Raw genomic sequence first — 115,343 nt, 5'->3', positions numbered from 1 at the left:
TGCCCGCGAAGACCCGGGCGCAACTGGAGCGCAGCTACTTCCGCAAGCCCCTGGACGACGTCTGGGCCGACGTCGTGGCGCACCTGCGCGCGAGCGGCCGCGCGGAACTGGTGGAGCGCGCGGAAAAGCAGCCGAAGCAGAAGATGGCGCTGATCTTCCGGCGCTACTTCGGCTACAGCGCGCGGATCGCGCTGGAAGGCCGCCGCGACGACAAGGTCAACTACCAGGTCCACACCGGACCGGCCCTGGGTTCCTTCAACCAGTGGGTGAAGGGCACCCCGCACGAGTCCTGGCGGCACCGGCACGTCGACGAGATCGGCCTGCTGCTGCTGGACGGCGCCGCCCAGCACCTCGCGGCGTTCTCACGAGTAGCGAAAGGACAGATGGCATGATCACCGAGTTCGACACCTGGGGCGTCCACGAACAGCAGTTCTGGCTGCGCGGCACCACCGCGGACCAGCCGGTCACCTTCGACGCCGAAAGCGGCATGTGGAACGTCTACGGCCACGCCGAGGCGTCGAAGGTGCTGAGCAACCCGAAGTTGTTCTCCTCCAACATGATGCGGCTGATGGCCGCGGAGATCGGCGCCGACATCGAGGAGGCGTCGGCCGGGGAGCTGCTCTACCTCGACCCGCCGCGCCACACCCGGCTGCGCCGGCTCGTCAACCACGCCTTCACCCCCAAGGTCCTCGCCGACCTCGAACCGCGGATCGCGGGTCTCACCCACGAGCTGCTGGACGAGGCGAAGGTGACCGACCGGCTCGAACTGGTCAGTGCGCTGGCCTACCCGCTCCCGGTGATCGTGATCGCCGAGCTGCTCGGCATCCCGGCGAGCGACCGCGACCTGTTCCGCCGCTGGGCCGAGTCGCTGATCCCGTCGACGTCCACCGAGGACGTCTCGATCGTCGGCCGGTTCGAGGGCCAGGAGGAGGTGACCGAGACGACCCTGCGGCAGCGCAAGGAGTTCGGCGAGTACCTGGCCGAGCACATCGAGGACCGCCGCAGGCACCCGCGCGAGGACCTGCTGAGCGGGCTGGTGCACGCCGAGGTCGAGGGGGAGCAGCTCAGCGACAAGGAGATCGCGACGCTGGCCGACGTCCTGCTGCTGGCCGGGCACGTGACCACGACCATGCTGCTCGGCAACACGATCCTCTGCCTGGACGCGCACCCGGACGAGTTCGCCCGCGTCCGCGCGGACCGCTCGCGCCTGCCCGACGTCATGGAGGAGTCGCTGCGCTACCTCCCGCCGTTCGCCGTGACGTCCCGGGCGACCACGGCCGAGGCCGAGGTCGGCGGCGTGACGATCCCGGCCGACCAGCTCGTGATGGTCTGGCTCGGCGCCGCCAACCGCGACCCGCTGGTCTTCGACGACCCCACGGAGTTCCGCCCGGGCCGCGACCCGAACCCGCACCTGACGTTCTCGCGCGGCATCCACTACTGCATCGGGGCCGGCCTGGCCCGGCTCGAGGGCCGGATCGCGCTGGACATCCTCTTCGACCGCTTCCCGCGGATCACCACGATCCCGGACGAGCCGCCGCGGTTCATCCGCAGCTCGCAGATGCTCAACGCCTTCACGCTGCCCCTCGCCGTCTCGTCCTGAGTGGTGATTTGTCCGGATTACCGCCCGGCTCGCGCGTGCGGGACCGGAGTGGGAACGGCATTCGTGACCATCGATAGCGCGACGAACGCGAACGGAGCCTGACATGAGCCACCGCGTCGGTTCGGTGACCGAGCTGTACGAGCTGGTCAGCCGGGGACAGATCGACAAGGCCGAGGCGGTGCGCCTGGCCAAGCAGCTGAAGACGGCCAAGCGCGCCGCGCCGGCCGGGAAGCCGGCCGAGCCCGCCGGGCAGCCGGCCGGGATCGACCGGGACGTGCTGCGGGACCGGGTCTGCGACGTGCTCGCGGACCAGGTCCGGCAGCTGCTCAAGGTGAGCGCCGACGACCTGGACGCCGACGTCGAGCTGAGCGAGTACGGGCTCGACTCGGTCGTCATCAGCCACCTCGTGAGCATGGTCAACGACGCGCTGGGCCTCGACCTCAAGCCCACGGTGGTGTTCGAGCACCCCACCCTGCGCGCGCTGGCCGGCCACATCGCCGTCGACCACGAAGCGGGCCTCGCGGACCGCCTCGGCGTGCGTCCCGTGGCTCCCGCGCCGGTCGTGCGCAAGGACCCCGTGCCGGTCGTGCCGGTCCCGGCCGAGCGGTCGCGGACCGGGGACCCGGTCGCGATCATCGGGATGAGCGGCCGGTTCCCGCAGGCCGACGACCTCGACGCGTTCTGGCGCAACCTCGCCGACGGGCGCGACTGCGTCAGCGAGGTGCCCGCCGACCGCTGGGACTGGCGCGCGCTCTACGGCGACCCGTTCGACGAGGCCGGCCGCACCACCGTCAAGTGGGGCGGGTTCATCGACGGCGTCGCCGACTTCGACCCCGAGTTCTTCGGCATCGCGCCCCGCGAAGCGCAGCTGATGGACCCCCAGCACCGGCTGCTGATGCTGCACACGTGGAAGGCCCTGGAGGACGCCGGGTACGCGGCGGACGCCCTGGCCGGCACCGATCTCGGCATCATCGTGGGCACCGCGACCACCGGGTACCACCGCCTGATCGATGCCCACGCCCGTGGCGGCGACGGCGTCGCCGCCACCGCCACGGTGCCGTCCATCGGCCCGAACCGGATGAGCTTCTTCCTCGACGTCCACGGCCCGAGCGAACCGGTCGAGACGGCCTGCTCCAGCTCCCTGGTCGCGCTGCACCGGGCGGTGTCCGCGCTGGACCGGGAGGAGTGCTCGCTCGCCGTCGCGGGCGGCGTCAACACGGTGCTGGTCCCGGACGGCCACATCAGCTTCGGCCGGGCCGGCATGCTCAGCGAGGACGGCCGGAGCAAGACGTTCTCCGCCGACGCCGACGGCTACGCCCGCGGTGAGGGCGTCGGCATGCTGGTGCTGAAGAAGCTCTCGGCGGCCGAACGCGACGGCGACCACATCCACGGCGTCATCCGCGCGACGGCCGTCAACCACGGCGGCCGCGCCAACTCGCTCACCGCGCCGAACCCCAAGGCCCAGGCGTCGGTGATCCGCGACGCCTACCGCCGCGCCGGCGTCGACCCGCGCACGGTCGGCTATATCGAGACGCACGGCACCGGCACGAAACTCGGCGACCCCGTCGAGGTCAACGGCCTCAAGGACGCCTTCCACGACCTCTACGACGGCGCCGACGTCACCGGCGCCCACTGCGGGATCGGCTCGGTCAAGACCAACATCGGGCACACCGAGCTGTCCGCCGGGGTGGCCGGCGTGCTCAAGGTGCTGCTGCAGCTGCGTTACCGCACGCTGGTCGAGAGCCTGCACTGCGACACCGTCAACCCGTACGTCGAGCTGGCCGGCAGCCCGTTCTTCCTGGTCCGCGAACGGCAGCCCTGGACCGCGCCGCTCGACGCCGACGGCGCCGAGCTGCCCCGGCGGGCCGGCGTCAGCTCGTTCGGCTTCGGCGGCGCGAACGCGCACGTCGTGCTGGAGGAGTACCGCCCGCCCGCGCCGGCCGCCGAGGCGGCGGGGCCGTTCGCCATCGTGCTGTCGGCGCGCGAACCCGAGACGCTGGTGACCCGCGCGCGGCAGCTGCTCGCCTGGGCCGAGGGCCGCGACGACGACGACCTGGCGAGCGTGGCCTACACGCTGCAGGTCGGCCGGGTCGCGATGCCGGAACGGCTGGCGTTCACCGTCGGGACGATCGACGACCTGCGCGACGCGCTGCGGGCGTTCGTCGCCGGGGAGCCGCGCGGCGACCTGCACCGCGGCCGCCCGCAGCCGAACGCGCTGTGGCGGGTGCTCGCCGGCGACGAGGACATCGCCGCCGCGATGGACACCTGGGTCGCCAAGGGCAAGCTGCCGCGCCTGCTGGAGCTGTGGGCCGCCGGGTTCGACTTCGACTGGCGGCGCCTGCACGGCGGCACCCCGCCGCGGCGCATCCCGCTGCCGACCTACCCGTTCAACCTGCGCCGCTTCTGGATCGCCGACCGGGCCCCCCGAGCCGCCCGTACACCCGCTCCGCCGCGCGAGCGCGTCCTGGACGGCAGCGAGTACTACCTGCGCGACCACTGCCTGCGCGGTGTCCCGGTCCTGCCCGCCGTCGCCTACCTGGAACTGGCGCGAGACGCGCTCGGCGCCGAGGCCGGCGTCCGGATCAGCGACGTCCGCTGGCTGCGGCCGATCGAGGTCACCGAACCGCGCCGCGTCGAGGTCCGGCTCGACCCGAAGGACCCGGCCGGGCGACGCGCGTTCGAGGTGCACGTCGACGGCGACGCGGCGGTCTACGCCCAAGGCGCCGGCGAGGTTATCGCTCTGACCGCGGAAACCGTTGCGGTGGAACAACTCCGCGATGGTTGCCGGAACAGCGTGGACACGGCCGGGTTCTACCGGACGTATAAGGACATCGGCATGGACTACGGCCCGGCCCTGCGCGCGGTCCGCTCCCTGCACTACGACGACGGCATCGCCGTGGCCCGGCTGAGCCTGCCGCGCGAGGCCGAGTCGCCGCTCGTGCTCAACCCCAGCCTGCTCGACGGCGCGCTCCAGGCCGTCCTGGGCGTCTGGCTGGGCGAAGACGACGGCACGGCGGCCCGGCTCGCGCTGCCCTTCGCGGTGCGCGAGGTCCAGGTGCACGCCGCGACTCCCGCGGACGGCTGGGTCGTCATCCGCAGCCACCCCGACGACCGCGGTGGCGACGTACGCCGCCTGGATGTGGACGTGTGCGACGCCGAAGGCCGCGTCTGCGTGCGCCTGCTGGGGTTCAGCACACGAACCCTGCCGCCGGCCGCGAACGCCGAAACCCGCCTGATGACGCCGGTGTGGGACGCGGTGGCCGTCGAGCCCGTGCCGCAGTGGCCCGCCGCCGCAGCCCGGGTGGCGCTCGTCGGCGGAACCTCGGAGGACCAGGACGGGTTCCGCCGCCGCTACCCGGACGCCACGGTGCTGGACGCCGGCGATGCGCCCGCGGGGTTCGACCACGTCGTGCTGCTGGCCCCCGAGGTCCGGACGGCGTTCCGGCTGATCAAGGCGGCCACCGGGGAGACCGGCTGGACCGTCGTCACCCGGCAGGCCCGCCTGCTGCCCGGCGACCCCGACGTCGACCCGGCCGCCGCCGGGCTGCACGGCCTCTTCGGCTCGCTGGCCCAGGAATATCCGCACTGGCCCGTGCGCGTCGTGGACGTCCCCGCCGGCGCACCGGTGCCGTGGGACGACGTCCTGACCCTGCCGCCCGAGCCGCAGGGCGCGCTGCTCGCGTACCGCGACGGCGAGTGGTACCGGCAGCGCCTGCTGGAGCTGGCGGCGCCCGTCCCGGCGGAGCCCGCGCACGCGAACCTGCAGCCCGACGACGTCGTCGTGGCCATCGGCGGGGCCGGCGGCATCGGCACCGTCTGGACCGAGCACCTGCTGCGCCGCCACAAGGTGCGCGTGGTGTGGATCGGCCGTCGCCCCTTGGACGCCGACATCGAAGCCCGCCGCGACCGGCTCGCGGCGCACGGTCCCAAGCCCGACTACATCCAGGCCGACGCCACCGACCCGGCGGCGTTGCGCCGCGCCCGCGACGAGATCGTCCGCCGCCACGGCCCGGTCCGCGGCGTGCTGCACTCCGCCATCGTGCTCGGCGACCAGAGCCTGGCCCGCATGGACGAAGCGCGCTTCACCGCCACCTACGCGGTGAAGGCCGACGTCGCCGTCAACCTCGCCGACGCCTTCGCCGGCGAGCCGCTCGACTTCGTCGTGTTCTTCTCGTCGCTGCAGTCCTTCCTCACCTCGCCCGGCCAGGCCAACTACGCCGCCGGCTGCACCTTCGCCGACGCCTACGCCGAGCACCTCGGCACCCGGCTCGACTGCCCGGTGAAGGTCGTCAACTGGGGTTATTGGGGCGGGGTGGGTGTGGTCGCCGACGATGCCCACCGCGAGCGGATGGCCCAGGCCGGCGTGGAGTCGATCGAGCCGGCCGAAGGCATGGCCACCTACGACACGCTCCTGGGTTCGCGGCACCCCCAGCTGGCCCTGCTGAAGGCGACCCAGGCGCTCGACGACGACGTGGTCGAGCAGCTCGAAGCCCGGACCCCGGCGTTGATCACGGCCCTGCGTGACAGCCGGCCGGATCGCACCGGCGAGATTACCCGGCTCCGCGAGAAGATCGACGGGCACGACAAGAAGCTGGACGCCGCCCTGGTGCCGGTCCTGTGGCGCGTGCTGTGCTCACTCGGCCTGTTCGAGGACGACCGTGGGGCCACCGCCGAAGAATGGCGGGTGCACGGGAAGATCACCGGCGAGTACGACCGCTGGTTCCGGCACACCCTCGACGTGCTGACCGGCACCGGCCACCTGCGCCACGACGACGGCCGCTACTCGGCCGCACCGGCCGCGCAGACCGGTACCGCCGACTGGGACCGGCACCGCGACGGCTGGCTGGCCGAGGCGTCCACCCGGGCCCAGACGACGCTCGTCGACACCACGCTGCGCGCGCTGGCCGACATCCTCACCGGCCGCCGCCCGGCCACCGACGTGCTGTTCCCGGCGTCGTCGATGGACCTCGTCGAAGGCGTCTACAAGGCCAACCCGGTCGCCGACCACTTCAACGAGGTCCTCGCCGAGACGCTCGTCGACTACGTGCGACGCCGCGTCGCCGACGACCCCGGGGCGAAGCTGCGTGTCCTGGAGATCGGCGCGGGCACCGGGGGCACCACCGAAACCGTGCTCCGGCACCTGGAGCCGTGGGCCGACCACCTCGAAACCTACTGCTACACCGACATCTCCAAGGCGTTCCTGCTGCACGCCCGGCGCGAGTTCCCCGCGCCCTTCCTCGACACCCGGCTGTTCGACGTCGAGGCCCCCCTGGCGGGACAGCCGATCCCGGCCGGCGGCTTCGACGTCGCCATCGCCACCAACGTCCTGCACGCCACCCGCGACATCCGTGCCACCTTGCGCAACACCAAGGCGACCCTGCGCACCCACGGGATCCTGCTGCTCAACGAACTGAGCGGTGGCAGCCTGTTCAGCCACCTCACCTTCGGCCTCCTCGACGGCTGGTGGCGCTACGACGACCCGGCACCGCGCGTACCCGGCACGCCCACGCTGGCCCCGGCCACCTGGCAGCGGCTGCTCACCGAAACGGGCTTCGGTGGCGCGTTCCCCGCCGCAGACGGAGCCGACGACCTCGGCCAGCAGGTGATCGTCGCCGAGAGCGACGGCGCCGTCCGCCAACCGCGGCGGGACACCCCGCCCGCCGTGAAGTCCACTGTGGACAAGGTCGCGGGGAACAGCGCCGGCCGCGTCGCCGAGCTGATGGCCGAGGTCCTGGAGATCGACCCCGCACAGCTCGATCCGGACGTGCCCTTGCGGCGCTACGGCTTCGACTCGATCTTCATGGCCCAGTTCCTGTCCTCGGTGAAGAAGCACCTCGACGACACGATGACCCTGGACGTCATCGCCGAGTGCGAGACGTTGAACGACATCATCGGCCGCGTCGGCGCGTCGGCCGCACCCGCCACGACGGCGGAGGTCCCCGAGCTGATCCGGATGAACCGCGGCGGCGAGGGCCGGCCGGTCTTCTGGATCCACCACGGAAACGGGGGAGTCGAGTCCTACCGGCCCCTGGCCGAGCACTGCGGCCGGCCGTTCTACGGCATCCAGCCGAAGGGCTGGCTCGGCGACGGCGAGATCCTCAGCGGCCAGGTGCCGATGGCCGAGCACTACGCGGCCCTCATCCGCGCGGTGCAACCGGACGGACCCTACGACGTCGGCGGGTTCTCCCTGGGCGGCCTGCTGGCCTACGAGGTCGTCCGGCAGCTCCAGCTGCAGGGCGCCGAAGTGAACACCCTCGTCATGCTCGACACCCTGGACGCCGCCGCGACCAACCGCGTCAACACGATCATGCAGGGCGGCCGGGCCGAACCGGACGTCATCGCCAAGGTCTGCGCCTTCCGCGCGGTCAACATCGTCCTCGGCAACAACCGCCTGGACGCCAACGACGGCCGCACCCCGATCCTGCACCGGGACGAGGTGGACCCCGGCCTGGAGTACCCGGAGTTCCTCGACTCGCTGCTGAAGGCCGCCCTGGCCACCGGGATCACCAAGACCGAGACGCAGCTGCGCACCCAGGTCACCCAGCTGGCGCGCTTCTTCGAGGTGCTGCACACCGGCGACCACGTCGTCGATCCGCTCCCGCGGCGGGATGCCGTGCGCTGCTACTACGTCCGCAACCGCGGTGGCCGGTTCTTCGGCGACTTCGAGGAGTACATGGTGCTCTTCGCCAACCCGGACCTGCCGGGGCTGGACGGCGTCGAGTACTGGCGCGAATGGGAGGAGCAGATCGACGACTTCTTCGTCACCGAAGTCGGCACCACCAACCACACCGACGTGATGACGGCACCCGAGTCGCTGGAGAAGGTGCTGCGGCTGTGCGACACCCTCTACGGAAAGGAAGCCTGACGTGATCACCCGATTCGACGAGTGGGGGGTCGACGAGCGCCAGTACTGGCTGCGCGGCATCGAGCCCGAGAAGGCCGTCGGCTACGACCCCGAGACCCGGATGTGGCACGTGTACGGCCACCCCGAGAACGTGCAGCTGCTGAGCAAGCCGAAGGTGTTCTCCTCGAACCTGCAGCGGGTGATGGGCGCCGAGATCGGCGGCGACAACCCGGAGGAGACCTACGACGAGCTGTTGTACCTGGACCCGCCGGACCACACCCGGTTGCGCAAGCTCGTCAGCCACGCGTTCACGGCCAAGGTCGTGGCCGACCTGGAGCCGAAGATCGCGGCCCTGACGCACGAACTGCTCGACGAGGTCCAGTCCTCGGACCGGCTCGAGCTGGTGAGCGAGCTGGCCTACCCGCTGCCGGTCACCGTGATCTGTGAGCTGCTCGGCATCCCGGCCGGTGACCGCGACCTGTTCCGCAAGCAGGCCGAGTCGCTGATGCCGTCCACTTCGGACGACGTCCAGCTGGTCGGCCGGTTCGAGGGCCAGGAAGAGGTCACGAAGACGGTCATCCAGCGGCACCGGGAGTTCGCCGAGTACCTGCAGCAGTTCGTCGACGACCGGCGGAAGAAGCCGCGCGAAGACCTGCTGAGCGGGCTCGTGCACGCCGAGGTCGACGGGGAACGCCTGACCGGCAAGGAAGTCGCGAGCCTCGTCGACACGCTGCTGCTCGCCGGGCACCTCAACACCACGATGATGCTCAGCAACACCATCCTGTGCCTGGACGCGCACCCGGAGGAGTTCCGGCGCACCCGCGAGGACCGGTCCCGGCTGCCGGGCGTGGTCGAGGAGTCGCTGCGCTACCTGCCGCCCTTCTCGGTGACCTCACGGGTGACCGCGGTCGAGACGGAGCTCGGCGGCGAGACGATCCCGGCCGACCAGCTGGTGATGGTGTGGATGGCCACGGCCAACCGCGATCCCCGCGTGTTCGACGCGCCGGCGGAGTTCCGCCCGGAGCGCCACCCCAACCCGCACCTCACGTTCTCGCGCGGCATCCACTTCTGCGTCGGCGCCGGGCTGGGCCGGCTGGAGGGGCGCGTCGCGCTGAACACCCTGCTGGACCGCTTCCCCCACCTGGCCACGATTCCCGATGAACCGCCGCGGTTCATCCGCACCGACCAGATGTTCAACGCGCACACGCTGCCGCTCGCCGTCTCCACCTGAGCGGCTCCTACGACGGGAGGAGTCACGCAACTTCCGAGAACTTCCAGGCACAGCCCGTGTATCCGACCGCACCACACGTCAAGGAGAGCTTCATGACCACCGAGTCGCTGCCCAAGCCCGAAGAAGTCGGCACCTTCTACGACGCGACCAACGACCTGATGACCCAGTTCCTGGGTGGGAGCACGCACTACGGCTACTGGACCGGCCCGGACGACGACAGCACGTTCGAGCAGGCGGCCGACCGGCTCACCGACATCCTGACCGGCAAGCTCGGCGCGACGGCGGGCGAGAAAATCCTCGACGTCGGCTGCGGCCAGGGCAACCCGGGCGTGCGCACGGCGGTCCGCACCGGCGCGGACCTGACCGGCATCTCGATCAGCGCCCGGGACGTCGAGGTCTCGAACGCCCGCGCCGAGCGCGAGGGCGTCGCCGACCGGGTGCGTTTCCAGCGCGCCGACGCCATGGAACTGCCCTTCGAAGACAACTCCTTCGACCACGTCTTCGCGCTCGAGTCGATCGTCTGCGTGCCGGACCGCGTCCAGGCGCTCAAGCAGATCGCGCGGGTGATCAAGCCGGGCGGGTTCGTCGCGCTCACCGACTTCAGCGACCGCGACGCCGCGGCCAACGCGCAGAAGAAGAAGGACCTGGAAGCGGTCGGCGAGTCGTGGCACACCGCGCCGCTGGTCACGGAGGCGGACTACGAGACGTTCGCCGCCGCCGCGGGCCTGGAGGTCGTCGAGGTCACCGACATCACCCTCAACACCAAGTACACCGAGGAGCGGTTCTACGGGCCGCTGCGCGAGTACGCCGCGACCCACGACGTCCCGCCGGAGATCACGCAGGTGCTGGAGATCGCGCCCAGCCCGGAGGAACTGAAGGCGATGAGCGACGGCGCCCCCTCGGTCGGCGTGCTCCTGATCGTCCTGCGCAACCCCGCCTAGGACGCTTTCCGGCTGGAGGCCGGGCTTTCCGGCCTCCAGCCGGTCCCGCGGCAAGACCACAGAAAGGAAGACGCACATGTCCGAGGACCACGCCGCCCGCGCCGCCCGCGCTGTCGCCGACACGCAGGAGGTGTCCGCGCCGCCGGCCCCGGACCCCCGGCGCTGGGTGCTGCTGGCCGTGGTGGTCACCGCGCAGCTGCTGGTGGTGCTGGACGCCACGGTGATCAACATCGCGCTGCCGTCCGCGCAGAACGCGCTGCACATCTCCGACGCGGACCGGCAGTGGGTCATCACCGCGTACACGCTCACCTTCGGCGGGCTGCTGCTGCTCGGCGGGCGCGTCGCGGACTACGCCGGCCGCAAGCGCGTGTTCCTGATCGGCCTGGCCGGCTTCGCCGTGGCGTCCGCGCTGAGCGGCGCGGCGACGACCGGGTGGATGCTGTTCGTCGGCCGCGGGCTGCAGGGGGTGTTCGGCGCGCTGCTCGCCCCCGCCGCGCTGTCCCTGATCACGGTCACCTTCACCGAGATGGGGGAGCGGGCCAAGGCGTTCGGCATCTTCGGCGCGGTCAGCGGCGCCGGTGCCGCGGTCGGCGCGCTCGTCGGCGGCGTGCTCACCGAGTACGCCAGCTGGCGCTGGTGCCTGTTCTTCAACATCCCGGTGGTGGCCATCGCCTTCGCCTTCGCGGTGCCGAACATGCGGGAGAGCAAGATCGAAGGTCGCGCGCGGTACGACGTCGCGGGCGCGCTGCTCGGCACGGTCGGCCTGATCGCCCTGGTCTACGGCTTCACCACGGCGGCCGGCGAAGGCTGGGGCTCCGGCCTGACACTCGGCCTGATCGCGTTCGCGCTGGTGCTGCTGGCCGCGTTCGTCGTCGTCGAGGCGAAGGTGCGCGCCCCGCTGCTGCCGCTGCGGGTGGTGCTCGACCGCGACCGCGGCACCGCCTACCTGACGTCGGTCCTGCTCGGCGTCGGCAGCATGGGCATGTTCCTGTTCATGATGTACTACGTCCAGCAGACGCTGGGGTACTCGGCGCTGCAGGCCGGGATCGTCTTCCTGCCGTTCCCGATCTGCGTGGTCCTGACCGCGACCTACACCGCGAAACTCCTGCCCCGGTTCGGGGCGCGGGCGCTGATGACGCTGGGCGCGGCGCTGGCCGCGGTGGCCGTGCTGGCGCTGACCCTGCTGGAGCCGGATTCGTCGTACTTCGGCCTGATCCTGCCGGTGCTGGTCGTGATGAGCGTCGGCATGGGGCTGGTGTACACGCCGATGAACAACGTCGCGCTGAGCGGGATCGACTACGCCGACGCGGGTGTCGCGAGCGCGCTGGTGAACACGTCGCAGCAGATCGGCGGTTCGCTGGGCACGGCCCTGCTCAACACGATCTTCACGACGTCGGTCGCGTCCTACCTCGCCACCACGCCGGGCGACGCGGTGGCGGCCACGATGCACGGTTACCACGTGGCGTTCGCGGTCAGCGCGGTGCTGCTGGTGGCGAGCGCGGTGCTGGTCTGCGCGTTCGTCCGGGCGCTGCCGAAGACGCCGCGCGCAACCGCCTGAGCCCGACCGCCGGTGACGGTCCACAGCGGACCGTCACCGGCGGGTCGAAGCCGTTCATGACGAGCGACCCGCCCCAGCCGCCGCCGGCGCCGTCCGGCAGGCGGACGTCGAGCACGGCGACGTCGGGCCGCAGCGACGGAATCCGGGCGAGCGCCGCCGGCAAGCAGCTCCGGGAGGCATACACTGACCGTGGTTCCGCGGTCGCGACCTCCCGTCATCGACCGGCGGACACTTCCAGTGCCTCGGACCCCGGCGCCGTTCTTCACCGATCCCGCATCCCGCTCGCGAACGCCGAGGCACCCATGTCCCTTCGCACCACCAGCACCCTGCCGCCGCACCGGGCGCGCGGCGGATGACCGCCGAGGCGCCCGCACGGCCGGCCGCGCCGGCCATCGACGTCGCCCACGCCGCGGCCTTGGCCGGTGAAGCGGTCCTGGACGCGCTCGGTGTCACGATCGACGGGCTGACCGCCGGCGAGGTCGCCGAGCGGTCGGCACGGTACGGGCCGAACGCGGTGTCGTCGCACCGGGCACGGCTGGTCCCGGTGCTGTGGCACCAGCTGCGCTCGCCGTTGCTGGCCCTGCTGATGGTCGCCGCCGTCGCCTCGTACTTCGTCGGCGAGCGCAGTGACGCGGTGATCATCGGGGTGATCGTCGCGGTTTCGGTCGGGCTGGGGTTCGTGAACGAGTACCGCGCGGAAAAGGCCGCGGAAGCCCTGCACGCGCAGATCCGGCACGAGACCGTGGCGATCCGCGACGGCCACCCCGTGCCGGTCGACGTCACCGCGCTGGTGCCCGGGGACGTCGTCGAGCTGAAGCTCGGCGACGTCGTCCCGGCCGACGTCCGGCTGCTGTCGGTCACCGGTCTGGAATGCGACGAGTCGGTGCTGACGGGGGAGTCACTGCCCCTGGACAAGAGCACGGCGGCCGTGGCCGCGGGCACCGCGCTGGCCGAACTGTCCGGGTGCGCGCTGATGGGCACCGTCGTGCACGCCGGCAGCGCCACCGGCGTCGTGGTCTCGACCGGCGCCCGCACCGGCTTCGGCGCGATCGCCGCCGGGCTGAGCACCCACCAGCTCGACACCGAGTTCCAGGTCGGGCTGCGGAAGTTCTCGATGCTGCTGGTGTACGTCGCGGGCGCGCTGACGACGTCGATCTTCGCGGTCAACGTGGTGCTGCACAAGCCGATCCTCGACGCGCTGCTGTTCTCGCTCGCCATCGCGGTCGGCATCACCCCGCAGCTGCTGCCCGCGGTCGTGTCGACCAGTCTCGCGGCCGGGTCCCGGCGGATGAGCCGGCGGAAGGTGCTCGTCAAACGGCTGGTGTGCATCGAGGACCTGGGCAACGTCGACGTGCTGTTCACCGACAAGACCGGCACCCTCACCCTCGGCCGCGTCGACTACATGCGGGCCGTCCCGGCGGCCGGCGGCGATCCCGGCGAAGTACTGCGCTGGGGCCTGCTCTGCACCGAGAACACCGCCGCCGTCGGCGGCAACCCGCTGGACCAGGCGCTGTGGGCGTCGCCGGGCTCGGCGGCGCAACGAGCCGCGCTGGCCGGCTACACCACGCCGGCGGTGCTGCCCTTCGACCACGAGCGGCGGATGGTCTCCGTCGTCGTCCGCGACCCGGCGGGCCACACCGTCCTGGTCACCAAGGGCGCTCCGGAGACCGTGCTGGACCGCTGCGCCGCCGTCCCGCCCGAAGCGCGCCGCGCCCTGGACGCCGAGTTCGCCGCGGGCAACCGGGTCGTCGCCGTGGCCACGCGGCCGTTCCCCGGCGGGCAGCCGCCGACGCCCGCGGACGAACGAGGCCTGGCGCTGCTCGGGTTCCTGGTGTTCCTCGACCCGCCCAAGCACGACGCCGCGCGGTCCCTGCGGCGGCTGGGTGAGCTCGGCATCGCGGTCAAGGTCGTGACCGGCGACAACCCCGCGGTCGCCGCGAAGGTCTGCCACGACCTGGGCCTCGGCGACGGCGCCGCGCTGACCGGGGCCGACCTCGACGACCTCGACGACACCGGGCTCGCCGCCGCGATCACCCGCACCACGGTCTTCGCCAGGGTGAACCCGGAGCACAAGGCCCGCATCGTGCGCGTCCAGCGGCTCAGCGGCGGCGGGGTGGCGTTCCTCGGCGACGGCGTCAACGACGCGCTCGCCCTGCACGCGGCCGACGTCGGCATCTCGGTGGACTCCGCCACCGACGTCGCCAAGGACGCCGCCGACGTGATCCTGCTGGAGAAGGACCTCGACGTGCTCGCCGACGGCGTCACCGAAGGGCGGCGGATCTTCGCCAACACCATCAAGTACGTGCTGATGGGCACCTCCAGCAACTTCGGCAACATGTTCTCCGCCGCGGGCGCGTCGCTGTTCCTGACGTTCCTGCCGATGCTGCCGTCGCAGATCCTGCTCAACAACCTGCTCTACGACACCAGCCAGCTCGCCATCCCCACCGACACCGTCGACGAGGAGCAGCTCCGCCGGCCGTCCCATTGGGACATCGGGTTCATCCGCCGGTTCATGATCTTCTTCGGCCCGCTCAGCTCCGTGTTCGACTTCGTCACCTTCGGCGTCATGCTGTGGGTGTTCCACTCCGGCCCGGACCAGTTCCGCTCGGGCTGGTTCGTCGAGTCCCTGGCCACCCAGACGCTGGTGATCTTCGCGATCCGCACCCGGCGGATCCCGTTCTTCCGCAGCCATCCCAGCCTGCCCCTGACGCTGGGGGCCCTCGGCGTCGTCACCGTCGGCGCGCTGCTGCCGGCCACGCCGCTGGCCGGCACGCTCGGGTTCTCGCCGCTGCCCGGCGGGTTCTTCGCGGCGCTGGCCGGGATGGTGCTGGGGTACCTCGTGCTGATCGAAGCGGGCAAGCGCGTCTTCTACCGGGCCGTGCGGACGACGACCGCCACGCCACCGCCCGCCAGTCCCCGGCGGCACCTGCGCCGCCGGGCCGGCTACTTCAGCACCGCGGAGCCGGTCGCCCGCGGCCGGACCGGAGCGGGGCGCGTAGGGTCTGGGTGAGTGCCCCGGACCCCGGTATGACGACCAGCCGACCGAGGGGACGCGCCATGGCACCCGTTGATCTCACGGGGATCGCCGAGCCGCACCGGAGCACGGTGGCCGCCATCGTCGATCTCGTCCGGCAGGGCCTGTTCACCGACGCGCAGGCGCTCCTGATGATCGGCCGGATCCGCTACGTCGCCGATGAACTCGCCCTCCCGTTCCCGCGGACGCGGGAGGAAGCGCCGTGACGACGCGGGTCCTGACGGTGAATCCCGGCTCGTCGAGCGTCAAGCTGTCGGTCGTCGACGACGGCCGGGAGGTCGGCCGGGTCACGGTCGGCACCGCGGCCGCCGCCGAGGCCCGGCAGCCCCTGGCGGACCTGGTGGCCCGCCGGCCCCCGATCGACGCGGCGGGCGTGCGGTTCGTGCACGGCGGTCCGAGCACCGACCCGGTGCGGCTGGATGACGCGGAGACCGCGCGGCTGACCGCGTTGACCCCGCTGGCGCCGTTGCACCAGCCGTTGTCGCTGGAACTGGCCGCGGTGGTCACCGAGATCGTCACCGGGCCCGTTTACGCGTGCTTCGACACCGCTTTCCACGCCCTGCTGCCGGAACCCGCGGCGCAGTACGCGCTGCCGAGGAGCTGGGTTCGCGAACACGGTCTGCGGCGTTACGGCTTCCACGGCCTCTCCTGCGCGTATGCCGTGCGCCGGGCCGCCGAGCTGCTCGACCGGGAACCCGCCGGGCTGCGGCTGGTCTGCTGCCACATCGGTTCCGGCGTCTCCGTGACGGCCGTCCGCGACGGCCACAGCGTCGACACGTCGATGGGCTTCACCCCGCTCGAAGGCGCGGTCATGGCGACCCGCTCCGGCAGCGTCGACCCGGGCCTGCTCTTGTACCTGCTGCGCTCCGGCGTCACCGACGCGGCCGGCCTGAACGACGTGCTGGAGCGCGGCAGCGGCCTGGCCGGGATGACCGGCACCGGCGGCGACGTGCGGGACGTGCTGGCCGCGCGCGAGAACGGCGACCCGGACGCCCGCGCCGCGATCGCGGTGTACCTGCACCGGCTGCGCCGGGAGATCGGCGCGATGGTGGCGTCGCTCGACCGCCTGGACGCGCTGGTGTTCACCGGCGGCGTCGCGGAACACCAGCCGGCGCTGCTGGCCGAGCTGTGCGGGGAGCTGGGCGTCTTCGGGGTGCGGGTCGACCCCGGGCGGCTGGCCGGCGACGGCGACCGGCTGGTCGGCGACGCCTACGCACCCGCGCGGGTGCTGGTCGTGACCGCGCGCGAGGACCTGGAGATCGCCCGGCAGACCACCCTCGCGCTGGCCGCCCGGACCGCGGGAGCCGGAGGTCCTCGCGATCGGTGACGAACGGCCGCAGCGCACCCGGCGGGTGCGCGCCTAGCGTCAGGACCGACGAAAGAGGACTTCGATGCAGGCACGAGACATCATGAGCAGCCCCGTCGTCACGGTGACCCCGGACATGACGGTGAAGTACGCCGCGAACCTGTTGTCCGCGCACGGTTTCACCGCGCTCCCGGTCCTCGACGACGATGGCGGGCTCATCGGCGTGGTGACCGAGGCGGACCTCGTGCGGGACCGGTTCCCGCGCGACGCCCGGTACCGCGCCGGCCCGGACGAGCGCCCGGCCGCCCCGCCGTCCGGGACCGTGGGCGGGGTGATGACCACCCCGGCCGTCGGGATGGGCGCGGGCACCGACGTGGTCGACCTGGTGCGGGTGCTGCTCGACGACCGGATCCGGAGCATGCCGATCGTCGACGGCGCCCACGTCGTCGGCGTCGTCACCCGGCGCGACCTCGTCCGGGCGCTCGCCCGCGACGACACGGTCATCTCGGCGGACGTCCGCCACCAGCTCTCGATCTACGGCGGCCCGCGACGCTGGACCGTCGAAGTGCACGACGGTGCGGTCGAGGTCGTGGACGCGTTCGACGACGAAACCGATCGGCACGTCGCGACCGTGCTGGCCCAGGCGGTGCCGGGGGTCACCGCGGTCCGCGTCACCGGCACGACCGGCTGAGAGCCGGCCCGATCCGCCTCCGGAAGGCCACGGCGATGCAGCAGACCACGACCCTGACCGGCACCACGACCACGACCTCGCCCTACGACGAGCACGACCGGGCCCTGGACCTGAGGTGGTGGGCCGCGGCGAACTACCTGACCGTCGCCCAGATCTACCTGCAGGACAACCCGTTGCTGCGGGTGCCGCTCTCGGCGGCGGACATCAAGCCGCGGCTGCTCGGGCACTGGGGCACCAGCCCCGGGCTGTCCATGATCTACACCCTGCTCAACCGGCTCATCCGCGACACCGGCACCGACTGCGTCTACATCGCCGGCCCGGGCCACGGCGGGCCGGCCCTGCTCGCGAACGCCTACCTCGAAGGCACCTACGGCGAGGTCTACCCCGGCGTCTCGGCCGACGTCGCCGGGCTGACCCGGCTGGTGCGGCAGTTCTCCACCCCGGGCGGCGTGCCGAGCCACGTCGGCGTCCAGACGCCCGGCAGCATCCACGAAGGCGGCGAGCTCGGGTACTCCCTCGCCCACGCCGCGGGGGCCGCGTTCGACCACCCGGACCTCCTCGTCGCCTGCGTGATCGGGGACGGCGAAGCGGAAACCGGGCCCCTGGCGGCGTCCTGGAAGCTCCCCGCGTTCCTCAACGCCCGCCGCGACGGCGCCGTGCTGCCGATCCTGCACCTCAACGGCTACAAGATCGCCGGCCCGACCGTGCTCGGCCGGGCGGACGACACCGACGTCCTCGGGCTGCTCACCGCGCAGGGCTGGGACCCGGTCCTCGTGTCCGGTGACGAGCCCGCCGCGGTGTTCACCGAACTGCACGCCGCCCTCGCCGCCGCCCACGACCGGATCCGGGACAACCAGCGGCCGGCGCGCGCCGGCGCGCCCGAGCCGTTCCACCCCGTCCGCTGGCCGGCGATCGTCCTGCGCACGCCGAAGGGCTGGACCGGCCCGGACGTCGTCGACGGCGTCGCGATCGAAGGCACTTTCCGGTCGCACCAGGTGCCGCTGACGGGGGTCCGCGAGAACGCCGGGCACCTGCGGCTGCTGGAGCGGTGGCTGCGGTCCTACGCCCCGGAAAGCCTGTTCGACGCCGGCGGCCGGCTCGTCCCGGAGCTGGCCGCGCTCGCCCCGATCGGGGACAAGCGGATGTCCGCCGGCCCGTACGCCAACGGCGGCCGGCTGCTGACGCGGCTCGACATCCCCGCCCTGGAGCCCTACGCGGTTTCCGTGCCGGCGCCCGGCGTCGTGCACCACGGCAACACCCGCCCGTTCGGCGAGCTGCTGCGCGACGTCTACCGCGGCAGCACCCGGGAGTCCGACGGCGGCGGCACGTTCCGGCTGTTCTGCCCGGACGAGACGGCCAGCAACCGGCTCGCCGCTGTCTTCGAGGCCACCGACCGCTGCCTGCAGGCGCCGATCGTCACCACCGACGACCACATCTCACCCGAGGGCCGCGTCATGGAGGTGCTTTCGGAGCACCTGTGCCAGGGCTGGCTGGAGGGCTACCTGCTTTCGGGCCGGCACGGGCTGTTCGCGACCTACGAAGCGTTCGCGATGGTGTCGGCGTCGATGCTGGTGCAGCACGCCAAGTGGCTGCAGCACGCCGCGGACCTGCCGTGGCGACGCTCGGTCGCGTCGCTCAACGTGCTGCTGACCTCGACCTGCTGGCGCAACGACAACAACGGGTTCTCGCACCAGGGACCGGGCCTGATCGACATCGCCATCCCGCTCGCGCCCGGCGTCGTGCGCGTCTGGTTCCCGCCGGACGCCAACACCACGCTGTCGATCGCGGACCACTGCCTGCGCAGCCGTGATCACGTCAACCTGATCGTCGCCGACAAACAGGAACACCTGCAGTACCTGGAAATCGAGGACGCGGCCGCGCACTGCGCCGCCGGAGCGTCCACCTGGGACTGGGCGGGCACCGAGACATCCGACGGCGAACCCGACGTCGTGCTCGCCGCCGCCGGTGACGTGCCGACACTGGAGCTCTTGGCCGCCGCCCGGCTGCTCCGCGACTACGTCCCCTACCTGCGGGTGCGGGTGGTCAACGTGGTCGACCTGATGGGTCTGCTCCCGCCGGGGGATCACCCGCACGGCTTCAGCGAGCGCAAGTTCCAGCGGCTGTTCACCGCCACCGCCAACGTCGTGTTCGCCTTCCACGGCTATCCCCGCGCCGTGCACCAGCTGCTGCACGGCCGCCCCGACCCCGGCCGCTTCCACGTCCGCGGGTACACCGAACAGGGCAGCACCACGACGCCGTTCGACATGGTCGTGCTCAACCGGATGAGCCGCTACCACCTCGTCCTCGAGGCACTGCGCAGGTCGCGCCGGGTGCCCGAAGGCGGGGCGGCGCTGGCCGAGCACTGCCACACCATGCTCGCCCGCCACCACGGCTACATCCGGGAGCACCTGGAGGACATGCCGGAGATCCGGGACTGGACCTGGGCCGGCTAGCCGGCGACGGCGGTCTCGACGTCGGCGTAGGTGGTGAACTGGGCGTCGAGGCCGGTCACCTCGAGCACCCGGGTGACCGTCCGGGCGGTGGCGATCAGTGCGATCGTGACGCCGGTGTGCGCGGCTCGGCTGCGGTGATCGGCGAGCAGTTCCAGGCCGACGGACGCGAAGAAGGTGACCGCGCGCAGATCGATCACGAGCCTCTTGCCCGCCTCGGCGGCGGCTTTCTCGTGTGCCCGCTCGGCGATGGTGCGGGCTTCGGGTGCGGTCGCCAGGTCGAGTTCGCCGGTGAAGGCGAGCACGACGGCTCCGTCGAGCAAGGTGATCGAGCCGAGAAATGCCGGGGCGGTCACGGACGGACCTCGTTCCAGGCCGGGGAGGCGATGACCGGCGGTGCGCGGTCCGCGAGACGGGCGGGATGGCGATCTCCCCGGCAAGGGCGTGTCACCACATGACTCGACGGTACTGCGCGCGGCCGGTCACCGCCGATCGGTGGCGGGGAGGTGCGCGGCGAGCACGACGACGTCGTCGTCGTGCGGGGTCCCCTGCCCCAGCATGCGGCGGATGGTGTCGTCGACGAACCGGGCCGGGTCGGTGGGATCCAGTGCGGCGACGGTGTCCCGCAGGCGGCGGATGCCGATGTCCAGGTCGCTTCCGCGGCGTTCGACCAGGCCGTCGGTGTAGAGCACGACGGTGTCTCCCGGCCCCAGCCGCACCCGGCGATCGGTGAGCGGGGCTTCGCGCAGCTCGGGGTAGCCGAACATCAGGTCCACGCCGGTCAGGACCGTGGTGGAGCCGTCGGGGTGACGCACGATCGGCGGGAGGTGCCCGGCGCTGGCCCAGCGCATCAGCCAGCGGCCGCCGGCTTCGGGGTGCAGGTGGGCCTGCAGCACGGTGCCGGTCGCACGGACCCCGGTGGCGACGCAGGCCTGCTCGATCGCGGCGAGAACGGCCGAGGGCGCCCCGGTGGGACGCTCCCAGGTCGCCTGCCGGCCCATGCTGCGGACCTGGCCCATCAGCGTGGCGGCGTGGATGTCGTGGCCGGTGATGTCGCCGACGGCCAGCGCGACGGCGTCGCGGTCGGCGCCGTCGACGGCGTTGAGGTCGATGGCGTCGTACCAGTCGCCGCCGACCTGCTCCAGCCGGCCGGCGGGCAGGTAGCGGGCGGCCAGCCGCACGCCGTCGAGCTCCGGTAGCCGGGTCAGCATCGCTTCCTGCAGCTCGCGCGCGACGGTGACGCGGTCTTCCACGAAGCGGGCGCGTTCCAGGGTGTGCCCGACGTAACCGGCCAGGGTGGTGATCACGGCCTGCTCGAGGACGTCGACGTCGTGCGGGGTGTCCCACCCGAACAGCAGGACGCCGGCGATGCCGTCCGGTCCGGGCAGCGGGACGCAGGTGATCGCGTGCAGGCCCAGTTCGGCGTAGCGGCGTTGCGCCGTCTCGGGGAACGCGGCGGCGATGGCTTCGGGGTCGGGGTAGAGCTGCAGGTTCCCTTCGCGGGCGGTGAGCGCGATCGGGGTGTCGTCCTCGACGTGGGAGAACGTGTCGCCGGATTCGGGGCCGAGCGCTTGCAGGGGGTCGTCGATGCGGCGCAGGTCACCGTCGCTCTCGGTGAGGGTGAGCCCGACGTAGGCCGGTTTCAGGTCGCCGGAGACCAGGTCGGTGACGATCTCGCGCAGTTGCGAGATGTCGTCGGCGTGGGCGAGGGCCTGTGACGCGGTCAGCAGCAGCTGGGAGCGGGTGAACGCCACGCGCAGCATGGCTTCGGCGGTGTCGGTGCGGGCGCGTTCCTGGTGGGCGTCCCGGGTGGCGATGCGCAGCCGCAGCTCGAGGGAGCAGCTGTGGGCGAGGTCGGCCAGCACGGCCAGCTCGTCCTCGCGCCACCGGCGGGGCCGGTGGTCGATGACGCACAGGCTGCCCAGGACGCGGCCGGCGGCGTCGGTGACCGGGAGCCCGGCGTAGGCGCCGATGCCGATGTCGGTGATCACCGGGTTGTCCCGCGACCGCGGGTCGAGGGCGCCGTCTTCGATGATCAGCGGAGCACCGGTCACCACCTCGTGCCGGCACAGCGACGCCGAGAGCGGCGTGCGGCGGGTGTGCGCCCACGGCTCGCCGAGTCCCGCCAGCCCCGGGAAGACCTGCTCCCGGTCCGTGACCAGGGAGACCAGCGCCACGGGGGTGCCGACGCGCTGCCGCGCGCGTTCGGCCAGCGCGTCGAGCGCCGCGTCGGATTCGTTGCCCAGCCCGGTTTCGGCCAGCGCGGCCAGCCGGCCGGGATCGGCCAGCGGCGCGTGGACGTCGTCGTCTTCGGTCATCGCAGCAGCACCTGCACCGTCGATTTCCTCGCTCGTGGGGCAGTGACGAGGACCAAATACCCAACCGAGGTCCCGGCCACGCAGGTCTTCACCGTCTCGGGACGATGTGCCGCGGCGCGGCGACGCTGTGCTGGTAGACGTCGGCGAAGCGCCCGGCGACCCGGTCGATGCCGAACCGCCGGGCCACGGTCGCGCGACCGGCGGCCGCGGCGGCCCGCGCCCGGACGGGATCACCGGCGGCGGCGCGCACGAACGCGGTCAGCCCGTCGGCGAACCGGCTCAGCGTCGCGGTGTCGGCCAGCATCCCGTTATGGCCGTGCTCGACGTAGTGGCCGAGCCCGCCGCGACGGGGACCGAGCACCAGGAGACCCGCGTCCATCGCTTCGAGCACGGCGATGCCGAACTCCTCCTTGCGGCTCGGGCACACGTAGAGGTGTGGTGTCGGTGCCGGGAGCCACCGGGTGACGCCGTGCTCGATCAGGCGGACGTCCTCGTTGCTCATCGCGGGCAGCACCGCCAGCCGGCCGGCCGCTTCGGGGTGCTCGGCGCACACGGCCAGGATCCGGTCGAGGACGTGGGCTTCCTCCGCGGTCGGGGCGGCCGGGTCACCGCCGACGAGCACGAGCGCGGTCTGCCGGTGCAGGCCGCGCGTGAGCCAGGCCTCGACCAGCAGGTCCTGTTGCTTGACCGGGTGCAGCCGGCCCACGGACAGGATGATCGGCAGGCCGCGGGCGGCGTCGCCCAGGCGCGGCCGGCCGGGGGACGGGGCGAACAGGGACTCGGCGAGGCGCTGCTGGCGGGCTTCGGCCGTGGGCACACGGGGCAGCAGGGTGATCCCTTCGGCGACGGACTCCGGTTCGTGCCCCCGCAGCCGCGGGAAGTACCCGGCGAGCTCGCCGCCGGGACGGCCGGGCAACCCCAGCAGGGTGTCCGCGGTCGCGACCAGCCGGTCCGCGGTGTACATCCGGTGCAGGTCGAACCGGGCGGCGACGGGATCGGCGGGGCCGGCGGCGGCGTGCCGCTCGGCGAGCGAGCGGTGCGGGTCGGCGGTGAGGGTGAACACGGTGCGGGCGCCGAGAGCGCGGGCGGCCTGGGCGATCGCGGCGGATCCGTCGTCGGAGTACCGCACGTGGACGACGTCCGGCGTGCAGCCCGACAGCCACAGCAGCTGCCGGGCCAGGAACGTGATCGCCGGGCGGTGCCGGGACAGGTCGATCTGGGCCGGTGCGCCCGGCGCGTCCACCGGGAGCCGCAGCACCACGTGTCCGGTCCCGTCGGGCTCGGCCAGCGCGGGCCGCTCGGCCAGCCGGTCCCGGCCCAGCAGGGTCAGGGTCACCACCCGGGCGATTCCGGGCCGGCGGGGGAGGGCGTGCCCGAGGTGGCGCAGCAGGACCGTCAGCCCGCCGCTGGCCCCGGCGCCCGGGTGGTCGAACGAGCCCAGCAGCATCGACTGGGCCACGGTCAGCCCCGGCCGGTCCGGCGGCGGGACCGTCCACAAAGGAGAGTCAGTGGGGACGTCGGCCAGCCGGGCCGAGCAGATCGAGGCCAGCACGCCGTCGTAGGGATCGTCGGTTCGTTCGCGGATCGACGCGATGGCTTCGGCTGCCGCCGGGTCGCCGGCGCACTGGGACAAGTAGCGCATCGCCGCGTGCCGGTAACCGCGGTCACCGTCGACTCCGGCGACCACTTCGGGCACCGGGAAACAGCGGAGCGCGTGGCGTTCGGCGAGGTCCAGCAGCAGGATCCGGCGACGCGGTGATGCGCCGGCCGCCGCCGCGCGGAGCGCCGCCGCGGCGGCCGCCGGGCCGTGTTCGACGACAGCGTCACCGAAGACGTCCATGGCGACCGCCGTCACGAGGGAGTCGATCAGCTCGTCGCCGGTTTCCGGCGTGGCCGCGAGGACTTCGGCGGGTTCCGGGGCGACCTGTGCGCGCGCGAGTGCGCGCAGGGCGGCCGATGCGGAGTCCGGGTCGTGCCGCGCCGGAGCGACACCGGCGTACTCGATCAGCGCCGGGCCGGCGAACGACGGGTGGAGGGCGCGGCGGACGTCGTCGATCCGGTCCCGGGACGCCCCGGGGCCGAGCGCGCGCAGCCGGGCCACCGCGTCGGTGGGGTACGTGGTGGTCGTGGTCGCCGAAATCGTCACAGCTGGGCTCCCGTGCTCAGGCCGTAGGGTCGGTGGTGACGGAGAAGGAGGTGCGGATGAACGCATCCACGAGACCGCGGATCGCGGTGGTGAGCCCGCCGTTCGCGTCGCACGCGCGTCCACTCGCGACGGTCGGCGCCGCGCTCGCGGCCGAGGGCGCCGACGTGACCTTCGCGTGCGCGCCGGCGTTCGCGGGCCTCGCCGAGGAACACGGGCTGCCCTTCGGCGTGCTCGCCTTCGGGGACAACGCCAACACCGGCATCGCCGAGCGCACCCAGCAGGAAGCTGCCGGAGCGGCCCGGCTGGCCGAGTTCCTCGACGCGACGCGGGCGGGCGCGATCCCGGCGCTGCTCGCCCAGGCTCGGCACCGGCGGGCCGACATGCTGCCCGACCCCGCCGCGGTGCTGGCTTCGGTGCGGGAGTTCGACGACCGGGTCCGGCCGGACTGGTACCTCGTCGACCAGCTGGCCTACGCCGTCACCCTGGCGATCTACGGTCTGGGCCGCCGCTGGGCGGCCTACTGCCCCGGCCACCCCGGCTACGTCCTGGAAGGCCCCGGGCGCTTCTTCGGGCTGCCGCCGTACTGGCCGGACGCGATCCGTCCCGACGCCGGGGAGCTGGCTCGCCTCCGCGTCGAAGCCGAGGCCAACGACCGGCTGTTCACCGAGCTGTTCACGGCGTTCCTGGCCGAGCACGCCCCGTCCCGGCCGGCGCCGCCCAGCGCGTTCGGCCTGACGTCCCCGGAGGCGGTGCTGTTCAACTACCCCGAGCTGCCGTGGCTGCCCGACCTGCCGCGGGGACCGGAGCTGCGGTTCGCCGGGCACTGCAGTGACGTCGGGAAGACGCTGCTGACCGACGACTGGGTGCGGCGGATCGACCGGTCGACCGACGGTGGGCGGCGCCGGCTCGTCCTGGTTTCCTTCGGCACCTTCCTGTCGGCCCGCGACGACGTGCTCCGCACCGTCGTGACCGGCTTGCTCCGGATCCCCGACGTCGCGGTCCTGGTGGCGGCCGGAGACCGCGTCGCGCCGGTGCGGGCGGCGTTCGCCGGGCACGACCGGGTCGAGGTCGAAGACCAGGTGCCCCAGCGGGCGCTGCTGCCCCGGGTCGCCGCCGTGGTGCACCACGGCGGCAACAACACCTTCACCGAGTGCCTCGCGGCGGGCGTACCGGCGCTCGCGTTGCCGTTTTCCAGCGACCAGTTCGCCGTCGCCCACGACCTGGAGCGGATCCCGGCCGGTCGGGTGCTCGACCCGCACGGCCTGACCCCGCACGCGGTCACCGGCGCCATGACCGACGTACTCGCGACGGCTCATCGAACCCGGGCGGCGGCGCAGCGGCTGCTCGCCGGGCGTGGCCCGCGCGAGGCGGCTCGAAGCTTGCTCTCGGCCATGAGTCACCTTCCGGCCGTCGATCCAAGGACGATGCAAATCTAGGTGGAAGATCCGGCGGTCGCCCGCGCCCGGGCGGCGGTGATCCACTGCGGAGTCCCCGTCGGAACGGCCTGACGGCCGAGTTTCGGCAGGTAGGCTGAGTGAGGACAGGTCGCTCGGGCGATGCGGGAGAGCCGGCAGTGAGTCGAATCTGCATCGCAGTTGCATCGAAGCGATGGCTCGGCCGGACGGTTCGGCAGGACGGAGACCAGGGCCCATGACGATGTCGCGGACCAGCGTGGCGCAGGTGCGGGGGCGGGCTCGCGACGCGCTCTTCGCGCGGGTGGCCGGCCCGGACGGGCCACGCAACCGGGACCGGATCCACCACGCGCCCGGACCGCGCTGGTTCGCTCCGGACAGCGCGATCCGCCAGGTGCACGGCGACACGGCGATGTTCGTCGGCGGGTTGCGCGCGCTGCTGCTGCAGTCGCTGCACCCGTCGGCGATGGCCGCGGTGGCCGCCCATTCGGGGTACCGGGGCGACCCGTGGGGCCGGCTCCAGCGCACCAGCACGTTCCTCGCCGTGACGACGTTCGGCACCACCGAAGACGCCGGCCGAGCCGTCGCGGTCGTGCGGGGCGTGCACCGGCGCGTGCGTGGCACCACCGAGGACGGGCAGCCCTACCGGGCCGACGACCCGCACCTGCTGAAGTGGGTGCACATCGCGGAAACGGACAGCTTCCTGCGCGCCCACCAGCGTTACGGCGCACATCCGCTCGACGAGGCCGGATGCGACCGCTACGTCGCGGAGACCGCGCTGGTCGCCGAGAAGCTCGGCGTGCTCGAGCCACCACGGACGCGGGCCGAGCTCGACCAGGCGCTGGCCGCGTACCGGCCGGAGCTGCGGGGCAGCGCGGACGCGCGCCGAGCGGCTCGGTTCCTGCTCGTCACCCCGCCGATTCCCTGGCCCGCCCGGGTTCCGTACGCCGTGCTCGCGGCTTCCGCGGTCGGGATGCTGCCGGTGTGGACCCGGGCCCGGCTGCGCCTGCCGTACCTGCCGGTGGCGGAGGCCACGGTCATCCGGCTGGCGGCCGCCGGCTTGGTCAAGGCGGTGCGCTGGGCCATGACCGCGCCGGAGCCCGGCACCTGAGCCTCTTCGTCCGGCGATGCAGCCGCGATGCAACGTATGCTGTGGCGAACACGAGGAGACGGCGTGACCGATACGTCCGAAGCACGTTCGCTCGGCTCGAGCGAGGTGGCCCGGACGCTCGGGGTGTCCCAGGTGACCCTGCGGACGTGGGAGAAGCGCTACGGGATCGGCGCCGCGCAGCGGGAGGACAACAACCGCCGGCGGTACACCCCGGAGGACGTCGAGCGGCTGCGCCGGATGCGGGCGCTGCAGGCGCAGGGGACCAGCGCGCGTGACGCGGCCCGGCTCGTGCTGTCGCGCTCGGCCGCCGAGACGACCGTCCGGCGCCGCCGGGAGCGGCTCGCCGAAGCCGCGGAGTCCTTCGACCTGCCCACGATCGGCGGGCTGGTCGACGACGCCTTCACCAGCCTGGGCGTGGCCAAGACGTGGACCGAGGTCGTCGCGCCGGTGCTGCGCGTCATCGGTGAACGCTGGGCCGAGCACGACGACCGCCACGCGATGGTCGCCGAATGGGCGCTGGCCACCACGGCCTCGGCGGCGATCGACCGGTACGCGGCCCCGGCGGCCGCACTGCCGGGCTCGGCGCCCGTGCTGTTCGTCTGCGGCCCGACCGAGCGGCACGAGCTGCCGGTCAAGATGCTCAGCGCGGCGTTGAGCGACGACGGCGCCGCGGCCGCGTTCCTGAGCGGGCCGGTTTCGGTCGACGTCCTGCGGGCGATGTCCACCCGGTTCGCGCCGCGCGACGTCGTGGTGTGGTCGATGACCGCGCAGTCGGCCGACGTCCGGTTCCTGCGCGTCTTGAGTGCCGAAGGCGTGCCGGTGCGCCCGGCGGGCCCGGGTTGGCACGGGCTGCCGACGGTGGGCGAGCCGCTCCCGCCGTCGTTCACGGAGGCGCTGGGCGTCTTCGGCAGCTGAACGGCCGGCCGGCCGTTCAGCTCGCGATCACCGGCGTCCTCGCTGCAGAGCGCGGGTTTCGTCGTCGGGGTCCGGGCGCAGCAGGGAACCCGGTACGGCGTGGCCGGCGGTGCCCAGCTTGTTCATCTTCTTCGGCACCGGCGCGCCCTGGTACTCGAGCGGCACCGCGTGGCCGTGGCGGTCGACGCCGCCGAGTGGCTGGTGGACTTCGATGAACTCACCGTGCGGCAGCCGCTTGATGATGCCCGTCTCGACGCCGTGCTCCAGCACCTCGCGGTCGGCCCGCTGCAGGCCGACGCACAACCGGTAGGCCGCGAAGTAGGCCAAGGGGGGTCCCACGAGCAGGCCGATCCGCCCGGCCCAGGTCAGGGCGTTCAGCGAGACGTCGAACTCGAACGCGAGGATGTCGTTGAAGCTCGACAGCGTGAGCACGAGGAAGAACGTGATGGCCATCGCGCCGATGGAGGTGCGGACCGGGACGTCACGCGGTCGCTGCAGCAGGTTGTGGTGCGCGTGGTCGCCGGTGAGCCTCCGTTCGATGAACGGGTAGCTCAGCAGGACCGTCACCAGCACGCCGATGCCGATGGCGCCGGCGAAGAAGACCGGCGGCACGGTGTGGTCACCGAGGTAGAGCTCCCAGGCCGGCCAGACGCGCAGGAGACCGTCGGCCCAGCCCATGTACCAGTCCGGCTGGGACCCGGCGGAGACCTGGGAAGGGTTGTAGGGCCCGAAGTTCCACACCGGGTTGATCTGGAGCAGGCCGGACATCAAGGCCAGCACACCCAGCACGATCACGAAGAACGCGCCGCCCTTGAGGGCGAAGTACGGCATGATCCGGACACCGACGACGTTGGTCTCCTTGCGGCGCACCCCCGGGAACTGTGTGTGCTTCTGATACCAGACGAGCGCCAGGTGGGCCCCGACCAGCGCCAGCATGATCCCCGGGAGCAGCAGGATGTGCAGCGTGTACAGGCGCGGGATGATCTGGTCGCCGGGGAACTCCCCGCCGAACAGCGCCCAGTGGATCCAGGTGCCGATCACCGGCACCGACAACACGATCCCCGACAGCGTCGCCCGGATGCCGGTACCGGAGAGCAGGTCATCCGGCAGCGAGTACCCGAAGAAGCCTTCGAAGCAGCCCAGGACCAGCAGCAGCCCGCCGATCACCCAGTTGGCTTCACGCGGCTTGCGGAACGCGCCGGTGAAGAACACCCGCAGCATGTGCACGGCCATCGACGCGACGAAGATCAGCGCGGCCCAGTGGTGCAGCTGCCGCATGAAGAGGCCGCCGCGGACGTCGAACGAGAGGTCCAGCGTCGTGCGGAACGCCTGCGACATCTCCAGGCCCTGCATGTTCGTGAAACTGCCGTGGTAGACGACCTCCTGCATCGAGGGGTCGAAGAACAACGTCAGGTACACACCGGTGAGCAGCAGGATGATGAAGCTGTAGAGCGCGATCTCGCCCAGCAGGAACGACCAGTGGGTCGGGAACACCTTGTTCATCTGGTGCCGCAGGCCCTTGGCCAGGCGGTAGCGCTGATCGGCGTTGTCCGCGGCGTCGCCTACCGCCCGCTCGATCGCGCTCGGCCCCTTGGTCGGTGTGGTGAGTGAACTCATCGGCGACCCTCCTCCGGCGGTTGCCCGCTCGGCGATCGTCACACCGCCGCCTCGCCGGCGCAACGAAGAGCGGGCCCGTGCATCGAAGTTGGAGCGTGTACGGCGCGTCCTCGCCGGATCGCGCTGCGGGCGTGGCCGCCGTCGGTCACGATGGGGAAATGGGGCGTTGGACGGCCGGGAAGCGGCTGCGGCAGGTGATGGTGTTCGTGCACGTCGCGGTGTCCGTCGGCTGGCTGGGGGCGGGCGCGGCCAACGTCGTGCTCGCGATGACCGCCGGGTACACCGGTGAGCCCGGCGTCCGCGAGGTCGCCTACCGGCTGATCGAGCGCATCGACGACTTCGTGGTCATCCCGGCGGCCTTCACCACCCTGGTCGGCGGGATCGTGCTGGGGGCGTTGACGAAGTGGGGACTGACCCGGTTCTGGTGGGTGCTGGTGAAGCTGGTGCTGACCGTCGCCGTGATCGGCTACAGCACGTTCGGCCTCGGGGTGTGGGTCGAGCAGAGCATCGCCGCGGCCGCCGCGGGCGTCGAGAGCCCAGTGGCGGGCCCGCTCGCCTACGGCGCGGCGCTCAACATCGTCGCCTTCCTGGCCATGACGTGGCTGTCGGTCGCCAAGCCCTGGGGCCGCACCCCGTGGTCACGGCCGCCGGTGGTGGCGCGGCGACCACGCTTGTCCCAAGTCTGAACCCGGTTTGCATCGCATCTGCATCGGGTTCGGGGTGCGACGGCCCGGTGCGCGACTTAGGCTCGGGTGTCCGGATCGTAGTTGCGTCGTGGAGGTGATCGCGTGACCTTCGAGTACTCCACCGTGGTGGCCGCCCCGCTCGACGAAGTGTTCGCATGGCACGGCCTGCCCGGGGCGATCGTGCGGCTGACGCCGCCGTGGCAGCCCGTCAAGGTCGGTGCCGAAGCCGCTTCCCTGCGCGACGGCCGTGCGCGGCTGAACCTGCCCGCCGGCCTGCGCTGGGTCGCGGCCCACGACCCGGACGGCTACCGGCCGCCGCACCAGTTCGTCGACCGGCTGGACACGCCGGTGCTGTCGAACCTGTTGTCCTGGCGCCACACCCACCGCTTTACCGCCGACAGTCCTGATCGGACGGTCGTCACCGACCTCGTCGAAACGCCGTTGCCCGACGCGCTGCTCCGGTCGATGTTCGCCTACCGCCACCGTCAGCTCGCCGCCGACCTCGCCGCCCAGCACCGGTACTGGCACGAACCGCTGACCGTGGCCGTCACCGGCGCGAGCGGACTGGTCGGGACCGCGCTGACGGCGCTGCTGACCACCGGCGGTCACCGGGTGATCCGGCTGGTGCGCCGGCCCGCGCGCACCCGGGACGAGCGCACGTGGGATCCGGCCGCGCCGGCCACCGGCCTGCTGGCCGGCGTCGACGCGGTCGTCCACCTGGCCGGTACGTCCGTCGCCGGGCGGTTCGACGACGGGCACCTGAAAGCCGTGCGGGACAGCCGGATCGGCCCGACCAGGGCGCTGGCCGGGCTGGCGGCCCGGACCCCGGACGGCCCCGGGGTGTTCGTGTCGGCCTCGGCCGTCGGCTACTACGGCCCCGACCGCGGCGACGACGTCCTCACCGAAGACAGCAAACCGGGCGAGGGCGCCCTGGCCGACATCGTCACCGAGTGGGAGGCGGCCACCGCACCCGCCGCGGCGGCCGGGATCCGGGTGGTGCAGGTCCGCACCGGCCTGGCGCTGAGCCCGCGCGGCGGCCTGCTGCGGCTGCAGTACCCGCTGTTCGCCGCCGGGCTCGGCGGGCCGCTCGGCGCGGGCCGCCAGTGGACGCCGTGGATCGGCCTCGACGACCTGACCGACGTCTACCTGCGCGCGCTGACCGACCGCGGCCTCGACGGGCCGGTCAACGCCGTGAGCCCCGAGCCGGTGCGCAACGTCGAGTACACCCGGGTCCTGGCCAAGGTCCTCAAGCGCCCGGCGCTGCTGAAGGTGCCTCGCTTCGGACCGCGGCTGCTGCTCGGCCGGGACGGTGCCCGCGAGCTGGCCTTCGCCGATCAGCGCGTGCAACCGGAACGGCTGCTCGCGGCCGGGCACGTCTTCCGGCACGCCCGGCTCGGCGACGCGCTGGCGCACCTGCTCGGAACGGCCGCCGCTCCGTCGAACGTGGGAGAACCGGTATGACCACCGTGCACCGTTCCGCCCCGGCGCCGGTCGCCTTGGCCGGGTTCCTCGCCGCGGTGGCCGTCGTCGCCGTGGTCGGTGGCCTGGCCGCGTCGTCCTCGCGTGCGGTGTACGCCGGGCTCGAGCAGCCGCCGTGGGCGCCGCCGTCCTGGCTGTTCGGTCCGGTGTGGACGGTCCTGTACATCCTGATCGCCGTGTCCGGCTGGTTGTACTGGCGCGCCGGCGGAACCCGCGCCGGCTTCACCTGGTACGCGGTCGGGTTGGTGCTCAACGCGGCGTGGACGCCGCTGTTCTTCGCCGCCGGCGCCTACACGCTCGCGCTGGTCGAGATCGTGCTCCTCGACGTCGCGGTGGCCGGTGCGGTCGCGGTGTTCTGGCGCCGCTCGCGGGTGGCCGCCGCGCTGCAGGTCCCTTATCTGGCTTGGACTTTGTTCGCGACGGCGCTCAACACCGCGATCGTCGTGCTGAACTGAACGGCGTGCCGGCAGCCGAGCCGCCGCTGGTGGTCACGCTCGCCGTCGACCGGGAATCCCAGCGCGCGTGGGACGAGCTGCGCCGGACGTGGTTCCCGGCCGAGCGGCTGAAGGTGGGCGCGCACGTCACGCTCTTCCACGCGCTGCCAGGCGAGCACGCGGACGCCGTCATCGCCGACTGCGCAGAGATCGCGGTGCGGTACCCGCGGTTCTCCTTCTCGGTGGACGGGGTCTACTCCCTCGGCGGTGGCGTCGCCATCGCCTTGTCCGCCGCCGCATTGACGTCCCTGCACGGGGAACTGCGGACCCGGTGGCGATCGTGGTTGACCGCGCAGGACGCGCAGCCGCTGAAGCCGCACGTCACCGTCCAGAACAAAGTCGGCCGCGAAACGGCGAGGGCGACCATCGAGGCGCTCCGCCCGGACTTCGGGCCCGAGACGGGTTCGGCGACCGGGCTCGCGGTGTGGCGGTACCTGGGCGGGCCGTGGCAGCCGGTCACCTCCGTGGACTTCGTGACGCCCGCTGTGCGGCAGGCGGGGGAGTGACCACATGAGGCGTGTCACCCGGGCGGGTTGTTTGGTCGTCGCCCGTGCCGGGGTAGCCGGTGGACCCGTCCCGGCGCGGAACTCAAGACCGTCGTCGAAGCCGATCGAAAGGGTGGATCCATGACCACTGTCTCCCGCACGTTCATCGTCGAGGCGGCTCCCGGCGTCGTCGTCCCCTACCTGGCCGACTTCGGCCACGCCGAAGAGTGGGATCCCGGCACCGAGCGCTGCACCCGCGACGACAGCGGCCCGGTCAAGGTCGGCTCGTCGTGGCACAACACCTCGAAGATCGCCGGCATCAGCACCGAGCTGACCTACACCCTCGAGCAGCTCGCCGGCGACCGCGTCGTGCTGGTCGGGCGCAACGACACCGCGACGTCCACCGAGACCATCGACGTCAAGCCCAGCGGCGCCGGCTCCGAGATCACCTACACCAACGAACTGCAGTTCAACGGCCTGGCCAAGGTCGCGGCCCCGCTGGGCAAGGTGGTCTTCGAAAAGCTGGGCAACGACACCGAGAAACAGCTGACCGACGTGCTCAACGGCCTGGCGCGGCGATGAGAACTCGCACGCTGGACACCGCGAACCTGAGGCGGGTGGCCGGGCTGTCGGCCGCCGTCGTGACGGCGGCGCAGGCCGCGACCGCTGTCCTCGCGCTGCGCAAGGGCCGACGCGACTACGCCGACGCCGTCTGGGGTCCCGGTCTGGCGGCCGTGGCGGTCACGAGCGCGCTGGCCGGACGCGGTGACGCCCGGCGGCGCTGGGCGCTCGCGGCGCTCACCGTCGCGTGGGCGGCCCGGCTCGAACGCCAGATGCTGAGCCGCCTGCGCGGCAGTGACGAGGAGGATCCGCGCTACACCGAGTTCCTGGAGGGCGCTTCGACGCCGGCGGTCGTCGGCAAGGTGTTCCTCACCCAGGGGCTGAGCCAGCTGCTGGTGTCGGCTCCGGTGCAGCTGGCCGCCGCCAGCGCCCTCCCGCGCGGCAAGCGTCGGTGGCTGGCCCCGGCGGGGCTGGCCGTCATGGTCGGCGGGGCCGTGGTGGAGGCGCTGGCCGACCACCAGAAAACGGCGTACTCCCAGCGGGACGAGGACGAGCGGCCGGAGGTGCTCGACACCGGTCTGTGGGGCTGGTCGCGGCATCCGAACTACCTCGGCGACTCGCTGGTGTGGGACGGCGCGTGGCTGACGGCGGCCGCGTCGTCGCCCGGCCTGTGGACGTTGCCCGCGCCGGCGTTGATGAGCTACCTGCTGATGTTCGCCACGGGCGCCAAGCGCACCGAGAAACGCATGCAGGACCGCCCCGGCTACCGCGATTACCAGAAGCGGGTGGCGTTCTTCTTCCCGCGGCCACCGTCCGGACGAGACTGAGCTTCAGCGGGTGACGGCGAGCACGTGCTTTCCCATGACGCCGCCGTGTTCGAAGGCCTTGTGCGCGGCGGCGATGTCCGCCAGCGGGTACACCCCTTGCACGACCGGGCGCAGGGCGCCGGACGTGACGTAGCCGGCCAGCTCGGCCAGCACGGCCGAGCCGGGGTTGGCGCTGAACGTGCGGATGCGCCGGGCGCCGTGGATGGCCGACGCGGCGATCGCCGCCAAGGCGGGGGCGGACAGGGCGATCGTGACCATCCGGCCGCCCTTGGCCAGCCGGCCGCGGTAGCAGTTCAGCTCCGAGCCGACGGTGTCGACGATGACGTCGAACGGCCCGATCCGGTCCGACGTCGTGGTGCCGTAGTCGAGAACCTCGTCGGCGCCCAGGTCGTGCAGGAGTGCGGCGTGGCGGTCGCGGGCCAGCGCGGTGACGTGGCCGCCCATCGCGTGGGCCAGCTGCACCGCGGCGGTGCCGACGCCGCCGGCGGCGCCGCGGATCAGGACCCGCTCGCCGTCTTCGAGCCGGACGCTGTCGCGCAGCGCGGTCAGTGCGGTGCTGCCCGCGACGACCAGGGACGCCGCCTCGACCGCCGGGACAGCCGCGGGGGCGGGGGCGATGCGCTCGGCGGGGACGACGACGTACTCGGCCGCGGCGGCGACGGTGTGGCGTTGCCGGGGGTGGACCATGCCCCAGACCCGGTCGCCGGCGCGGTGGCCCTCGACGCCGGGTCCGGTCGTGACGACGACCCCGGCGAAGTCCAGGCCGACGCCGATCGGGAACTTGCGGCCCGACACCATCCGCAGGCCACCGGCGCGGACGATCGTGTCGTGCCCGTTCACGCTGGACGCCTCGACCGCCACCAGGACCTCGCCCGCGCCGGGGGAGGGGCGGTCGGTCTCGGTGACCCGCAGAACGTCCGGGGTTCCGAAGCTCGTGATCTGTGCGGCCTTCATGGCGTGGTTTCCTCCCGTGGTCGGCTGGTACGACACCGATCCTGGGGCGTAGTCACGGCGGCACGGTCGTTCGCGTTGTCCTGGGTCCGGCGGACCCACCTTCGCGGGTCGCGCCGCGGGCATACTGGGCCGGTGACCGATGACCCCCGCCGCGCGCTGGCCGAGTTCCTGCGGACCCGGCGGACCCGGGTGCGGCCGCAGGACGTCGGCCTGGAGCCGGGTCCGCGGCGGCGTGTCGCCGGACTGCGCCGTGAGGAGCTGGCCCTGCTGGCCGGGGTGAGCTCGGACTACTACCAGCGCATGGAGCAGGGGCGTGACGTGCGGCCCTCCGGCCAGGTCCTCGACGCCATCGCCCGGGCCCTGGACTTCTCGGCCGAGGAGACCCGGCACCTGCACAGTCTCGCCGCGGCCGCCCGCACCCCGGCCCGGCCGCCCCGCCGGTACCCGCCGGAGGAGGTGCCGCCGACCACGTTGCGGCTGCTGCGCGCGACGACGTCGCCCGCCCTGGTCGTCGGGCGGTTCCTGGACGTGCTGGCCTGGAATCCGCTGGCCGGTGCGGTGCTGGGCGCGTTCACCGAGGTGCCGCGGGCCGAGCGGAACCTGCTGGCGCTGTTGCTGCACCCGGAGGCCGACCAGGCGTGCCCGGAGCGCGCGGCCACCGTCGCCGAGCTGACCGGGATGCTGCGGGCCCAGGTCGCCGCCGAGCCGGGTCACCCGCGTGCGGTCGAACTGGTGGGTGCGCTGGCGGTGCGCAGTGCGGAGTTCGCGACGCTGTGGGCCCGGCACGACGTCGAGGACACGACACGCGGCCGGATGCGCGTCGACCACCCGCTGGTCGGGGAGCTGAACCTGGACTGGGACGCGTATCCGATGCCGGGTGCGCCGGGGCCGGTGCTGATCGTCTGCACCGCGGAGCCGGGCGGCCCGGACGACGAGCGGCTCCAGCTGCTGGCCGGCCTGCTCGACGCGCCCCAAGCCACGGAGACGTCCACCCGGCCGTCGTGACCCGGCAATCCGGGTGGGGTCCCGCGCCGAATGCTTGAAGATCGTGGACACACGCGGTGGGTACGCTCGCACCCGAGCCCGGAAGGGAAGTGGGCCGATGGGGCCGGCCGGCGACCCCATGCCGTTCGAGGCCGCGGGGGTGCTCACCCTCCGCGCCGCACCCGAGCTGGCCGGTACCGAAGAGGCGGAACAGGCCTTCGCGCCGGCGCTGGCCGTGCCGCCCGGCACCCCGGTCGTGGTCGACCTTTCGGCGGTGACCTTCCTGACCCTGAAGCCGTGGTGCCGCTGCTGGCTCTCGTGGAACGGTGTGCCGCGGAAGGCCAGGCCCCGCTGATCGTGGCTTCGGCCTACGTGCGGAAGAAATGGGCGTTGCCGGGCCTGGATCCGGTCATTCTGCTGCAGCCGGCCGGCTGAGGGCCCGGCGCCAGAACCCGGTGACGCCGCGGCGCAGCTGTTCGGTGTCGACGCTGTGCGGATCGAGCAGCCGTTGCAGCGCGATCCCGCGGAGCTGCCCGACGACGGCTACCGCGACCTCGGCGGAACCGGCTGTGGGGTCGATGGTGCCGTCCGCGATGCCGGCCTCGACGTCGTCGCGCAGGTCGGCGCGGAAGGCGTCGTCCCGTTCGCGGAAGATCGGGGCCAGCTCCGGTTGTGTCGGGGCTTCCGCCCACAGCAGCAGGAAAGCCTGGTTGAACACGCCGATCGAGCTCAGCGCGCCCAGGTAGCCGTCGATCAGCCGCAGCAGGCGGTCGAGTCCGGGCGCTACGCCGTCGAGTCCGGGCACGAAGCCGGCTTGGGTGGCGCGGGCGAGCCGTTCGACCAGGGTCTGCTTGGCGCCGAAGTGGTGGGTGACGATGCCGCGGCTGTAGCCGGCGCGTTCCCCGACCCGGGCCAGGGTCAGCGAGCGCACTCCCTGCTCGACGACCAGTTCGGCGGCCGCGGCCAGGAGCGCGGCTTCCGCCTGGTCACGGCGTTCCTGCTGGGTGCGGCGCGTGGTCGTCGGCATGTCCGGAGCCTACCAAACTAACTTGCGTGTCGGGCAACAAGTATGTTTGGGTGAAGGCCTGAATCCGGGAGGTTCCTGATGATCGAAATCGACGACCGCGAACTCGACGCCCTGCTCGCCGACGACCCGGGCGGCCCGGTCGTGATGCTCAACCTGCTGCGGTTCCGGCCGGACGGCGGCCGCGAGAGCTACCAGCGCTACGCCGAGGCCCTCGGCCACACGATCAACGCCCGCTACGGCTTGAGCGTCGAGTACCTGGGCGACGGCGGGCGGGCGCTGGTCGCCGAGGACGGGCAGGCCTGGGACATGGTGGTGCTGGTCCGCTACCCGGACCGGCGGGCGTTCGCCGCCATGGTCCGCGACCCCGACTACCAGGCGGTCGCCCACCTGCGCAGTGAGGCACTGGTGGCGTCGGTCCTGCAGCCGACCAGCCCGGTCGCCGTCTGATGCCCGCGGTGTTCGTCCACGGCAACCCGGAGACGGCGGCGGTGTGGGAGCCGCTGCTGGCCGAGCTGGCGGCGGTCCGGTCGGACCTGGTGTGCCTGTCGCCGCCCGGCTTCGGGGCGCCGCTGCCGGCCGGGTTCGGTGCCACGCACGCGGAGTACCGGGACTGGCTGGTCGAGGAGCTGACGGCGTTCGGCGAGCCGGTGGACCTGGTCGGTCACGACGTCGGCGGCGGGCACGTGGTGAACGTGGTGCTGAGCCGCCCGGACCTGGTGCGCAGCTGGGTCAGCGACGTGCTCGGGAGCTACGACCCCGGCTACGAGTGGCACGAACTGGCCCGCCGCTGGCAGACCCCCGGCGTCGGCGAGGCCGACGTCGCGGCCCGGTTCGGCGGCACCGTCGAGGAACGCACGGAGACGTTGGTGGAGCGGGGGATGGGCCGCGCGGTCGCGGCCCGGGTGGCGGCAGGCCAGGGTGAGGCGATGGGCCGCGCGGTGCTGGCCCTGTACCGATCGGCCGCCCAGGCGGGCCCACCCGGCCTCGGTCTCGAGCTGGAGCGCGCGGCGGCTCGACCGGGCCTGGCCGTCCTGGCCACGGCGGACCACGTCGTCGGCACCGAGGAGCAACGCCGCCGGGCGGCCGCCCGCGCGGGAGCCCGGGTCGCGGTCCTCGACGGGCTGGGCCACTGGTGGATGACCGAGGACCGGCCCGAGGTGCCGCGGCGCTGACGGGTTTCTGGTCGACGATCCACTGAGCGTTCCGGCGCTCGTACTGAGTTGATCCGTGTTCAAAGGCCGCGAGGCTGGGTAATCGCGGTTCTGTGTCCCTTCCGTGCTTGGCGGGGATTCGGCGATGGCGTCGGTTCAGCAGCGAGCCGGCGCCATCGTCGTGCCACGGGAGACTCCGGGTGACGAGACACCACCTGCGTGAGCCGCTGGGTAACCGGCGGGCTCGGGGGCCGGTCCTCCGCTACTGTCCGGTCGCGGGTCCCGCTCGGTGGACCGCTCTCCCGTCGCCGAAAGGACTGCCCGTGCACCGGCTCACCGTCCTCTACCCGCCGCCCGCCGATCCCGCGCACTTCCGCGACCACTACACCCGCGTCCACCTGCCGCTGGCGGCGAAGCTTCCCGGCCTGGTCCGGATGCAGCACGCCTTCGACGTCGAGGGTCTGGGTGGGGCCAGCCCGTACTTCGCGGTCTTCCACGGCGACTTCGAGTCGGCCGAGGCGATGGCCGCCGCGCTGGGGTCCGACGAGGGCAAGGCGGTCTCCGCGGACGTCGCCAACTACGCGACCGGTGGCGCGCAGCTGGTGCACTACGAGCTGAGCTGAGCGCCGCGTGTGACGCGCGCGGTCTTGAGGCCGCGGGCGGATCGCGCATAATGGCTCCAACAACCGACCGCTTAGTATGTTCCGGGCAACGTCGAAGGAGACACCCTGCCGTGAACTCGTTCAAGGATCGCGTCGCGATCGTCACCGGGGCCAGCCGGGGCATCGGCCTCGGCATCGCCAAGACGCTCGTCGAGCGCGGCGCCAAGGTCTGCATCACCGCGCGCAAGCCCGAAGCCCTGGAAGAGGCGGTCAGCTCCCTCGGCGGCCCGGACGTCGCCATGTTCGTGCCCGGCAAGTCCGATGACACCGACCACCAGGACGAGACCGTCGCGAAGACGATCGAGACCTTCGGCCGGCTCGACTACCTGGTCAACAACACCGGTATCAACCCGGTCTACGGCTCGACGCTCGACATCGACCCGGGCGCGGCGGCCAAGATCCTCGGCGTCAACGTGCTCGCGCCGCTCGGCTGGACCAAGCGCGCCCGCGACGCGTGGATGGGCGAGCACGGCGGCGCGGTCGTCAACGTCGCCTCCGTCGCCGGCCTCGGCGCGTCGCCCGGCATCGGGATGTACGGCGTCAGCAAGGCCGCGCTGATCCGCCTGACCGTCGAGCTCGGCGCCGAGCTGGGCCCGAAGATCCGGGTCAACGCCGTCGCGCCGGCCGTGGTCAAGACGAAGTTCGCGACCGCCCTGTACGAAGGCCGCGAGGAGGAGGTCGCCTCGGCGTACCCGATGAAGCGCCTCGGCCTGCCGTCCGACATCGCGGGCGCGGTGGCGTTCCTGCTGTCCGACGACGCGAGCTGGATCACCGGCCAGACCGTCGTCCTCGACGGCGGCGTGACCCTGGGCGGTGGCCTGTGACCGGCGTCGTCGTCACCGGTGGCGGCGGCGGTATCGGGGCGACGCTGGCCCGCCGGTTCGTGGCGGACGGCGCTCAGGTCGTCGTCGCGGACCTCGACGGTGACAAGGTCCGCGAGGTCGCGGCCGAGATCGGCGCGACGGCGTTCGTCGGCGACGTCGCGAGCGTCGACGGCGTCGCGAAGCTGGTCGAGAGCGCGCGGGAGACCCTGGGCGAGATCGACGTCTTCTGCGCCAACGCCGGGATCGCGCCCTTCGGCGGCGCGGAAAGCCCCGAGGAGGTCTGGGCGCGCACCTGGGACGTCAACGTGATGGCGCACGTCCGCGCGGCCAACCTGCTGCTGCCCGCGTGGCTCGAGCGCGGCAAGGGCCACTTCATCGCGACGGTCTCCGCCGCCGGGCTGCTCACCAGCCTCGGCTCGGCGCCGTACTCGGTCACCAAGCACGGCGCGCTGGCCTTCGCCGAGTACCTGTCGGCGACCTACCGCCACCGCGGCCTCACCGTGCAGGCGATCTGCCCGCAGGGGGTGCGCACGGCGATGCTGGAGAGCACCGGCACCGCCGGGCAGCTGCTCATGGGCGCGTCGGCGATCGAGCCCGAGCAGGTGGCGGACGCGCTGTTCAAGGCGATCGAAGAGAAGCGCTTTCTCGTTCTGCCGCACCCGGAGGTCGCCGGGTACTACGCGGCGCGCGCCACCGAGACCGACCGGTGGCTCGGCGGGATGAACAAGCTGCAGCGCAAGGTCGAGCAGGCGCTCGGCGACGCATGACCTGGGAGCCGGAGGTCGGTGAGATCGCCCGCCGGCGCGAGCTGGCCGAGCGAATGGGCGGGCCGGAGAAGGTGGCCCGCCAGCACGCGGCCGGGCGCTCCACGGTCCGTGAACGCATCGCGGCGCTCGCCGACCCCGGCACCTTCGACGAGATCGGCGCGCTCGCCGGAACGGCGTCCTATGTGGACGGCTCGCTCGACGCGTTCACCCCGGCCAACTTCGTCATCGGCACGGCTCGACTTGATGGACGTCGAGTCGCGATCGGCGGGGACGACTTCACCGTGCGCGGCGGCGCGGCCGACGCGGCGATCATGGAGAAGCAGGTCTACGCCGAGCGGCTCGCGAATGAGCTGGGCCTGCCGATGGTGCGCCTGATCGAGGGCACCGGCGGTGGCGGCAGCGTCAAGATGCTGGAACAGCACGGGTTCACCTACGTCCCGGTGAACCCGGCCTGGGATCTGGTGGTGGACAACCTGTCCACCGTGCCGGTCGTCGCGGCGTGCCTCGGCCCGGTGGCCGGGCTGGGTGCCGCGCGGGCCGTGATGTCGCACCTGTGCGTGCTCGTCGAGGACGTCGCGCAGCTGTTCGTCGCCGGGCCGCCGGTTGTGAAGCACGCGACGGGTGAGGATCTGTCCAAAGAGGAACTGGGCGGGGCCGACGTGCACCGGCGCAGCGGTGCGGTGGACCGGATCGTCGCGTCCGAAGCCGAGGCTTTCGCCGTAATGAAGCAGTTCCTGTCGTATCTGCCGTCCTCTGTGGACTCATTGCCGCCGGTCGAGTCCACTGAGGACCCGACTGACCGCCGCGACGAGGCGCTGCTCTCGCTCGTGCCGCGCAACCGGCGTCAGCCCTACCGGCTGCGGCCGTTGCTGGACGGCGTCTTCGACGAAGGCTCGGTGTTCGACTACGCCGTCTCGGGCGGCTCGGCGTACGCGGGATTGGCGCGGCTCGACGGGCATCCGGTCGGCGTGCTCGCCACCGACCCGTACCGCGGCGCGACGCTGACGCCCGAGGGCGCCGACGTCATGACGCGCCTGGTCGACCTCTGCGAGACGTTCCACCTGCCGCTGGTGTCGCTGACGGATCAGGCGGGCATGGTGATCGGCGCGGCGGCCGAACGCGCGGGCGCGATCCGTCACGGCGCCCGTGCGGTGACCGCGGTCTACCAGGCGCGGGTGCCGATGGCCGAGGTGATCGTGCGGCGCGTGTTCGGCGTCGGCGGTGCGGGCCAGACCAACCGGCACCGCCTGGTCCGGCGCTGGGCGTGGCCTTCGGGCGACTGGGGTTCGCTTCCCGTCGAGGGCGGCATCGAGGCCGCCTACCGCGCCGAACTCGACGCGGCCGACGACCGGGAGGCGCGGATCGAGGAGATCCGCGTCCGCCTCGACGCCGTCCGCTCGCCGTTCCGCACGGCCGAGCGGTTCTCCGTGGAGGACGTCATCGACCCGCGCGAGACCCGGGCGCGGCTGTGCGACTGGGTGCCGGACGCCTACGCCGTGCTCCCGAAGCTGCTCGGCCGCCCGTCGTTCGGCATGCGCCCCTAGCGGACCACGTCGCCGTGTTGGCCACTCCCGTCGCCGTGTTGGCCGTTCCGGTCACCGTGTTGGCCGTTCCGGTCGACGTGTCGGCCGCTCTGGGCGCGAGAACGGCAGGCCCGCGGGTTCGGCGGTGACCGGAACGGCCAACTTGCTGACCGGAGCGGCCAACACATCGACCGGAACGGCCAACACGCGACGAGAGCGGCCCTAGCGGAGGACCCGGTACCAGTTCGGCGCCAGCTGTTCCAGCGGGACGGTCGTGCCGCCGGGGTGGTCGAAGATCCGGACGCCGTCGCCGAGCAGGACCGGCACGGGCATCGCCAGGATCTCGTCCAGGAGCCCGGCTTCGAGGCACTGGCGCGCGACGTCGGCGCCGAGGACGTTGACGTACTTGTCGCCCGCGGCCGCCTTCGCCGCGTCGACGGCCTCGCGCAGGTCACCGACGAAGGTGACGTCCGGGACCGGCGTGGCCGGCCGGTGGGTGAGCACGAACTGCGGGCCCGCCCAGCCGCCGCCGAAGGCCTTGCCCTCGCGCTCCGCGTCGCCGCGGTGGGGGTCGTCACCGCCGAACGTCCGCCGGCCGACGAGCAGCGAGCCGATCCGCGGGATCAGGGCGTCGACCACCGGATCGGGGCGCAGGTACGGGGTGAGCCAGGACATGTCGCCGCCGGGGCCGGCGAGGAAGCCGTCGAGCGACATGCTGAAGCCGTAGAGCAGTTTCGCCATGCTGTCTCCTGGGGTGTCTCCTTGAGGTGTTTCGCGGACTTCAGTACTGACGGCCGCGGCCGGAAAAGTCATCGGCTTCACCCGGTCGTGTCCGGAACGCGACAGGATCACCACGGACCGTTGACAACGGTGTCAGCCCGCGAGGACCGTTTCGAATCGCTGGCTGAACTTGTGCTCAACGGTGAAGGACAAGTGACATGGTCTTGCGTTCCCTCATGCGGCTGTCGGCCGCTTCCGTGCTGGCCGTGGCCGGCCTGATTCCCATTTCCGCTTCCGCGGCGACGCTGGTCGCCGATCCCGCGTCCGTCGTGAACCCCTTCATCGGCACGTCCAACGCCGCCGACGACTTTCCCGGCGCCGACGTGCCGTTCGGCATGGTGCAGTGGAGTCCCGACACGCCCAGCCGCCCGGACGGCGGCGGGTACGAATACAAGGACTCCTCGATCACCGGTTTCAGTTTGACGCATTTGTCCGGTCCGGGCTGTGGTGCCGACGGGGACGTCCCCATTCTGCCGACGGTCGGCGCGGTCAACACCGGCGCGACGGACTCCTTTTCCCACGCGAACGAATCCGCCGACGCCGGGTACTACTCCGTGGGGCTCGACAACGGTGTCAAGACCGAGCTGACCGCCGCGCTGCGGTCCGGGTTCGGCCGGTTCACGTTCCCCTCGACGTCGCAGGCGAACCTGCTCTTCAAGCTCAACGGCAGCCAGAACGGGACGTCGAACCAGACGTGGACCGTGGTCAGCCCGACCGAGGTGTCCGGGTCGGTCACGTCCGGTCACTTCTGCGGCGCCGGGTTCACCTACACGCTCTACTTCGACCTGGTCTTCGACCGCCCGTTCAGCGCCAGCGGTACGGCCGCCGCACCCGCCGTGACGCCCAAGGCGTCGACGGACAAGCTGCACGGCGCGGAACCGAAGGCCGCGGCCGCCGCCGCTCCCGCCGCTCCGGCCGCGGGCCCGGGCAGCGCGTACGTCCGGTTCGACACGACGACCAACCGGACCGTGCAGGCCAAGGTCGGCGTCTCGTACGTCTCGGTGGCCAACGCCGTCGCGAACCGGACCGGGGACATCCCCGCGTTCGACTTCACCGCGACCCACACAGCCGCGCACAACGCGTGGAACTCGATGCTCGGCCGGATCCAGGTCGCCGGCGGCACCACGGCGCAGCAGCGCGTGTTCTACACCGCGCTGTACCACTCGCTGCTGCACCCCAACGTCTTCTCCGACAGCAACGGGCAGTACATCGGCTTCGACAACCAGGTCCACACCGTCGCGAGTGGACATTCGGCGCAGTACGCCAACTTCTCCGGCTGGGACATCTACCGGACACAGGCGCAGCTGACCGCGTTGGTGGCACCGGCGCAGACCAGTGACATCGCCCAGTCGATGATCGCCGACTACGCCCAGGGCGGCGGGCTGCCCAAGTGGGCGCAGAACAACGGCGAGACGTACGTGATGGTCGGGGATCCCGGCACGGCGATCCTCGCGAGCTACTACGCCTTCGGCGCGAAGAACTTCGACACGTCGGCGGCGCTGCAGGCGATGCTGCACGAAGCGAGCGCGGCGAACAACGTCCGGCCCGGGCTGAACGCGCTCAACGCACCGGGGTACCTGCCGGCCAACGGCACCTACCAGTGCTGCAACTTCTACGGCCCGGTCTCGACGCAGCTGGAGTACAACACGGCGGACTTCGCGCTCTCGGCGTTCGCCGGGGCGCTGGGGGACACCGCGAACCAGGCCGTCTACGCCGGCCGCGCGCAGAACTGGAAGAACACCTTCAACCCGGCCACCGGGTTCATGCAGCCCAAGGACGCGGGCGGCGGCTGGACCGCCGGCTTCAACCCGGCGAGCGGGTCGAACTTCGTCGAGGGCACGTCGTGGCAGTACACCGGCATGGTGCCGTTCAACGTCGCCGGGCTGGCCGCGGCGCGCGGCGGCAACGCGTCGCTGATCAGCTACCTCGACAGCGTCCTGGCCGGGTTCCACGGCAGCGGCGGCAGCCAGGCCGACCTCGGCAACGAGCCGAGCCTCGAACTGCCGTGGGAGTACGACTACGTCGGGCAGCCGTACAAGACGCAGAAGGTCGTGCGCCAGGTCCAGGACCAGATCTGGACCGACGCGCCGGGCGGGCTGGCCGGCAACGACGACCTGGGCGCGATGAGCGCGTGGTACGTCTTCTCCGCGCTGGGTTTCTACCCGATGACGCCGGGGACGCCCGACCTCGCGCTGGGCAGCCCGCTGTTCACCCAGTCGGTGGTCAGCCTGCCGAGCGGCAACACGCTGACGATCAACGCCCCGGCGGCGGCGGACAACGCGCCGTACGTGCAGAGCGCGACGTGGAACGGCGGGGCGTGGAACAACGCGTACGCGCCGACGTCGGCGATCACGTCGGGCGGCACGCTGGCCTTCACCCTCGGGACGTCGGCGAACACGTCGTGGGCGGCGTCGAACCCGCCGCCGTCGTACTCGGGCACGTTGCCGCACATCGGCCCGGTGTCCTCGGGCGTCGCGGGCAAGTGCCTGGACGTCGCCACGAGCGGCACGGCGAACGGGACGCACGCGCAGCTGTACACGTGCAACTCGAGCGGCGCGCAGAAGTGGTTCTCGGGAGTGGACGGTTCCCTGCAGGCCCAGGGCGGCTGCCTGGACGTCAGCAACAGCGGCACGGCGAACGGCACGAAGGTCCAGCTGTGGCAGTGCAACGGCTCGGGCGCCCAGAAGTGGCAGGCGGGCATGGCGGGCGCGCTGGTGAACCCGCAGTCGGGCCGCTGCCTGGACGACCCGAACAGCACCACGGTCGACGGGACGCAGCTGCAGATCTACGACTGCAACCAGAGCGCGGCCCAGAGCTGGACCCGCGGCTGAGCCTGGCGCTGTCGTGAGTGGTAATTCGGGTTCTAACCCGAATTACCACTCACGAGGCCGGGTGGGCGGGAACTCCGGGGCGCGGCGCTCGTTCCAGCTCGCCAGGCCTTCGGCCAGCTCCGGGTGGCCGAACGACTCCACCATCAACGCCGTCGCCTCGCGGGCCGACTCCGGCAGCGACAACGCCGCTTCCCGGGTGAACTGCCGCTTCATCACCGCCATCGACCGAGGGGCGCTGTAGGTCGCCAGTTCCGTCGCGTACGCCTTGACCCGCAGCGTCAGCTCGCCGGGCGGGACGACCTCCTGGACCAGGCCGTACTCCAAGGCCTGCTCGGCGGTGAACGTGCGGCCCGACAGCAGCAGGTCGCGGGCCCGGCCCTGGCCGATCAGCTCGGGGAGGAGCTTCGCGATGCCGTACTCGGCGATCAGGCCCCGGCGGGCGAACGCCGTCGTGAACTTGGCGCCCGCGGCCGCGAACCGGACGTCCGCCGCGCACGCGATCACGAAGCCCAGGCCGGCGCAGCCGCCGTTGATCGCCGCCACCACCGGGACGCCCACCGTGGCCGCCGCGAGGACGTCGCGGAAGTTCTCGTGACCGCCGCCGCTTGCCGGGGGCGCTGCGACGATGCCGTCCAGCAGGCCCAGGTCGGCGCCCGGGCAGAACGACTTTCCGGCGCCGGTGACGACGACCGCGCGGACGTCGGGATCCGCGTCCGCCTCCCGCAGCGCCGCGCCGTAGCGGGCCTGCATCGGGACGTCCATCGCGTTGCTGCGCTCGGGCTTGTCGAAGGTGACGGTGGCGACCGCGCCGTCCCGTCCGTACCGGACGCCGTCCACAATGGACTCGGGCATGGCCGCCTCCTCGGGGTCAGAGGCCGCCGAGCATAGCGCGGCCGCGAACCCCGCCGGGAGGCGAACGGTGGCGTTCGCCTCCCGGCGAGGATCAGGCCAGCCAGCCGCGCTGCGCCGCGCGCATGCCCGCTTCGAACCGGCTCTTGGCGCTCAGCCGGTCCATCAGGTCGGCCATCATCCGGCGGACCGTCCGCAGGGACAGCCCGAGGCGGCGGGCGGCCACCTCGTCGGTCATGCCGTGGGAGAGCAAGGAGAGCAGGGCGCGCTCCTGGCCGGTCAGGCCTTCGTCGTCCCGGGTGCGGCCGGCGCCGAACGGCGACGCGCTGTACCAGAGCTGCTCGAAGTAGGCCCGCATCAGCGAGACGATGCCGGGCGTGGTGATCTGGATGGCGCCCTGGCGGGTGTTCTCCGCGTCGAGCGGGACCAGGGCGGTCTCGCGATCGACCAGGAGCAGCCGGGCGGGCAGGGTCGGCTGGGTGCGGACCTCACCGCCGCGTTCGACGAGCCAGTCGACGTACTTCTGCGTGCGCGCGTCGTTGCGCGCGCTGTCCAGATAAACGGTCCGGATCGCCACGCCGCGCGACAACGCGGCTTGGTTGAGTGGCATTCCGGCATTGATGCTCGCCTCGGACTGGGCGCCGCCCGGCATGAAGGAAAGGCATTCCTTGCTGGCCCGGCTCGCCAATACCTCGATACGCCGCTGGATCTCGTCGATCCCGACCAATTCGTCCGGGCTCAGGGAGGGGGCGGCCTCCTGGAGATCGGCGATCAAATCGGACACCGCCGCGTGGCTCTCGGCCAGTTCCAGCTGGCTGCGCTGCAGTTGTGCCTGTCGCATTTGCACCAGGGAAAGCAGGCCGAACTCGGGATCGACGGCCCGTAGGGCGTCGGGGTCTTCCCGGGAGGGCCGGACCAGTGCGAGATCGGCCAGGCGATCGAGTGTCGTACGTACTTCCTCTTCGGACAAACCTAGCGAAGTCACAAGATCGGCGACGCCCCAATCACGGTGCGCGACCATCGTCCGGTAGACCAATTCGCCGGTTGCATCCACCCCCAGTGGCTTCAGCATGAAAAGCAGCGACCCCCAGTCTGTTGCTTCCTGGCCAAGTACCCCCTCCACGCCGGAGCGTACACCGTGGTTAACACCCCGACCAGAGACGTACCCGGTGGTCGGAGGCCGTTCGGGTGGGCTCTGGCACCAAGGTGCGGAGGCATTTGGTGCCACCCCCGGGCCCTTCCGGGAGGCCCGCCCGGCGAGCCAAGCTGTGTCCAGCGAAAGCCGAACAACACACTGGGGACAGCATCATGAACGTTCAAGAAATCGCACAGCAGGCCGAGACTCCCGACGGTTTCGACTGGGACACCATCAAGAACATCATCAGCGGGCTGGGCTTCGGCCGCCCCTAGTACGGAGACTGCCCGTGTACATGGCAAGCGTCACACTTGCCGCGTCGGGCGAGGCCACCCACCGCGAGTTGGACCCGCACGTACTGGTGGACCTGCTCTGGGCCCTCGCCGAGCCGGGACTGGGAATCGAACACATGCGTGTCGCCACCGGCCCGGGTCGCATAGAAGTCGTTTTCTTCTCCACCGCGCCGGACGCGCATTCGGTCGCGATCACCGGAATTCATCTCTGCGAAACCGCCGTGTCATCCGCGCCGCAATTACGCGGCTGGATCGTCGTGCCGATCGCGGGGAATGAGGGGCCTGGTCAGCAATGAAGTATGTCCATCATCGTGCGGAAATGTCCATTTTAGGGGAAATGTACGAAGGTGTCCGGCAGGGCCGGGGCCGGGTCGCGCTCATCGGCGGCCCGGTCGCCAGCGGCAAGACCAGCTTGCTCGGCAGGCTGGCCGACACGGCCCTGGAGTCCGGGGCCGTCGTCCTGCAGGCCATCGCGTCCGACTCCGAGCGGGACCTGCCGTTCGGCGTGCTCGGACAGCTGGTGCAGAGCCCGGCCGTCCCGGCCGGGGCGGCCGACGAGTTCGCCGCTCTGCTCGAAGCCGGCGCAACCACCCTTGCGGGGGACCCGGGGGCGGCGCGGCAGCACATCTCCCGGGCGGTGGCCGCCGCCCTGCTCAAGCTGTCCCGCACGGCGCCGGTGATGCTGGTCGTCGACGACCTGCACCACGCCGACGAGGATTCGCTGCACTGCCTGCTCTTCCTGATGGTGCGGATCCGCTCCGCCCGGATCCTGGTCGCGCTGGGGGAGCGGACCAGCGACCGGTCGGTCGGCCCGGCGTTCGACGCCGAACTGGTGCGGCTGCCGCACTGCCGCCGCATCCGGCTGACGACGCTGCCCGCGGACGGCGTGGTCGAGCTGGTCACCGGCGAGCTCGGCGCGGACGCCGCCCGGCTGCTCGCCCCCGCCTACCACGAGCTCACCGGCGGCAACCTGCTGCTGGTGCACGCCCTGCTGGAGGACCACCGGACGGCGGGCGGCCCGGCCGAGCCGTCACCGGGGTTCGCCTTCCGCAACGCGGTCCTGAGCTGCCTGCGCAGCAGCGGCCCGCTCGCGCTGGACCTCGCCGCGGCGGTCGCCGTGCTGGCCGGCGCGGCCGACGCCGACCGGGCGGCCGACCTGGCCGGAGCCGGCGTGGACGAAGCCGTCCGCGTGCTCGGGGACCTCGAATCCGCCGGGATCCTGGCCGGCGGCCGCTTCCGGCACCCGGCCGGCGCGGCCGCGGTGCTGGAGGCCATCGAACCGGGCCGGCGGGCCCGGCTGCGCCGCCGGGCCGCCCGGCTGCTGTACGAAGCGGGCGCCGAGAGCCGCAGCGTCGCGGAAATGCTGGTCGCCTCCGAAGACCTCGACGAGCCGTGGGTCGCCACCGTGCTGCGCGGGGCCGCGGAGCTCGCGCTGGCCGAGGACGACGTGGAAAAGGTCGTCCGCTACCTCGAACCGATGAGCCGGCTGGGTGACGACGCCCAGCGGGTCGCCGTCACCACCTTGCTCGCCGACGCCGAATGGCGGGTCTCCCCGGTCGCGGCCGAACGGCGGATCCGCGCGCTGGCCGCCGACATCGGCGGCGTCGTGAACGCCCCCGGACCGCTGCGCCACCTGCTGTGGCACGGCGAAGCCGAGGAAGCGGTCGAGGGGTTCGGCAAGCAGGTCGAGAACACCGGGATGTCGCTCGACGCCGAGGCCCTGTGCCTGGCCGTGGCGTGCACCCACCCGGCGCTCGCCGCCCGGCTGCCGGTCCCGGCCCGGGCCGCGGGCACCCGGCCGGTGCCCAGCGGCACGGTCGTCGACACGCAGTGGCGCGCCGCCCGGATCCTCAAGGCGGTCCTGCGGGGCCGTTACGGGGACAACGTCGTCGTCGCGGTCGAGCAGATCCTGCAGAGCACCCGGCTGGCCGACGCCACGGTCCAGCCGCTGACCTTCGCGCTGCGCGCGTTGATGTACGCGGGCAGCACCGACCGGGCCCTGCCCTGGTGCGAACGGCTGCTGGAGGAGTCGGCCAAGCGGCGGGCCCCGGCCTGGCAGGCGGTGTTCAGCGCGCTGCGGGCGGAGATCGCCGTGCGGCAGGGCGGTCTCCCGGCCGCGCTGGAGCACGGCGCGAAGGCCCTCGCCCTGATCTCGGCGTCGAGCTGGGGTGTGGCGATCGGGTCACCGCTGGCGAGCATGATCCGGGCGCGCACCGAGATGGGGGCGCACGAGGAGGCCGAAGCGCTGATCGCCCAGCCGGTGCCGGCCGCGATGATGCGGACCGTGCACGCGCTGCCCTACCTCTACGCCCGCGGCCGGCACCACCTGGCCACGGACCAGGTGTACGCGGCGCTGCGGGACTTCATGGCGGCGGGCGAGCTGATGACGGCGTGGGGCATCGACCTGCCGGCGCTGGTGCCGTGGCGGGCCGGCTGCGCCGAGGCCTACCAGCGGATCGGCGACCGGGCCAAGGCGGCCGAACTGGTGGACGCCCAGCTCAACCTGGTCAGCGAGAGCAACTCCGCCGCGCTCGGGGCGACGTTGCGGGTGCTGGCGAACACGCACGAGCTGGCCGACCGGCCGCCGATGCTCAAGAAGGCCGTCGACGAGATCCAGGCCGGCGGGGACCGGCTGGAGCTGGCGAAGGTGCTGGCGGACCTGGGGCGCACGCACCACGAGCTGAACGAGACCAGCCGCGCCCGGATGGTGGTCCGCCGGGCCTGGCACGTGGCCCAGGACTGCCGGGCCGACGCGGTGTGCCGGGAGCTGCAGCCGCACATGTCCGCCGAGGACCTCAAACCGGCGGGCGTACCCGGCGAAGCGGACCGGCTCGCGCTGCTCACCTCGGCCGAGTACCGCACCGCCGCGCTGGCGCGGCACGGCTACACCAACCGCGAGATCGCCCGGAAGCTGTTCATCACGGTGTCCACCGTGGAGCAGCACCTGACCCGCACCTACCGGAAACTCAAGGTCGGCAACCGCGCCGACCTGCCCGCCGGGCTCGAGCCGACCGTCGCCGGTACGGCTTGACCGTGGCCCCCTCCCGGCCACGGACGCCCCGATGCCCGGTCACGACTCCCCAACGTGACCGGGCATTCCGGCGTTTCGCGCCCGGGTCAGCGAGCCGCGGTCTCCGCGTAGGTCTCCAGCTTGTCCGCGGCGGTCCTGGTGCCGCCGGCTTCGCGGACGCGGCGGCTCTCCGCGCGGAGGCGGGCCCGCAGCGCGTCGTCGGCGAGCACGGCTTCGACGGCCTCGCGCAGGCTGTCCGGCGTGACCTCGTCGCGGTCCAGGGCCCGGCCGAGGCCCAGCTCGGCGATCCGCCGGGCGACGACGTCCTGCTCGGGCATCTGCGGCACCGCGACCAGCGGCGTGCCGAAGTACAGCGACTCCATCGTGCTGCCCATCCCGGCGTGGCAGACGAACGCGGACGCGTGGCGCAGCACGGAAAGCTGCGGGACCCGGGCGTGCACCTCGACGTTCGGCGGCAGCTCGCCGAGCGCCGAGACCGGCACGCGGTCCCCGATCGCCATCACGACGTGCACCGGCCGGCCGGCGAAGGCGGCCACGCAGGCGCGGAAGAACTCGGGGCGCAGGTTGTGCGCCGTACCGAGCGAGACGTAGACGATCGGCAGGCCGGTCTCCGGCGGCGTCCAGTCACCCTGGAACCCGCGTTCGGACAGGCACGGCCCGACGAAGCCGAAGCGCTCGTCGAAGGTGTCGCCGGCGTACTGGAACTCGCGGGTCAGGAAGACCAGCCGCGGCTCGTCCGGCTCGCCGCGCGTGATGTCCTCGGGGGTGACGTCCGCGAACCCGTTGCGGGACAGGAACTCGGTGAACTCGGCGTGGAACGCGGCGGTGGCCGGGTGCTCGGCGGCGACGCCGGCGATGCGCTCGGCCTCCTCGGCCACGGAGTACTCGGTGTTCGCGGCGAAGGTCGGGAACAGCTCCAGCGTCGGCCGGTCCCAGCGGCGCCCGAGCATCCGGGCGAGCGGGTACATCGTGACGTCGTAGGCGATGACGTCCGGCAGGTCGCCGTCGAAGTGCTCCAGCAGGGCCGGGGCCAGCTGCGCGCTCTCCCGCAGCAGGATCAGCGGCAGCCAGGCGACGTCGTCGGCGGTGACCTCCTTGCCGGGGTGGGCCGAGGCGAGCGTGGTGTCGACGACGAGGACGTCCGCGCCGGCGGCCCGCAGGGCGGGGGCGAACTCGGCGGTGGCGGCGTAGGTGACCCGGTGGCCGCGGCCGACGAGCTCGGCCACGACCGCGATGGTGGGGTTGACGTGCCCGTGGGCGGGGATGGTGACGAACGCGAAATGGCGGGACATGGTCTGCTTCCTTTTCGGAGGTTTCGTCCGGATCACCGGCGGGCGGGGCGAGGTGGGTCAGGCGGTGACGGCGCCGGCGGGACGGCTCTTCTTGTCGCCGATCAGGCCGGTGCGCTGGCCGTAGACCTGGCCGAAGATCTGCAGGCCGATGAAGAGCACGGCGTACTGCGCGCCACCGAGGCCCGGGACCAGGTCGACCGGCAGGGTGTAGGCCATGACCCCGCGGACCACGGCGTCGAGCACGAGCGCGATGCCCCAGGCGGCGGTGACCACGCGCATGCCGTGGCGGAAGCTCTCGGACGTGGCGAACCGGTGCGTCCAGGTGTCCTCCGGCGTCTTCGCCTTGGCGTCGGCGATCGGCCGCGCGGCCTCGTAGATGAACGGGCGGTTCGTGCGGAGCGTGCCGAGCAGCCACAGGCCGGCGACGGCGGTCAGCCAGCCGTCCTTGGCCAGCAGGAACCGCTCGCTGCCGGTGAGGAAGGACGCGGCGACGCTCAGCAGCAGGATGGTCAGGGTGAACAGCGCCAGGCCGCCGACCTTGCGGGTCCGCACGACCTGCCAGATCACGTGGACCAGGGGCGCGGCCCCGCCGGCGAGCAGGGCGAGCAGCTGGTCGACGCCGGCGGCGCGGAGGCCGTAGTAGAGGGCGATCGGGGCGACGAGGTCGACGACCAGGTTGGTCACGATCGCGCCGGCGGCGCTGGTCTTCGGGGCGGTGGTGGTCATCGGGTTCTCCCAGGTCGTCGGTGGTGTGTTTCCAACGTAGAAGGGAGTGGATCTCGTCAGAACCCCTCTTCTACCCCGACCGGGGTGGAGTTTTCTTTATGCGCGCAGGGGTGGTATCCGTCTCCGCCCGGCCACGCTCCGTGAGTCAGACTGACCGGGTGGGCTCGCCCGGAGGAGGAACCGACATGAGTGACACGGCGGTCGCCGTCGGCGCACCCGTGGCCACCCGGCTGCGGCGCGCGCCGCGGGACCTCGCGCGCGGCGCCGCGCTCGGCCTGCTCAGCCTGGGCGAAGCGGCGCTCGCGGCCGGCACCCTGCTGTCGCTGGTGCTGTGGTTCGGGCTCGGGATGTTCCCGCTGTTCCTGCTGATCACGGTGCTGATCCGGCGGATCGCGAACACCGCGCGCGAGCTGGCCGGGCGCTGGTCCGGGGTGCCGGTGGCGGTGCCGTACCGGCCGCGGCCGCGGCTCGAACGCACCGAGCACGGCTGGTACTGGAGCGGGAAGGACTACCACAAGCGCCGCTGGTTCGCGGCGGTGTCGCTGCGGGTCCGCTGGATCTGGGGCGACCCGGCGACCTGGCGCGACCTGGCCTGGCTGCTGGCCGACCCGGTGGTCGGCGGCGCGCTCGCGGCGTTCCCGGTGCTGCTGGTGCTGACCGGGCTGACCGGGGTGCTGCTGGCGGTGGGGCAGGCGGCCGGGGTCGTCGGCGAGCTCGCGTGGCTGGGCGGCACGGAGGTGCCGCTGCAGATCGCCGTCGGGCTCGCGTGCGTCGCGGCCGGGGCCGCCTTCGCCGGCCCGCTGCTGCGGCTGCACGGCGAATGGACGTCACTGCTGCTCAAGCCGGGACGGCGGGGGAAGCTCAACGACCGCGTCCGGCAGCTGACCCGCACCCGCGCGGACGCGCTGGCCACGCAGGCCGCCGAGCTGCGCCGCATCGAGCGCGACCTGCACGACGGCGCCCAGGCGCGGCTGGTCGCGATGCGGATGAAACTGGCCGCGCTGTCCCAGTTCATCGACCGCGACCCGGACCGGGCCAAGGAGCTGGTGCTCGAGCTGCGGGACTCCTCGAGCAAGGCCCTGCAGGAGCTGCGGGACCTGGTGCACGGCATCCACCCGCCGGTGCTCGCCGAGCGCGGGCTGCGGGACGCGCTGCGGGCGTTCGTGCTCGACCTGCCGCTGGACGCGAACGTCGACATCGAGCTGCCCGGCCGGTTCGAACCGGCGGTGGAGGCGGCGGTCTACTTCAGCGTGTGCGAGGCACTGGCCAACGTCGTCAAGCACGCCCAGACCCGGGACGTCACCGTGCGGCTGCGGTTCGACGACGGGCTGCTGGCCGGCGCGGTGGTGGACGAAGGCCGCGGCGGGGCCGATCTCGCCGCCGGGTCGGGGTTGCGCGGGATCGCCCAAAGGCTGGAAGCGTTCGACGGTAGTCTGAGCGTCGTCAGCCGGCCCGGCGGACCGACCCGCGTGAGTTTGGAGATCCCGTGCGCGTTGTGCTCGCCGAAGACCTCGCTCTCCTGAGGGACGGCTTGACACTGCTGCTGCAGTCGCACGGTTTCGACATCGTCGCCGCGGTGGAAACCGGGCCCGAACTGCTGAAGGCGCTGCTGGAGCACCGTCCCGACGTGGCCGTGGTCGACGTCCGGCTGCCGCCGAGCTTCACCGACGAAGGCCTGCAGGCCGCGCTGGCCGCGCGCAAGCAGGTGCCCGGGCTGCCCGTGCTCGTGTTGTCCCAGCACGTGGAACAGTTGTACGCCAACGAACTCCTGCAGGACGGCGCCGGCGGCGTCGGCTACCTGCTGAAGGACCGCGTCGGCGACGCCGAGGAGTTCGTCGAGGCGGTACGGCGGGTCGCGGCCGGCGGCACCGCGATGGACGCGACGGTGATCGCGAAGCTGCTGGCGCGCCAAGCGCGCAACGAGCCCTTCGAGACGCTCAGCCCGCGCGAGCGCGAGGTGCTGGAGATGATGGCCGAGGGCCGGTCGAACGCCGGTATCGCGCAGAGCCTCAACTTCAGCGACGGCACGGTCGGCAAGCACATCTCGAACATCTTCACCAAGCTGAACCTGCCACCGTCCAATGACGACAACCGGCGGGTGCTCGCGGTGCTGACCTACCTCAACCGCGGCAAGGCCGTCTGACCCTCGGGCTTCAACGCCCTGAAGGGCACCCTCAGGGACCGGAAGTCCCTGAGGGTGCCCTTCAGGGCGTTTTCCCTTATCCCGCCGGGTGACGTGCAGGGTGCCTAGGGGCCCCGTTAGGGGTTTCTGGCCCGCTCCGGGCTCAGTAGCGTTTTGCCTGCTCACGACGAACGTCGGGCGTTCGCGCGCCGCGTGACGGGCTTCGTCGCGGCTGCTCCCTGCCCGTCCGCGATCTGTGGAGGACTCGCCTTGTCCAAGCTTGAGTTCGGCATCGCGATCGTCGGAATGGCCTGCCGGCTGCCCGCCGCGCCGGGGCCGGGGGCGTACTGGGATCTGCTGCGCCGTGGCCGGCACGCGATCACCGAGACCCCGCCCGAGCGCTGGCAAGGACCGGACGACGCGCCCGGCACCGGGTACGGCGCTTTCCTCGACGACGTCGCGGGCTTCGACGCCGCCTTCTTCGGCGTCTCCCCGCGCGAGGCCGCGGTGATGGACCCGCAGCAGCGGCTGATGCTGGAGCTGAGCTGGGAGGCCCTGGAGGACGCCGGCCTGCCGCCGGCCCGCCTCGACGGCGAGAACGCGGGCGTGTTCTTCGGGGCCATCTGGGACGACTACGCGCACCTGCTCACCGAGCACGGCGTCAGCACCCAGCACTCGCTGACCGGCGGGCACCGCGGCGTCATCGCCAACCGCGTCTCCTACACCCTCGGGCTACGCGGGCCGAGCCTGGTCGTCGACTGTGGACAGTCGTCGTCGCTGGTCGCGGTGCACCTGGCCTGCGAAAGCCTGCGTCGCGGCGAATCCGCGGTGGCACTCGCGGGCGGGGTCAACCTGAACCTGATCGTCGCCAGCGCGGTCGGCGCGTCCCGCTTCGGCGGGCTGTCGCCGGACGGCCGCTGCTTCACCTTCGACGCCCGCGCCAACGGCTACGTGCGCGGCGAAGGCGGCGGCCTGGTCGTGCTGCGCCCGCTCTCCGACGCCCTCGCCGACGGCGACCGCGTCTACGGCGTCATCCGCGGCACGGCCGTGAACAACGGCGGTACCGCGGAAACCCTGACCACGCCGAGTGAATCCGCACAGCGCGAGGTGCTGCGGCTGGCGCACGAGCGGGCCGGCACCGAGCCGGGCGACGTCGAGTACGTCGAGCTGCACGGCACCGGCACGCGCGTCGGCGACCCGATCGAGGCCGCCGCGCTCGGCGCGGTGATCGGCACGGCCCGCGCGCCCGGCACCCCGCTGCTCGTCGGGTCGGCCAAGACCAACGTCGGTCACCTGGAAGGCGCCGCCGGCATCACCGGGCTGCTGAAGGCGGTGCTGTGCCTGTGGCACGGCGAGATCACGCCGAGCCTCAACTTCACCACGCCCAACCCGGACATCCCCCTGGACGAGCTGAACCTGCGCGTGACGACCGAGGCCACGCCGTGGACCGGGCCGAACCGGCTGGCCGGGGTCAGCTCGTTCGGCATGGGCGGCACCAACTGCCACGTCGTGCTCGCCCCGGCCCCGGCTCCGGCGCGCCGGGCGGGCGGCGGGGACCCGCTGCCGCTGGTGCTGTCCGCCCGGTCGCCGGAAGCGCTGGCCGCGCAGGCGAAATCGCTGTGGGACCGGCTGGCCGCACACGACCCGGTCGACGTCGGGTACACCCTGGCGACGACGCGTGCGTCCCTCGACCACCGCGCCGTGGTCGTGCCGGACGGCGACCTCGCGGGGGCGCTCGACGTCCTCGCCGCCGGAGGTACGTCGCGATCGGTGGTCCGCGGGACCACACGCGACGCGCGTCCGGTCGCCTTCCTGTTCTCCGGCCAGGGCAGCCAGCGAACCGGCGCGGGACAAGGGCTCTACGCGACCCAGCCGGTCTTCGCGGCCGCGCTGGACGACGTCTGCGCCCGCTTCGGCCGCCACCTCGACGTGCCGCTGCGCGACGTCCTGTTCGAGCCCACGGACCTCCTCGACCGGACCCGGTACACGCAACCGGCGTTGTTCGCTCTCGAAGTCGCCCTGTTCCGGCTGCTGGAAAGCCGCGGCGCACGCCCGACCGTCCTCTTGGGACACTCGATCGGCGAGCTGGCCGCGGCTCACGTCTCCGGCGTGCTTTCCCTCGACGACGCGGCCGAGCTGGTGGCCGCCCGCGGCCGGCTGATGGACGCGTTGCCGGGCGGCGGCGCGATGCTCGCCGTCGAGGCCACCGAGGCGGAAGCGCTTTCCGTCCTGACTCCCGCGGTGTCGATCGCCGCGGTCAACGGGCCGCGGGCGGTCGTGCTGTCCGGAGACGCGGACGCCGTCACCGCGCTGGCGGACCATTTCGCCGCGCTGGGGCGCAAGACCAAGCGGCTGACGGTCAGCCACGCGTTCCACTCGCCGCACATGGACGCGATGCTCGACGACTTCCGCGCGGTCGCCGCGCGGCTGCCCTTCGCGCCGCCGAGGATCCCGATCGTCTCCACCCTCACCGGCCGTCTCGCCACCGCCGAGGAACTCGCCGACCCGGGCTACTGGACGCGGCACGTGCGCGACGCCGTCCGTTTCGCCGACGCCATAAATGTTGTCGGCGACGCTGTGTTCGTCGAGCTGGGCCCGGACGGCGTGCTGTGCGCGATGGCCCGCGAGTGCGTCTCCGGCACCTTCGCCGCCGCCCTGCGCCGGGACCGCGACGAGACGTTCACCCTCCACCACGTCTTGGCGCAGCTGCACGTCCACGGCGCCGACGTCGACTGGGCCGCGGTCTACGGCGACCGCGGCAACCGCGTCGACCTGCCGACCTACCCGTTCCAGCGCAGCCGCCACTGGTTCGACGGCCCCGCGCGCCCGTCGGCTCCGGCCGCCAAGCGGTCGTGGGCGCAGCGGGTCGCGGACCTGCCCGCCGCCGAGCGCGACCGTCGCCTCGGCGACGTCGTCCGCGCGGGGGTCGCGGTGGTGCTCGACTACGCCGGCGCGACCGACGTCGACCCGGAGCGGACGTTCAAGGAACTCGGCATCGACTCGCTCACCGCGGTCGAGCTGCGGGACCACCTCGGCCAGGTGACCGGCCTCCGGCTCGGCAGCGGCGTCCTGTTCGACCACCCGACGCCGGCGGCGCTCGCCCGGCACCTGGAAGCCGAGCTGTCCGACGCGCCCGAGGCCGCCGCGGAGGCCGTGGCCGTCAGCGACGAGCCGATCGCCATCGTGGCGATGAGCTGCCGTTACCCCGGCGGCGTCCGGACCCCCGAAGACCTGTGGAAGCTGGTCGCCGAGGGCGTCGACGCGATCGGCGGCTTCCCGGCCGACCGCGGCTGGGACCTCGACGGGCTCTACGACCCGGACCCGGAACACGCCGGCACGACCTACGCCCGCGGCGGCGGGTTCCTCGACGGCGTCGCGGACTTCGATCCGGCGTTCTTCGGCATTTCGCCGCGGGAAGCCGTCGCGATGGACCCGCAGCAGCGGGTCCTGCTGGAGCTGACCTGGGAAGCGCTCGAACGCGGCGGTCTCGACCCGGCCGGGCTGCGCGGCACGCCGACCGGGGTCTTCGTCGGCGCCATGGCGACCGACTACGGCCCGCGGCTGCACGAAGCGGCCGGCGGCGCCGACGGCTACCTGCTCACCGGCACCACCGGCAGCGTCGTCTCCGGCCGGCTGGCCTACACGTTCGGCCTCGAAGGGCCCGCGGTCACCGTCGACACGGCCTGTTCGTCGTCGCTGGTCGCCCTGCACTGGGCGGCCCAGGCGCTGCGCGGCGGCGAGTGCTCGCTGGCTCTGGCCGCCGGGGTCGCCGTGATGTCGCGGCCGGGCATGTTCATCGAGTTCTCCCGCCAGCGCGGATTGTCCGCCGACGGCCGCTGCAAGGCGTTCTCCGCCGCGGCGGACGGCACCGGCTGGGCCGAAGGCGCCGGCGTCCTGGTGCTGGAACGGCTTTCCGACGCCCAGCGCCACGGCCACCAGGTCCTGGCCGTGCTGCGCGGCTCGGCGGTCAACTCCGACGGCGCGTCCAACGGTCTCACTGCGCCCAACGGCCCTTCGCAGCAACGCGTCATCCGCCGCGCGCTCGCCGCCGCCGGACTGTCCACATCGAACGTCGACGTCGTCGAAGCGCACGGCACCGGGACCACCCTGGGCGACCCGATCGAGGCCGACGCGCTGATCGCGACCTACGGCCGGGACCGCGAGACGCCGCTGTGGCTGGGGTCGCTGAAGTCCAACATCGGGCACACGCAGGCGGCCGCGGGCATCGGCGGCGTGATCAAGATGGTCCAGGCCCTGCGCCACGGCGTCCTCCCGCGCACGTTGCACGTGGACGAGCCGACCCCGCACGTCGACTGGTCCGCCGGGACCGTCGCCCTGCTCACCGAGACGCGGTCGTGGCCGGAGACCGACCGGCCGCGCCGGGCCGCGGTGTCGTCCTTCGGTGTCAGCGGCACCAACGCCCACGCCGTGCTCGAACAGGCTCCCGCGACCGACGCGCCGGAGAGCGCTTCCGGCCCGGCGCCGGTCGTGCTGTCCGCGCGAACCGAGGGCGAACTGCGGGACCAGGCGAAGAACCTGCTGACCTACCTGACGGATGCGACGGTGTCCGATGTGGACGTCGCGCACACACTGACGTCGACGCGGGCGCGGTTCCCGCAGCGTGCCGTGCTGCTCGGAGCCGATCTCCGGGACCAGCTGCGCACCCTGGCCGACGGGGGCAGTTCGCCCGACGTCGTCACGGGCTCGGTGCGCGGTTCCGGGCGGACGGCGTTCGTCTTCCCGGGCCAGGGCTCGCAGTGGGCCGGGATGGCGGTCGAGCTGGCTGGTTCTTCGCCCGCGTTCGCGGCGCGGCTCGGTGAGTGCGCGGACGCGCTGACGTCCCATGTGGACTGGTCACTGCTCGACGTCCTGCGCGGCGCCGAGGGCGCGCCGGGGTTCGAGCGGGTGGACGTGATCCAGCCGGTGCTGTGGGCGGTGATGGTCTCGCTGGCCGCGCTGTGGCGCGCGCACGGTGTCGAACCGTCGGCTGTGGTCGGTCACTCGCAGGGGGAGATCGCGGCCGCGGTCGTCGCGGGCGCACTGTCGCTTGAGGACGGTGCGTTGGTGGTCGCGTTGCGTAGCAAAGCGATCCTCGCCCTGGCCGGACGCGGTGGAATGGTGTCGATCCCCTTGCCGCACGACGAAGTGGCCGCCTTGATCGACGACCGGATCTCGGTCGCGGCGGTCAACGGCCCACGGTCCACTGTGGTCTCGGGAGACGCTGATGCGCTCGACGACCTGGTGAACCGCTGCGAGGCCAAGGAGATCCGCGCGAAGCGGATCCCGGTGGACTACGCGTCCCACTCGGCGCACGTGGCCTCCCTGGAAGCCGAACTCCTGGACGTCCTGGCCCCGATCCGGCCGCGCGCCGCGGAGGTGCCGTTCTATTCGACGGTCACCGGCGAGCCGCTCGACACAACGGTGATGGACGCCCGGTACTGGTACGAGAACCTGCGCAACACGGTCCGGTTCGAAGCGGTCGTGCGCCTGCTCGCCGAGCGGGGTCACTCGGTGTTCGTCGAGTGCAGCCCGCACCCCGTCCTCACCATCGGCGTCCAGGACACTGTGGACGAACTGGGCGCCGACGCGGTCGCCGTCGGCACCCTGCGACGCGACGACGGCGGCCCGGCCCGGTTCCTCAACGCGCTGGCGCAAGCGCACGTCTGCGGCGCCATGCCGGACTGGAGCACGGTCCTGTCCGGCGGCCGCGTCGTCGAAGACCTGCCGACGTATCCCTTCCAGCGGCAGCGGTTCTGGCTCGAAGCCGCGGCCGGCGCGGGCGAACTGTCCTCGGCCGGCCTCGGCACGGCCGGGCACCCGCTGCTCGGCGCCGCCGTCCGGCTCGCCGGCACCGGCGGCCTGCTCTACACCGGACGGCTGGCCCGGCGGACCCACCCCTGGCTGACCGACCACGCCGTGTTCGACACCGTGCTGCTGCCCGGCACCGCGTTCGTCGAGCTGGCGGTGCGCGCGGCCGAGGACACCGGCTGCGACACGCTCGAAGAGCTGACCCTGGAAGGCCCGCTGCTCCTGCCGGAGCGCGGCGCGGTCACCGTGCAGGTCGCGGTCGCGCCGGCCGACGACGACGGCCGCCACGCGATCACCTTCCACTCCCGCCAGGACGACCAAGGCGACTGGACCCGGCACGCGACCGGGGTGCTCGGCACGTCGCCGGCGGCCGGGACCGCGTTGACCGCGTGGCCGCCGGCGGCCGAGCCGATCGACGTCGACGCGCTCTACCAGGACCTCGCGGACGCCGGGTTCGGGTACGGCCCGGTGTTCCAGGGCCTGCGCGCGGCCTGGCGCTCCGGCCGGGACGTCTACGCCGAGGTGGTCGTGCCGACCGAGGACGCCGCCCGGTTCGGGCTGCACCCGGCCCTGCTCGACTCCGCGCTCCACGCCGCCGGGCACGACGTCCTGATCGGCGCCGACGGCACGAGCAGCATCCCGTTCTCCTGGCGCGGCGTCACGCTGCACCGCACCGGCGCGGCCGCTTTGCGCGTCCGGCTGACCGTGGGGGAGGGGGAACTCGCGCTCGCCGTGGCCGACGAGACCGGCGCGCCGGTGGCCACAGTGGACTCCCTGCTGCTGCGCCCGCTGACGCGCACCCTCACCGGCGCCGCACCCGACTCGCTGTTCCGAGTGGACTGGGCCGGACTCGAACCGTCCGAAGCAGACTCCACTGTCCTGTGGTGTGACGACCTCGACGAGCTGGAAACGCCGGAAGGGCTCGTCGTCGTCCGGGTCGCGCCGGAGCCGGACGAGCTGGCCGAGCGGACCCACGCGGCCGCCGCCCGCGCGCTGGACCTGGCCCGGCGGTGGACGTCCGACGAGCGGTTCGCGGCCGCCAAGCTGGTGTTGCTGACCTCGGGCGCCCGGGCGGACGACCCCGCGGGGGCGGCGGTCTGGGGCCTGATCCGCGCAGCCCAGTCCGAGCACCCCGGCCGGTTCGTCCTCGCCGACGTCGCCCCGGGAGAGGAAGACCTCCTGCCGCGGGCGCTCGCGTCGGGGGAGCCGCAGCTCGCGGTGCAGGCCGGTACGACGTACGTGCCGCGGCTGCGCCGGGTCAAGCCCGCCGACGGCGACCTGCCGGTGTTCGACGGCACGGTCCTCGTCACAGGCGGCACCGGCACCCTCGGCGCCCTGCTCGCCGAGCACCTGATCACCGGGCACGGCGTCCGCGACCTGGTCCTGACCAGCCGGAAGGGCCTGGACGCACCGGGCGCGCCGGAGCTGGCCGAGCGGCTGCGCGGACTCGGCGCCGACGTCACGATCGCCGCCTGCGACGCCGCCGACCGCACGGCGCTGGCCGACCTGCTCGACGGGCTGCCCGGCCTCACCGGCGTGGTCCACGCGGCCGGGGTGCTCGACGACGGCGTCCTCGCCTCGCTGACCCCCGAGCGGCTGGCCGCCGTGCTGCGGCCGAAGGTCGACGCGGCCGTCCACCTGGACGAACTGACCGCGGACCGGCCGCTCACGGCGTTCGTGCTGTTCTCCTCGGTGGCCGCGACGCTCGGCACCGCCGGACAGGGCAACTACGCGGCGGCCAACGCGTTCCTGGACGCGCTCGCCGCGCGGCGCCGTGCCCAAGGACGGCCGGGCACCGCGCTGGCCTGGGGTTTCTGGGCCGAGCGCAGCGGCATGACCGGGCACCTCGCCGACGCCGACCTGAGCCGCATGACCCGGTCCGGGGTAGGTGCGCTGCCCAGCGCGGAAGGGCTCGCGCTGTTCGACGTCGCGTTGCGCCAGGCCGACGCCGCGCTCGTCCCGGCCCGGCTGGACCTGGCCACGCTCCGGGCGCGCGCCGGCGGGGACGTTCCGCCGCTGCTGCGGGAGCTGATCCGGACCCGGTCGCGCCGTGCCGACGAGCCGGCGAGCACCGCGTCCCTGGCCGGCCGCTTGGCGGCGGCACCCGACGCGGACCGGCCGCAGCTGGCGCTGGACGCCGTGCTGGCCGAGACCGCGACCGTGCTCGGCTTCGCCTCGGCCGCGACGATCGACGGCGACCAGGCGTTCAAGGAGATCGGCTTCGACTCGCTGACCGCGGTCGAGCTGCGCAACCGGCTCACCGCGGCCCTCGGCCTGCGCCTGCCGGTGACGCTGATCTTCGACCACCCGACACCACGCGCGCTGGCCGGCTACGTGCTGACCGAGCTGGCGCCGGCCGGACCGGCGGTGTCGGACCTGCCGGTCCTGGCGCAGCTGGACCACCTGCGCGGCGCACTGTCCACGGTGGACTCCGGCGACCCCGACCGCGTGCGGATCACCGCGCGGCTGCGGGCCCTGCTGGCCGAATGGACCGACGACGAGCACCCGGCGGACGACGTCGAGATCGACACCGCCGACGACGATGCGATGTTCGCGCTGATCGACAGCGAACTCGGGACTGTGTGAGGGATGGGCGACATGCCGACGGGCTGGGGTGAGCTGAATGTCCACTGAGGACAAGCTGCGGGACTATCTCAAGCGGGTGACGACGGATCTGCGGCAGGTCCGGCGGGAGCTGCGCGAGGAGCGGGAGCGCGACGCCGAACCGATCGCCATCGTCGGGATGAGCTGCCGTTATCCCGGCGGCGTCCGCTCGCCCGAAGACCTGTGGGAGCTGGTCGACGAGGGCCGGGACGCGGTCGCCGGGTTCCCCGAGCGCCGCGGCTGGGACCTCGGCGCGCTTTACCACCCGGACCCCGACCACGCGGGCACGTTCTACGCCCGTGAGGGCGGTTTCCTGCACGACGCCGACGAGTTCGACGCGGAGTTCTTCGGCATCTCCCCGCGTGAGGCGCTGGCGATGGACCCGCAGCAACGCCTGCTGCTGGAGATCTCGTGGGAGGCCCTGGAACGCGCGGGCATCCCGCCGGAGTCGGTGCGCGGCACCCGCGCCGGGGTGTTCGCCGGCGTGATGTACCACGACTACGGCTCCCGGCTGCCGCACGCGCCCGCCGACGTCGAGGCCTACCTGGGCAACGGCAGCGCGGGCAGCGTCGCCTCCGGCCGGGTCGCCTTCACCCTCGGTCTCGAAGGGCCCGCGGTCAGCGTCGACACGGCGTGTTCGTCGTCGCTGGTCGCGCTGCACCTGGCCGGGCAGGCCCTGCGGTCCGGCGAGTGCACGCTCGCGCTCGCCGGCGGCGTCGCCGTGATGTCGACGACCGCGACGTTCATCGAGTTCTCCCGTCAGCGCGGGCTGTCCGCGGACGGCCGTTGCAAGCCGTTCGCCGCCGCCGCGGACGGCACCGGCTGGGCCGAGGGCGCCGGCATGCTCGTGCTGGAAAAGCTGTCCGACGCGCAGCGCAACGGGCACCGCGTGCTCGCCGTGGTCCGCGGCAGCGCGGTGAACTCCGACGGCGCGTCCAACGGCCTGACCGCGCCGAGCGGTCCCGCGCAGCAACGGGTGATCCGGCAGGCACTGGCCAACGCACGGCTCACACCGTCCGAAGTGGACGCCGTCGAAGCGCACGGCACCGGCACGACCCTGGGCGACCCGATCGAGGCGCAGGCCCTGATCGCCACCTACGGCCGCGACCGCGAGACGCCACTCTGGCTCGGGTCGCTGAAGTCCAACATCGGGCACAGCCAGGCCGCCGCCGGTGTCGGCGGCGTGATCAAGATGGTCATGGCGATGCGCCACGGCGCGCTGCCGCGGACCCTGCACGTCGACGCGCCGACGCCGCACGTCGACTGGTCCACCGGGGCCGTCGAACTGCTCACCGAAGCCCGGCCGTGGCCCGAGGCCGACCGGCCGCGCCGCGCGGCGGTGTCGTCGTTCGGCGTCAGCGGCACCAACGCGCACGCGGTGCTGGAGCAGGCGCCCGCTGCCGAGACGTTGCCGTCCGCTGTGTCCGGTGTGGTTCCGGTCGTCCTGTCGGCCCGATCCGCGGAAGCGCTTACCGAGCAGGCCGCCCGGCTCGCCGAGCGGCTGGCCGACCCCGACCTCGCCCTGCCCGATTTCGCCTGGTCGCTGGCGACGACGCGCGCGGCGCTGCCCGAGCGGGTCGCGTTCGCGGCCGCCTCGCGCGAAGAGGCCCTCGACGTCCTGGCCGGTCTGGGTCGCGGCGACGTCGTCCCGGCCGCGGTGCGCGGCTCGGCCCGTGGTGGCGCGAAGTCCGTGTTCGTCTTCCCCGGCCAGGGCTCCCAGTGGGCCGGCATGGCCGTCGGGCTGCTCGACGAGTCGCCGGTCTTCGCGGCCCGGATGACCTCGTGCGAAACGGCCCTCTCGTCCTTTGTGGACTGGTCTTTGACGGACGTCCTGCGCGGTGTCGAAGGCGCGCCCGGGTTCGACCGGGTCGACGTGGTGCAGCCGGTGCTGTGGGCGGTGATGGTCTCCCTGGCGACGCTGTGGCGGTCGTACGGCGTCGAGCCGTCGGCCGTGGTCGGCCACTCGCAGGGCGAGATCGCGGCCGCGGTCGTCGCCGGTGCGCTGTCCCTCGAGGACGGTGCCCGCGTGGTCGCCCTCCGCAGCAAAGCCATCCTGGCGCTGGCCGGACGCGGTGGCATGGTCTCGATCCCGCTGCCGCACGCCGAAGTCACCGAGCTGATCGACGACCGGATCTCGGTGGCGGCGGTCAACGGCCCGCGCTCGACCGTCGTCTCCGGCGACGCGGACGCCCTCGACGAGCTGATGGATCGCTGCGCGGAACGCGAGATCCGCGCGAAGCGGGTCCCGGTGGACTACGCGTCGCACTCGGCGCACGTCGAGTCCCTCGAAGCCGAACTCCTCGACGTGCTCGGCCCGATCCGGCCCCGCGCGTCCGAAATCCCGTTCTACTCCACGGTGACCGGCGAGCCGATCGACACCACGATCGTCGGCGCCCGCTACTGGTACGACAACCTCCGCAACACCGTCCGCTTCGAGGACGCCACCCGCGCGTTGCTCGCCCGCGGCCACTCGGTGTTCGTCGAATGCAGCCCGCACCCGGTGCTGACGATCGGTCTTCAGGACACTGTGGACGATCTCGGCGTCGCGCTGGGCACCCTCCGCCGGGACGAAGGCGACCTCCGCCGGTTCCTGACCGCGCTGGCCGACGCCCACGTCCACGGCATCTCGCCGGACTGGACGAAGGTGTTCGGCGGCGGTCGGATCGTCGACCTGCCCACCTACGCGTTCAAGCGCGACCGGTACTGGCTCGACGCCCCCGCGCCTGCCGCGGGCGGCTCGGACGGCGGTTTCTGGGCCGCCGTCGACCGCGCGGACCTCGATCTCGGCCTGCCCGCGGACACCCTCCGCGACGTGCTGCCCGCGCTGGCCGCGTGGCGTCGGCGGCATCTGGAGTCGTCCACTGTGGATGGTTGGCGGTACCGCGTCACCTGGGAGCCGGTCGACGTCGAGCGCACGAAGCTGTCCGGCGTCTGGCTGGTACTGGGGGAAGACGACCTCGGCGTCGCCGACGCCCTGACCGCGCACGGCGCCGACGTCCGCCGCGAGCCGACGGACGAACCCCTGGCCGGGATCGTCTCCCTGGTCGGCGACGGCCGGGAAGCGCTCACCACGACGAGGAAGCTGCTGCAGTCCGACCTGGACACTCCCGTGTGGACGATCACGTCCGGCGCGGTCACCACCGGCCGCGGCGACCGCGTCCGGCACCCCGATCAGGCCCTGGCCTGGGGGTTCGGCCGGGTCGCCGCACTGGAGCAGCCGGACCGCTGGGGCGGCCTGCTCGACCTGCCGGAGACCCTCGACGAGCGGGCCGCGGCCCGGCTGGCCGCGGTGCTGGCCGGGACCGGTGAGGACCAGCTCGCCGTGCGCGACTCCGGTGTCTTCGCCCGCCGGCTCGTCCGGGCCCAGCCGCGTCCGGCTGCCGACGGCTGGCAGCCGCGTGGAACCGTGCTGGTCACCGGCGGTACCGGCGCGCTCGGCGGCCAGGTCGCCGAATGGCTCGCCGCGAACGGCGCCGAGCACCTCGTGCTCACCAGCCGCCGCGGCGCCGACGCACCGGGTGCCGAAGAGCTGCGCGGAAAGCTGACCGAGCTCGGGGTCGAGGTGACGATCGCCGCGTGCGACGTCGCCGACCGCGACGCGCTGGCCGCGTTGCTCGACGGCCTCGACCTGACGGCCGTGGTGCACACCGCCGGCGTCCTCGACGACGGCGTCATCTCCTCCCTGACCGACGACCGCTTCGACGACGTCCTGCGCCCCAAGCTCGACGCGGCCCTCGCACTGCACGAGCTGACCGGCGACCTGGACGCCTTCGTGCTGTTCTCCTCCTTCGCGGGCACGGTCGGCCACGCGGGCCAGGCCAACTACGCCGCCGCCAACGCGTTCCTGGAGGCCCTGGCCGAGCAGCGCGCGGCGGACGGGCTCCCGGCCACCGCGATCGGCTGGGGCCACTGGGCGGGCGGCGGCCTGGCCGACGACACCCTGCGCGGCGACCGCCTCCGCCGCGACGGCCTGGTCGCGATGGACCCCGCGCTCGCCGTCACCGGTATCGCGCGGGCGATCAAGCAGGGCGACACCGTCTCGGTCGTCGCGGACGTCGACTGGGACCGGTTCGTGCCGGTGTTCACCGCGTCCCGGCCGAGCCCGCTGCTCGGTGGCTTCACACCGTCCACAACGGACACTCCGGCCCCCGCCGGGTTCGCCGGGCAGCTGGCCGCGCTGACCGGCACCGACCGCGACCGGTTCCTGCTCGACCTGGTGCGGGCCCACGTCGCGGGCGTGCTCGGGCACAGTTCGCCGAGCGCGATCGAACCGCGCCGCGCGTTCCGCGAACTGGGTTTCGACTCGCTGACCTCGGTCGAGCTGCGCAACCGGCTCAGCGCCGCGACCGGGCTGAAGCTGCCCGCGACCGTCGCGTTCGATCACCCCACGCCGCTGGACCTGGCCGCGCTGCTCGGCGGCGAGGCGGGGGAGAGCGACGTCACCCCGGTCGACGCGGTCGTCAAGGCCGTGGCCGACGACCCGATCGCCGTCGTCGCGATGACCTGCCGCTACCCCGGCGGCGTCGGCAGCCCCGAGGACCTGTGGGACCTGCTGGCCGCGGGCCGTGACGCGATGGCGCCCTTCCCGGCCAACCGCGGCTGGGACCTCGACGCGCTCTACGACCCGGACCCCGACCACAAGGGCACCTGCTACGCCCGCGAAGGCGGGTTCCTCTACGACGCCGACAAGTTCGACGCCGGTTTCTTCGGCATCTCGCCCCGCGAAGCGCTGGCGATGGACCCGCAGCAACGGCTGCTGCTGGAGACGTCGTGGGAGCTGTTCGAGCGCGCCGGCATCGACCCGGATTCGTTGCGGGGCAGTGAAACCGGCGTGTTCGTCGGGACCAACGGCCAGGACTACGCGCCGGGCCTGCACGAGTCGCCGGAAGGCGTCGAGGGCTACCTGCTCACCGGCAACGCGGCGTCGGTCGTCTGCGGCCGCGTCGCCTACACCTTCGGGCTCGAGGGCCCCGCGGTCACGGTGGACACGGCCTGTTCGGCGTCGCTGGTGGCGCTGCACCTCGCGACGCGGGCGCTGCGGGGCGGCGAGTGCTCGCTGGCCCTGGCCGGCGGCGCGACGGTGATGTCCAAGCCGGGCGCGTTCGTCGAGTTCTCCCGCCAGCGCGGGCTGTCCGCCGACGGCCGCTGCAAGGCCTTCGCCGCCGGCGCGGATGGCACCGGCTGGGGCGAGGGCGTCGGCCTGATCCTGCTCGAACGACTGTCCGACGCCCAGCGTAACGGCCACCGCGTCCTCGCCCTGCTGCGCGGCAGCGCGGTGAACTCCGACGGCGCGTCGAACGGCCTGACCGCCCCGAACGGCCCGTCGCAGCAACGAGTCATCCGCCAAGCCCTGGCCGACGCGGGCCTGACACCGTCCGATGTGGACGCCGTCGAAGCCCACGGCACCGGCACTTCACTGGGCGACCCGATCGAGGCACAAGCCCTGATCGCAACATACGGCCGAGACCGCACGGACGCGCCGCTGTGGCTGGGCTCGGTGAAGTCCAACCTAGGCCACACACAGTCCGCGGCGGGCGTGGCCGGCGTCATCAAAATGATCCTGGCGATGCACCACGGAGTGCTGCCGAAGACACTGCACATCGACGAGCCGACCCCCGAGGTCGACTGGAGCGAAGGCACGGTCGCGCTCCTCACCGAGGCGACGCCCTGGCCCGACACCGACCACCCGCGCCGAGCCGGAGTCTCATCATTCGGCATCGGCGGCACCAATGCACACGTCGTCTTGGAAGCGGCCCCCGCTTTCGAGGCCGCCGACGAGTCTCTCGATGACGGCCCCATCGTCCTGTCCGCCCGCTCAGCGCCGGCCCTACGGGCTCTATCCGCCCGGCTAGCCGCACACGTCACCGCGTCGCCTGACCTGACCCCGGCCGAGCTGGGTCACGCCCTGAGCACCACCCGGTCCGCACACCGCCACCGCGCCGCACTGGTCGCGGCCGACCGAACCGAGCTATTGGCCGGCCTGACCGCCCTAGCCGCCGGCGCGCCGTCCGTCCCCACCGGCGAGGCCTCCGAAGGGCGGCGGATCGCCTTCCTGTTCACCGGCCAGGGCAGCCAGCGCCCGGGAATGGGCCGCGAGCTGTACCGAGAGTTCCCGGTATTCGCCGACGCGCTGGACAAGGTCTGCGCCCACCTAGACGCCCACCTGGACCGCCCGCTGAAGGAGGTCATGTTCGCCGAGCCCGCCGCCGAGGCCGCTGCCAGCATCGAGGCTGGCTCCGAAGCCGCCGAAGCCGCCGAAGCCGCCGAAGCCGCCGAAGCCGCCGAAGCCGCCGAGGCCGCCGAAGCCGCCGAAGGCACCGAGGCTGCCGCATTGCTCGACCAGACCGTCTACACCCAAGCCGCGTTGTTCGCGCTGGGCGTGGCCCAGTTCCGGCTGCTCGAACACTGGGGCATCACCCCACACCACCTGCTCGGCCACTCGATCGGCGAGCTGGCCGCGGCCCACGTCGCGGGCGTCCTGACGCTGACCGACGCCGCAACGCTGGTGGCCGCGCGCGGCCGTCTCATGCAGGCGCTCCCCACCGGCGGTGCAATGGTCGCAATCCAGGCGACCGAGGCGGAGGTGTCGGTATATCTGTCAGACCGTGTGACCGTTGCGGCGTTGAACGGCCCGAACTCGACGGTGATCTCCGGCGACGAGGCCGCAGTACTGGCCGTGGCAGAGCACTTTGCCGACCGCAAGATGAAACACCTCGCCGTGAGCCACGCGTTCCACTCGCCCCTGATGAATCCGATGCTGGACGAGTTCCGCGGTATAGCAGAGTCTCTGACATACAGTAAGACGGTTATACCGATAGTCTCAAACGTCACCGGTGAGCCGATCGTCGAGTTCGACGCGGACTACTGGGTGCGGCACGTCCGTGAGGCCGTGAGGTTCCTCGACGGCGTTCGCACGCTGGAAGCGTCGGGCGTGGACACCTTCGTCGAACTAGGCCCGGACGGCGTGCTCACCGGCATGGCCCAGGACTGCGTGACCGAACCCGCGGTGTTCGTCGCCGCACAACGTCGTGACCGAGAAGAACCGTTCGCACTGCGGACCGCCCTGGCGACACTGTTCGTCGCCGGTGTGGAGCCGGACTGGGCCGCGGTCTTCGGGGGAAGGCGCGCGCTGCTCGACCTGCCCACCTACCCGTTCCAGGGGGAGCGGTTCTGGCTCGAAACCACCGCACGACAGCCCGCCAAGACGTCCACTGTGGACACCTGGCGCTACGGCATCATCTGGCGGCCAATGGACGATCCGGTCCCCGGCGACCTCGCCTCATGGCTCGTCGTAGTTCCGCCGGGAGAAACGAACGACCCGGCGATCGACGCATTCACCAAGGCCGCCGCGGTCACCATCCTCGAAACCAACGACACGGACCGCGAGACCCTGACCATCCGCTTGGCCTCGCTCGACGACGTCGACGGCGTGCTCGCCCTGGGCGGGCTCGGCCCGCAGGTGACCACGACGCTGCTGCAGTCGCTCGGCGACGCGGGCATCGACGCGCCGCTGTGGGTCGCGAGCCGCGGCGCGGTCGCCACGCACCCGGCCGACCGCGTGGCCCGGCCTGACCAGGCCATGTTGTGGGGCCTCGGCCGCACCGCGGCGCTCGAACACCCACGCCGCTGGGGCGGGCTGATCGACCTGCCCGAGCACTTCGACGACCGAGCGGCCGCCCGGCTCGCCGGCGTCCTGACCGGCAGCACCGGTGAAGACCAGCTCGCACTCCGCACCAACGGCCTGTTCGCCCGCCGCCTGACCCCGGCCCGCCCGGGACGCGGCGACGTCGACTGGGCCGCCGCCGGTCCGGTGCTGATCACCGGCGGCACCGGCGCGCTCGGCTCGGCCGTCGCCCGGTACCTGGCCGGCCAGGGCGCCGAACGCCTGCTGCTGATCAGCCGCCGCGGCCCCGCCGCCCCCGGCGCGGCCGCCCTCGAAACCGAGCTGACCGCACTCGGCGCTGACGTCACCATCGCCGCGTGCGACGCCGGGGACCGCGCCCAGCTGGCCGCGTTCCTCGCCGAACACCCCGTCGGCGCGGTGGTGCACACCGCCGGCGTGCTCGACGACGGCGTGCTCGACGCGCTGACCGCCGACCGCTTCACCGACGTCCTGGCGGCGAAGGCGACCGCGGCGGCGAACCTGCACGAGCTGACCGGCGACCTGAGCGCGTTCGTGCTGTTCAGCGCGTTCGCCGGGACGGTCGGCAACGCCGGCCAGGCGTCCTACGCCGCGGCAAACGCTTACCTCGACGCGCTCGCCGAGCAACGTCGCGCGGACGGCCTGCCGGCCACCTCGATCGCCTGGGGTGCCTGGGCCGGGGACGGCATGGCCGCCGGCGCGGTCGGCGACCGGCTCGGCCGCGCCGGGTTCGCCGCCATGGACCCGCGGGTCGCCGTCACCGCCCTCGGTGTCGCCGAACCGTCCGCGCTCGTGGCCGTTGCGGACGTCGACTGGCCGGTGTTCGCGCCCGGGTTCACCGCGTCGCGGCCCAGCCCGCTGCTGGCCGAGCTCGCGCCGCAACCGGAAGTATCCACAGTGGACGAACGCGGGTTCGCCGAGCGGCTGGCCGCCGTGCCGGACGCCGAACGCACCCGGCTGCTGGAGGACCTCGTCCGCGAGACCGCCGGGCTGGTGCTCGGGCACACCGGCGCGATCGAACCCGCCCGGCCCTTCAAGGAATTGGGCTTCACCTCACTGTCCGCAGTGGAGCTGCGCAACCGGCTCGACGCGGCGACCGGGCTGTCGTTGCCCGCGACGCTCGTGTTCGACCACCCGACCCCGCGGGCCCTGGCCGCGCACCTGCGGGCCGAGCTGATGCCCGCACAGGGCCCCGGCCCGGTGTCCCTTTTGGACGAACTGGACCGGCTGGAGGCGGCACTCGCCGCGCTCGGCCCCGACGAGCTGACCGACCTGGCCCCCGACGAACAAGCCCGGGCCCGGATCGGCACCCGGCTCAAGGACCTGGGCACGGCCTGGCACCAGGCCGCGGACGTCCCCGCCGCCCTCGGCGACGAGCTGGACGACGCGACCGACGACGAGATCTTCGCGCTGATCGACAAGAAGTTCGGCACCTCGTGACCGAGGCGGCCCGGCGTACCCACGAACTGCGACAGGACTGAACATGGCGAACGAGCAGAAGCTGCGCGAATACCTCAAGCGGGTCACCCGTGACCTGCAAGAGGCGCAGGACCGCTTGCGGCAGGCCGACGAGAAGGCCAGGGAGCCGATCGCGATCGTCGGGATGAGCTGCCGGTTCCCCGGCGGCGTCCGCAGCCCCGAGGACCTGTGGGAGCTGCTGGCCGCCGGCGGCGACGCGATCGGCGGCTTCCCGGCCGACCGCGGCTGGGACCTCCCGGGGCTGTACCACCCGGACCCCGACCACGCGGGCACCTGCTACGTCCGCGAGGGCGGGTTCATCTCCGGCGCGGACCGCTTCGACGCCGGGTTCTTCGGGGTGTCGCCGCGGGAAGCCGTCGCGATGGACCCGCAGCAACGGCTGCTGCTCGAGCTTTCGTGGGAAGCGTTCGAGCGCGCCGGCGTCGATCCGGACAGCGTGCGCGGCAGCCGGGCCGGGGTCTTCGTGGGCACCAACGGCCAGGACTACGCGGGCGTCGTCGACAGCGTCGCCGACGAGATCGAGGGCTACCTGGCCACCGGCAACTCGGCCGCGGTGGTCTCCGGCCGGCTGGCCTACAGCTTCGGGCTCGAGGGCCCGGCCATGACGATCGACACCGCGTGCTCGGCGTCGCTGGTGGCGCTGCACCTCGCGGTCCAGGCGCTGCGCACCGGCGAGTGTTCGCTGGCGCTGGCCGGCGGCGTCACGGTGATGTCGACGCCGCGGGCGTTCGTCGAGTTCTCCCGCCAGCGCGGCCTTTCCCCGGACGGCCGCTGCAAGGCGTTCGCCGAGGGCGCCGACGGCACCGGCTGGGGCGAGGGCGTCGGCATGCTGCTCGTCGAGCGGCTGTCCGACGCCCAGCGGCTCGGCCACCCCGTGCTCGCGGTGATCCGCGGCAGCGCGATCAACCAGGACGGCGCGTCCAACGGCTTGACCGCGCCGAACGGCCCGTCGCAGCAGCGCGTGATCCGCCAGGCACTCGGCAACGCAAAGCTGCGTCCATCCGATGTGGACACCGTCGAGGCGCACGGCACCGGCACGGTGCTCGGCGACCCGATCGAGGCGCAGGCCCTGCTCGCCACCTACGGCCAGGACCGGCCGGGCGACCCGCTGTGGCTCGGCTCGGTGAAGTCGAACATCGGCCACACCCAGGCCGCCGCCGGCGTGGCCGGCGTGATCAAGATGGTCAAGGCCCTCGAACACGGCGTGCTCCCGCAGACGTTGCACGTCGACCAGCCGTCGTCCCATGTGGACTGGAACGCGGGCGCGGTGTCGCTGCTCACCGAGCGGACGCCGTGGCCGGAGACCGGACGCGCCCGGCGCGGCGCCGTCTCCGCGTTCGGCGTCAGCGGCACGAACGCGCACATCATCCTGGAGCAGGCACCCGACGCCGTTCCGGCGCTAGCCGAACCGGGCCTGGTCGGCGGCGCCGTGCCGCTGGTGCTGTCCGGCCGTACCCCCGCCGCGCTGGCCGAGCAGGCCGCGCAGCTGCGCACCTACCTGGCCCGGTACCCGGACGCCGACCTGACGTCGGTGGGCCGGGCGCTCGCCGTCTCGCGGGCGGCGCTGGAACACCGATCCGCGTTCCTGGCGGCCGATCACCAGGAAGCGCTTACCGCCCTCGACGCACTGGCTCACGGTGAGCTGGGCGCCGGGACCGCGCGTGGTGACGTCAAGTCCGTCTTCGTCTTCCCCGGTCAGGGCTCGCAGTGGGCCGGCATGGCCGTCGAGCTGATCGACGCGTCGCCGGTGTTCGCAGCGCGGATCGACGAGTGCGCGGCGGCGCTGGCGTCCCATGTGGACTGGTCGCTGCTCGACGTCCTGCGCGGCGTCGAGGGTGCGCCCGGGTTCGACCGGGTCGACGTCGTCCAGCCGGTGCTGTGGGCGGTCATGGTCTCGCTGGCCGCGCTGTGGCGCGCGCACGGCGTCGAGCCGTCGGCCGTGGTCGGGCACTCTCAAGGTGAGATCGCGGCCGCGGTCGTCTCCGGTGGACTGTCGCTTAAGGACGGTGCCCTGGTCGTCGCGCTGCGCAGCAAGGCGATCCTCGCCCTGGCCGGGCGGGGCGGCATGGTGTCGGTGCCGCTCCGCCACGACGCCGTCGTCGAGCTGGTCGCGGCCTGGGACGGGCGCTTGTCGGTGGCCGCGGTCAACGGCCCGCGCTCCACCGTCGTCTCCGGCGACGCCGACGCGGTGGACGAAATGGTCGCACACTGCGCCGAGCGGGACGTCCGGGCCAAGAAGATCCCGGTCGACTACGCGTCACACTCCGCGCACGTCGAGTCCCTGGAAACCGAACTCCTCGACCTGCTCGCGCCGATCCGGCCACGTCAGGCCGACGTCCCGTTCTACTCGACGGTGACCGGCGAGCCGATCGACACCACTCGCCTCGACGCCCGGTACTGGTACGAGAACCTCCGCAACACCGTCCGGTTCGAGCCGATCACCCGGGAACTCCTCGCGCGCGGCCACTCCGTGTTCGTCGAGTGCAGCCCGCACCCGGTGCTCACCGTCGGCGTCCAGGACACTGTGGACGACTTCGGCGCGGACGCGACGGCTGTCGGCACCCTGCGCCGCAACGAAGGCGGCGCGGACCAGTTCCTCGGCGCGCTGACCCAGGCGCACATGCACGGCGCAACGCCCGACTGGGCGCAGACGTTCGGCGTGGTGCCCGCGCCGGAACACGACCTGCCCACCTACCCGTTCCAGCGTGAGCGGTTCTGGCTGGAGGAGGACCCGGACGCCGTCGCGCCGGTCACCGTCTCCGAACCGGAGGCTCGATTCTGGTCCGCAGTGGACTCGGGCGACATCGACGGGCTCGCGCGGACTCTCGCCGTCGACGCCGGCGCGGCCGAGTCGCTCGGCGCGCTGCTGCCCGCGCTGTCGTCCTGGCGACGCCAGGAGCAGGAGCGGTCCGAACTGGACTCGTGGCGCTACCGCGTTACCTGGAAGCCGTTGCCCGAGAACAGAAGTACACCGGACGGGATTTGGCTTGCGATCGTCCCGGACACCGGCGAAACTCCCGCGCTCGAAGGCGCCACGGTCGTGCCGGTCGTCGTCGACGCCGCCACGATCGACCGCGCCACGCTGGCCACGCTGCTGCGCGACGCCTGCCCGGACGCCGTGCCGTCCGGTGTCGTCTCGTTCCTCGCGGCCGACGACCGGCCGCACCCCGATTACCCCGCCGTGCCCGCGTTCGTGGCCGGCACGCTGACCCTCGTCCAGGCCCTCGGCGACGCCGGGATCGACGCTCCACTGTGGATCACCACGAGCGGTGCGGTCTCGGTCGACCCGGCGGACACCCTGACGCACCCGCACCAGGCCCTGCTGTGGGGCCTCGGCCGCGTCGTCGCCCAGGAACACCCCCAGCGCTGGGGTGGCCTCGCCGACCTGGCCGGCGCCACCGACCTGCGTGACCTCGCCGGGGTGCTCGCCGCGAACGACGGCGAGGACCAGGTCGCGTTGCGCGCGGCCGGAGCGTTCGCGCGCCGGCTCGTCCGCGACCCGAGCCACGCCCGGCCGCCGGCCGCGCGGCAATGGCGTCCCGAAGGAACGGTGCTGGTCACCGGCGGCACCGGGGCACTCGGCGGGCACGTCGCCCGCTGGCTCGCCCGGGCCGGCGCCGAGCACGTCCTGCTGACCAGCCGCCGGGGCCTCGATGCCCCGGGCGCGCCGGAGCTGGAGACCGAGCTCGTCGCGCTCGGCGCCCGCGTCACCACCGCGGCCTGCGACGTCGCCGACCGCGACGCGCTGGCCGCCCTGATCGCGTCCGTTCCGGACCTCACCGCGGTCGTGCACACCGCGGCCGTGCTCGACGACAACATCCTGGACGAGCTGACCGTCGAGCAGTACGAGCGCACCCTGCGCGTCAAGGTCACCGCCGCGGTCAACCTCGACGAGCTGACCCGCGATCTCGACCTGTCCGCGTTCGTCCTGTTCTCCTCCTTTGCTGGCACGTTCGGCCTGGCCGGGCAGGGCAACTACGCGCCGGGTAACGCTTTCCTCGACGCGCTCGCCGAACGGCGGCGCGCGCTCGGCCTGCCGGCGACGTCGCTGGCCTGGGGCCACTGGTCCGGCGGCGGCATGGCCGAAGGCGTCGTCGAAGAGGTCCTGCGCCGCCGCGGCAGCGCCGACATGGCGCCGGACGTCGCGATCGGCGCCGTCCAGCAGGCGCTCGACCACGACGACACGTTCCTGGCGATCGCGAACATCGACTGGGACAAGTTCGTGCCCGCGTTCAGCGCCGGCCGGGCCCGCCCGCTGATCAGCGAGATCCCGGAAGCGGCCGCGATCCTGGCCGAGAAGCCGGTCGTCGCGGCCGAAGCGCCGACCGGGCTGGCCGCGCGCATCGCCGGACTGTCCGAAAAGGACCAGCACGCGGCCGTGCTCGAAGTCGTGCTCGGCCAGGCGGCCGGGGTGCTCGGGCACGCGTCCGCCGACGCGATCGACGCCGGGCTGGCCTTCCGCGACCTCGGGTTCGACTCGCTGACCGCGGTCGACTTCCGCAACCGGATGACCGCGGCCACCGGTCTGAAGCTGCCCGCCACGCTGGTGTTCGACTACCCGACGGCCGACGTGCTGGCTCGCCACATCCGCGGCGAACTGGCCGGGACCGCGCCCGCCCCGGCCACCGCGGTGGCCGTCATCACCACGACCGACGAGCCGATCGCCATCGTGGCGATGAGCTGCCGGTTCCCCGGCGGCGTCCGGAATCCCGACGACCTGTGGAACCTGGTCTCCGCCGGCGGTGACGCCATCGGGCCGTTCCCGGCCGACCGCGGCTGGGACCTGGCGGCCCTGTACGACGCCGACCCGGACGCGGCCGGCACCAGCTACGTCCGCGAGGGCGGTTTCCTCGACGGCGCCGCCGACTTCGACCCCGCGTTCTTCGGGATCAGCCCGCGTGAGGCGATGGCGATGGACCCGCAGCAGCGGTTGCTGCTGGAGACGTCCTGGGAAGCGGTCGAGCGCGCGGGCATCGACCCCGCGACACTGCGGGGCAGCCGGTCGGGCGTGTTCGTCGGCCTGACCTACCACGACTACGGCACCCGGCTGCACGCGTCCGACGAGGACGTCGAGGGCTACTTCGGCACCGGCAACACCGCGAGCGTCGCGTCGGGCCGGATCTCCTACACACTGGGGCTCGAAGGCCCGGCGGTCACTGTGGACACGGCCTGTTCGTCCTCTTTGGTCGCCCTGCACCTAGCTGCGCAGGCCCTGCGCAACGGCGAGTGCGAGATGGCGCTCACCGGTGGCGTCGTGGTGATGTCGACGCCGGAGATGCTGGTCGAGTTCAGCCGGCAACGCGGCCTGGCCGCCGACGGCCGCTGCAAGGCGTTCGGCGCGGCCGCCGACGGGTTCGGTTCCGGCGAGGGCATCGGCATGCTCGTGCTGGAGCGCCTGTCGGATGCCCGCCGCCACGGCCACCCGGTGCTCGCCGTGGTCCGCGGCAGCGCGGTCAACCAGGACGGCGCGTCCAACGGCCTCACCGCGCCCAACGGCCCGTCCCAGCAGCGCGTCATCCGCCAGGCGCTGACCTCCGCTGGACTGTCCACTTCGGACGTCGACGCCGTCGAGGCGCACGGCACGGGCACCTCGCTCGGCGACCCGATCGAGGCGCAGGCGCTGATCGCGACCTACGGCGCCGACCGCGTGGGCGACCCGCTGTGGCTCGGCTCGATCAAGTCCAACATCGGGCACACGCAGGCTGCCGCGGGTGTTGCCGGCGTGATCAAGATGGTCCTGGCGATGCGCCACGGCCTGCTCCCGCAGACCCTGCACGCCGACGAGCCGTCACCGCACATCGACTGGAGCGACGGCACGGTCGCGCTGCTCACCGAGGCCACGCCGTGGCCGGAGACCGGGCGGCCGCGCCGCGCGGGTGTGTCGTCGTTCGGCATCAGCGGGACGAACGCGCACGTCATCCTCGAGCAGGCCGGCGAACCGGAGCCCTCCGAGGAGGTCGCGGCGCCGGCGGTCGTGCCGCTCACCCTCTCGGCCAAGACCGAGGACGCCCTGTACGCGCTGGCCGGACGCCTGCACACGCACCTGACCGAACACCCGGACGTCGAGCCGGCGGACGTCGCCGCGTCGCTGACCACGCGGGCCCGGTTCGAGCACCGCGGGGTCGTCGCCGGTGCGGATCGGGCCGAGCTGCTCGACGGCTTGGCCGCGCTCGCCGCCGGGGGAGGCGTCTCCGGCACGGCCGAGACCGGCGGGTCGGCGTTCCTGTTCAGCGGGCAGGGCAGCCAGCGCGCCGGGATGGGACGCGAGCTGTACGACGCGTTCGGCGTGTTCGCCGACACTTTGGACGAGATCTGCGCCGGGTTCGAGGCGCACCTGGACCGCCCACTGCGGATGGTCATGTTCGCCGACGCGGGATCGCCCGACGCGGCCCTGCTCGACCAGACCAGTTACACCCAAGCCGCGCTGTTCGCGCTGGAAGTCGCGCTGTACCGGCTCTTCAAACACTGGGGCGTGACGCCGGACCACCTGGTCGGCCACTCCATCGGCGAGCTGGCGGCCGCGCACGTCGCGGAGGTGCTGTCGCTCGCCGACGCCGTCAAGCTGGTCGCGGCGCGCGGCCGACTGATGCAGGCGCTGCCGACCGGCGGCGCGATGGTCGCGATCCAGGCTACCGAGGCGGAGGTTTCGGTATATCTGTCTGACCGTATGACCGCCGCTGCGCTGAGCAGGTCGGAGTCGACGGTATATCCGTCTGACAGTGTGACCGTCGCTGCGCCGAACACGTCAGAGTCGACGGCATATCCGTCAGACGGTATGACCGTTGACGCGCCGAATGATCTGATCTCGACGGTATATCGGTCAGACCGTGTGACCATTGCCGCGCTGAACGGCCCGAACTCGACGGTCATCTCGGGCGACGATGCCGCCGTCCTGGCCGTCGCGGCCCACTTCGCCGAGCTGGGCCGCAAGACCAAGCAGCTCACGGTGAGCCACGCGTTCCACTCGCCGCTGATGGATCCGATGCTGGAGGAGTTCCGCGGTATAGCTGACTCTTTGTCATACAGTCAGCCGGTTATACCGATAGTCTCGAACGTCACCGGCGAGCCGGTCACCGAGTTCGACGCCGACTACTGGGTCACCCACGTCCGCGGCGCGGTCCGCTTCCTCGACGGGATGCGGACCCTCGAAGCCGCCGGGGTCACGACCTACGTCGAGCTGGGCCCGGACGGCGTGCTGTCGGCGATGGCCCAGGACTGCGCGGCCGGCGGCGTCTTCGCCGCGGCCACCCGCCGGGGACGCCCCGAGCCGCAGGCCGCCGTCGCGGCGCTGGCCCAGGCCCACGTCCGCGGCGTGCCGGTGAGCTGGGACGCCGTCCTCGGCGGGGCCGGCACCCGCGTCGAGCTGCCCACCTACCCGTTCCAGCACCGGCGCTTCTGGCCGCGCGAGCGCGCGGTCGAACCGGCCGTCGACCCGATCGAGGCCGGCTTCTGGGCCGCGATCGAATCGGGTGACCTCGACACCGTCTCGGCCACCCTGGACCTGCCCACCGACGCCCTGACCGACCTCGTCCCGTCACTGGCCGGCTGGCGCCGTCGCCGCCTCGCCGCGTCCACAGTGGACAACTGGCGGTACGGCACGGACTGGGCCCCGCTGAACCTCGACGGCCGCCTCGCCGGCGACTGGCTGCTGCTCACCCCCGAGACCGGGTCCGACCTGGTCAACGACGTCGAGTCCGCGCTGACCACGAGCGGAGCGTCCGTGCGCCGGATCGCGGTGACCGACCGCGACACCCTGGCCGCGCAGGTCCGCATGGCGCTTGCCGAAGCACCCGCCACGGGCGTGCTTTCCCTGCTGCCCCTGGGCGACACCGGTCTGCCGGACACGGTCGTCGCTCTCCGGGCACTCGCCGAGGCGGGTACCGACCTGCGGCTCTGGACCGTCACGTCCGGGGCCGTCACCTGCGGCGAAGCCCTGCGCAGCGTCGACCAGGCCCAGGTCTGGGGCCTCGGCCGGGTCGCCGCGCTGGAACAGCCGCAGCGCTGGGCCGGCCTGCTCGACCTGCCCGAACGGCTCGACGCCCGGACCGGCACCCGGCTGGCCGCGGTGCTGGCCGGCGGTCACGACGAAGACCAGCTCGCTATCCGGGACCACGGCGTCTTCGGCCACCGGATCGTCCGCGCCACCGGTGTGCCGGCCGCCGACTGGCAGCCCACCGGTACCGCGCTGATCACCGGCGGCACCGGCGCGCTCGGCGCCCGCGTGGCCCGCCACCTGGCCGGACGCGGCGTCGACCACCTCGTCCTGACCAGCCGCCGCGGCCTCGACGCGCCCGGTGCCGCCGGCCTGCGCGACGAACTGGCCGCGCTCGGCGTCTCCGTCACCATCGCCGCCTGCGACGCGGCCGACCGCGACGCCCTCGCCGAGGTCGTCGCCGCCATCCCGGCCGAGCACCCGCTCACCACCGTGATCCACACCGCCGGCGTGCTCGACGACGGCGTTGTCGACTCGCTCGACGCCGACCGGTTCGCCACGGTCGCGCGGGCCAAGGTCACCGCCGCCGGGCACCTCGACGCGCTCACCCGCGACCGGCCCGTCACCGCGTTTGTGCTGTTCTCCTCGACCGCCGGCGTGTTCGGCGCGCCCGGCCAGGGCAACTACGCCGCGGCCAACGCCGGGCTCGACGCCCTCGCCGAACGCCGTCGCGCCGACGGCCTGCCCGCGACGTCCATCGCCTGGGGTGCCTGGGCGGGCAGCGGCATGGCCACCGACGACGGCGTCGCCGAACGTCTGCGCCGCACCGGTGTGCCGCAGATGGACCCGGAGCTGGCACTGTCCGCTTTGGACCGTGCCGTCGCCTCGGACGCGGCGACGGTCTGCGTCGTCGACGTCGACTGGGCGAAGTTCGCGCCCGGGTTCGCCGCCGCGCGGCCGAGCCCGCTCATCGGCGACCTCCCGGAGGTTCGCGCGCTCAAGTCCACAGTGGATGACACCCGGCCCGAGTCGCTCACCGAGCGGCTCGCCGGACTGCCCGAAACCGAGCGGCGGCTGCTGGTCGTCGACTTCGTCCGCGGCGGCGTCGCGGCGGTGCTCGGGCACGCCGGGATCGCCGACGTGCCGGAGAACAAGGCGTTCACCGAGCTGGGTTTCGACTCGCTCACCGCGGTCGAGCTGCGCAACCGCCTCACCGCGGCCACCGGCCTGACCCTGCCCTCGACCCTCGTCTACGACCACCCGACGCCCGCCGCGCTGGCCGAGCACCTGTGTGCCGAACTGGCCGGCGAGACCGCCGGGGCGCTCGTCCGGGCGCACGCGGCCGAGGACGACGACCCGATCGCCATCGTCGCGATGAGCTGCCGGTACCCCGGCGGCATCCACTCGCCCGAGGACCTGTGGCGGATGATCGTCGACGGCCGCGATGCCGTTTCGGAACTGCCCGGTGACCGCGGCTGGGACTTCGACGCGTTGTTCGGCGACGGCCTGGGTGCCTCCGCCGCGCGGCACGGCGCGTTCCTCTACGACGTCGCCGACTTCGACGCCGGGTTCTTCGGCATCTCGCCGCGCGAGGCGCTGGGCATGGACCCGCAGCAGCGGCTGCTGCTGGAGACGTCCTGGGAGGCCTTCGAACGCGCCGGCATCGACCCGAAGTCGTTGCGCGGCCAGGAAATCGGCGTGTTCGCCGGGACCAACAGTCAGGACTACGCCACGCTGCTGCAGAGCTCCGGCGAGGACGTCGAGGGCTACCTGGCCACCGGCAACGCGGGCAGTGTGGTCTCCGGCCGGCTGTCCTACACCTTCGGCTTCACCGGCCCGGCGGTCACTGTGGACACCGCGTGCTCGTCTTCGCTGGTCGCACTGCACCTCGCCGCGCAGTCGCTGCGTTCGGGCGAGTGCGCGCTCGCGCTGGCCGGTGGTGTCGCGGTGATGTCGACGCCCGCCACGTTCGTCGAGTTCTCGCGTCAGCGCGGCCTCGCCGAGGACGGCCGGGTCAAGGCGTTCGCCGCCGCGGCCGACGGCACAGGCTGGGGCGAAGGCGCCGGCATGCTCCTGCTGGAACGGCTTTCCGACGCCCAGCGCCACGGTCACCAGGTGCTGGCCGTGGTGCGCGGCAGCGCGATCAACTCCGACGGCGCGTCCAACGGCCTCACCGCCCCCAGCGGTCCGGCCCAGCAACGCGTCATCCGCCAGGCCCTCGCCAACGCCGGACTGACTGCTTCGGACGTCGACGCCGTCGAGGCGCACGGCACCGGCACGACCCTGGGCGACCCGATCGAAGCCCAGGCGCTGATCGCCACCTACGGCACCGACCGCGAGACGCCGCTGTGGCTCGGCTCGGTCAAGTCGAACATCGGACACACGCAGGCCGCCGCGGGTGTCGGCGGGATCATCAAGATGGTCGAGGCGATGCGCCACGGCGTCCTGCCCGCGACCCTGCACGTCGACGAGCCGACCCCGCACGTCGACTGGTCGGCCGGCACCGTCCGGCTGCTCACCGAGGCCACGACCTGGCCGGAGACCGGCCGCCCACGCCGCGCCGGCGTCTCGTCGTTCGGGTTCAGCGGCACCAACGCGCACACCATCATCGAGCAGGCGCCGCCCTCGGAAGACATCGTCGCGCCGGCTACGCTGCCCGCGCTCGTGCCGGTGGTGGTGTCTGGCGCGGACGAAGACGGGCTTCGCGCTCAAGCGCGTCGTTTGGCTGCGCACTTCGACGAATTCGAGCCGGCCGAAGCCGCTGCCGCGCTCGCCGTCACCCGTTCCGCGCTGGAGCACCGCGCCGGATTCCTGGCGACGAGCCGGGAGGACCTGCTGGCCGGGCTCGCCGCCGTCGCCCGGGGCGAGGGCGCTCACGGCACCGCGACCGGCGGTGGCCTCGCGTTCCTGTTCACCGGTCAGGGCAGCCAGCGACTCGGCATGGGCCGGGAGCTGCACGAGACCTACCCGGTGTTCGCGGCCGCGTTCGACGAGATCCGCGCCGCGTTCGACTTCGACCTCGACGGCGGGGACCTCGACCAGACGCAGTACGCCCAGGCGAACCTGTTCGCGCTGGAAGTGGCGCTGTTCCGGCTCTTCGAGTCCTGGGGCGTGCGGCCGGACTTCCTCGCCGGGCACTCCATCGGCGAGCTGGCCGCGGCTCACGTCGCGGGCGTGTTCTCGCTGGCTGACGCGGTGAAGCTGGTCTCGGCTCGCGGACGTCTCATGCAGGCGCTGCCCACCGGCGGGGCCATGGCCGCGATCCAGGTGACCGAGGACGAGGTCACGCCGTTCCTGTCGGAGGCGGTCAGTATCGCGGCCCTGAACGGCCCCGAGTCGACAGTCGTTTCCGGCGACGAAGACGCCGTCCTGGCCCTCCTGGCGCGGTTCGAAGGCCGCAAGACCAAGCGGCTCACGGTGAGCCACGCGTTCCACTCGCCGCGCATGGACGCCATGCTCGACGACTTCCGCGCGGTGGCGGAAACCCTGACGTTCCACGCGCCGCGCATCCCCGTCGTGTCCACTGTGTCCGGTGAACTCGCGGCCGGCCTAACGGACCCGGGCTACTGGGTGGACCAGGTCCGCGGCACGGTCCGGTTCCTCGACGCGATGCGCACGCTCGCCACCCGCGGCGTGACCACGTTCCTGGAACTCGGCCCCGAAGGCGTGCTCACCGCCGCGGGCCAGGACTGCGTGACCGGCGACTTCGCCGCGGCACTGCGTGGCGGCCGCGCCGAGACCGCGTCGGTGCTGACCGCGCTGACCGAGGCTCATGTGCACGGCGCCGACGTCGACTGGGCATCGGTGTTCGCGGGCGTCCCGACACGGCGCGTCGCACTGCCGACGTATGCCTTCCAGCGCCGGCGTTACTGGCCGGAGCAGCCGGCCGCCGTCGTCACGACGACGTCGGCGAGCCCGGCCGAAGCCGAGTTCTGGACGGCGGTCGAGAACGCCGACTTCGCCGCCGTCACCGGCACCCTCTCCCTGGACGGCGATCAGCCGCTCAGCACCGTACTGCCCGCGCTCTCCGCGTGGCACCGGCAACAGCGCGTCGAGTCCTTTGTGGACAGTTGGCGCTACCGTATCGCCTGGCAGCCGGTGACCGACCTCGCGGCCCCCGTGCTGCGCGGCACGTGGCTGGTCGTCGGCGACGCCGAACACCCGCTGTGCGGCGCGCTCACCCGCGCTGGGGCCGACGTCGTCGTCACCGACGGCGAGATCCCCGAGGAAACCGCTTTCGACGGTGTTGTCTCGCTGCTCGGCGCCCACGACGAGCCGCACCCCGAACACCCCGGCGTCACGCTCGGCGCCGCCGCGAACCTCACGCTGGTGCGTGCGCTCGGCGAGGCCGGGATCGACGCTCCTTTGTGGATGGTGACGCGCGGCGCGGTCTCGACCGGCCGCGCCGACGTTCTCGGCTCGGCGTCCCAGGCCCTGGTCTGGGGCATCGGCCAGGTCGCCGGCCTGGAGCTGCCGCACCGCTGGGGCGGGCTGCTCGACCTGCCCGCCGAGCTGGACGACCGGGCGCTCGCCCGGGTCGCCGGCGCGCTGGCCGGCACCGAAGACCAGGTCGCGGTCCGCGGCTCCGGCGTCTACGTGCGCCGGCTCGTGCCCGCGCCGCTGCCGGCCGGCGTCACGTCGTGGACTCCGCGCGGCACCGTGCTCGTCACCGGGGGAACCGGCGCGCTGGGTGCCGAGGTCGCCCGCTGGGCGGCCGCGGGTGGTGCGGAACGGCTGGTGCTGACCAGCCGCGCCGGACTCGCCGCACCGGGTGCCGAAGCACTGCGCGACGAACTCGCCGAGTCCGGTGTGGACGTCGTGATCGCCGCGCTGGACGTCACCGATCGCGACGCCCTGGCCGCGCTCGTCGCCGAGTACCCGGTCGACGCCGTCGTGCACGCGGCCGGCGTCGAATGGGCGACACCACTGGACACTGTGGACGTCGCCGGGTTCGCCGAGGTGCTGTCCGCGAAGGTGACCGGCGCCACCAACCTGGACGCCGTGCTCGGAACGTCCGAACTGGACGCCTTCGTGCTCTTCTCGTCGATCTCGGGCATCTGGGGCTCGGGTGGGCAGGCCGCCTACGCGGCGGCGAACGCCTACCTCGACGCCCTCGCCCAGGCCCGGCGGGCACGCGGGCTCGCCGCCACCGCCGTGGCGTGGGGCCCGTGGGCCGGGGGCGGCATGGCCGCCCGTGGTGACGCGATCGACCAGCTGCGCCGCCGCGGCCTCGAGCCCCTGCAGCCGGCCGCGGCGATCGCCGCGCTCGGCCGCGCGGTCGGCGCGGACGAGACCGCGGTCGTGGTCGCCGACGTCGACTGGGCCAAGTTCGCTCCGGCGTTCACCGCGGCCCGGCCGCGGCCGCTGCTCGGCGGCGTGCCCGAGGTGCGCCGGGTGCTCGCGGAATCCACTGTGGACACGACGTCCACCGATGTCTCCGAGCTGGCCGGCCGGCTGGCCGGACTCGGCGAGGCCGAGCAGGACCGCCTGCTCGTCGACCTGGTCCGGACCGAGGCCGCCGCGGTGCTCGGTCACACCGGCACCGACGCGGTCGTGCCCGGCCGCGCGTTCAAGGAGCTCGGGTTCGACTCGCTGACCGCCGTCGAGCTGCGCAACCGGCTCACCGCGGCGACCGGCATCCGGCTCCCCGCGACGCTGGTGTTCGACTACCCGAACGCGACCGTCCTGGCCGGGCACCTGCGCACCGAACTCACCGGTGGCCGGGAAACTGCCGGCGCCGACGTCGTGTCCGACATGCGCACTGTGGCCGACGACCCAATCGCCATCGTGGCCATGAGCTGCCGTTATCCCGGTGGCGTCCGGTCGCCGGAGGAGCTGTGGCGCCTCGTCGCCGACGGCGTCGACGCGATCGCGGACTTCCCGGCCGACCGCGGCTGGGACCTGGGCGCGCTGTTCGACCCGGACCCGGACAACACCGGCACCAGCTACGCCCGCACCGGCGGGTTCCTCGACGGCGTCGACCGCTTCGACGCGGCGTTCTTCGGGATCAGCCCGCGTGAGGTCCTCGCCATGGACCCGCAGCAGCGGCTGCTGCTCGAGACGACCTGGGAGGCCTTCGAGCGCGCCGGCATCGACCCGCACGCGGTGCGCGGCAGCCGGACCGGCGTCTTCGCCGGGACGAACCTGCAGGACTACGGCACGCTGCTGACCGGACAGCCCGGCCTCGAAGGGCACCTGGCCACCGGCAACGCGGCCGCCGTCGTGTCCGGCCGGCTGTCCTACACCTTCGGGCTCGAAGGCCCGGCGGTCACCGTCGACACGGCGTGCTCGTCGTCGCTGGTCGCGCTGCACCTCGCGGCGCAGGCCCTGCGGGCGGGCGAGTGCTCGCTCGCCCTGGCGGGCGGTGTGGTCGTCATGTCGACACCGAACGCGTTCATCGAGTTCTCCCGCCAGCGCGGGCTGGCCGAGGACGGCCGGTGCAAGCCGTTCGCCGAGGCCGCCGACGGCACCGGCTGGGGTGAAGGCGTCGGCATGCTGCTGCTGGAGCGGCTGTCCGACGCGCAGCGCAACGGCCACCCGGTGCTGGCGATCGTCCGGGGGAGTGCGATCAACCAGGACGGCGCGTCCAACGGCCTGACCGCGCCGAACGGTCCCGCGCAGCAGCGCGTGATCCGACAGGCGTTGACCAGTGCCGGTCTGTCCACTTCGGACGTCGACGCGGTCGAAGGCCACGGCACCGGCACGACACTGGGCGACCCGATCGAGGCGCAGGCCTTGCTGGCCACCTACGGCCAGGACCGCGAGACGCCGTTGCTTTTGGGTTCGCTCAAGTCCAACATCGGACACACCCAGGCTGCGGCCGGTGTTGGCGGGATCATCAAGATGGTCCAGGCGATGCAGCACGGGCTGCTGCCGAAGACGCTGCACGTCGACGAGCCGTCGTCCAAGGTGGACTGGACGTCGGGAGCGGTCGAGCTGCTGACCGATTCGCGCGCATGGCCGGCGGTGGACCGGCCACGACGCGCCGCGGTGTCGTCGTTCGGCATGAGCGGCACGAACGCCCACGTCGTTCTCGAGCAGGCGCCCGAGGCCGTCGAGCCGGAGCGTGTGCCCGCCGGGGAACCGGCACCGTGGGTGCTCTCCGCCCGCGACGCCGACGCCCTGCGTGACCAGGCGATCCGACTTCACGCGCAGCTCGACGGCGAGGACTGGGAGCCGGCCGACGTCGCTTTCTCCCTCGCCACGTCCCGCGCCCGGCACGAGCACCGCGCGGTGCTGACCGGGGACCGGGCCGAACTGCTCGCCGCTCTCGGCGCGCTGGGCCGCGGTGAACCCGCCGCGCAGCTGGTGCGGGACGTCGTCGCCGACGGCTCGACCGCGTTCCTGTTCACCGGCCAGGGCAGCCAGCGGGCCGGGATGGGCCGCGAGCTGTATGCGGCGTTCCCGGTGTTCGCGGACGCCCTGGACGCGGTGTGCGCGGAGTTCGACACGCATCTTGATCGTCCACTCCGGACGGTCGTCTTCGAGGACTCCGCCCTGCTCGACCGGACCGCCTACACCCAGGCTGCGCTTTTCGCGGTCGAGGTGGCGCTGTTCCGGGTGCTGGAGAGCCTCTGCGTCCGGCCGGACTTCCTGCTCGGCCACTCGATCGGCGAGCTGGCCGCGGCGCACGTCGCCGGCGTTCTCTCGCTGACCGACGCGGTCACGTTGGTTGCCGCCCGGGGTCGTCTGATGCAGGCGCTGCCCACCGGTGGTGCGATGGTGGCTGTGCAGGCGACCGAGGCGGAGGTTTCGGTATATCTGTCTGACCGTGTGACCGTTGCGGCGTTGAATGGCCCGACCTCGACCGTGGTGTCCGGCGACGAGGACGCCGTGCTGACGGTCGCCGCGCAGTTCGCCGACTTGGGCCGCAAAACCAAACGGCTGGTCGTGAGTCACGCGTTCCACTCGCCGTTGATGGACCCGATGCTGGACGAGTTCCGCGGTATAGCTGATTCTCTGACATACGGTAAGACCGTTATACCGGTAGTCTCGAACGTCACCGGTGAGCTGATCACCGAGTTCGACGCCGACTACTGGGTGCGCCATGTGCGTGAGGCGGTCCGGTTCGTCGACGGCGTGCGAACCCTCTCCGCCCAGGGCGTGACCAGGTTCGTCGAGCTGGGCCCGGACGGTGTGCTGTCCGCGCTCGGCCAGGACTGCCTGGACGAGCCCGCCGTGTTCACCGCCGTCCTGCGCGGCGACCGGCCGGAACGCCGGACCCTGCTCACCGCGCTCGCCACCGCCTACACCTGCGGAGCGGACGTCGACTGGGCCGCGCTGACCACCGGCGCGCGCCGGATTTCCCTGCCCACCTACGCCTTCCAGCGGAGCCGCTTCTGGCCGACGCCGACCGCGGCCGGCCGGGGCGCCGCCGCCGGGCTGGGCCTCGACGCGGCCGGGCACCCGATGCTCGGCGCGGCCGTCTCACTGGCCGGTGGTGACGGCGTGCTGTTCACCAGCAGGCTGTCGACGCTGACCCACCCGTGGCTGGCCGACCACGCCGTGCACGGCACCGTGCTCGTGCCCGGCACCGGCCTGGTCGAACTGGCCGTCCGCGCCGGGGACCAGGTGGGCTGTGACCACCTGGAAGAACTGACCCTGCAGGCGCCGCTGGTGCTGCCCGCCGACGGCGGCGTGCAGCTGCAGGTCACCGTGGGCGAACCGGACGCGGACGGCCGCCGCGAGGTGACCGTCCACTCGCGACCGGAGGGCACCACGTTCGGCCACCCGTGGACGACGCACGCCACCGGTCTGCTCGGCACCGCCGCCGCGGCACCACCCGCGGAGCTGGCCGAATGGCCCCCGGCCGGGGCTACGGAACTGGAGACGTCGCGGCTCTACGACGACCTCGCCGGAGCCGGTTTCGGTTACGGCCCGGCGTTCCGCGGCCTGCGTTCCGCGTGGCAGCTCGGTGACGACGTCTACGCCGAGGTCGCGCTTGAGTCCGAAGTGGACGAGTCGTTCGGACTGCACCCGGGCCTGTTCGACTCGGTGCTGCACGCGATCGGCCTGAGCGGGCGGCTCACCGGTGAAGGCACGGGCATCCCGTTCGCCTGGACCGACGTCACGCTGCACGCTTCGGGCGCGTCGGCGCTGCGGGCCAAGCTGTCCCCGGCCGGCAGCGGCGTCTCGCTGGAACTGTTCGACGCCGCCGGGCAGCCGGTCGCGACGGTCGGCTCGCTCGTGTTGCGCCCGGTCTCGGCTGACGCACTCGACAGCGCCCGGACCGAGTCGATGTTCCGCCTGGAGTGGACGCCGGTCCAGCCGTCCGGAACGGCCGAGATCGGTCACCTCGGCCGGCTCGGCGACAACCGGCCCGAGTTCGTGCTGGCCACTGTGGACGTCGAGGACTCGGCGGCCGGGGCGCACGAAGCCGCGCACCGGGCCCTGGCCCTGGTCCAGGAGTGGATCGACGGGTCCGACGAGGCGAAGCTCGTGCTGGTCACCCGCGGCGCGGTCGCCGTCCGGCCGGAGGATGACGTCCCCGGCCTGGCCGCCGCCACCGTGTGGGGCCTGGTCCGCTCGGCGCAGTCCGAGAACCCGGACCGCCTGGTCCTGCTGGACACCGACGACACCGGCGAAGCGGCCATCGCTGCCGCCTTGGCGACCGGCGAACCGCAGCTCGCCCTGCGCGCGGGGGAGCCGTACGTCCCGCGGCTGGCACGGGCCGCGCTCCCGGTGATCGACGAGTCCACTGTGGATGTCAACGGCACGGTGCTCGTCACCGGCGGTACCGGCGCGCTGGGCGCCCTGTTCACCCGCCACCTCGTCACCCGCCACGGCGCGCGGCACCTGCTGCTGCTCAGCCGTCGCGGTGGTGCCGCCGAGGGCGCGGACGCCCTGGCCGCGGAACTCGCCGAGCTGGGCGCCGAAGTCCGGTTCGCGTCCTGTGACGCCGCGGACCGCGACGCCCTCGCCGACGTCCTCGCGGCGATCCCGGCCGAGCACCCGCTGACCGCGGTCGTGCACACCGCCGGGGTGCTGGACGACGGCGTCGTCGGCACGCTCACCCCCGAGCGGATCGACACCGTGCTGCGGCCGAAGGTCGACGCGGCGCTCAACCTGCACGAACTCACCAGCGACCTGTCCGCGTTCGTGCTGTTCTCCTCGGCCTCCGGCGTGTTCGGCGCCGCCGGCCAGGCGAACTACGCGGCCGCCAACGTGTTCCTCGACTCTCTGGCCGCGCGTCGGCGCGCTGCCGGACAACCGGCGACGTCGCTGGGCTGGGGCCTGTGGGCCGACGGCGGCAGCATGGCCGGCGGCCTCGGCGAGGCGGACCGGCGACGGATGAACCGCGCCGGCGTCGCCGCGCTGACCGCGGACGAGGGCGTCGCACTGTTCGACGCCGCGCTCGCGTCCGGCGAGGCCGCGCTGGTCCCGATGCGGATGGACGCCGCCGCCCTGCGCGACCCGGGCACCGCGGTGCCGGCCGTGCTGCGCGGTCTGGTCCGGACTACCACCCGCCGGGTGGTGACGGCCGACGTCGTCGCGAGCGGCTCGGCGCTGGCCGACCGGTTGTCCACTATGGACGAATCGGAGCGTGAGCGCACCCTGCTCGGCGTGGTCCGCCAGACCGTCGCGGCCGCACTCGGCTACGACTCGGCCGAGGCGGTGGACGCCGGGAAGGCGTTCAAGGAGCTCGGTTTCGACTCGCTGACCTCGGTCGACCTGCGCAACCGGCTCAACACGGCCACCGGCCTGCGGCTGCCCGCGACCCTGGTGTTCGACTACCCGAACGCGACAACCCTCGCCGCGCACCTGCGCACCGAGCTGCTCGGCGCGGCCGAGCCAGTCGCGGTGGCACCGGTCCGCGCGGTCGACGTCGACGAGCCGATCGCCATCGTGGCGATGAGCTGCCGGTACCCCGGCGGCATCCGCGGGCCGGAGGACCTGTGGCGGCTGGTGTCGACCGGCGCCGACGCGATCTCGCCGTTCCCGGTCAACCGCGGCTGGGACCTGGAGAAACTGTTCCACCCGGAGCCCGGCCACAGCGGCACGAGCTACGCCCGCGAGGGCGGGTTCCTGCACGAGGCGGACGAGTTCGACGCCGAGTTCTTCGGCATCTCCCCGCGCGAGGCCCTCGCCATGGACCCGCAGCAGCGGCTGCTGCTGGAGACGTCGTGGGAGGTCTTCGAACGCGCCGGTATCGCTCCGGAAGCGTTGCGGGGCAGCCGGACCGGCGTCTTCGCCGGCCTGATGTACCACGACTACGCCGCGCGGCTGCCGGAGATCCCGGAGGAGGTCGAGGGCTACCTCGGCACCGGCAACGCGGGCAGTGTCCTTTCCGGACGACTGGCGTACACCTTCGGGCTCGAAGGCCCGGCCGTCACGGTCGACACCGCGTGCTCGTCCTCGCTGGTGGCGCTGCACCTCGCCGCGCAGGCGCTGCGCAACGGCGAGTGCGAAATGGCGCTGGCCGGTGGTGTCACGGTGATGTCCACGCCGACGACGTTCGTCGACTTCTCCCGCCAGCGCGGCCTCGCCGCGGACGGCCGGTGCAAGTCGTTCGCCGAGGCGGCGGACGGCACCGGCTGGTCCGAGGGTGCCGGTCTCCTGCTGCTGGAAAGGCTTTCCGACGCCCGCCGCAACGGTCACCAGGTCCTCGCGGTGGTGCGTGGCAGCGCGATCAACCAGGACGGCGCGTCGAACGGCCTGACCGCACCCAACGGTCCGTCGCAGCAACGCGTTATCCGTCAGGCACTCGCCTCCGCCGGATTGTCCTCTTCGGACGTCGACGCGGTCGAGGCGCACGGCACCGGGACCACGCTCGGCGACCCGATCGAAGCGCAGGCCCTGCTGGCCACCTACGGCGCCGGCCGCACCGGCGACCCGCTGTACCTCGGCTCGATCAAGTCCAACATCGGGCACAGCCAGGCCGCCGCGGGTGTCGCCGGGATCATCAAGATGGTCATGGCCATGCGGCACGGCGAACTGCCGGCCACCCTGCACGTCGACGAGCCCTCGCGGCACGTCGACTGGGAAGCCGGAGCGGTCGAGCTGCTCACCGAGCGGACGCCCTGGCCGGAGACGGGACGGCCGCGGCGCGCCGCGGTGTCGTCCTTCGGCATCAGCGGCACCAACGCGCACACGATCATCGAGCAGGCACTGGACTTCGCCGAGCCGATCGCGGGGGAGACGCCCGCGATCGCCACGCCGTTCGTGCTGTCGGCACGCGACGAGGACGCCCTGCGCGAGCAGGCCTCGCGCCTGCACGCCGTTGCCGCCGAGCAGGAGGCGCTCGACGTCGCCCACTCGCTGGTGACCACGCGCAGCCGGATGCCACTGCGTGCGGTGGTGTCCGGTGTGGACCGCGACGAGCTGCTGCGCGGCCTGGCCGCGCTGGCCGCCGGTGAACCCGGTGGCGTCGTGACGGGTGCGGTGTCGCCGGGCTCGCTGGCGTTCCTCTTCACCGGCCAGGGCAGCCAGCGGCTCGGTATGGGCCGTGAGCTGTACGAGACCTACCCGGTGTTCGCCACGGCGTTCGACGAGATCCGCGCCGCGTTCGACTTCGAGGTCGCGTTCGACACCGACGAGCTGCACCAGACCCAGCACACCCAGGCGGCCCTGTTCGCGCTGGAAGTGGCCGTGTTCCGCCTCTTCGAGCACTTCGGTGTCCGGCCGGACTTCCTGGCCGGGCACTCCATCGGCGAGCTGGCCGCGGCCCACGTCGCGGGCGTCTTCTCCCTGGCCGACGCGGTCAAGCTGGTGTCCGCGCGCGGCCGTCTCATGCAGGCGCTGCCGACCGGCGGCGCGATGGTCGCGATCCAGGCGACCGAGGACGAGATCACGCCACACCTGTCGGACCTGGTGAGCATCGCCGCGCTCAACGGCCCGATGTCGACGGTGATCTCCGGCGACGAAACCGCCGTCCTGGCGGTCGCGGCGCAGTTCGCGGACCGCAAGACCAAGCGCCTCACGGTGAGCCACGCGTTCCACTCGCCGCTGATGGACCCGATGCTCGAGGAGTTCCGCGCGGTCGCGGAGACGCTGAAGTTCGCCGAACCGCGTATCCCGATCGTGTCCACTGTGGATGGCGACCCGACGTCGCCGGACTACTGGGTGGACCAGGTCCGCGGCGCGGTCCGGTTCCTCGACGCGGTGCGCACGCTGGAAAGCCGCGGCGTCACGACGTTCGTCGAACTGGGCCCGGACGGCGTGCTGTCCGCGCTCGGCCAGGAAATCGCCGCGGCCGCGACGTTCGTCCCGGCCCTGCGCAAGGGACGGTCCGAACCGGACACGCTGCTCACGGCGTTGGCCGAGGCCGACGTCCGCGGCGCCGACGTCGACTGGACGCGGCTGTGGGCCGGCTCGGGGGCACGCACGATCGACCTCCCGACCTACGCTTTCCGCCGTCGCCGCTACTGGCTGCACAGTGCGGCGTCCGCCGCGGACGCCTCCGGCCTCGGGCTCGGCAAGGCCGACCACCCGCTGCTCGGCGCGTCCGTCGAGCTGGCCGAAGGCGACGGCCTGGTCTTCACCGGGCGGCTGTCCGCGCAGACGCACCCGTGGCTGGCCGAGCACGCGGTGCACGGCGTCACCGTGCTGCCGGGGACGGCCTTCGTCGAGCTCGCGATCCGCGCGGGCGACGAGGTCGGCTGCGACCGCCTCGAAGAGCTGACGCTCGAAGCACCGCTGGTCATCCCGGCGCGGGGCGGCGTCGCCGTCCAGATCACCGTCGGCGCGGCCGACACGTCCGGGCGCCGGACCCTGTCCGTCCACTCGCGACCGGACGGCGAACCGTGGGTCCGCCACGCCGGTGGCGTGCTGGCCGCGACCGGTGCCCCGATCCCGGCGACCCCGGCCGAGTGGCCGCCCGCCGGCGCCGAGGCCGTCGACGTCACCGAGCTGTACGACGGCCTGCAGTCGGCCGGCCTGGCCTACGGCCCGCTGTTTCAGGGCCTGACCGCGGCCTGGCGCCGCGGCAGCTCCGGAACGTCAGAGGTGTTCGCCGAGGTCAGCCTGCCGGAGGACGCCGAACTTTCCGGGTTCGGCCTGCACCCGGCGCTGCTCGACGCGGCCCTGCACGGCATCGGTCTCGGCGCCGTCCCGGCCGAGGGCGGCGCGCGCCTGCCGTTCGTCTGGTCCGGCGTCTCGCTGCACGCGTCCGGCGCCCGCGCCCTGCGCGTCCACCTGGCCGCGACCGGCGCTGAGGCGGTGTCGGTGCACGTCGCCGACCCGGCCGGCGCGCCCGTGTTCTCGGCCGACTCCCTGGTGCTGCGCCCGGTTTCCGCTGGTCAGCTCACCGGCGGGGTCGCCCGAAGCTCGCTGTTCCAGATCGACTGGACCACCATCCCGACACCGGAGACGGCTGTCCCGGACGGCTGGCCGGAGGCCGACGGCTTTGTCATCGCGCCGGTCGCCGACGCCGCGTCCGCACTCGACGTCGTCCAGACGTGGCTGCCCACCGAGGCGACGGTCGTCGTCGTGACCCGCGACGCCGACCCGGCCGCCGCGGCGGCCCACGGCCTGGTCCGCTCGGCGCAGGCCGAGCACCCGGGCCGGTTCGTCCTGGTCGACCTGGACACGACGGCCGGTCCGGCGGAGCTGCACGCCGCGGTGGCCACCGGTGAACCGCAGATCGCGGTCCGCGACGGTGTGCTCACCGTGCCCCGGCTCGCGCGGGCCGCACTGTCCGAAACGGACGTCCACTTCGGAACCGGCACCGTCCTGGTCACCGGCGGTACCGGCGCGCTCGGCGCGTTGTTCGCCGAGCACCTGATCACCCGGTACGACGTCCGGGACCTGCTGCTCACCAGCCGTCGCGGCGCGGACGCGCCCGGCGCGACCGAGCTGGCAACGCGCCTGCGTGAACTCGGCGCCGACGTGACGATCGCGGCCTGTGACGTCGCCGATCGCGACGCTCTCGCGGCGCTGCTGTCCGAGCACCGGGTAACCGCAGTGGTGCACAGCGCCGGCGTCCTCGACGACGGCCTGGTCGAGTCCCTCACGCCCGACCGCCTCGCGACCGTACTGGCCGCCAAGGCCGATGCGGCGCAGAACCTGCACGACCTGACCACCGACCTCGACGCGTTCGTCCTGTTCTCCTCCGTCGCCGGGACGTTCGGCGGCGCGGGACAGGCGAACTACGCCGCGGCCAACGCCTACCTCGACGCGCTCGCCGAGCAGCGTCGCGCGGCCGGGCAGCCGGCGACGTCCCTGGCCTGGGGCCTGTGGGACGGCGGCATGGCGGGCAGCCTCAGCGAGGCCGACATCGCCCGGCTGGTCCGGGCCGGCACCGCACCACTGTCCACCGAGGACGGTTTAGCGCTCTTCGACGCCGCGCTGGCGGCGGACCGCGCGGTCCTGCTGCCGGTGCACCTCGACCCGGCGGCCATCCGCGCCGCCACCGGCGAGGTCCCGCCGCTGCTGCGTGGCCTGGTTCGCGCACCGGCGCGGCGGGTCGCGGCGACGACCGGCGCGGCCGGAGCGTTCGCGGACAGCCTGTCCGGGCTGGCCGCCGACGAGCAGCGTGACCGGCTTCTGACGCTGGTCCGCGGCGAGGTCGCGGGCGTGCTCGGCTACGACTCGGGCGACGAGGTCGACCCGGCCAAGGCGTTCCGCGAGGCCGGCTTCGACTCGCTGACCGCGATCGAGCTGCGCAACCGCCTGCACACGGCCACCGGCCTGCGGCTGCCCGCGACGCTGGTGTTCGACTACCCGACACCGGACGCGCTCGCCGGGCACGTCCACTCTGAACTGTTCGGCGGCCAGGAAGCCGTCGAGGTCGTCGCGGCCAACGGTTCCGACGACCCGATCGCGATCGTCGCGATGAGCTGCCGCTACCCGGGCGGCGTCGCGACACCCGAGCAGCTGTGGGACCTCGTCGCGGCCGGCGGTGACGCCATCACGACGTTCCCGGACAACCGCGGCTGGGACCTCGACGGGCTGTACCACCCGGACCCCGACCACCTCGGCACCAGCTACTCGCGTGAAGGTGGGTTCCTGCACGACGCGGGCGGCTTCGATCCGGTGTTCTTCGGGATCTCGCCGCGCGAGGCGGTCACGATGGACCCGCAGCACCGGTTGCTGCTGGAGACGTCCTGGGAGGCCTTCGAACGCGCTGGCATCGCGCCGGAAGCGTTGCGCGGCAGCAAGACCGGCGTCTTCGCCGGCGTGATGTACCACGACTACTCCGCGCTGCTCGACGGCGCGGACGAGGACTACGAAGGCCACCTCGGCACCGGCAACGCGGGCAGCATCGCCTCCGGCCGGGTCGCCTACACCTTCGGGCTCGAGGGCCCGGCGGTCACGGTGGACACCGCCTGTTCGTCCTCTTTGGTCGCCCTGCACTGGGCGCTTCAGGCGCTGCGCAACGGCGAATGCACCATGGCGCTCGCCGGTGGCGTGACGGTCATGGCGACGCCGAACGCGTTCATCGAGTTCTCCCGCCAGCGCGGCCTCGCCGCCGACGGCCGGTGCAAGGCGTTCTCCGCGGACGCCGACGGCACGGGCTGGTCCGAAGGCGCGGGCATGATCCTGCTGGAGCGCCTCTCCGACGCCCAGCGCAACGGGCACCCGGTGCTGGCGGTCGTGCGTGGCAGCGCGATCAACCAGGACGGTGCGTCCAACGGCCTGACCGCACCGAACGGTCCGTCGCAGCAACGGGTGATCCGGCAGGCCTTGGCCAACGCGGGTCTCGCACCGTCCGATGTGGACGTCGTCGAGGCGCACGGGACCGGGACGTCGCTGGGCGACCCGATCGAGGCGCAGGCGCTGCTCGCGACCTACGGCGCCGAGCGCACCGGCGACCCGCTGTGGCTCGGCTCGCTCAAGTCGAACATCGGCCACAGCCAGGCGGCCGCGGGTGTCGGCGGCGTGATCAAGATGGTCATGGCGCTGCGCAGCGGCGAACTGCCCAAGACCCTGCACGCCGACGAGCCGTCGCCGCACGTCGACTGGGCGTCGGGTGCGGTCGAGCTGCTGACCGAGGCGCGGGCCTGGCCGGTGACCGGACGGGCGCGCCGCGCGGCGGTGTCGTCCTTCGGGTTCAGCGGCACCAACGCCCACGCGATCATCGAGCAGGCCCCGGAACCCGCGCCGAAGCCGCAGGTCCCGGCGCCGGAGGTGGTCCCGCTGGTGCTGTCGGCGAAGTCGCCGGCCGCGCTGACCGAGCAGGCCGCGCGGCTGCGCGAGCACCTGACGGCCGGGTTCGAACCGGTGGACGTCGCGGCCTCGCTGCACATCCGCACCCGGTTCGAGCACCGGGCGGTGATCACCGGCGCCGACCGTGACGGGCTGCTCGACGGCCTGACCACGACCGAAGCCGTCGAGGCAGGATCGGGCGGGACGGCGTTCTTGTTCACCGGCCAGGGCAGCCAGCGGCTCGGCATGGGCCACGAGCTGTACGAGACCTACCCGGTGTTCGCGGCAGCCTTCGACGCGATCCGCGCCGAGTTCGACCTGGACCTCGACAGCACGGAGATCGACCGGACGCAGTACACCCAGGCGACCTTGTTCGCCCTGGAAGTCGCGTTGTTCCGGCTCTACGAGTCGTGGGGTCTGCGGCCGGACGTGCTGGTCGGCCACTCGATCGGCGAGCTGGCGGCCGCGCACGTCGCGGGAGTGCTCTCGCTGGCCGACGCGGTAACCCTGGTGTCGGCGCGTGGCCGGCTCATGCAGGCGCTGCCGGATGGCGGCGCGATGGTGGCGATCCAGGCGTCCGAAGCCGAGGTTTCGGTATATCTGTCTGACCGTGTGACCTTCACTGCGCCGAACGGTCTGGCCCCGACGGTATATCCGTCAGACGGTACGACCGTTGGTACGCCGAGTGATCTGGCCCCGACGGTATATCCGTCTGACCGTGTAACCATCGCTAAGCCGAGTGACCTGGCCTCGACGGTATATCGGTCAGACCGTGTGACCATTGCCGCGCTGAACGGCCCGGACTCGACGGTCATCTCCGGCGACGAGGGTGCTGTTCTGGCCGTCGCGGCGTACTTCGCCGACCTGGGCCGGAAGACCAAGCAGCTCACGGTTAGCCACGCGTTCCACTCTCCGCTGATGGACCCAATGCTGGACGAGTTCCGCGGTATAGCGGAGTCTCTGACATACGGTCAGTCGGTTATACCGATCGTTTCGAACGTGACCGGCGACCTGGTGACCGAGTTCGATGCGGATTACTGGGTGCGACACGTCCGGGAAGCCGTCCGCTTCCTCGACGGCGTCCGCATGGCCGCAGCCCGGGGCGTCACGACGTTCGTCGAGCTGGGCCCCGACGGCGTGCTGTCCGCGCTCGGCCAGGAGATCGTCCCCGAGGCGACCTTCGTCCCGGCCCTGCGCAAGGGCCGGCCGGAGGCACTGACCGCCGTCACCGCGCTCGGGGCGGCCCACGCCCACGGCGCCGACGTCGACTGGGCCGCCGTCCTCGGCGGCGCCGGGCAGCACGTCGACCTGCCGACCTACGCCTTCCAGCGCGAGCTGTACTGGCCGAAGCCGGGCACCCGCACCGGCGATCTGACCGCGGCCGGCCTCGGCGCGGCGGACCACCCGCTGCTGGGCGCGGCCGTCGCCCGGGCCGACGACGGCGGCTTCCTGCTCACCGGGCGGCTCTCGCTCAAGACCCACCCGTGGCTGGCCGAACACACCGTGCGCGACGTCGTCGTGCTGCCCGGGACGGCCTTCGCCGACCTGGCGCTGCACGCCGGCGAACCGGCCGGCTGCGACCGCGTCGAGGAACTGGTCCTCGAGGCACCGCTGGTCATCCCGGCCGATGGCGTAGTCGTGCAGGTCTCGCTCGGTGCCGAAGACGAGTCGGGCCACCGCCCGCTCGTCGTGCACTCCCGCATCGGCGACGCGCCCTGGGTGCGCCACGCCACCGGTGAGCTGGCGCCCGGCGCAGGCGCCGCGACGCCGTTCGCGGCCGAGTGGCCGCCGTCCGGTGCCGCACCGGTCGACGTCTCCGCGCTCTACGAAGGCCTGCTGGCCGGCGGCCTCGGTTACGGCCCGGTGTTCCAGGGCCTGACCACGGCCTGGCGGCGGGACGGCGAGGTGTTCGCCGAGGTCACGCTGCCGGACGACGCCGACGTCACCGGGTTCGGCCTGCACCCGGCGCTGTTCGACGCGGCCCTGCACGGGGTCGGGCTCGGCGCGTTCGTCGAGGACACCGGGACGGCGAGGCTGCCGTTCAGCTGGACCGGCATCGAGCTGCACGCCACCGGCGCCCGCACGCTGCGGGTCCGCTTGGCGGCCGCGGGCACCGACGCGGTGTCCGTGCACGCCGCCGACACCGCCGGCAAGCCGGTGCTGTCGGTCGAAGCGCTTTCCCTGCGCCCGGTGTCGGGCCTCCCGGTCGACGACGTCGTTCGCCAGTCGCTGTACACAGTGGACTGGACGGCCGTCGCCGTGCCCGCCGAGACCGACCCGGACACCCCGGTTCTGCTGGCGCCAAGCGGTGAAACGCCGGACGAGGTCCGCGCCGCGGTACACCTCGTGCTCGACGCGCTCCAGCGACAGTCCGATCCGGACAGCCGGCTGGCCGTCGTCACCCGCGGCGCGGCCGCGGTGCTGGACGGCGACAACCCGGACCTCGCCGGTGCCGCCGTGTGGGGCCTGGTCCGCGCGGCCCAGGCCGAGCAGCCCGGCCGGTTCACGCTGATCGACCTCGACGCGACGGCTGACCTCGCCGAGCTGCCGGGGATCCTCACCTCCGGTGAACCGCAGCTCGCCGTCCGCGGCGGAGCCGTGCTCGCGCCCCGGCTGGCCCGGGCCGCGGTCGCGGACCACGAACCCACGACGTTCGACGGAACAGTGCTGGTCACCGGCGCGACGGGCGCGCTCGGCGCGGTCTTCGCCCGCCGGCTCGCCGAACGCGGCGCGCGGCACCTGCTGCTGGTCAGCCGGTCCGCCACCGCGGACTCGCTGGCCGACCTGACCGCCAAACTCACCGGGCTCGGTGCGGACGTGACCGTCGCGGCCTGCGACGTCGCGGACCGGGACGCCCTGGCCGCGCTGCTGGCCGAGCACCCGGTGACCGGCGTGGTGCACGCGGCCGGCGTCCTCGACGACGGCGTGCTGGCGTCGCTCACCCCCGAACGCGTCGACGCCGTGCTGCGGCCGAAGGTCGACGCCGCGTGGAACCTCCACGAGCTGGCCGGCGACGCGTCCCTGTTCGTGCTGTTCTCCTCGGCTTCCGGGGTGTTCGGCGGCGCGGGCCAGGGAAGCTACTCGGCCGCGAACGCCTACCTGGACGCGCTGGCGCACCGCCGGCACGCGGCCGGGCAGGCCGCGACCTCGCTCGCGTGGGGCCTGTGGGCCGGCGCCGACAGCATGGCCGCGGACCTGGCCGAGGCCGACCTGCGGCGGATGTCCGCCGCCGGGATCGGCGCACTGTCCACGGAGGACGGTCTGACGCTGTTCGACGCGGCACTGTCCACAGGGGACGCCGTGCTGGTACCGGTGCGGCTGGACCTGGCCGCGGTCCGGGCCCGGGGCGCGGTGCCGTCGTTGCTGCGGGGGCTGGTGCCCGCGCCGAAGCGGCGGGCGGCGGTCTCGACCGTCACCGCGTCGCTGGAGCAACGACTCGGTGCCCTCGACCCGGCCGAGCGCGAACGGGCGCTGTCCGACCTGGTCCGTACCGAGGTCGCGCAGGTGCTCGCGTTCGCCTCGGCGGACGCGGTCGGCGCCGCACGGACGTTCACCGAACTCGGCTTCGACTCGCTGACCGCGATCGAGCTGCGCAACAAACTGCACACGGCGACCGGCCTGCGGCTGCCCGCCACGCTGATCTTCGACTACCCGACGCCGGACGCGCTCGCCGCGTACCTCGCGGGCGAACTGTTCGGAGTGGACGGTCCCGCCGAGTTCGAGGCCATTGTCGCCGCGGACGAGCCGATCGCGATCGTCGCGATGAGCTGCCGGTTCCCCGGCGGCGTCACGACCCCGGAAGAGCTGTGGGACCTGGTCGCCGGGGGCGTGGACGGCATGACGCCGTTCCCCGCCGACCGCGGCTGGGACGTCGAAGGGCTGTACCACCCGGACCCCGACCACGTCGGCACGAGCTACGCCCGCGAGGGCGGGTTCCTGCGTGACGCGGCGAACTTCGACCCCGAGTTCTTCGGCATCTCGCCGCGTGAAGCGGTGACGATGGACCCGCAGCACCGCTTGCTGCTGGAGACGTCGTGGGAGGCCATCGAACGGGCCGGCATCGCGCCGGAAGCGTTGCGCGGCAGCCGGACCGGCGTGTTCGCCGGGATCATGTACCACGACTACGCCAACCTCCTGGAGGCCGCGCCGGAGGACTACGTCGGCCACCTCGGCACCGGCAACGCGGGCAGCGTCGCCTCCGGCCGCGTGTCCTACACCTTCGGGCTCGAAGGCCCGGCGGTGACCATCGACACCGCGTGCTCGTCGTCGCTGGTCGCCCTGCACTGGGCGGTCCAGGCGCTGCGCCACGGCGAGTGCACGATGGCTCTCGCGGGTGGCGCCACGGTGATGGCCACGCCGGGCGCGTTCCTGGAATTCTCGCGTCAGCGCGGGCTTTCGGCGGACGGCCGGTGCAAGGCGTTCTCCGCCGACGCCGACGGCACGGGCTGGTCCGAAGGCGCCGGCATGATCCTGCTGGAGCGCCTCTCCGACGCCCAGCGCAACGGCCACCCCGTGCTGGCGGTCGTGCGCGGCAGCGCGATCAACCAGGACGGCGCGTCCAACGGCCTGACCGCGCCGAACGGCCCGTCGCAGCAACGCGTGATCCGGCAGGCACTGGCCGATGCCGGTCTGTCCACTTCGGACGTCGACGCGGTCGAGGCGCACGGCACGGGGACGTCGCTGGGCGACCCGATCGAGGCGCAGGCGCTGCTGGCGACCTACGGCGCCGAGCGCGCGGGTGACCCGCTGTGGCTGGGCTCGCTCAAGTCGAACATCGGTCACAGCCAGGCGGCCGCCGGTGTCGGCGGCGTGATCAAGATGGTGCAGGCGCTGCGCAACGGCGTCCTGCCGAAGACGCTGCACGTCACCGAGCCGTCGCCGCACGTCGACTGGGCCTCCGGCGCGGTCGAGCTGCTGACCGAGACGCGGGACTGGCCGGTCACCGGCCGGACCCGCCGGGCGGGCGTGTCGTCGTTCGGGTTCAGCGGCACCAACGCCCACGTGATCATCGAGCAGGCCCCGGAACGCGCCCCGCTGACGGTCGAGGCTCCGGCCGTCGCTCCGCTGGTCTTCTCGGCGCGGACGCCGGAAGCCTTGCGGGAACAGGCCGAACGTCTGCGCGCGGCGCTGACCACAGTGGACGTCGCCGAGCTGGGTTCGGCGCTCGTTACCCGGCGCTCGCTGTTCGAGCACCGCGCGGTCGTCCTCGACCCGGCCGGTCTGGAAGGGCTCGCCGGTGCCGTCACCGGTGAAGTCACCGACGGCGGCACGGCGTTCCTCTTCACCGGCCAGGGCAGCCAGCGGGCCGGCATGGGCCGCGAGCTGTACGAGACTTTCCCGGTGTTCGCGGCGGCGTTCGACGCGGTGCGGGCGGAGTTCGACTTCGACCTCGACGGCGGTGACGTCGACGAGACGCAGTACGCCCAGGCGAACCTGTTCGCGCTGGAAGTGGCGTTGTTCCGGCTCTTCGAGCACTTCGGCGTCACGCCCGGCTCGCTGTCCGGGCACTCGATCGGCGAGCTGGCGGCCGCCCACGCGGCCGGGGTGTTCTCGCTGGCCGACGCGGTGCGGCTGGTCTCCGCCCGGGGCCGTCTCATGCAGGCGCTCCCGGCCGGCGGGGCGATGGTCGCGATCCAGGCCACCGAGGCCGAGATCACGCCTCACCTGTCGGACCGGGTGGCCATCGCCGCGCTCAACGGTGACGAGTCCACAGTGGTCTCCGGTGACGAAGATGCCGTGCTGGCCGTCGCGGAACAGTTCAAGGACCGCAAGACCAAGCGGCTCACGGTGAGCCATGCGTTCCACTCGTCCCACATGGACGCGATGCTGGACGACTTCCGCGCCGTCGCCGAGACGGTGACCTACCACGAGCCGCGGATCCCCCTGGTCACCACCGGTGGGACGGCCGAGCCGACCACGCCGGACTACTGGGTCGGCCAGGTCCGCAACGCGGTCCGGTTCACCGACGCGATCCGGACGCTGGACGCCGCTGGTGTCACGACGTTCGTCGAGCTGGGCCCGGACGGCGTGCTGTCCGCGCTCGGCCGCGAGCTGCTGCCGGACGCGACCTTCGCGCCCGCGCTGCGCAAGGGCCGGTCCGAGCCGGACACCCTGGTCACGGCGCTGGCCGAGGCGCACGTCCACGGAACGACCGTGGACTGGACGGCCCTGTACCCGGTGGCCGCGCAGGTCGACCTGCCGACCTACCCGTTCCAGCGCGTGCGGTACTGGCCGCGGCCGGGCAACGCCACGGGCGACGCCGCCGGTCTCGGCCTGGGCGCGGCGGAGCACCCGCTGCTGGGCGCGGCCGTGAGCCGCGCCGACGGTGACGGGTTCCTGCTCACCGGCCGGCTGTCGACGCAAACTCACCCGTGGCTGGCCGAGCACGCGGTGGGCGGCGCGATCCTCGTGCCGGGCACGGCGTTCGTCGAGCTCGCGGTGCGCGCGGCCGACCTCGCCGGGTGCCGCCAGGTCGAGGAGCTGACCATCGAGGCACCGCTGGTGCTCCCGGAGCGCGGCGCGGTGCAGATCCAGGTGTGGGTCGGCGCGGCGGACGCGGCCGGGCGTCGCGAGCTGACGCTGTACTCGCGGGCCGAGGACGTGGCCGACCTGCCGTGGACCCGCAACGCCGGCGGTCTCATCGCGGCCGACGCCCCCGCGGTCCCCGAGTCGCTCGCCGAATGGCCGCCCGCCGCGCAGCCGGTCGACGTCGGCACGCGGTACGACGACCTGGCCGCCGCCGGCTTCGGCTACGGCCCGGCGTTCCAGGGCCTGACCGCGGCCTGGCAGCGTGCCGGCGAGGTGTTCGCCGAGGTCAGCCTGCCCGAGGACGTCGAGGTCACTGGTTTCGGTGTGCACCCGGCGCTGCTCGACGCGGCCCTGCACGCGGTCGGTCTCGGCGACCTGCTCGACGACGACCGGGCGCGCCTGCCGTTCTCGTGGGCGGGTGTCGGCCTGCACGCCGAAGGCGCCCGCACACTGCGGGTCCGGCTGGCGAAGGCCGGTCCGGACGCGGTGTCGCTGACCGCAGCCGACGAGTCCGGCGCGGCCGTGGTGTCGGCCGAGTCGCTGGTGCTGCGCCCGATGGCGGTGGAGGACCTCGCGAAGCGGCCCGAGTCGCTGTTCCGGATCGACCAGTTGGAGGTCCTCAGTGGACAGTCCACAGCAGACTGGGAGGTGTACGACCAAGCCGGCACCGGTGACACGCCGGACGACGTCCGCGCGGCCACCCACCGCGTCCTGGCCGTCCTGCAGGACTGGCTGACCAAGCCGGAAGACGCGCGGCTCGCGGTTGTCACGCGGGGCGACAGCCTCGCCGCGGCCGCGATGCACGGCCTGGTCCGCTCGGCCCGCACCGAACACCCGGACCGGTTCGCGCTGGTCGCCCTCGACGCCGAGGCCGGCCCCGAGGACCTGCGCGCCGCGCTGACGTCCGGCGAGCCCGAGGTGACGGTCCGCGACGGCAAGCTCTACGCGCCGCGGCTGGCGCGGGCGACAGTGTCCGCACCGGCGTTCACCACCGACGGCACGGTCCTGCTCACCGGCGGCACCGGCGCGCTCGGCGCCGCCGTGGCGGAGTACCTGGTCACCGAGTGCGGAGTGCGGCGGCTGGTCCTGACCAGCCGGCGTGGCCCGGACGCTCCAGGCGCCGCAGAACTGCGGAACGCCCTGGTCAGCGCCGGTGCCGAGGTCGACGTCGTGGCCTGCGACGCGGCCGACCGCGACGCCTTGGCCGCGCTGCTGGCCGGGATCACCGACCTCAAGGCCGTGGTGCACGCGGCCGGCGTCCTCGACGACGGTGTGCTGTCGTCGCTGACGCCCGAGCGTCTCGACGCGGTGCTGCGGCCGAAGGTCGACGCCGCGTGGAACCTCCACGAGCTGACCTCGGACCTCGACGCGTTCGTGCTGTTCTCCTCCGCGGCCGGCGTGTTCGGCGGCGCGGGGCAGGGCAACTACGCCGCCGCAAACGCTTTCCTTGACGCCCTGGCCACCCAGCGCCGAGCGGCCGGGCTGCCCGCGACGTCGCTCGCTTGGGGCCTGTGGGCGACCGGCACGAGCATGGCCGGGCATTTGGGTGACACGGACCTGGGCCGCCTCGCCGGCGCGGGTGTCGCCGCACTGTCCACCGAGGACGGTCTCGCGCTGTTCGGCGCCGGTCTGTCCGCGGAGGACGCCGTGCTGGTGCCGATCCGGCTGGACCTCGCCGCCGTGCGGGCGTCCGGCCAGGTGCCGCCGCTGCTGCGCGGCCTCGTGACCGCCCCGCTCCGGCGGACCGCGGTCGCCGTGACCGGCTCGCAGCTGAGCCAGGATGGGATCCTCGACCTCGTGCGCGGCGAAGTCGCGACGGTGCTCGGGTTCGCCTCGGCCGCCGCCGTCGGCGCGACCCGGGCCTTCACCGAGCTCGGTTTCGACTCGTTGACCGCGATCGAGCTGCGTAACCGGCTCAACGCGGCCACCGGGCTGCGGCTGCCCGCGACGCTGATCTTCGACCACCCGACGCCGTCGGCGCTGGCCGAAGAGATCGTCGGACGCCTGTTCGGTTCCGAAGAGCAGGCCGTCGCGGAAGTGACCACAAGGGCCGACGAGCCGATCGCCATCGTGGCGATGAGCTGCCGCTTCCCGGGCGGTATCACCAGCCCCGAGCAGCTGTGGGCGCTGGTCGAGTCCGAACAGGACGCGATCGGCCCGATGCCCGCGGACCGCGGCTGGGACCTCGACGCGCTGTACGACCCCGACTCCACGCGGCCGGGCACGAGCTACACCCGCCACGGCGGATTCCTGCGCGACGTCACCGAGTTCGACCCCGAGTTCTTCGGGATCAGCCCGCGTGAAGCCCTGGCCATGGACCCGCAGCAGCGGATGCTGCTGGAGACGTCGTGGGAGGTCTTCGAACGGGCCGGGATCCCGGCGGAGTCAATTCGCGGCAGCCGGACCGGTGTGTTCGCCGGCCTGATGTACCACGACTACGTCAGCCTTCTCGAGCGATCGAAGGACGACGTCGCCGGGCACCTCGGCACCGGCAACTCGGGCAGCGTCGTCACCGGGCGGCTGTCCTACCACTTCGGACTCGAGGGCCCGGCGGTCACTGTGGACACCGCGTGCTCGTCTTCGCTGGTGGCGCTGCACCTCGCCGCACAGGCCCTGCGCAACGGCGAGTGCACGATGGCTCTGGCCGGCGGCGTCACGGTGATGTCGACGCCCGCCGCGTTCATCGAGTTCAGCAAGCAGCGCGGGCTTTCCCCGGACGGCCGCTGCAAGGCGTTCTCCGCGGACGCCGACGGCACCGGCTGGGCCGAAGGCGCCGGCATGATCCTGCTGGAGCGGCTGTCCGACGCCCAGCGCAACGGGCACCCGGTGCTCGCCGTCGTGCGCGGTACCGCGATCAACCAGGACGGCGCGTCCAACGGCCTGACCGCGCCGAACGGCCCGTCGCAGCAACGCGTGATCCGTCAAGCCCTCGCCGACGCCGGTCTGTCCACTTCGGACGTCGACGTTGTCGAGGCGCACGGCACCGGGACGTCGCTGGGCGACCCGATCGAGGCGCAGGCACTGCTGGCCACGTACGGCGCCGACCGCGCCGGCGACCCGCTGTGGCTCGGCTCGCTGAAGTCGAACATCGGCCACAGCCAGGCCGCGGCCGGCGTCGGCGGGATCATCAAGATGGTCATGGCGATGCGGCACGGCACGCTGCCGAAGACGCTGCACGTCTCCGAGCCGTCGGGGCACATCGACTGGACCGCGGGCGCGGTGGAACTGCTCACCGAGGCCCGGCCCTGGCCGTCGGTGGATCGGCCGCGCCGCGCGGCGGTGTCGTCGTTCGGGTTCAGCGGCACCAACGCGCACACGATCATCGAGCAGGCACCGGCCTCTGCAGAGGTGCCCGCGGGCGAGGACGTCCTGGCTCCGCTGGTGCTCTCGGCGAAGACCGCCGACGGCGTCCGCGCCCAGGCAGGCCGGCTGCTGGAACTGTTCGAAGTGGACCCTCCGCGCATGACCGACGTGGCACTTTCGCTGATTCAGTGCCGCCACCGGATGGAGCACCGGAGCGTCCTGCTCGCGCGGGACGCCGACGAGGCCCGCACGGGTCTCGCCGCGCTGGCCGCGGGGGAGCCCGCCAACGCCGTGCACGGCCTGGCCGGCACGGGGAAGGTCGCGTTCGTCTTCCCCGGCCAGGGTTCGCAGTGGCCGCGGATGGCCGTCAAGCTGCTGGAGACCTCACCGGTCTTCGCTGCGCGGATGGCCGAATGCGCCGAGGCGCTGGCCCCGTTCGTCGACTGGTCGCTGCTCGACATCCTGCGCGCGGCGGAACCGCTGGAACGCGTCGACGTCGTCCAGCCCGCGCTGTGGGCGATGATGGTCTCGCTGGCTGCGGTCTGGCGCTACCACGGCGTCGAGCCGGCTGCGGTGGTCGGCCACTCACAGGGCGAGATCGCCGCGGCGGTCGTCGCAGGTGCACTGTCCCTTGAGGATGGTGCACTGGTGGTCGCGTTGCGCAGCAAGGCGATCCTCGCACTGGCCGGGCGCGGCGGCATGGTCTCCGTGCCGCTCCCGCCGGACGAGGTCGCCGTTTCCCTTGAGCCGTGGGGCGACCGGATCTCCATCGCGGTCGTCAACGGGCCGCGGGCGACCGTGGTCTCGGGCGACGCCGACGCCCTGGACGAGTTCCTCGCCCGCTGCGAGGAGCAGGAGATCCGGGCCAAGCGGATTCCGGTGGACTACGCGTCCCACTCGGCGCACGTCGCGTCCCTGGAAGCGGAACTGCTGGACGTGCTCGCCCCGGTGCGCCCGCGCCCGGCGGAGATCCCGTTCTACTCCACGGTGACCGGCTCGCCGGTCGCCGACTCGGGCCTCGACGCCGGGTACTGGTACCGGAACCTGCGCCAGACGGTGCGGTTCACCGACGCGATCGAGGCCCTGGCCGGCCACGGACACGACGTGTTCGTCGAGGTCAGCCCGCACCCGGTGGTCGCCACCGGGCTGCAGGACATCCTCGAGGACGCGGGTGTGCCCGCGACCGTCACCGGCACCTTGCGCCGGGACCAAGGTGGCTTCGCCCGCGTGCTCACCTCGCTCGCGCAGGCCCACACCGGCGGTGCGCGGGTGGCGTGGGACACCGTGTTCACGGGAGGCCGGCGGATCGATCTGCCGACCTACGCCTTCCAGCGCAGCCGCTTCTGGCCTGAGCTGGTCGACACCGTGACCACGGGTGACGGGTTCGCCGACAGCTCCTTCTGGGACGCCGTCGACAGCGACGATCCGGCCGCAGTCGCGGCCGCTTTGGAGATCGACGGCACCGACGAGGAGACACTGCGGGCCGCACTGCCCGTGTTGTCGACTTGGCGACGCAACCGCCGCGACAAGTCCACAGTGGACAAGTGGCGGTACCGGATCGCGTGGACTTCGCTGGACATCCAGGCCGCGCAGCTGGACGGCGATTGGCTGGTGCCGGTCCCGGCCGACGCACACGCCGAGATCGAGGCCGTCACCGCACTGCTGACCGCCCACGGCGCCCGGCCGCACGTGGTCCCGGTCGAACCGGGCACGTCGGCCGACGAGCTGGCTGCTCTGCTCTTGGCGGAATCGGGCGCCGCGGCCGACGCGCCGGATGCGTTTGCCGAGCCGCAGCAGTTCCGTGGAGTCCTGTCCCTGCTGGCACTCGACGAGCGGCCCGACCCCGAGCACCCCGTCGTCCCGGCCGGGCTCGCGCTGACCGCCGCACTGATCCGTGCACTGGACGGCGTCGCGGCTCCGCTGTGGCTCGCCACGCGTGGCGCCGTCTCGGCGGGCCGGTCCGACCGGCTGACCTCGGCCGTCCAGGCGCAGGTCTGGGGGCTCGGCCGGGTCGCCGGGCTGGAGCACCCCGAACGCTGGGGTGGCCTGCTCGACCTGCCGGAAGACCTCGACCCGCGGGCTTCGGCCCGGGTGGCCGCGGTGCTCGCCGGCACCACAGCCGAGGACCAGTTGGCGGTGCGCCCGTCCGGCGTCTTCGCCCGCCGTCTGGTGCGCGCCCCGCTGGCCGAGCGGCCGGCGATCACCGGCTGGACTCCGCGCGGCACGGTGCTCGTCACCGGCGGTACCGGCGCGGTCGGTGCGCAGATCGCGCGCTGGCTGGCTCGAAACGGCGCTGAGCACCTGGTGCTTACCAGCCGCCGTGGTCTCGATTCGCCTGGCGCACAAGAGCTGGTCGAGGAGCTGACCGGGCTTGGCGCCCAGGTCACCGTCGACCCGTGCGACGTCGCCGACTACGCGTCGGTGCGCCGGCTCACCGTCGAGCACCGGTTCACCGCTGTGCTGCACGCCGCGGGGGTCGGGATCTCGCCGCCGCTGGCCGAAACCGGCCCCGCCGACCTCGCGGTCAACGCGGCCGCGAAGGTCGCGGGCGCGGCCAACCTGGACCGCGCGCTGGCGGACGTCGAGCTGGACGCGTTTGTGCTCTTCTCCTCCAACGCCGGCGTCTGGGGCGGCGGCGGCCAGGGCGCGTACGCCGCGGCCAACGCCTTCCTCGACGCCTTCGCCGAGCAGCGCCGCGCCCGCGGCGCCCGGGCCACCTCGGTGGCGTGGGGCGCGTGGGCCGAGGGCGGCATGGCCGAAGGCGAAGCCGGCGAGCAGATGCGCCGGCGCGGGCTGCGGCCGATGACGCCGGACCTGGCGATCTCGGTGCTGCAGCAGGCTCTCGACGCGGACGAGACGTTCCTCGCGGTGGCCGATGTGGACTGGGCGAAGTTCGCACCCGCGTTCACCGCGCTGCGAGCGCGTCCGCTGATCGCCGATCTGCCTGAAGTGTCCGCTTTGGACGTCGAAACGACGGCAACAGTCCACAGCGGACTGGCCGGTCGACTCGCCGAACTGCCCGCGGCCGAACGCAAGCGCGTGCTGCTCGACCTGGTCCGCGCCGAGGCGGCCGCGGTGCTCGGTCACACCGGCACCGACGCCGTCCCGCCCGCGCGGGCGTTCCGCGAGCTGGGCTTCGACTCGGTGACGGCGGTCGAGGTCCGCACCCGGCTGGTCACGGCCACCGGGCTCAAGCTGCCCGCGACCCTGGTGTTCGACTACCCGACCCCCCTCGACCTGACCACGTTCCTGCTGGGCGAGCTGCTCGGCGCCGAGCCGGAGAAGGTCACCGCGGTCGTCACGACCGGGTCCGACGAGCCGATCGCGATCGTCGCGATGGGCTGCCGGTTCCCCGGCGGTGTCCGCTCGCCCGAGGACCTCTGGCGGCTGGTCGCGGCCGGTGACGACGCGATCGGGCCGTTCCCGGCCGACCGCGGCTGGGACCTGGACTCGCTGTACCACCCGGACCCGGAGCACGCGGGCACGACCTACACCAAGGAGGGCGGTTTCCTCCACGACGCAGGGGAGTTCGACCCCGGCCTGTTCGGCATCAGCCCGCGTGAGGCGCTGGCGATGGATCCGCAGCAGCGGTTGCTGCTGGAGACGTCGTGGGAGGTCTTCGAGCGCGCGGGCATCGACGTGCGGACCCTGCGCGGCACCCGGACCGGGGTGTTCCTCGGCGCGGCGGCCTCCGGGTACGGCGCGGGCGCCGGTGAGCTGCCCGACGGCGTCGAGGGCCACATGCTGACCGGCAACGTCGGCAGTGTCCTTTCCGGACGGCTGGCCTACTCCTACGGGCTCGAGGGTTCGGCGGTCACGCTCGACACCGCGTGCTCGTCGTCGTTGGTCGCGCTGCACTGGGCCGCGCAGGCCCTGCGGTCGGGCGAGTGCTCGATGGCCCTGGCCGGCGGCGTCGCCGTGATGGCCGACCCGGGCGGGTTCGTCGAGTTCGCCCGGCAGCGCGGCTTGGCCGCCGACGGCCGGTGCAAGCCCTTCGCCGAGGCGGCGGACGGCACCGGCTGGTCCGAAGGCGTCGGCCTGCTCCTGCTGGAGCGGCTGTCCGACGCCCGGCGCCACGGCCACCAGGTCCTGGCGGTCGTGCGGGGCTCCGCGGTGAACTCCGACGGCGCGTCCAACGGCCTCAGCGCCCCCAACGGCCCCGCACAGCAGAAGGTGATCCGCCAGGCGCTGGCCAACGCCGGACTGGCTGCTTCGGACGTCGATGTCGTGGAAGCGCACGGCACCGGCACCCGGCTCGGCGACCCGATCGAGGCCCAGGCGCTGCTGGCGACCTACGGCCGCGACCGGTCCGAGCCGCTGTGGCTGGGTTCGCTGAAGTCCAACATCGGGCACACGCAGTCCGCGGCCGGTGTCGCGGGCGTGATCAAGATGGTCCAGGCCATGCGGCACGGCGTGCTGCCGGCCAGCCTGCACGTCGACGAGCCGTCGACGCAGGTCGACTGGTCGGCCGGCGCGGTCGAGCTGCTGACCACCGCCCAGCCGTGGCCCGAGACCGGTGTACCGCGGCGGGCCGGGGTGTCCGCGTTCGGTGTCTCCGGGACCAACGCGCACGCGATCATCGAGGCCGTTCCCGCCGAGGAACCGGCCGACGTGGTCGAGTCGACGCTGCCGGTGCCGATCGTCCTTTCCGGACGGACGGCCGCCGCGCTGCGAGCCCAGGCGGCTTCGCTGGCCACCTCGGACACCCCGGACCTGGACGCCTTCGGGTACGCCCTGGCCACCACCCGGTCCGCGCTCGACCACCGCGCGGCGGTCCTGGCCACCGACCCCGACGGCCTGCGGGCGGCGCTGACCGCGCTGGCCGAGGACGTCACGGCACCCGGCGTGCTGCGTGGGGTCGCCCGCGACCGGGGCCAGCTGGCCTTCCTCTTCACCGGTCAGGGCAGTCAGCGGACCGGCATGGGCCGCGAGCTGTACGACGCGTTCCCGGTCTTCGCCGACGCGCTGGACGCGGTGTGCGCCGAGTTCGACGCGCACCTGGACCGTCCCCTTCGGACGGTGCTGTTCGAGGACGGCGAGCCCCTGGACCGGACCGGCTACACCCAGGCGGCCCTGTTCGCCCTGGAAGTGGCGTTGTTCCGGCTCTTCGAGCACTTCGGGTTCCAGCCGGACTTCCTGGCCGGGCACTCGATCGGCGAGCTGGCCGCGGCGCACGTCGCCGAGGTCCTGTCGCTGGCGGACGCCGTCACACTGGTCGCCGCACGCGGTCGTCTCATGCAGGCGCTTCCCGAGGGCGGCGCGATGGTGGCGATCCAGGCGACCGAGGCGGAGGTTTTGGTATATCTGTCAGACCGTGTGACCATCGCCGCGCTGAACAGCCCGGATTCGACGGTCGTCTCAGGTGACGAGGACGCCGTCCTCGCGATCGCCGTGCACTTCGCCGACCTGGGGCGGAAGACGAAGCGCCTCACGGTGAGCCACGCGTTCCACTCGCCGCTGATGGATCCGATGCTGGCGGAGTTCCGCGGTATAGCGGAGTCTCTGTCTTACGGTCAGTCGGTTATACCGATCGTCTCGAACGTCACCGGCGAGCTGGTGACGCGATTCGACGCCGACTACTGGGTGCGGCACGTGCGTGAGGCGGTGCGGTTCGCCGACGGCGTCCGGACGCTCGCCGCGAGCGGTGTCTCGGTGTTCGTCGAGCTGGGGCCGGACGGCGTGCTGTCGGCCATGGGCCAGGCGTGCGCCGACGGCGAGTTCGTCCCGGCCATGCGAGCCGGCCGGGCCGAGCCCGAGGCGCTGCTGACCGCGGTGCTCGGCGCGCACGTCCACGGCGTCGAACCGGACTGGGCCGCGGTGTTCGGCACCGCCGCCCGGCGCCGGGTCGAGCTGCCGACGTACCCCTTCCAGCGGCAGCGCTTCTGGCTGCAGACGGGCGCGGGCGGCGACGTCACGGCCGCCGGTCTCGGTGCCACCCGGCACCCGCTGCTGCGTGCGGCGGTGGCTCGGGCCGACGGGGACGGGTTCCTGCTCACCGGGCGCTTGTCCACGCAGCTCTTAAGCGGCGCGGCACCCGGTTCGGTGTTCGCCGAGCTGGTCTCGCGGGCCGCGGACGAGGCGGGCTGCGGGCTGGTCGAACGGCTGTCAGTCGACGCGCCGCTCGTGCTCCCCGAGCGCGGGGCGCTCCAGCTGCAGGTGTGGGTCGGCGAGCCGGACGGCTCCGGTTGCCGGGCCGTGACCGTCCACTCGCGACCGGAAGACGGCGGCGCGTGGATCAGGCACGCCGAAGGTGTGCTCGCGGTCGTGCTGCCCAAGATTCCCGAGTGGACGGACGAGGACGTCGTCGAGGTGTCGCTGCCCGAAGGCGTCGAGCCGGGGCGGTTCGGCCTGCACCCGGCGCTGCTCGACGCGGCGTTCGGCGGGCTGTCGCCGGTCGCCTGGTCGGGGTTCGCGCTGCACGCCTCGGGTGCCCGTGACCTGCGGGTTCGCCTGACCGACCTGGGTGACGACACCGTTTCGCTGCACGCGGTCGACGCCGAGGGCGTGGCCGTGGTTACCGCCGACGCGGTGACGCTGCGGCCGGCGGAGTCCGTGAAGACCGTCGACTCGCTGTTCCGGATCGACTGGGTGCCCGTCCAGGCAGGACTCACCGGCGAGCTGCCGGAGGTCTACCCGGTGCCCGCCGGCGAGTCGCCGGAGGACGTCCACCGGATCGTCGGTGACGTGCTCGCGAAGCTGCAGACCGGCGAGAACCTGGTCGTCGTGACGCAGGGTGCGGCCGGGCCGGACGCCGGTGCCGATCTCGCGGGTGCCGCGGTCTGGGGCCTGGTCCGTTCGGCGCAGTCCGAGCAGCCCGGCCGGTTCGTCCTGGTCGACACCGACGACACCGACGACACCGAGGCGGTGGCCGCGGCCGTCGGCACCGGGGAACCGCAGGTCGTCGCCCGCGACGGGGAACTGTTCGCACCGCGACTGGTGCGAGCGGCCGTCCCAGCCGAAGCGAAGACACTCGGCGAAGGCACGGTCCTGATCACCGGCGGCACCGGCGCCCTGGGCGCCGAGCTGGCGAAACACCTGGTCGCGACCCAGGGTGTGCGACGGCTGGTCCTGACCAGTCGTCGTGGCCCCGACGCGCCGGGCGCGGCCGAGCTGGTCGAAGAGCTGGTCGCCGCGGGCGCCGAGGTGGACGTCGTGGCCAGCGACGTCGCCGACCGCGAAGCCGCGGCGGACTTGCTCGACGGGATCGCCGACCTGACCGCCGTGGTGCACACCGCGGGCGTCCTCGACGACGGAATGCTGGCGTCCCTGACACCCGAGCGCGTCGCCACTGTGCTGCGGCCCAAGGTGGACGCGGCCTGGCACCTGCACGAGCTGACCGCCGACCGGGAGCTGACGGCGTTCGTCGTCTTCTCCTCGGCCGCCGGGGTGCTCGGCGGCGCCGGGCAGGCGAGCTACGCGGCGGCCAACGTGTTCCTCGACGCGCTGATGCAGCGACGCCGGAACACCGGGCGGCCCGGGACGTCGCTGGCCTGGGGCATGTGGTCCGGAGCCGGCAGCATGGCGGCCCGGCTCACCGCCGCTGACCTGCGGCGGATGACCGAAGCCGGGATCGGTGCCCTGTCCGTCGCGGACGGCATGGCGCTGTTCGACACGGCGGTGTCCACCAGCGACGCCGTGCTCGTGCCGATCAAGCTGGATCTGCCTGCCCTGCGGGCGAGCCTCACCGGTGAGGTGCCGCCGATGCTGCGCGGCCTGGTCACCGCCCAGCGTCGCCGGGCGGAAGTGTCCATAGTGGAACGCCCGAAGCGGCGCGACACCCGGGCGCTGCTCGACCTCGTCCGCGCCGAAGTGGCGGCCGTGCTCGGCTACCGCTCGGCCGCCGAGGTCGAACCGGACCTGCCGTTCCGCGAGCTCGGGTTCGACTCGCTGACCGCGGTCGAGCTGGCCAAGCGGGTCGGCGCGGCGACCGGGCAGACGCTGCCCTCGACGCTGGTGTTCGACTACCCGACGCCGGCCGTGCTCGCCGCACATCTGCGCGGCGACGAAGCGGACGACGTCATCACCCCCGCATCGAACGACGACGACCCGATCGCCATCGTCGCGATGAGCTGCCGCTTCCCCGGCGGCGTCACGACACCGGAAGAACTGTGGCAGCTGGTGGCCGACGGCTCGGACGCGATCACGCCGTTCCCGACGGATCGCGGCTGGGACCTGGACGCGCTCTACAACCCGGACCCCGACCACAGCGGCACGTGCTACATCCGCGAGGGCGGTTTCCTCGCCGGTGCGGGGGAGTTCGACCCGGCGTTCTTCGGGATCAGCCCGCGGGAAGCCCTCGCCATG

46 protein-coding genes and 2 pseudogenes (2 of these 48 running past the window's edge) are annotated in these 115,343 nt (G+C 73.0%); 36 read left to right on the top strand and 12 right to left on the bottom strand.

Going from position 1 to position 115,343, the window contains the following annotated elements; genetic code table 11:
- From fabD to ACLJQZ_RS04510, 6 genes are all read left to right on the top strand, one after another.
- Positions 1 to 392, top strand: the end of a protein-coding gene (gene fabD, locus ACLJQZ_RS04535; RefSeq protein ID WP_410618755.1) for an ACP S-malonyltransferase. It extends 1,822 nt beyond the left edge of the window; 392 of the gene's 2,214 nt are visible here — the last part of the coding sequence; the start codon falls outside the window, past its left edge; it ends in the stop codon at positions 390 to 392.
- Positions 389 to 1,600: a cytochrome P450 gene (locus ACLJQZ_RS04530; protein ID WP_410618753.1), complete on the top strand. Its 1,212-nt coding sequence runs from the start codon at positions 389 to 391 to the stop codon at positions 1,598 to 1,600. The genes fabD and ACLJQZ_RS04530 overlap by 4 nt, the downstream gene beginning before the upstream one ends.
- Positions 1,601 to 1,703: 103 nt before the next feature.
- Positions 1,704 to 8,465 (top strand): SDR family NAD(P)-dependent oxidoreductase, encoded by a 6,762-nt coding sequence (locus ACLJQZ_RS04525; protein WP_410618751.1) that lies wholly within the window; start codon positions 1,704 to 1,706, stop codon positions 8,463 to 8,465.
- Position 8,466: 1 nt separating this feature from the next.
- Entirely contained in the window at positions 8,467 to 9,675 is a 1,209-nt protein-coding gene (locus ACLJQZ_RS04520; RefSeq protein WP_410618750.1) for a cytochrome P450, read from the top strand.
- A 92-nt stretch (positions 9,676 to 9,767) separates the two neighbouring features.
- Positions 9,768 to 10,616, top strand: a complete 849-nt coding sequence (locus ACLJQZ_RS04515) for an SAM-dependent methyltransferase (protein ID WP_328458177.1) — start codon at positions 9,768 to 9,770, stop codon at positions 10,614 to 10,616.
- A gap of 76 nt (positions 10,617 to 10,692) precedes the next feature.
- Positions 10,693 to 12,174, top strand: coding sequence for an MFS transporter (locus tag ACLJQZ_RS04510; protein ID WP_410618749.1), 1,482 nt, complete (start codon positions 10,693 to 10,695; stop codon positions 12,172 to 12,174).
- Positions 12,175 to 12,256: 82 nt separating this feature from the next.
- Here ACLJQZ_RS04510 and ACLJQZ_RS04505 read toward each other — a convergent pair.
- Positions 12,257 to 12,331: pseudogene (locus ACLJQZ_RS04505) on the bottom strand (DNA-binding response regulator); the annotation flags it as partial.
- A 195-nt stretch (positions 12,332 to 12,526) separates the two neighbouring features.
- Here ACLJQZ_RS04505 and mgtA point away from each other — a divergent pair.
- The 5 genes from mgtA (at position 12,527) to ACLJQZ_RS04480 (ending at position 19,658) form a co-directional block, all read left to right on the top strand.
- Entirely contained in the window at positions 12,527 to 15,184 is a 2,658-nt protein-coding gene (gene mgtA, locus ACLJQZ_RS04500; RefSeq protein ID WP_410618747.1) for a magnesium-translocating P-type ATPase, read from the top strand.
- A 47-nt stretch (positions 15,185 to 15,231) separates the two neighbouring features.
- Positions 15,232 to 15,414 carry a hypothetical protein gene (locus ACLJQZ_RS04495; RefSeq protein ID WP_410618746.1) on the top strand — a complete coding sequence of 61 codons (183 nt, stop codon included), beginning with the start codon at positions 15,232 to 15,234 and terminating at the stop codon, positions 15,412 to 15,414.
- Positions 15,411 to 16,535, top strand: coding sequence for an acetate/propionate family kinase (locus tag ACLJQZ_RS04490; RefSeq protein ID WP_410618744.1), 1,125 nt, complete (start codon positions 15,411 to 15,413; stop codon positions 16,533 to 16,535). Before ACLJQZ_RS04495 ends, ACLJQZ_RS04490 begins: the two co-directional genes overlap by 4 nt.
- 64 nt (positions 16,536 to 16,599) lie before the next feature.
- Positions 16,600 to 17,205 (top strand): HPP family protein, encoded by a 606-nt coding sequence (locus ACLJQZ_RS04485; RefSeq protein WP_410618743.1) that lies wholly within the window; start codon positions 16,600 to 16,602, stop codon positions 17,203 to 17,205.
- A 35-nt stretch (positions 17,206 to 17,240) separates the two neighbouring features.
- Positions 17,241 to 19,658 (top strand): phosphoketolase, encoded by a 2,418-nt coding sequence (locus ACLJQZ_RS04480; RefSeq protein ID WP_410618742.1) that lies wholly within the window; start codon positions 17,241 to 17,243, stop codon positions 19,656 to 19,658.
- On the opposite strand, the gene ACLJQZ_RS04475 is transcribed toward ACLJQZ_RS04480, so the two are convergent.
- From ACLJQZ_RS04475 to ACLJQZ_RS04465, 3 genes are all read right to left on the bottom strand, one after another.
- Positions 19,655 to 20,011 (bottom strand): STAS domain-containing protein, encoded by a 357-nt coding sequence (locus tag ACLJQZ_RS04475; RefSeq protein ID WP_410618741.1) that lies wholly within the window; start codon positions 20,009 to 20,011, stop codon positions 19,655 to 19,657. The two genes, ACLJQZ_RS04480 and ACLJQZ_RS04475, sit on opposite strands and share 4 nt — an antisense overlap.
- Before the next feature lie 126 nt (positions 20,012 to 20,137).
- The gene (locus ACLJQZ_RS04470) at positions 20,138 to 21,973 is read right to left on the bottom strand and encodes a SpoIIE family protein phosphatase (RefSeq protein ID WP_410618740.1); all 1,836 of its coding nucleotides are present in this window, start codon (positions 21,971 to 21,973) and stop codon (positions 20,138 to 20,140) included.
- Between the two features lie 88 nt (positions 21,974 to 22,061).
- Positions 22,062 to 24,119, bottom strand: a complete 2,058-nt coding sequence (locus ACLJQZ_RS04465; RefSeq protein WP_410618739.1) for a glycosyltransferase family 4 protein — start codon at positions 24,117 to 24,119, stop codon at positions 22,062 to 22,064.
- A 56-nt stretch (positions 24,120 to 24,175) separates the two neighbouring features.
- On the opposite strand from ACLJQZ_RS04465, the gene ACLJQZ_RS04460 reads away from it, so the two are divergent.
- From ACLJQZ_RS04460 to ACLJQZ_RS04450, 3 genes are all read left to right on the top strand, one after another.
- Positions 24,176 to 25,555 (top strand): glycosyltransferase, encoded by a 1,380-nt coding sequence (locus ACLJQZ_RS04460; protein WP_410618738.1) that lies wholly within the window; start codon positions 24,176 to 24,178, stop codon positions 25,553 to 25,555.
- Positions 25,556 to 25,769: 214 nt separating this feature from the next.
- Positions 25,770 to 26,642, top strand: a complete 873-nt coding sequence (locus ACLJQZ_RS04455) for an oxygenase MpaB family protein (protein ID WP_410618737.1) — start codon at positions 25,770 to 25,772, stop codon at positions 26,640 to 26,642.
- A 63-nt stretch (positions 26,643 to 26,705) separates the two neighbouring features.
- Positions 26,706 to 27,557 carry a MerR family transcriptional regulator gene (locus ACLJQZ_RS04450; protein ID WP_410618736.1) on the top strand — a complete coding sequence of 284 codons (852 nt, stop codon included), beginning with the start codon at positions 26,706 to 26,708 and terminating at the stop codon, positions 27,555 to 27,557.
- 27 nt (positions 27,558 to 27,584) lie between these two features.
- Here the strand turns inward: ACLJQZ_RS04450 and ACLJQZ_RS04445 are convergent, their stop codons facing one another.
- Positions 27,585 to 29,174 carry a cytochrome b gene (locus ACLJQZ_RS04445; RefSeq protein ID WP_410618735.1) on the bottom strand — a complete coding sequence of 530 codons (1,590 nt, stop codon included), beginning with the start codon at positions 29,172 to 29,174 and terminating at the stop codon, positions 27,585 to 27,587.
- A 158-nt stretch (positions 29,175 to 29,332) separates the two neighbouring features.
- Here ACLJQZ_RS04445 and ACLJQZ_RS04440 point away from each other — a divergent pair, with 158 nt between their 5' ends.
- The 6 genes from ACLJQZ_RS04440 (at position 29,333) to ACLJQZ_RS04415 (ending at position 33,706) form a co-directional block, all read left to right on the top strand.
- Positions 29,333 to 29,860: a hypothetical protein gene (locus tag ACLJQZ_RS04440; protein ID WP_410618734.1), complete on the top strand. Its 528-nt coding sequence runs from the start codon at positions 29,333 to 29,335 to the stop codon at positions 29,858 to 29,860.
- Positions 29,861 to 29,962: 102 nt separating this feature from the next.
- Positions 29,963 to 31,321 (top strand): TIGR01777 family oxidoreductase, encoded by a 1,359-nt coding sequence (locus ACLJQZ_RS04435; RefSeq protein ID WP_410618733.1) that lies wholly within the window; start codon positions 29,963 to 29,965, stop codon positions 31,319 to 31,321.
- Positions 31,318 to 31,794: a TspO/MBR family protein gene (locus tag ACLJQZ_RS04430; RefSeq protein ID WP_410618732.1), complete on the top strand. Its 477-nt coding sequence runs from the start codon at positions 31,318 to 31,320 to the stop codon at positions 31,792 to 31,794. Before ACLJQZ_RS04435 ends, ACLJQZ_RS04430 begins: the two co-directional genes overlap by 4 nt.
- A gap of 5 nt (positions 31,795 to 31,799) precedes the next feature.
- Positions 31,800 to 32,339 (top strand): 2'-5' RNA ligase family protein, encoded by a 540-nt coding sequence (locus ACLJQZ_RS04425; protein ID WP_410618731.1) that lies wholly within the window; start codon positions 31,800 to 31,802, stop codon positions 32,337 to 32,339.
- Between the two features lie 120 nt (positions 32,340 to 32,459).
- Positions 32,460 to 32,900, top strand: coding sequence for an SRPBCC family protein (locus ACLJQZ_RS04420; RefSeq protein ID WP_410618730.1), 441 nt, complete (start codon positions 32,460 to 32,462; stop codon positions 32,898 to 32,900).
- Entirely contained in the window at positions 32,897 to 33,706 is an 810-nt protein-coding gene (locus ACLJQZ_RS04415) for a DUF1295 domain-containing protein (RefSeq protein ID WP_410618729.1), read from the top strand. Before ACLJQZ_RS04420 ends, ACLJQZ_RS04415 begins: the two co-directional genes overlap by 4 nt.
- A gap of 3 nt (positions 33,707 to 33,709) precedes the next feature.
- Here the strand turns inward: ACLJQZ_RS04415 and ACLJQZ_RS04410 are convergent, their stop codons facing one another.
- Positions 33,710 to 34,660, bottom strand: coding sequence for an NADP-dependent oxidoreductase (locus ACLJQZ_RS04410; RefSeq protein WP_410618728.1), 951 nt, complete (start codon positions 34,658 to 34,660; stop codon positions 33,710 to 33,712).
- Positions 34,661 to 34,792: 132 nt separating this feature from the next.
- On the opposite strand from ACLJQZ_RS04410, the gene ACLJQZ_RS04405 reads away from it, so the two are divergent.
- Positions 34,793 to 35,665, top strand: a complete 873-nt coding sequence (locus ACLJQZ_RS04405) for a helix-turn-helix transcriptional regulator (protein WP_410618727.1) — start codon at positions 34,793 to 34,795, stop codon at positions 35,663 to 35,665.
- Between the two features lie 97 nt (positions 35,666 to 35,762).
- A complete protein-coding gene (locus ACLJQZ_RS04400; RefSeq protein WP_410618726.1) occupies positions 35,763 to 35,999 on the top strand; it encodes a hypothetical protein in 237 nt (78 codons plus the stop codon).
- Positions 36,000 to 36,053: 54 nt separating this feature from the next.
- Here the strand turns inward: ACLJQZ_RS04400 and ACLJQZ_RS04395 are convergent, their stop codons facing one another.
- Positions 36,054 to 36,671 (bottom strand): TetR family transcriptional regulator C-terminal domain-containing protein, encoded by a 618-nt coding sequence (locus ACLJQZ_RS04395; protein ID WP_410618725.1) that lies wholly within the window; start codon positions 36,669 to 36,671, stop codon positions 36,054 to 36,056.
- Positions 36,672 to 36,749: 78 nt separating this feature from the next.
- Between ACLJQZ_RS04395 and ACLJQZ_RS04390 the strand changes: the two genes are divergently transcribed.
- The 6 genes and pseudogenes from ACLJQZ_RS04390 to ACLJQZ_RS04365 all read left to right on the top strand — a co-directional run bounded on the left by ACLJQZ_RS04390 (position 36,750) and on the right by ACLJQZ_RS04365 (position 41,619).
- The gene (locus ACLJQZ_RS04390; protein WP_410618724.1) at positions 36,750 to 37,118 is read left to right on the top strand and encodes a DUF1330 domain-containing protein; all 369 of its coding nucleotides are present in this window, start codon (positions 36,750 to 36,752) and stop codon (positions 37,116 to 37,118) included.
- A pseudogene (locus ACLJQZ_RS04385) lies at positions 37,118 to 37,869 on the top strand (alpha/beta fold hydrolase). The gene ACLJQZ_RS04390 and the pseudogene ACLJQZ_RS04385 overlap by 1 nt, the downstream one beginning before the upstream one ends.
- 276 nt (positions 37,870 to 38,145) lie before the next feature.
- Positions 38,146 to 38,445, top strand: a complete 300-nt coding sequence (locus ACLJQZ_RS04380; protein ID WP_410618723.1) for an EthD family reductase — start codon at positions 38,146 to 38,148, stop codon at positions 38,443 to 38,445.
- A 110-nt stretch (positions 38,446 to 38,555) separates the two neighbouring features.
- Positions 38,556 to 39,308 (top strand): SDR family oxidoreductase, encoded by a 753-nt coding sequence (locus ACLJQZ_RS04375; RefSeq protein ID WP_326947974.1) that lies wholly within the window; start codon positions 38,556 to 38,558, stop codon positions 39,306 to 39,308.
- On the top strand, positions 39,305 to 40,075 hold the full coding sequence (locus ACLJQZ_RS04370; protein ID WP_247049316.1) for an SDR family oxidoreductase: 771 nt from the start codon (positions 39,305 to 39,307) through the stop codon (positions 40,073 to 40,075). The genes ACLJQZ_RS04375 and ACLJQZ_RS04370 overlap by 4 nt, the downstream gene beginning before the upstream one ends.
- Complete coding sequence (locus ACLJQZ_RS04365) at positions 40,072 to 41,619, top strand: acyl-CoA carboxylase subunit beta (RefSeq protein ID WP_410618722.1); 1,548 nt, start codon at positions 40,072 to 40,074, stop codon at positions 41,617 to 41,619. The genes ACLJQZ_RS04370 and ACLJQZ_RS04365 overlap by 4 nt, the downstream gene beginning before the upstream one ends.
- A gap of 201 nt (positions 41,620 to 41,820) precedes the next feature.
- Here ACLJQZ_RS04365 and ACLJQZ_RS04360 read toward each other — a convergent pair whose 3' ends face one another.
- Positions 41,821 to 42,339 carry a dihydrofolate reductase family protein gene (locus ACLJQZ_RS04360; protein ID WP_410618721.1) on the bottom strand — a complete coding sequence of 173 codons (519 nt, stop codon included), beginning with the start codon at positions 42,337 to 42,339 and terminating at the stop codon, positions 41,821 to 41,823.
- A 197-nt stretch (positions 42,340 to 42,536) separates the two neighbouring features.
- Between ACLJQZ_RS04360 and ACLJQZ_RS04355 the strand changes: the two genes are divergently transcribed.
- Complete coding sequence (locus ACLJQZ_RS04355; protein WP_410618720.1) at positions 42,537 to 45,209, top strand: lectin; 2,673 nt, start codon at positions 42,537 to 42,539, stop codon at positions 45,207 to 45,209.
- A 42-nt stretch (positions 45,210 to 45,251) separates the two neighbouring features.
- Here ACLJQZ_RS04355 and ACLJQZ_RS04350 read toward each other — a convergent pair whose 3' ends face one another.
- Together ACLJQZ_RS04350 and ACLJQZ_RS04345 are read right to left on the bottom strand one after the other, a co-directional pair.
- Positions 45,252 to 46,061: an enoyl-CoA hydratase-related protein gene (locus ACLJQZ_RS04350; RefSeq protein ID WP_410618718.1), complete on the bottom strand. Its 810-nt coding sequence runs from the start codon at positions 46,059 to 46,061 to the stop codon at positions 45,252 to 45,254.
- Positions 46,062 to 46,152: 91 nt separating this feature from the next.
- Positions 46,153 to 47,130 (bottom strand): LuxR C-terminal-related transcriptional regulator, encoded by a 978-nt coding sequence (locus ACLJQZ_RS04345; RefSeq protein WP_326947980.1) that lies wholly within the window; start codon positions 47,128 to 47,130, stop codon positions 46,153 to 46,155.
- 352 nt (positions 47,131 to 47,482) lie between these two features.
- Here ACLJQZ_RS04345 and ACLJQZ_RS04340 point away from each other — a divergent pair, with 352 nt between their 5' ends.
- Entirely contained in the window at positions 47,483 to 47,782 is a 300-nt protein-coding gene (locus tag ACLJQZ_RS04340) for a hypothetical protein (protein WP_247049330.1), read from the top strand.
- On the top strand, positions 47,779 to 50,517 hold the full coding sequence (locus ACLJQZ_RS04335) for an AAA family ATPase (RefSeq protein WP_410618716.1): 2,739 nt from the start codon (positions 47,779 to 47,781) through the stop codon (positions 50,515 to 50,517). The genes ACLJQZ_RS04340 and ACLJQZ_RS04335 overlap by 4 nt, the downstream gene beginning before the upstream one ends.
- An 86-nt stretch (positions 50,518 to 50,603) precedes the next feature.
- Here the strand turns inward: ACLJQZ_RS04335 and ACLJQZ_RS04330 are convergent, their stop codons facing one another.
- Complete coding sequence (locus ACLJQZ_RS04330; RefSeq protein ID WP_410618714.1) at positions 50,604 to 51,809, bottom strand: macrolide family glycosyltransferase; 1,206 nt, start codon at positions 51,807 to 51,809, stop codon at positions 50,604 to 50,606.
- A 57-nt stretch (positions 51,810 to 51,866) separates the two neighbouring features.
- Positions 51,867 to 52,535 carry a VC0807 family protein gene (locus tag ACLJQZ_RS04325; protein WP_410618712.1) on the bottom strand — a complete coding sequence of 223 codons (669 nt, stop codon included), beginning with the start codon at positions 52,533 to 52,535 and terminating at the stop codon, positions 51,867 to 51,869.
- A gap of 185 nt (positions 52,536 to 52,720) precedes the next feature.
- Here ACLJQZ_RS04325 and ACLJQZ_RS04320 point away from each other — a divergent pair, with 185 nt between their 5' ends.
- The 5 genes from ACLJQZ_RS04320 to ACLJQZ_RS04300 form a co-directional block, all read left to right on the top strand.
- A complete protein-coding gene (locus tag ACLJQZ_RS04320; RefSeq protein WP_410618710.1) occupies positions 52,721 to 54,058 on the top strand; it encodes a histidine kinase in 1,338 nt (445 codons plus the stop codon).
- Positions 54,022 to 54,678: a response regulator transcription factor gene (locus tag ACLJQZ_RS04315; protein WP_323331878.1), complete on the top strand. Its 657-nt coding sequence runs from the start codon at positions 54,022 to 54,024 to the stop codon at positions 54,676 to 54,678. The genes ACLJQZ_RS04320 and ACLJQZ_RS04315 overlap by 37 nt, the downstream gene beginning before the upstream one ends.
- Positions 54,679 to 54,927: 249 nt before the next feature.
- Positions 54,928 to 63,051, top strand: a complete 8,124-nt coding sequence (locus ACLJQZ_RS04310; RefSeq protein ID WP_410618708.1) for a type I polyketide synthase — start codon at positions 54,928 to 54,930, stop codon at positions 63,049 to 63,051.
- Between the two features lie 37 nt (positions 63,052 to 63,088).
- Positions 63,089 to 72,151: a type I polyketide synthase gene (locus ACLJQZ_RS04305; RefSeq protein WP_410618707.1), complete on the top strand. Its 9,063-nt coding sequence runs from the start codon at positions 63,089 to 63,091 to the stop codon at positions 72,149 to 72,151.
- Between the two features lie 43 nt (positions 72,152 to 72,194).
- A protein-coding gene (locus ACLJQZ_RS04300) for a type I polyketide synthase (RefSeq protein WP_410618706.1) crosses the window boundary here: on the top strand, positions 72,195 to 115,343 show its 5' portion. 4,416 nt of this gene lie beyond the right edge of the window; 43,149 of the gene's 47,565 nt are visible here — the first part of the coding sequence; the start codon lies at positions 72,195 to 72,197; its stop codon lies off the right edge, out of view.

It is taken from the genome of Amycolatopsis sp. cmx-8-4 (assembly GCF_046548675.1).
Lineage (GTDB): Bacteria > Actinomycetota > Actinomycetes > Mycobacteriales > Pseudonocardiaceae > Amycolatopsis.
This window is presented reverse-complemented; position numbering and strand designations above follow the sequence as displayed.

Excerpts from the sequence above, each read along its gene's own strand:
- ACLJQZ_RS04495 (WP_410618746.1), top strand. The coding sequence starts at position 15,232 with ATGGCACCCGTTGATCTCACGGGGATCGCCGAGCCGCACCGGAGCACG.
- ACLJQZ_RS04510 (WP_410618749.1), top strand. The coding sequence starts at position 10,693 with ATGTCCGAGGACCACGCCGCCCGCGCCGCCCGCGCTGTCGCCGACACG.
- ACLJQZ_RS04330 (WP_410618714.1), bottom strand. The coding sequence starts at position 51,809 with ATGTCCCGCCATTTCGCGTTCGTCACCATCCCCGCCCACGGGCACGTC.
- mgtA (WP_410618747.1), top strand. The coding sequence starts at position 12,527 with ATGACCGCCGAGGCGCCCGCACGGCCGGCCGCGCCGGCCATCGACGTC.
- ACLJQZ_RS04325 (WP_410618712.1), bottom strand. The coding sequence starts at position 52,535 with ATGACCACCACCGCCCCGAAGACCAGCGCCGCCGGCGCGATCGTGACC.
- ACLJQZ_RS04360 (WP_410618721.1), bottom strand. The coding sequence starts at position 42,339 with ATGGCGAAACTGCTCTACGGCTTCAGCATGTCGCTCGACGGCTTCCTC.
- ACLJQZ_RS04410 (WP_410618728.1), bottom strand. The coding sequence starts at position 34,660 with ATGAAGGCCGCACAGATCACGAGCTTCGGAACCCCGGACGTTCTGCGG.
- ACLJQZ_RS04365 (WP_410618722.1), top strand. The coding sequence starts at position 40,072 with ATGACCTGGGAGCCGGAGGTCGGTGAGATCGCCCGCCGGCGCGAGCTG.
- ACLJQZ_RS04460 (WP_410618738.1), top strand. The coding sequence starts at position 24,176 with ATGAACGCATCCACGAGACCGCGGATCGCGGTGGTGAGCCCGCCGTTC.
- ACLJQZ_RS04350 (WP_410618718.1), bottom strand. The coding sequence starts at position 46,061 with ATGCCCGAGTCCATTGTGGACGGCGTCCGGTACGGACGGGACGGCGCG.
- ACLJQZ_RS04515 (WP_328458177.1), top strand. The coding sequence starts at position 9,768 with ATGACCACCGAGTCGCTGCCCAAGCCCGAAGAAGTCGGCACCTTCTAC.
- ACLJQZ_RS04345 (WP_326947980.1), bottom strand. The coding sequence starts at position 47,130 with ATGCTGAAGCCACTGGGGGTGGATGCAACCGGCGAATTGGTCTACCGG.
- ACLJQZ_RS04355 (WP_410618720.1), top strand. The coding sequence starts at position 42,537 with ATGGTCTTGCGTTCCCTCATGCGGCTGTCGGCCGCTTCCGTGCTGGCC.
- ACLJQZ_RS04400 (WP_410618726.1), top strand. The coding sequence starts at position 35,763 with ATGGGGCCGGCCGGCGACCCCATGCCGTTCGAGGCCGCGGGGGTGCTC.
- ACLJQZ_RS04530 (WP_410618753.1), top strand. The coding sequence starts at position 389 with ATGATCACCGAGTTCGACACCTGGGGCGTCCACGAACAGCAGTTCTGG.
- ACLJQZ_RS04440 (WP_410618734.1), top strand. The coding sequence starts at position 29,333 with ATGGGGCGTTGGACGGCCGGGAAGCGGCTGCGGCAGGTGATGGTGTTC.
- ACLJQZ_RS04335 (WP_410618716.1), top strand. The coding sequence starts at position 47,779 with ATGAAGTATGTCCATCATCGTGCGGAAATGTCCATTTTAGGGGAAATG.
- ACLJQZ_RS04415 (WP_410618729.1), top strand. The coding sequence starts at position 32,897 with ATGAGAACTCGCACGCTGGACACCGCGAACCTGAGGCGGGTGGCCGGG.
- ACLJQZ_RS04430 (WP_410618732.1), top strand. The coding sequence starts at position 31,318 with ATGACCACCGTGCACCGTTCCGCCCCGGCGCCGGTCGCCTTGGCCGGG.
- ACLJQZ_RS04525 (WP_410618751.1), top strand. The coding sequence starts at position 1,704 with ATGAGCCACCGCGTCGGTTCGGTGACCGAGCTGTACGAGCTGGTCAGC.
- ACLJQZ_RS04390 (WP_410618724.1), top strand. The coding sequence starts at position 36,750 with ATGATCGAAATCGACGACCGCGAACTCGACGCCCTGCTCGCCGACGAC.
- ACLJQZ_RS04480 (WP_410618742.1), top strand. The coding sequence starts at position 17,241 with ATGCAGCAGACCACGACCCTGACCGGCACCACGACCACGACCTCGCCC.
- ACLJQZ_RS04485 (WP_410618743.1), top strand. The coding sequence starts at position 16,600 with ATGCAGGCACGAGACATCATGAGCAGCCCCGTCGTCACGGTGACCCCG.
- ACLJQZ_RS04305 (WP_410618707.1), top strand. The coding sequence starts at position 63,089 with ATGTCCACTGAGGACAAGCTGCGGGACTATCTCAAGCGGGTGACGACG.
- ACLJQZ_RS04420 (WP_410618730.1), top strand. The coding sequence starts at position 32,460 with ATGACCACTGTCTCCCGCACGTTCATCGTCGAGGCGGCTCCCGGCGTC.
- ACLJQZ_RS04445 (WP_410618735.1), bottom strand. The coding sequence starts at position 29,174 with ATGAGTTCACTCACCACACCGACCAAGGGGCCGAGCGCGATCGAGCGG.
- ACLJQZ_RS04395 (WP_410618725.1), bottom strand. The coding sequence starts at position 36,671 with ATGCCGACGACCACGCGCCGCACCCAGCAGGAACGCCGTGACCAGGCG.
- ACLJQZ_RS04455 (WP_410618737.1), top strand. The coding sequence starts at position 25,770 with ATGACGATGTCGCGGACCAGCGTGGCGCAGGTGCGGGGGCGGGCTCGC.
- ACLJQZ_RS04320 (WP_410618710.1), top strand. The coding sequence starts at position 52,721 with ATGAGTGACACGGCGGTCGCCGTCGGCGCACCCGTGGCCACCCGGCTG.
- ACLJQZ_RS04470 (WP_410618740.1), bottom strand. The coding sequence starts at position 21,973 with ATGACCGAAGACGACGACGTCCACGCGCCGCTGGCCGATCCCGGCCGG.